Consider the following 113,278-nt stretch of genomic DNA (forward strand, 5'->3'; position numbering starts at 1 on the left):
CAGCTCAGATGCCTTCAACCCAATCTGGCTGTCGTGGATTGGCCTTTCCACTGCCCCTCCCCGGTCCAACGATTACGTGCCGGTTTTGCCGTTTCTCGCACCATTTTTGCTGGGGCTGGCTGTGTCGCAATTCGTCCCGCCACGCGGCTGGCTGGACCGTTTTAGAACGCCGAGCGCACAGAAAAACCCGCTCGCTTTGTTTGGTCGTCACAGCCTGCTGTTTTACATCGTCCACCAACCGGTTTTGCTTGGCATCGTATATCTGGCGTCACTCATTGTGCCTCCCGCACCTGTCGATCAGGTCGAGGCATACAAGCAGAGCTGCGAAGCAAGCTGCGTCCAGCAGCAGAACGGTCTTGAGATATGCCAGAGCTTCTGCGGTTGCACGCTGGAGAAATCACAAGCCGAAAACCTTTTCGACCCTATGATGGCCAATAGCCTTTCGCCCGATCAACAAACGAAGATCGGCGAGATTGCCGCGCAATGCTCAAGGGAGCTTCAGTAGGGATATTAGGTTCCAACACCGATTTCAGCGAGGCGCGTCAGACAGGCCTCCTCGACATTGTCCAGTTCAATCAATGTCTCTTCGATATCCTTGCGCTTCTGGCGAAGGTCGGCACGTTTCTCGTCCACCTTCTTCATCAGCATTTCAAGCTGGCCGGATTCACCCGGTGGCTCCTTGTAGACCTGAATGATTTCCCGGATTTCGGCGATGGTGAAGCCAATGCGGCGTCCGCGCAGGATTTCCTGAATGAGCCTTCGATCCGCCATACGAAAAAGCCTGGTGCGCCCACGGCGCTCAGGATGAATCAGCCCCTCATCCTCGTAAAAACGAAGAGTGCGGGTGGAAACCCCGAATTCACGCGTCAATTCCGTAATGCTATAATACTTGTTCAAGGCTTCATCCGATTCTGGAGCATCGGACCGAAAATGACAGGCGCTTTCCGGATTTTCCGTTGCTCGAACAACAAGATAGAGCAACGAAGCGGCGTCTGCTTGAAACTCATATCTCAATTAGAAACAGTATGATTGACCTTCACGTAAAAGTCAATTTTCAAACATCTAACCGGAAATCCCGAACCACCAGGTAGCAAGGCCCAGAAACGCGAAGAAACCGACGATATCCGTCACGGCTGTGACGAAAACAGCCGATGAAACGGCAGGGTCGGCCCCGAATTTATCCAAAAGCAGCGGAATGAGAATGCCGGCCAAAGCTGCGGCAAACATGTTGATCATCATGGCCGTCGCGATAATACCGCCGAGATTGACATCGCTGAACCAGAGACCCGCCACAAGTCCGATGGCACAGCCAAACAGCACGCCATTCAGAAGCCCGACGCCCGCTTCACGTCGAATGATGCGCGACGCATTGTGAATATCGAGGTTTTTGGTCGCCAGCGCGCGCACGGTCACGGTCATGGTCTGCGAGCCTGCGTTTCCGCCCATGCCCGCCACGATGGGCATCAGAATAGCCAGGGCAACGATCTGCTCAATCGTCGCATCAAAAAGACCGATGACCGAAGCAGCCATAAACGCCGTGATCAGATTTACCGCCAGCCATGGCACGCGGGAGCGTGAGGTAATCGCAATCGAGTCGGAGAGTTCTTCGTCACCCACACCACCGAGGCGCAGCAAGTCCTCCTCTGCCTCTTCCTGAATAACGTCCACCACGTCATCGATGGTCAGCACACCGACCAACCGGCCATTATTGTCCACCACAGCGGCAGACAAAAGGTCGTATTGTTCGAATAGTTGGGCTGCCTCTTCCTGATCCATCTCGGCTGCAATGGGATGGTTGGTTTCGTGCATGATCGTTTCGATCTTCACCTGCCGCTTGGAGCGCAGCAGGCGGTCCAGATCCAGCGCGCCGACCAGTTTGAAGGTGGGATCGATGACGAAGATTTGCGAAAAGGATTCCGGTAATTCTTCTTCTTCACGCATGTAGTCGATGGTCTGGCCGACGGTCCAGAATGGCGGCACAGCCACGAATTCCGTCTGCATACGGCGACCGGCAGAACTTTCCGGATAATCCAGCGCGCGCAGCAGTCGCACACGCTCGGTAAACGGCATCTGCGAAAGAATGTCCTCGCGATCTTCGCGGTCCATGTCTTCCAGAATGTAGACGGCATCGTCCGAATCCATCTCGCCGATACCGGCAGCAATCTGGTCATTCGGCATCTGCTCCACGATGTCGAGACGGATCGCCTCGTCCACCTCGGTCAGCGCGGTCATGTCGAAGTCGGAACCCAGCAGGCGCACCATCGCATGGCGCTGCTCCGGCAAAATGGATTCGATCAGGTCGCCAAGTTCCGATTCGTGCAGCCGTGAGACTTTTTCGCGCAAAAACAGCACGTCGCGATCCGCAATCGCAGCGCCAACCATCGCCAGAAAATCAGACCGTATCGAACCGTCTTCCGAATAGATGTCGGCCATCGCTTCGGGTCTTTTGGCTTCGTCCAGAACGGGATGATCGTTGTCGGCTTGTGTCAACTTGCGCCCCTTTTTCCGGATGAATGCCCTGCTTCGCGAACGGGCAGGAGAATGGCTTTTAAAAGCACAATGTCAACAACAGGATAGGCGAAAAGAAGTTGCAAATACATTGAAACGGCGGCGACCTTAACTTTATGTCGACCCCTCAATAATTGATAAGCAATTGTGGTTTTCCGGCTGCGCCAAACTTGGGTTGCACGCCCAGCATAGCCCCTGCCCGCATAATGATTTCGCGAACAATCGGCGCCGCCGTAAAAGCGGCCTGCCTGCCGCCTTTTTCGCCCGTCAGCGGTGCATCAATGATCGACAACACCACATATTGCGGCTTGTCCATCGGGAAGCTGGCCAGAAATGCGTTGAAATTGATATCCTTCGCGTACCGCCCGTTGATAACCTTGTCGGCGGTTCCCGTCTTGCCGCCAACATTGAAGCCAGCCACCTGCGCCGCTCTTCCCGAACCGTTCTGCCCGTTCCAGTTAAAAAGATAGCGCATATCCGCACTGGTTTTTGCCTGTATCACTTGCCGGGCAACGGTTTGGGTTATTTCAGGCGAGCGGGCAAGAAACGTAGGTAAGATGAGATTGCCGCCATTCATCAGCGCTGCCGCGGCAACAGCGGTTTGCAGCGGCGTGGTCGCCACGCCATGCCCAAAGGAAATCGTGACGGAGTTGATCTTTCGCCAGTTGCGCGGCTGGGTCGGTGTGGCAACGCCGGGCATTTCCGTATCCATTTTTGAAAGCAGGCCCAGCTTTGTCAAAAATGCCTGATGGCCTTCAACACCCACCATATCGGCTACCGCCGCCGTACCGATGTTGGAGGAATATTGAAACACTTCCGGAATGCTCAGCTGTCGATTCTGGCCCCGAAAATCCTTGATCGTGAAACCACCCATGCGAATAGGCTGCGATGCATCAACGATGGAATTGAGGCTGATCTTTCCCGCATCCAACCCCATCGCCAGCGTAAAGCTCTTGAACGTCGAGCCCATTTCAAACGTCGCATTGCTCATGCGGTTGAACCAGCCTTTTTCATATTCCTTGTCGATGCTTCCATCCGGCAAAGTTCGCGATGGCTCATTCGGATCATAATCTGGCACGGATGCCATCGCCAGAATTTCACCGGTCGCCACATCCAAAACGACGGCACCCGCAGCCTCGGCTTTATAATCTCGCATCGCCCGGAATATTGCCTCACGCACAATGTTTTGTACTCTGAGATCAATCGATAGACGCACCGGCTCCAGCGGCGCATCACTTGTCATTCCCGCATCACGAAGGGCCGCAAACCCTTGCTGGTCCAGATACCGCTCCATGCCGGCAAGGCCCTGGTTATCGACATTCACATGCCCCACGACATGGGAAGCCGTTGGTCCGCCGGGATAAAACCGCCGTTTCTCCGGCCGAAATCCAATGCCGGGAATGCCGAGTTCCAGAATGGCCGCTTGCTGGCGTGGCGTGATCTGTCGCTTCAACCATTGAAAGGCCGAGTCGGAGCGCAGTTTTTTGTGGGTATCCGCCCAGTTTAGGCCAGGAATGACAGTATCCAGCTTTTCAACCGCCTCGTCAGCATCGATGACGCGTCGTGGTTCTGCATACAGCGAAACCATGTTCAGATCGGTCGCAAGCACCTCGCCGTTACGGTCCAAAATATCCGGGCGCGAAGCTACGTTTGAGCGATTGCTGCCGATAGTCTGGGTGACTTCTGGATTCTTCAAGCCGTAGTGAGCCAGACGCGCCCCGACAATGCCATACATCCCGACAAAAGCTGCAATCAGTATACCCAGCCGTTGCCGCGATTGGCCTCTGCGACGGCCGGCGGCAGCGATGATCCTGCCATTCGCAGCAAATGCGTTTCTTTGCACGTAAAAGTGGGCGCGGCTTCGCAGCCGCACTGCAAATGACATGATTGTCATTCCGAACGATCCAAAATTCAGGACAGGCGGTCGCGCAAGCGTTCTCGCCGTCAGTTAATCAAAATATGTGCATTAATCTGGCGCGCTCGGAGAATGTCGTGCCGTATATCTAAAGTTGCAAATAATCCGTAAACAAAAGATTAACCCCTTGCCGTCTCCCGTGGTGTTTGCACATGCAAGGTTAATTCCACAGGGCACGGCCGATTAACCAATGATTGCCGGCGATTTGATCGTGGGAAGATCGACGGTCTCGTTCAATTGATCAGCCTCTTTATCTTACGAGTTGACATATGGCAGTTATGGGGGAATCTGAGCGCAAAGCGCTGCAATAACAATCGTCCGGGTTGGCACCCGGAACGCGCGGCAAAACAAAAAGCAGATCAGAAAGAGACCTATAAAATGGGCAAAATGGATTTCATCGGCAAGGCTTCCACCGCTGCTGGCGGCTGGGGCGCACTGAAAAGCGTTGGCAAGCGCCTTTTGGAAACCGGCGCGCCCATAGCTGGTGCGCGAGCGCTTCTGAAGACCAACCAGCCCGATGGTTTCGATTGTCCCGGTTGCGCATGGGGCGACCCGGAGCACGGCTCCTCTTTCGAATTTTGTGAAAACGGCGTGAAAGCCGTTGCATGGGAAGCGACCGAATCTCGCGTCCCGCCGCAGTTCTTCGCCACGCATACGGTGTCTGCTCTGCGGGGCTGGACCGATTACGATCTTGAAAAGCAAGGTCGCCTGACCAACCCGCTACGCTACGACCGCGCAACCGACACATATCTGCCGGTTTCCTGGGATGATGCCTTTGCCGAAATCGGCAAGATTCTGAACAGCCTCGATAGCCCGGACCGCGCTGAATTCTACACATCGGGCCGCGCTTCCAACGAAGCCGCTTTCATCTACCAGTTGATGGTTCGTCTTTATGGCACCAACAACTTCCCCGACTGTTCCAACATGTGCCATGAGGCCAGCGGCGTTGGCCTCAAAGCGTCCGTTGGCGTCGGCAAAGGAACGGTTCTGCTGGAGGATTTCGAAAAGGCAGATGCGATTTTCGTCATCGGCCAGAACCCCGGCACCAACCACCCACGGATGCTGGGCGATCTACGGCGCGCAGCCATTCGCGGCGCGCGGATTGCCGTGCTCAACCCTATCCGTGAGAAGGGGCTGGAGCGTTTCGCAGACCCCCAAGACAAGCTTGAAATGATCACCGGCACCAATACAAAGATTGCCACCAATTATTACCAGCCACGCCAGGGTGGTGATATGGCCGCAGTTCGCGGCATGAGCAAAGCGGTGTTTGCCGCAGATGATGCCGCCCGTGCGCAAGGCCAGCCAGCCATCATCGACTACGACTTCCTTGCCGAACATGCGGTGGAATTCGAAGCCTATCGCGCAGCCGTCGAAGCGACGAGCTGGGAAACCATTCTCGCCCAGTCCGGCCTCACCCGCGATCAGATCGAAGAAGCCGCCAACATCTATATGGCAGCCAATGCGGTCATCGCCACCTGGGCCATGGGCGTGACCCAGCACAAGCATTCGGTCATCACCATTCGTGAAATCACCAATTTCATGCTGCTGCGCGGCAATATCGGTCGCCCCGGTGCGGGCCTTTGCCCGGTGCGTGGTCACTCCAACGTGCAGGGTGATCGCACCGTCGGTATCGATGAGAAGGCGCCACCTGCCCTGCTGGATGCGCTGGAAAAAGAGCTCGGTGTACCGATGCCACGCAATCGCGGCCACAACACCGTGGAAGCCATCAGTGCCATGCTGGATGGCAAGGCTGAAACCTTCATTGCGCTCGGCGGCAACTTCCTGCGCGCAACGCCAGATAGCCCACTGATCATCAAGGCATTCGAAAAGCAGAAGCTGACGGTCAACATCGCCACGAAGCTGAACCACTCGCATCTCGTTCCGGGCCAGACGTCTTTCATTCTGCCGTGCCTTGGCCGCACAGAAATCGACCGTAACTCGCAAGGCAAATCGCAGATCGTGACCGTGGAAGATTCCATGAGCATGGTGCACGGTTCAGGCGGCATCAACGAGCCTGCCTCGCCGGAACTGCGCTCGGAAGTCGCCATCATCGCTGGCATCGCCGCGGCCACGCTGGGCAATGAACGGGTTCAATGGGCCAAGCTGGCGGATGATTATGATCTTATCCGCGATATGATCGAGCGGGTTCTTCCGGGCTTCCAGAATTTCAATGAACGCGTTCGCGTTCCACGCGGTTTCCACCTGCGCAATGCCGCAGCAGAACGCGAATGGAATACGCCAGCCAAGAAAGCGACGTTCTTCACCGGAGCGCTACCGGAAAAGACGGAGCATCAAGAAGCCTTGGCCAAGGAAGGCATCTTCGTGCTGCAAACCTTCCGCAGCCATGATCAATACAACACCACCATCTACGGTATGGATGACCGTTATCGCGGTGTTTATGGCGAACGGCAGGTCATTTTCATGAACCCCAAGGACATGGACGCCCTTGGCGCACACGCCAAGCAGCGCGTGGACGTGATCGGGGAGTTTGGTGATGGCGTGGAGCGCGTGGCGGAGAATTTCCGTCTTGTGCCTTACAATATTCCGCAGGGCAGCGTCGGTGGATATTACCCGGAACTGAACGTCCTCGTTCCGCTTCACAGCTATGGCGACGGCAGCTTTACGCCAACATCCAAATCCGTTCTCGTGTCGGTTCGCCTTCGCACCGAGGCAGAGGCTGCTTGATGGATGACGATCACTCCGCTGCGCACTTCATGGCCGTGGTGGAACAGATCAGCAAAACAGCCCCGGTTGCGATTGACGCGACCGGGGCCGCGCTTGTTGCAGCCATTCACTTGGGGATCGGAGCAGATAGCCGCAGTCTTTCCAACACGCTCGGCATTGCGCACGCGCTTGTTTTGCGGGAAATAACTGCTTTGTCCGGTCGCTTTATCACCGTCGTCAAACGCGATGCACGAACCCAACGGACATGGGTAGAACTGACCGAGGAAGCCACAAACCTCGCGCTGTCTGCGTCGAGGCCTGGTTGAAACGCTCCCTCTCCGCATCATAATCCCAGACGGAAATTCCCATGGCCATTCGCCCCATCGTTCCTTATCCGCACGCAGCGCTCGCAACACACTGCGAACCGGTGACGGATTTCGGCCCTGCACTTGCGGAACTTGTGCAGGATTTGCTGGAAACGATGCGCGCCGCACCCGGTGTTGGCATCACCGCCGCCCATATCGGCGTTTTGCAACGCGTTTTCGTGCTGGAACTCAAGCCCGGCGAGGTACGCACCTACGTCAATCCGGAAATTCTGGACGCATCCAGCGAAACCATGAAGCATATGGAGGGTAGCGTCTCCATGCCCGGTTTCACCGAGGAGGTGGAACGCCCTTCGAAAGTCGAAGTTCGTTTTCAGGACGTCTCCGGCCAGTGGCACGACGAGCAAACCGAAGGATTCCACGCCATCTGCATCCAGCATGAAATCGATCAGTTGAACGGCATGTTCTGGTTAAAACGCCTGTCCAAACTCAAGCGCGATCGCCTCATCCGCAAATGGGAAAAGTCGCACCGCTAATCACTGCAAGGAGACATGAAACTCCGCATCGCCGCGTAGCGTATTGCTGACAGTGCAAATCTCCTCGGCCTGATGCGCGATGGCATTCTTCGTTTCCTCATCGAAATCGCCGCTGACTGTCAGGCGCATATCAAACCGCGTGATCCGCGAAGGCTCGCCATCGGATTTCTCACCGGTGACACGCGCTTCCACGCTCTCGAAACGATCAAGCACGCCCATGCGACTGGCGGCTATGCGCGCACTCAGCGCCAGACATGCGGCCAGTGATGAATAGAGCAGATCAAGCGGATTAAAGCCCGGATCTGATGCTCCCGTGACGACCGACAGCGCGCCGCCGGTTGGTGTTTCAAGCTGCGGATGGCCATTGCGCCCGAGCGTCGCCGTCGCACCTGTTTCACGCTTTTTTACTCTTATCTCGCTCACGAGAAGCTCCCTCAATGACAATTTTACAAAATTCCATTTTGCACAATGGAACCAAAATACGGGCTTGCGCTTTTACTCACGCAACGGTGATCGGCCGTTACGACATTAGATAATATAGGAGCTGGGACATATGGTTACTGGAACACTCGTTGGCATTCTGATTACATTTCTGGTCATCGTGCTTATTCTTTGGCTCATCGCGCGTCTGCCTGTCAGTGGTAGCGTTAAGCAGATCGCACAGGTCATCGTCATCATCATCGGTATTATTTCGCTGCTCAAATATCTCGCAGTGTTTTAAGCCAATCAATCTGGTTTGATCCATGCTCGACCTGAGACAATAAAGCGTCTCAGGTCGAGTTTTTATTGCGCGGTCGTTACGCCGGGAAATACCGAACGTAAGCAAACTTGTCACCTTCAGGTGACCAGTTGGGCGAATTCATCGTGCCCTGCCCGCCAAACAGCTCAAACAGCGTTTCCACATTGCTGCCGTCCAGGTCCATCAATCGCACGCGCACATGCAGATCACGCGGATGGTCGAAAACATCGGCGTCGTAAGATATGAAGACGATCTTATCACCCTTCGGTGACGGGTGCGGAAACCAGTCGCCGTACTCGCTATCTGTAACGCGCTCAACCGCTGAACCATCCGTGCGGACACGCCAGATTTGCATCGCGCCGGTGCGGCTGGAATTGAAATAAATCCATTGCCCATCGACTGAATAATCCGGTCCGTCATTGCGCCCTTCGCCATGCGTCAGACGCGTTTCGATGCCGGTGGCGATGTCCATGGAATAGATATCAAAAACCTGATCGCGAATGCCGCAATAGGCAAAGCTTTTCCCATCCGGAGCCCATCCATGCCAGTATGATGGAAGGTTCGGTGTCATCAGTTTGGGTGTGCCACCAGACGAGGGCAGCAGATAAATAGCGCTCTTATCGAACTCAACCTTGTCCGAGATGGCGATCATCGAACCATCCGGCGAAATGCCATGATCATTGTTGCACTGAGTCGCAAAGCCGGTATCGACGCGCTCCAGCACCCCGTCAGCACTCAGCGACAGACGGTAGAGCAACCCCTCGCTATTCAGCAGAAGATATTGCCCATCCGGCGACCAATTGGGCGCTTCGAACAGCTCCGGCGTCTGCCATATCACGCGGTTTTCGCGGGTGCGAATGTTGAAGATTTCGACCGAACTGCGCATGCCTTCCCCCACTCATTTGTCTGCGTGGTGTGAGACATAGGATGCTGTGAGGAATGCCGCAAGCGTGACTATGTCCTGCGGCGCTTCTCTTATCGGCGTGTCGGCGTCAAGCTCTAGTCGAATTTATTCACGGACTGCGCGAGGTATCTTGTCGCTCGCGGTTGGCACGTATGGCTATCAGGCTAGGTACCTTAGCGTATCAAAAAGCGCGGTCTTGACTGTTTGAGCCAACGCTTGAGTGTCTTTTTCGCCGTGAAGCCTAAGCACCGGGGCGGATTGTGCATTGAGCCAAAGATTATGTTGCTCCAGATTGCGCCCACTGAACGAAGGAGAATCATAGTGAGACGCCCAATCCCTGAATGCCAGATGTCCCTCATACATGTCCCCGCTCGGTAGGATACGATCGCCATACCGCAACGCCTCTCTCCTGTCGAGGCGCTGTAACCGTATAGCGGTAGGCGTGTATAGGAACACAATAAGATCAACATTTTCTATCAGGGTATCGCCCCAACCGACAAAGGAACCTGACAGCACCCAGCCCTCGTTTTTGGCTTGCTGGTCTTTGATCAGCCGAACCCGATCTTCCGGCGGGCGTTTGATTGTGAACGGAGGATCGGTCGGCATCCAGTAGAAGTCGTCTACATCCAGCAGCGGAACTGCGAATTGTTTGGACAGCATAGCGCCAAGTGTCGAAACGCCCGAGCAAGATGCTCCGATCAAGTATATCCTCGGCATGTCGTCCTCATTATTAAAAGACGGCATATATACTGCTCTGCGTTAGGCTCTGCAACGTTCGATTGTGGCGCATCTAGCCGAAAGAGCATCTTCCCTTCGCCCTACAATAAGTGTGGCAACAGGATCGATGTCGGGCAGGTCATCTGAACGCGGTAACAAGCGGCGCGGGCACACCCCGCGCCGTCCCTAAGTTTACCTGTCCCTGAAACGATTGGTAATCGGATAACGACGGTCACGCCCGAAGTTCTTTTGGGTGATCTTGACGCCCGGCGCAGACTGGCGGCGCTTATATTCCGCCAGATAAAGCAGATGCTCAATGCGATGCACCGTCGCCACATCATGACCACGCGCCACGATTTCTTCGACCGACATTTCAAATTCGACAAGGCACTCCAGAATATCGTCGAGAACGGGATAAGGCGGCAGCGAATCCTGGTCCGTCTGGTTGGGACGCAGTTCCGCAGATGGTGCCTTGGAAATGATATTGGCCGGAATGACTTCGCCTGACGGCCCGAGCGCCGTTGGCGGCACATGTTCGTTGCGCCATTTGGAAATGCCATAGACCTGCATCTTGTACAGGTCTTTGATCGGGTTGAAGCCGCCGTTCATGTCGCCATAAAGCGTCGCATACCCCACCGACATTTCAGACTTGTTGCCTGTGGTAACCACCATGGAGCCGAACTTGTTGGAGACAGCCATAAGAATGGTGCCACGCGTACGGCTTTGCAGGTTTTCTTCCGTGATGCCCTCTTCCGTCCCCTCAAAGAGTTCGGAGAGCGCCGACAGAAAACCATCGACTGGCTCTGCAATCGGCACGATATCGTAACGGCAACCCAGCGCCTTGGCACAGTCTGCCGCATCCTTAAACGAGTCTTCCGATGTGTAGCGATAGGGCAGCATGATGCAGCGCACCCGCTCCTCGCCCAGCGCATCCACCGCAATCGCCGCGCAGATCGCCGAGTCGATACCGCCGGAAAGGCCAAGCACCACGCTCTTGAAGCCGTTCTTGTTCACATAATCGCGGAACCCCAACATGCAGGCGCGGTAATCCGCCTCCTCGCCTTCCGGGATTTGCGAGAATGGGCCTTGGCTGCAATGCCAGCCATGTTCGGTGCGCTTCCAGTCCGTCACGGCAAGCGTGGTTTCAAACTGGCTCATCTGGAAAGCGAGTGTCTTGTCCGCATTGAAAGCAAAGCTCGCGCCATCGAACACGAGCTCGTCTTGCCCGCCAACCTGGTTGGCAAACACCAGCGGCAGGCCGCTTTCAATGACCTGTCGCAACGCCACCTGATAACGCACATCCACCTTGCCGCGATAATAGGGTGAACCATTCGGCACGAGCAGAATTTCTGCGCCGCTTTCGGCCAGCGTTTCGCAAACGCCAAGATCGTTCCAGATTTCCTCGCAGATCGGAATACCGATGCGCACGCCCCTGAAGTTATAGGGGCCGGAAATCGAGCCTTCGGCGAAGACGCGCTTTTCATCAAACTCGCCGTAATTAGGCAAATCCACCTTGTCGCGAAGCGCAACAATCTTGCCGCCATCCAGCAGCGCTACGGAGTTATGTCGGCCCGCCTCCCCCTGACGGGGAAAGCCGATGATCACACCCGGTCCGCCGTCGGCGGTTTCCGCAGCCAGTTCTTCCACCGCTTTCAGGCAGGCTGCCAGAAAAGCTGGTTTCAGAACAAGATCTTCCGGCGGATAACCGGAGATAAAAAGCTCTGTCAAAAGCAGCAGATCGGCGCCCTGCGTTGCAGCGTCGGCACGCGCCTCGCGGGCTTTGGCAAGGTTGCCAGCAACATCGCCGACAGTGGGGTTAAACTGCCCAACGGCAATTCTCAGAGTATTGGGAATGGTCTGTGCGTCGCTCATAACACTCATTTACAGCGCCTGCACGCGGCGCGCAACGGACGCCTTCAAACTGTTCTGAAAAACAGTGCCGTCGAAAAGACGATGCCGCTCACGCAATGGTTATCTGCTTCATTTGTGAGTTTTGCATAGTTCATATCGCATTCACGCGGCTTATGTGACAGGTACATGACACTTCCATGACGCCCGATTCACGGGGCGCGTCAAAAAATGCCGGAGCAAACCATTGACGAACTTGGTGCCCAAAACAACGGTTGCCGAAAGGATGAAACTCGTCCTTTCAAAGCCCTTGAAACGGAACCCCACCAGACTTGCGGGCGATGTGCATCCGCTGGTCAATCTTACGCTGGCAGCGATTCTGCTTATCGTCTGCATGGAGTGGATTGCGCGCGGATCTTTGAACGATGTTGGTGCTTTTCTGACATCCCCGGCCCGCCCCGGCTTCACGACAATCGGCGTTGTATTGCTTGCGCTCATGGTGCTGGACGCTCTTTTCGGCAGGCATTATCAATCATTGCTCATCGCCACGCCGTTGCTTCTGGTGCCAGCATTCATTTCAAGCCAGAAACAGCTTTATCTTTCCGACCCGCTTTATCCATCCGACCTGCTTTTCGGTCGCCAGATTTTGCAGCTCTTGCCCGCAATGCTGAAGGCGCAAGCGCTGACGGCCATCTTCCTTGCAGCAGGTCTTGTGGTGACCATTGCAATCGCCGTCCTGTTGTGGCGCTTCTTTCGAAACCATACGCCGGCAATGGCGCTGAAATCCCGTCTCTGGCGTTTGGTGTTTGCGGTTCCTCTTCTCACAGGGCTTGGCTCCCTCATGGAGTATTCGCAGCATTCCTGGATGCGGGATCGGCTGAACATCATTCCCATGATGTGGGATCAGAAGGAAAATTACCGCCACAACGGTTTCCTCATGGCTTTAGCCTTCAACATTCCCATGGCGCATGTGGCAGCACCGGCCGGTTATAACGAAAACACCATCGCAGATATCGCATCGGATGGCTCCGCATTTGCCGTCAACCACAGCAAGCGGCCCGATGTCATTATGATCATGAGCGAATCACTCTGGGATCCTAACCGGCTTCAAAACATCTCCCTGTCCAGAGACCCGATGCCGACGATCCGCAGCAGGCAATCCGGCCACGTCTTCTCGCCAGAGTTTGGCGGCATGACCGCCAATGTGGAGTTTGAGGCGCTGACGGGCTTTTCCAACGCCTTCCTGCCCTATGGGAGCATTCCCTACCAGCAATATGTGCGCGGCCCGGTTCCGTCACTGGCCACATTCTTCCGTGGCGAGGGCTATTCGGCCATTGCCATGCACCCGTTTCAGGAATGGTTCTGGAACCGCCACGAGGTTTATAAGTCCTTTGGCTTCGAGGAATTTCGCTCGGAAGAAACCCTTCCCGCAATGGAAAAACGCGGCATGTTCGCCTCCGATGAAGCCCTGACCTCGGAAATCATGCAAACCGTGGATGCGGCTGAAAAACCGCTTTTCCTCTTCACCGTCACCCTTCAGGGACACGGCCCTTACGAGCCGAACCGTTACGCGCAAAACACCGTGTCAGTCAGCGGCCCCCTGTCAGAAACCGCAACCGAGGCTTTGTCCACCTATGCGCAGGGTGTTTCAGAAGCCGATGACAGTTTTGCACGGCTGATCGACTGGGCAAAAAACCGGGAGCGCGAAACGGTTATCGTGCTGTTTGGCGATCATCTGCCACCGCTTGGTCAGGCCTATGTCGAAAGCGGTTATATGCCGGGCATGGTTGCCACACGTCGCGCGCCGCTGGAAACCATGAAGAAAGAACACGAAACACCTCTCGTGGTCTGGTCTTCCAAAACCGGATTGCACAACAGGATCGGGACGATCAGTCCTGCTCTGCTGCCTTATCATGTGTTGAAAACGGCGGGGTTTGACGATCCGTTTTACACTGGCATACTCGGCGCCGTGCAAAGTTCATATTCGGTCATCGACCGGCACATGCTGGTGGAAAAGGACGGCTCCTCCGTGCCGGACTGGACAACAGCGCCCACGGCCATTCCCAGTGCCATCAACGCATACCGCCAGCTGCAATTCGACATGATGTTTGGCAATCAATTCAGCAGGCAGCGGTTCTTTCCCGGTTTTACCTGGGTCAACGGCGTCCCGCCATCCGTTTGAACGATATGAAAAGGCTGCCGAATTGATTTGAATTCGGCAGCCTCGCACGCTTATCTCGACAGCAAAGATCGAAACGGCCCATAACGTCGTTGCGATTCCCCAGCTGGAGAGAAGAAATGTCTGCTGTCCCCGATTATATCGTCTCGCATTTCAAACGCTCATCAAAAGATATCGGAGATGTGGAGCGGCGTATTCTTGACATCGCCCATCAGCGAAAACTCATTTCCACAAATACCAATGACGCATTTTCAAAAGATGCGACATTCGGAGAACGACTGGCAGATGGCATAGCCCGCGTCGGCGGTTCCTGGGGCTTCATTATCAGCTTTATGGTTTTTCTGGCCATTTGGGCGGTCATCAACACCGTGGTCATGGCAACGAATGCTTTTGACCCGTATCCCTTCGTATTCCTCAATCTCATTCTTTCCATGTTGGCCGCCATTCAGGCACCCATCATCATGATGTCGCAGAACAGGCAAACCACGCGAGATCGCTTCGACGCCGAGAAAGATTATGAGGTCAATCTGAAGTCCGAACTTGAGGTGCTGTCACTGCACGAAAAGATCGACGTGAAGGTGCTGGCAGAGCTTGCGGCGTTGCGAGAGGAAATCGCCAAGCTTCATACGAGACACGAATAGGGTCAGTCGGAAAAATAACGACACATCACATAGTCTTTTTGCGCCTTTTTCTGCGCTGGTTACGAATCCGTCAGATTCTTCCGCTACAGATTGACGCGGGCATTTGTTGCATTGCACTCTGGGTGCAGCGACACGGGAATCACTTCCGTATCAGAATGGCATCACGCTTTTCCGAGCAGCGACGCCTCCGCGCTGGACTGCGCGTGCCCAGTAATCGAAATTCTGTTCCGAGGCTTTTTTCATGAACGAATATGATCTTGTTGTAGTCGGTAGCGGTCCCGCTGGCAGACGTGCTGCCATCCAAGCTGCCAAGCTGGATAAAAAAGTTCTGGTCATCGAGAAGGGCAGTCGCGTCGGCGGCGTTTCGGTTCACACCGGCACCATCCCTTCCAAGACGATGCGCGAAACCGCACTCAACCTGTCCGGCTGGCGCGAGCGTGGTTTTTACGGCCGCTCCTACCGCGTCAAACAGGAAATCAGCGCAGAAGATCTACGCCGCCGTTTGCTGATTACGCTGGATCACGAAGTTGAAGTGCTGGAACACCAGTTTGCCCGCAACCGCGTGTCCCACATTCGCGGCAAGGCAACCTTCGTTACCACAGACACAATGGAAGTGACCAAGGATGATGGCGAGGTCATTCTCGTCAAGGGCACGAGCATTTTGCTCGCTGTCGGCACCCGCCCCTTCCGTCCGGATTACATGCCGTTCGACGGTAAAACCGTGGTCGATAGCGATGAGTTGCTGCAACTCGAACGGCTGCCGCGCTCCATGGTCGTCATCGGCGCAGGCGTTATCGGCATCGAATATGCAACGATCTTCAGCGCGCTGGATACGGCTGTTACCGTCATCGATCCGAAGCCAACAATGCTCGATTTCATCGACAAGGAAATCGTCGAGGACTTCACCTACCAGTTGCGCGACCGCAATATGAAGCTTCTGCTTGGTCAGAAGGCCGACAAGGTCGAGCATCTCGAGGGCGGAAAAGTGTCCGTCACTCTGGATAGTGGACGAAAGATCACGACCGAGATGGTGTTGTTCGCCGCTGGCCGCATCGGCGCAACCGATACGCTGAACCTTGGCGCAGCCGGTCTCGAGGCAGACAATCGCGGACGCCTTTCCGTCAATCCGGAAACCTTCGAAACCTCCGTTCCGGGCATCTATGCGGCAGGCGATGTGGTGGGTTTCCCAAGCCTTGCCTCCACGTCCATGGAACAGGGCCGCATCGCGGCGCGTGTCGCCGTCGGCGCAATTGCCATGGAACCGCAGAAATACTTCCCTTACGGCATTTACGCCGTACCGGAAATTTCCACCTGCGGCCTCACCGAAGAAGAGTTGAAGGAGCGCGGCATTCCTTACGAATGCGGCATTGCGCGGTTCAGAGAAACCTCTCGCGGCCACATTATGGGTCTGGATAGCGGTCTTCTGAAACTCGTATTCTCGCTCAAAACCCGCCGCCTGCTCGGCGTCCACATCGTTGGCGAAGGTGCCACGGAACTTGTCCACATCGGACAGGCCGTTCTGAACCTCAAGGGCACCGTCGAATATTTCGTTGAAAATACTTTCAACTATCCGACGCTGGCCGAAGCCTACAAAATTGCCGGTCTGGATGCGTCGAACCGCATGGGCGACATCAAGAACGATCAGGCCTAAGACCTTCTTTCAGCGCCCCTACCAACGAATATTGTAGCGGGCGCTGACAGCCGGGCGAAACCGGTCTTCGTAACCCCGATTGAAACTGCCTGTCACGGTGAGATGATCGCCAAGCCTCTGTTCCAGAGCCACGCTGGACGTAAACTCATCAAACGTATCCTTGCTGGCTCCCGTCAGCACAAAGGCCGTGCCGGTCGCAGAGCGCGTCAGCCGCAGTGATTGCGACACGTCCAGCCCGCTCCATTGCTGTGCAGTGCCGTCATAACGAACAGTCACGTTGCGGTTCGCCTCCACATCCAGCTCCGCTGTCGCGATCTGTTTTTGTGTCGTCGTTACCGTCCATGCGCTGGAACCGGTCAGTGCGTTCATCAAGACGCCAACATCGCGCGCGACTTTCGCACCCGGCACATCGCGTGACAGCAACGTCACATTGCCCCAGAATTTGACCGGCGTATCCACCAGGGCGCCGCTTTGAGACGCATTCATGCCCATCTCCAGACCAGCACGAACCGGCGTTTCGATGGGCAATTTCGCCCCTATACGAGCAGAATAGGAACGATCTGAGTTTTTCGCCGGAGACCAGATCAAGCCTCGCTCCTGCGCATTTGCGATATTGACCGACGCAAAGACAAACGTAGCGACCGCGATAGCGGCGACGTGCTGTGTGTTCAAAAACATGCCTGCTCCTCAAGCGTTCAAGAAAGCACACATCCCTTGAGAGGTGAGATGACGTGCTTTGTCTTGGCCTTTGGCGGTTATCTTGGGTTAACCGCCCTGAGTTCTAAGCTCGGAGAAAACGACCAAACGCTTTCCGCCGGATGCTTGCATACCAACCAAACCCGCGCGATGCAGGGTTTGGCAATGATCATCTGGCGCAACGACGGTTCGCGGCGACGCCAAATGGAGAGTTGAAACTGAGGGCTAAAAAGCCGGGCCGCGCATGTCGCACGACGGAGTTGCCAGAAACGGGCGCACTGAAGCGCACGGCAAATCACTCACCATAGGGTGCCAGATGAACCGAATATGAACAAGAGCAGATGCAGCAAAAAGTCATCGTGCGCTGCATTGTGATCGGAACGTTACGGTTCCCAGAGGAAGGCTCCCCTCGGTATACCATTCACGCAACTGATCCTTCGGTCAAAACCCCGAAAAGCAAAAAGGCCGCAGCTTGCGCCACGGCCTTTCGAAATGTCTTGAACGGCAAAGATTACTCGGCGTCGCCTTCAGCGGCCTTCTTCTTTGCAGGAGCCTTCTTCTTTGGAGCGGCTTCTTCGCCTTCCGCAGCGTCGGCCTTTGCAGCAGACTTCTTCTTGGAAGTCTTCTTGTCGGCCTTGTCGCCCTCTTCGGCGTCTTCAGCCAGCAGCTCTTCCTTGGAAACGGTCTTGTCCGTTACCGAGATTTCTGTGAGCAGCTTGTCGATGACCTTTTCTTCGAAGATCGGAGCGCGAAGCGATGCAGAAGCGCCTGGCGTGTTGCGGAAGAAATCGAGGATTTCTTTCTGCTGGCCTGGGAACTGCTGAAGCTGCTGGAAGAGTGCGCGCTGCATTTCTTCTTCGGTCACTTCAACGCCAGCCTTCTCACCGATTTCGGAAAGAACGAGGCCGAGACGAACGCGACGTTCGGCAAGCTTGCGATATTCTTCGCGGGCTTCTTCTTCTGTCGTGTCCTCGTCAGCAAAGGTCTTGCCGGACTGCTCGAGATCAGTGTTGATCTGGCGCCAGATGTTGTCGAACTCGGCGTCAACCAGACCGACCGGCGTTTCAAACTTGTAAACTTCGTCGAGCTGGTCGAGAATCTGACGCTTGACCTTCTGGCGTGTGATGTTGCCGTACTGGCTTTCGATCTGGCCGCGAACGATTTCCTTCAGCTTTTCAGCGGACTCGAGGCCCAGCTTGGAAGCAAGTTCGTCGTTGATTTCGACCTCAGCAGCTGCGGCAACTTCCTTGACGGTGATGTCGAAGATAGCTTCCTTGCCAGCAAGGTTTGCAGCAGGATATTCAGTCGGGAACGTAACCGTGATGGCCTTTTCGTCGCCAGCCTTGACGCCAACGAGCTGGTCTTCAAAGCCAGGAATGAAGCGGTTGGAACCGATAACCAGTTCTGCATCTTCTGCCGCACCGCCGTCGAAGGCAACGCCGTCAACTTTGCCGAGGTAGTTCATGGTGACGCGGTCGCCTTCAGCGGCCTTGCCCTTTTTGGTTTCGTAGGTACGGGCGCTTTCAGCGATCTTGAGGATCTGTTCGTTGATTTCCTCTTCGGTGACTTCAACGACTTCGCGCGTAACCTTGATGCCTTCGTTGGACTTCAGCTCGATCGCAGGAATGATTTCGTAAGCGAGCGTGAATTCCAGATCGCTTTCAGCAGCGAGGATCTTTTCTGCTTCTGCTTCATCTTCCGTCATGGAGATAGCAGGCTGCGTTGCAGACTTCTCACCACGGCTGGACAGAACTTCCGATGGCTTTTCACGAACGAGTTCGTTCACGAGGTCAGCCATGATGGACTTGCCATACACCTTCTTGAGATGTGCAAGCGGCACTTTGCCCGGACGGAAGCCGTTGATGCGGACCTTGTCCTTGGCGTCGGCGAGGCGCTCGTCGAGACGAACTTTCAAATCTGCGGCCGGAATGACGACCTTGAGTTCGCGCTTCAGCCCTTCAACGAGCGTTTCGATTACCTGCATTTTCATACCTTCACATCATGGCGGCGGTGCTCAGACAGCCGTTGGTTTACTTTCGAGCACAGCGCCGGAACCTAAATTCTCCGGCCGTTGCTATATATAAAGTGCATGCACAAGCATTTTGCCGAGCAAAAACTACGCCTGAGCCTGAGAAGCGACGAAGCAAAAAAGCTTCACACGGCCTTCCCGGCGATTCATTATGGTGCGGGTAGAGGGACTCGAACCCCCACAACTCTCGTCGCCAGAACCTAAATCTGGTGCGTCTACCAATTCCGCCATACCCGCGCTCTTGAATCTTGCATAAACAACATCTGGCACATGATGCCTTCCGGAGCGCGCGTCTCTATATCACCCGTTTTCAGGAGCGCAAAGGGAAAATGACGGTTTTGCGTCTGTATTTGTGGCGCTTTACGCTGCATCCATCGCAAATCATCGCTGCGGACGCTGCATCCCTACGAAAAGCACCTGTCCCGATCATACATATTAGGAGTCATGCACACGCAACGATTCGCCACTCTCATCGATGTGAGCTTGCCGCATGGCTCTTATCGGGTGCGGGACAGCCTTAATATGGGGCCAAAACAGCTTATCGGCGACGACCACGCGACAAATCCATGATTGCACCGAACGGGAAAACATCCAATGCGCGAAAATTGATGCTAAAAAGCACAAAATCGCCCTTAAATTATGCATCTATTAACGAACGGGGACCGAAATCGAAGTAAGACATGCATTGAATGCATAGGTGGCATACTTCATTGTCTGTTTTTGTTTCCGTTAAACCGATTATATTCGTGTTCAGAAAATGAGTTTGGCGCCGATCCCAAGCGGTACCGACAGACGAAAACCAAGGACACGACCATGAACATCACACGCTCGCTGAACAACTGGCGCAAGTATCGTCAGACCGTAACTGAACTTGGCCGCATGAGCGACCGCGAACTGAACGACCTCGGCATCGGCCGCAGCGACATCCGCCGCGTTGCACGTACCGCAGTCGGCATCTAATATATAAACACCGCAAAATAGGTTGCGGCGTTGGGTCTACCCTAAAAAGGTCTTGAGCTTCTGCTCCAGGCCTTTTTCTTTGTTTGGTCCATAGACAGCCTGTCGTGACCAGAAACGCGCCATTTAAAGCGGATGCGTGACGCCTAAAAAATACTCAACCCTCTCATAAAGATGCAAATATAGTCGACGCATTGCACAAACGCATGGCAGTCGCCTAAATTCTGCACTCCACATCCTCACTCTGCATATGTATATACACATCAACAGCCGAGAGCGCAGACGACTTAGGCCTCGGCAACATAGTTTAGAAATCAAACCGAACACAGATTGAGGACACGACCATGAACCCTATTCGCATCGCAAGAAACTGGATCAGCTACCGCCGCACACTCAATGAGCTTGGCAGCCTTTCCAGCCAGACCCTGAGTGACATTGGCCTCACACGTTACGACATCCGTGACGTTGCTTCCCGTTCGTTCCGCTAATCAGCGTAAAACGTCACCCTGCTGATCGACCTCCCACGGAGCAGGATGACCGAGCGACAGGTAATCAAAAACGGCGCCTTGTGCGCCGTTTTTGATTCTGGGCTAGATGGTGCCCCAACCCTCAAACCTATCGAAAATGTTTGGCGCTCATCGCCTGCCATGATACTGCATCCGCAAAACAGCCTCCTGAAACCGGAAGGCTCGTACAATCAAACAAACATGGCCGCCTGAATGCACTCATGTGCTGCGTGGCGGTGCAGGTGCGCGATGCAAGATAAAACCTATTCCCCCATTCATGTCATCGGCGGCGGGTTGGCCGGTTCGGAAGCTGCCTGGCAGATTGCCCAGGCTGGCGTTCCCGTCATTCTGCATGAGATGCGCGGCGTGCGCGGCACGGATGCACATAAGGGCGATTCGCTGGCCGAACTCGTCTGCTCCAATTCTTTCCGCTCTGATGATGCGACGGCCAATGCTGTTGGCGTCATTCATGCGGAAATGCGTCTTGCCGGTTCGCTCATTATGGCGTGTGCGGATAAACACAAAGTGCCAGCAGGCAGTGCGCTGGCCGTTGACCGCGATGGTTTTTCCGAGGCTGTGACGAACGAGCTTGAAGCACACCCGCTGATCACGATCATCCGTGAGGAAATTTCCGGTCTGCCGCCGAAAGAATGGGACAACACCATCATTGCGACCGGCCCTCTGACATCGCCTGATCTGGCCGCTGCCATTCAGGAAGAAACCGGCGAAGACGCCCTCGCCTTCTTCGATGCCATCGCGCCGATCATCCATCGCGATAGCATCAATATGGATATCTGCTGGTATCAATCGCGGTACGACAAGGTCGGCCCCGGCGGCAACGGCAAGGACTACATCAACTGCCCGATGACGCAGGAGCAGTATACCGCTTTTATCGACGCGCTGATTGCAGGCGATACGGTTGGCTTCAAAGAATGGGAAGGTACACCTTACTTCGATGGCTGCCTGCCGATCGAGATCATGGCAGAGCGCGGACGCGAAACTTTGCGCCACGGTCCCATGAAGCCCATGGGCCTGACAAACTCTCACAACCCGACCGTCAAAGCTTACGCCGTCGTGCAGTTGCGTCAGGATAACGCGCTCGGCACGCTCTATAATATGGTCGGTTTCCAGACAAAGCTAAAATACGGCACGCAGGCGGATATTTTCCGCATGATTCCGGGCTTGGAAAATGCGGAGTTCGCGCGGCTCGGTGGCCTGCATCGCAATACCTACATCGATTCACCAAGATTGCTTGATGCATCACTCAAGCTGAAATCCCGCCCGTCGGTGCGATTTGCAGGGCAAATCACCGGCTGTGAAGGCTACGTGGAAAGCGCGTCCATCGGTCTTCTCACGGGACGGTTCGCCAGCGCGGAACGCAAGGGTGAACCGCTTAGCCTGCCGCCCGTCACCACAGCGCTTGGCTCGCTGCTGAACCATATTACCGGCGGTCATCTTTCGACCGACGAAGAACCGGGTAAACGTTCATTCCAGCCGATGAATGTGAATTTCGGGCTTTTCCCGGAACTTGCACCCGGTTCAATCATAAGACCAGAGGGCGTCAAGCGTTTCCGTGGCAAGGACAAGACGATCATGAAGCGCCAATTGATGGCCGTGCGCGCGCTGACGGATTGCGCCGAATGGCTGGGCGTTCCCGCGCCTGTTTTCGCTCAGGTGGAAGAGGTTGGCGACGGCGTCGAGACTGGGTCTTCAGCGGCCTGATCGGCCACATGTTCGGCAGCTTCCAGATAGCTGCCGAGCAGCCACAGCGACACTTCGGCGGCTTCGCCTGCGGATTTGAACCGGTAAGCACCGCTATATTTCGGGTTATCGATAAAGGTCACGACAAAACCGTCGCCGGTTTCCAGATGCTCGACGGTGATGCGTTCAGGATCGATCATCATGCAGGCGTGGTGCTTGCCCATATTGCGCATGAATCCGGCCTTGTTGTCATGCAGGCGCACGAACACGGCGTTGCCGTCAACGGTCATATGCAGACTGCGGATGGCTTCCGTCGGAAACGCCCGTGCAAAATCTAGAATCGCCTGGCCGGCATCGTGACGATCATCCTCGTCGGGATCACGCTTCATGCGCCAGACATACATGCCGAAAAAACCAAGCGGAACGAGAATGAGTATCCAGACTGCGGGGTTCATCGGCGTCGCTCCATGCGGCTCATCTTAGAGATGGCAAGATTCTCATACGTGCCGGTTTTTAACCACCAAGCCTTGTGCGAATATTGAGCCTATCAGAACCGTTTGGAAAATGATGCCTTGGCAAGCTGCCACTGACGGGCAAGCTGGGACGGCTGAATATCCTTTTCGAACAGACCTGCACCTGCCCGTCTGGCATTGGCAATCACACGGCCTGCCAATGATACAGGAAGGAAAGCCGGGAACACGGTTTTCGGTATCTGCACCTTGCGCGCCTTTTCCAGATGGCTCAGCGCATGGCCACTGAATATCTCGATGGCGACAGTGATTTTCGCAACATCCTTGCCTTCCAGAAAGGTTTCCCGATCCAGCCCAGCAGCAGACAGCATATCCAGCGGAACATAGACCTGCCCTCGCCGCCTGTGCAGCGGCATCAGCAACAGCATACCGGCCATCGCCTGCGCCACACCGGCATGACCGGCGGCCTCCGCACTCGTTTTTGCGTCGTCCGAAGAAAGCACGATGCTGGCCAGTTGGATCAATGCCGACGCGGTTTCTCCGGCGTAACCTTCCAGCGCATTGCGGTCTTCGAACACGTCGTCATAAAGATCGAAAACCCGCGCCTCGATCATATTGATCAGAGTCTGGCGTGGCAGACTGTGCGTGGCAATAGCGTTTAAGAGAGAAGCGGCGACCGGGTTTGCAAGGCTTTCGCCATGCGGATTGCCTTCCAGCAGATCACGCCACCATTGCATCCGCACTTCACCGGGAAGCGGCTCGCGAACAAGATCACGAATGCGGGCGATTTCTGCGTTGAAGGCATAAAGGGCGGCAAGAGCGGGGCGCTTGTCTTGCGGGGCCAGAAGGCAGGCAAGATATCGATCGCGATCAGTTTCGCGCAGCATGGTAAGGCATGCGTCCTGCTCTGCGGTCGGCTCTGTCATTTGTGACGTTCCGTTCTTTCAGCCTTCGACGGCGATCAACGCTGCCGCAACGGAGCGCGATTCCGAAAGCATGATATTATAGGTCCGCACGGCGGCACCCGTACTCATGGCATCGACTGCGATGCCCGCTTCCTTCAACGCCAGTCTCAGTTCCTTGGGAACGACACGCATCGTGTCTCCCATGCCGATCAGCAGAAACTCGATGTCGCTTGCCTGCTCGATAATGCTGGAAAAATCGGAGACCGTCAGCTGCGACGCATCTTCGACATGCCAGCCATGAATGCCGGACGGGACACAAAGAAGCGAACCGCGATGCGACATCTCCGCAAAACGAAAACCGCCATTGCCGTAAGCATCGATAGGCGCCCGGCCGGGAAAATGGGCCGGGCGTATTTCTATACCACCTGCCATCAGATGGCCGGCTTGCCGCCAACGGCGTCTTTGCCGCCGATGGTGCCGTTCTTGGCATCAGCCTTTTCGTCCTCGGCATCATTGCCGCTTGAGCGAAGCTTGAAGGCGATGAGTACCGGGGCCGCGATGTAGACCGACGAGAAGACGCCGATACCAACACCGAACAGCATGGCGAAGGTGAAGGAGCGGATGACTTCGCCACCGAACAAATAGAGCGAAAGCAGCGCCAGCATCACCGTCAGACCGGTGAGGATCGTGCGCGACAATGTCTGGTTCAGCGAAACGTCGATAATCATCGAAATCGGCATCTTCTTGTAACGCCGCAGATTTTCGCGAATACGGTCATAGATGACGACCGTATCGTTCAACGAGTAACCGATGATCGTCAGGATCGCGGCGATACTGGTGAGATTGAACTCGATACCAAGGAACACGAACAGTCCGATGGTGAACACCACGTCATGGACCATGGAGATGATCGCACCAAGTGCGAACTGCCATTCGAAGCGGACCCAGATATAGATCATGATGGCGAACATCGCGAGTGCGATACCGATGGTCGAGGTCAGGGTAAGGTCGCCAGAAACGGCAGGGCCAACCACCTCCACGCGACGGAACTCGTATTTATCCTCAAGTTCGCCGCGCACCAGCGTAATCGCAGACTGCTCGGCATTTTCGCCGCCATCTTGCGCCTGAATGCGGATCAACACGTCTTGTGACGTACCAAAGCCCTGCGCCTGAATTTCACCGAGGTTCAACTGGCTCAGGCGGTCACGGATATCCGCAATATCGGCATCACCCTGTTTCGCCTTGACTTCGATAACCGAGCCGCCCTGGAAGTCGATGCCCAGATTAAGGCCCTTGGTGGCAAAGCCGCCAATACACACAAGCATAATCGCGCCACTGAGAATGAACACGTAGCGGCGATAACGCATGAAGGGAATGTCTTTCCCATCAAATACCGCGGTGCGAATGCCCTTTGGCAGATGCTTTGGACGGCTCTTGCGAACCCACACGCCAAACATCCATGCGGTCAATGTATAAGCGGTGAAAACGGTGGTGATGATACCAACGGCAAGCGTAACCGCAAAGCCCTTGACCGGTCCGGTGCCCATGTAGAACAGAACGCTGGCAACGATAAGAGTCGTTATATTCGCGTCCATGATCGTCGCAAAAGCGCGGGTAAACCCGTTCTCCAGCGATGAAATCAACGGTTTACCGCTTCGAACCTCTTCACGAATGCGCTCATAAATCAGAACGTTGGAATCCACCGCCATACCAATCGTCAAAACGATACCGGCGATACCCGGCAAGGTAAGAGTGGAGCCGATGATACTCAGTACAGCCAACAGCATGACGATGTTGACGATGAGCGCGATGTTCGCCAGCAGGCCGAAGAAGCCGTAGAAAATGAACATGAAGATCACGACGCCGATGGCGCCGATGGCGCTTGCCATCAGACCGGCATTGATCGAGTCGCTACCAAGGCTCGGGCCGACGGTGCGTTCTTCAACAACAGTCAGTGTTGCCGGAAGCGCACCCGCACGCAGCAGAACGGCAAGGTCGTTTGCGCCCTGAACCGAGAAGTTGCCGGAAATCTGGCCGGAACCACCGATGATCGGTTCGCGGATCACCGGCGCGGAAATAACCTGATTGTCGAGAACGATTGCAAATGGCTTGCCGACATTCTGCTGTGTTGCCTGCGCAAAACGTTGTGCACCACGGCTGTCGAAGCGGAAGGTCACAACCGGCTCGTTGTTCTGCTGGTTGAAGCTTGCCTGCGAGTCGACAAGGTTGTCGCCCGATACAAGTGCGCGGCGCTCGACCAGATAAGGAACTGGCGGATCATCCTGCGAATACAGCACTTCCGATGTTGCAGGCGGACGACCATTGATCGCTTCCTGGGCTGGCATCGTGGTATCGACCATGCGGAACGAAAGCTTCGCGGTCTGGTTCAACAGCGATTTCAAACGCTGCGGATCCTGCAAACCCGGAACCTGCACGATGATACGGTCCGAGCCCTGACGCTGGATCAGCGGTTCTGTCGTGCCGACTTCGTCCACGCGGCGGCGAACGACTTCGATGGACTGGGAAACAGCAGACGACAGGCGGTAAGCAATGCCGTCATCCGTCAGGTTGAGGCGCAGCAGGCTGTCGCCACCGTCGCTCATCGTCACTTCCGTGATGGAGGTGCCAACCAGCGTGCCGGATGAAACGGGCAGCGTCAGATCGCGCAGAGCGGTCTTTGCAGCCTCATATTGTGCAGGATCGCTGATGCGAACCTGAATCTGCTGGCCGTTACCAGCGAGGCCGGAATACTTGATATTGGCATCGCGCAGCTGGGTACGAACATCGCCCACAATGGTTTCGAGACGTTCCTTCACAATGTCGGAACGCTCGATCTTGAGCATGATGTGGGAGCCACCCTGAAGGTCGAGACCAAGCGTTACCTTGTTATGCTTGTACCAGTTTGGCATGCCCTCCAATTGCTTGTCGGTGAACAGGTTTGGAGAAGCGATAACGACGCTTATAAGCACGGCCAGCCAGATAAAGGCTGTTTTCCAGCGGGAAAAATGAAGCATTTATGTCTCGGTCAAGGTTGGGTGTCAGAACCCAGGCTGCGTTTGCCGCAACCTGCTTTTATTACTTTGCGTTTGCTGGCGCTTCGGTCTTCACCGGCTCACCCTTGACGCGGACTTCGGCGATGTACGTGCGCGAAGCGCGGACCTTTACGCCTTCGGCAATTTCGACTTCCAGTTCACTGTCGTCGATAACCTTGGTCACCTTGCCAACGATACCGCCGCCGAGAACGACCTGATCACCGCGACGAATCGCGGTCAGTGTTTCCTGACGCTTCTTCAACTGCGCGCGCTGTGGACGGATCAGGAAAAAATACCAGACGACCATTAGCGGGGCGAACAGGAAAAGCATCTCGAGGCCAGAACCGAAGGCAGACGGTGCAGCTGCTCCATCCTGGGCAAAAGCTTGGCTAATCAACATAAATAACTCCTCAGATTTCAGGCACAGTCTCAGCCACTGGCTGGCTTTCAAGCCGCCGGAATATAGTTGCGATCCCTTAGAATGCAACAGATACACAGGCCACGCCGTACCGTTTCCACGCCTCATAACCTTTCGAGGCGTGAAACACCATGCTAACCCACAGAAATTCTACTCTTATGCCGCCCTGATGCAGCATAAACGCGGCGCGATGGTTTGCAGGAGATTTTGACGATGACACCAGAAGAAACAAACCTGGCTCTGCTGTCCGAGGTACGCCGTCTGGCGACTGCACTGGAGCGGCTGGCCGGACCTGCACCAGCCGTAAACGACTGGAATAGCGCCGATTGCTTCGTCTGGGTTCCAGCCAACGCGTGGCTGCAACCGGTGGCGCGTCCCAACCGCATCGCACTCAAGCTCATTCGCGGTGTGGATCACGTGCGCGATATTCTCCACGAAAACACCCTGCGTTTCGCCGAGGGGTTTGCCGCCAACAACGTGCTTTTGTGGGGCGCACGCGGCATGGGTAAATCATCGCTGGTCAAAGCTGTTCACGAAGACGTGCGAGCAGCCAGCGGCGTTGCGCTGAAGCTGGTGGAAGTACACCGTGAGGATATTCACACCCTCCCTGCCCTGCTGGAGATTCTCAAATCCGCCGATCAGCGCGTCATTCTCTTCTGTGATGACCTGTCCTTCGACCATGACGACACGGCCTATAAGTCTCTTAAAGCCGCGCTGGATGGTGGTATCGAAGGCCGTCCAGAAAACGTCCTCTTTTACGCCACCTCGAACCGTCGTCATCTTCTACCGCGCCACATGATGGAAAACGAGCAGTCCACTGCCATCAATCCGTCTGAAGCAGTCGAGGAAAAAGTCTCACTTTCTGACCGTTTTGGCCTGTGGCTCGGTTTCCACAAATGCAGTCAGAATGACTATCTGACGATGATCGATGGTTATGCCGAATACTTCGATCTAGGCCTTTCGCGCGAAAGGCTTCACCACGAGGCGCTGGAATGGGCAACCACCCGCGGCGGCCGGTCCGGGCGCGTGGCCTGGCAATATATACAGGATACGGCAGGGCGCTTGAGAAAGCCAATGGTTCTCTAAACCTGCCCCAGCAACACTCGACGATTACAACCATTTGAAAAGAAAGGCTTATAGAGCAACAGGTGCGCTCCAAGAGTATTTGAGTATTTCCTGTTCACACGCGGAACCAACCGATCTGCTCGCCGTTGTTGGCAGGCGCGAAAGCCGCGTGTTGATACAGGAGAGAAAAATGACGGATCAGGCAAGATATGTAGGCTCACCAGCAGGCGTCAGCGGCTTGGTTTTGCCGGAATCGATTTCAAGGGTCTCCTGGGGCGGCGTGTTCGCCGGTGTGGCGATTGCTTTAACGCTGCATTTGCTGCTCAATATTTTGGGGTTGGCCATCGGCGCTGGCGTCATTGACCCGGCACATAACGACACACCAACCGCTGCCACGCTCTCCGGCGGATCGGTGATCTGGGTGATCGTCAGCGGAATCATCGCCGCATTTACCGGCGCATATGTTGCAAGCCGCCTTTCGGGCCGCTCTTCCCGCTCCACCGGCGCGCTGCACGGTTTGACGACATGGGCGGTGACGACGCTTATCGTCTTTTATCTCTTGAGCACGTCTGTTGGCGCCTTGGTCGGCGGCGCATTTAGCGGTGTCACGAGTGTGTTTTCTGGCGCTGGCTCCACGATTGCCACGGCTGCAACCGCAGTCGCACCGTCCGTCGCAAACGCCTCCAATCCCGTCGCGACCATTGAACAGCGTATTCGCGAAGCAAGCGGCGGCAACGATCCACAGGCTTTGCGTGACACGGCTGTCAGCGCTGTTGGTGCCGTGCTGACAGGCGATCCGGCCAAGGCAGATGAGGCGCGCAACCGTGCGGCCGACGCACTGGCTCGCGCTCAGGGCATTCCGGTGGATCAGGCCCGCCAGCAGGTGACCCAGTACGAAACCCAGTATCGTGAAGCCGTTGAGCAGGCCAAGGTCCGCGCAACGCAGGCGGCTCAGGCAACAGCGACTGCCGTTTCCACTGGATCCTACGTGGCGTTCGGCGCACTTCTGATCGGTGCCATTGCATCGCTCGTCGGCGGCAGAATCGGTGCTGCTCGTACTGAGCGCCGTGAAACCGCCGTTGAATAAGGACACGGCGAATAGCGCTCAAAAAAAATGCCCGCGTTCGTCGCGGGCATTATCATTTTAAGTGCTGAATTCAGAATTTTGGAAATTCGAGCTTTGTCGTGTCGTAGCCAAGTTCTTTTGCCTTGCGCACCATCACGGCAAGCTTGGCCTTGGAGGGAACGGTGCGGGCATAGATCCACAGATTTTCCATACTGGGATTGGAGCTGATGAACCAGCTGCGGTCCGGTGATTTGTAGAGGACCCAATAGTTGAAGGTAATCAGCAGCGGATATCGAACCCTCAGCTTCGCTTTGGTGGTCTTGGAATCAGTCAAAGTCCCGATGCCGTCGATGGTTTTCAGTTTTCCTTGCGGTGTTCCCTCACGGCAACCATCCTGCACACGCACCTGATTGGGCGCATCTCCCCGCTTATATGTGGTGAAACCCGCCACGCAACCATCCGTCAGCCGCATGGGTGTTCTGCCAATTTCCAGCCATGTGCCCTGATAATGGGACATATCCGTCCGCACCACCGCTGGTTCGGCGCGTGCCTGGGTCGCAAAAAAAGAACTCGCGCTGCACAGCGCAAGCATAACGCCGATGGAACGGATGGATTTGATCATGCTGGCAACTCCCGTAAGGTTTCACGTGCTGAAATAAACGCGCCATTGGATTGCCAGTTGCATCCTCCCCTCAAGACGGCGCAACTGCCCGCCCGTCCGGATATTCCGCCGGTCCTTTGATCTCCAGTATATTGCCGAACGGATCATGTATATAAAAGGAGTGGCCCATGCCGCGTGCACCACCATGCATCGCCTCGCGATGGATCGTTACACCGTGACTTTTCAGATGTGCACGCAGCGCGTCATGTTCAAACGGACCGGTCGCGATGCAGATGTGGTCGACATTGCGCCCGCCAACCACGGGTGGCACCGCGTTTTTAGCGCCGGGATGGGTCGTATCCCACAGCACGATCAGCGATGCGCCGCACCACACCTGCTCCATGCCCAGTGCAGGATAGGTGTATCCGGGGCGGCAGCCCATGACCTGATGATAAAAGTCTAGCGCCTTGTCCATATCGTCCACCAACAGAACGACATGATCTATCCCAACCAGCGAAAACGGTACGCTTGATGTCATATGTTTCTCCTCCCGAATCTCCACCCTCCAGTTTCAGATTACTGGCGGAACAATCAACCCGGAAAGAAACCCGCGACGTCTTTGATCGCAAAGCAATACGTTGCATCGCGCATATGCATATTTGTGTTTTGGGGAAGACCCAAGTGGTACGCCCTAGGGTTCTACCACTAGATAACGTTTTCAATGGGTTATTCTTGCTAACCCTACAAAACCTCGCCTTTGAAACAAAAAGGCTTTTCGGAAAATCTGCTAACCGTTCTGGCCCACTTCGCAGACCACCCATCTTGCGTTTGGGTGTCGATGCCCCATGAGTTTTCTTCAAATAGAAATGCCCCGGATGGTGACCGAGGCATTTCTAATAGTCGTGTTGCACGCTCTGGAGGGAGTGCTTCAATCCATCAACGAAACCAATCAGAGGACCGTCAATGACAACGAATATTGATGAAATGACTATCGAAGTCAACCCTTCTAAAATGATGGTTGCAGGTCAATTTTCTCAGGTGACAGGACAAGTTTTCTCAAGCTTTTTACCTTTCCAAACCCCTGTCTCATATACGTTTTCGCTAGCACCCATCACAGCCGATGTCACGCTCAGAAGTAAACCCGATGTCACATGTCACGCTGGTGAGAAAATCCTGATATCACCCCCCCGCGATCACATAACGGATTGCGAAAACTTGACCAAAATGGAGTTGCGCAAGAAGTACAAAAACGAGGCGAACAGCCACAGAAACATGAAGTCCCGGCTCAACGACAAAGGCATTGCCGTCGATCCCGCCTTTGAGGATTTCCGATCCTACCTACGCAAAGTCGGTCCCATACCTGCGCAGGGCGCTACAGTTGATCGCGTGAATAACCCTGATCCCGACTATGCCGAAGGAAAGGTGGCGTGGGCAGACCGGAGAACTCAGAACAACAATAAGAGCGACACACTTATCTTCCGAGATCCCGATACCAATGAAGTCTATACGGCTTCCCGCCTCGCTAAGCTGCAAGGAGTAGACGGCTCCACCATTCGCCAACGGAATAAGCGTGGCTGGACTGATGCTGAGATCATCAGGGGTTCCCGCGAAAAGACCTCCCCCGCCAAAGAGGTCAGCCATGTGCCGACTTACTTCTCCCCGAAAGCTGTTTCCCCGGCTCGTGAAATCAGCGGTGCCGAGCGGGAGTTTCGATTAACTGCTGAGATTTACCGGCAGCAGCGTGAGGAGGATGGCACCGAGGCTTTCATACCGACATACGAGGAACTCAAAGAACTTCGCGCGGAATGTGGTATGCCGTACACCGAAGCTGATTATGAAAACCACTTTAGAAGCCTTTGGCCCAAGCATCGCGACCACGTAAACTTCGATAATCTCAGTGAAGATCAAGTGCAGTTAATTGCATTCATAGACCCTAACTTTGTATCTTCATGGAAATCCCGAAAAGAATTATCAAATTCGATTGACAATATGCTTTAGCATCCGGTCTTAGATTTGTACCGCCCTATAATGTACTTGATGCGGCTCGAAAAAAACCAACTATAAGAAATGTCACCTTCTCAATCGGGTGACAACATGTTCGGGTTCGGAAAAAAGACAGAGACAGCAACCGCAAAAGCGGACGAGCAACGCAGCTTAGCCACACCTGATGGCTGGCTGCTTGAACTGTTTGGGGCAACACCCTCAGCCGCTGGGATCGTAGTCAGCCCCGAAAGCGCTTTCAAGGTTCCTGCGGTTGCCGCTGGCGTCCGTGCGATCTCCGAAGCCGTTTCCATTCTTCCCCTGCATACCTACTCCCGCGCTGCCGATGGCTCCCGCGAACGCAACGCGGATCACATCGCTTCCCGGCTGCTGAACGGTGATGCCAATCCGTGGACTCGTGGGCCACAACTCAGAGAACTGCTGACCGCCGATGCCATCTGCTATGATGCAGGCGGGTTTGCCGAGATCGTGCGGGACGGCGACAAGAAGCCTCGCGAACTGCACCGCATCCACCCCAGCACTGTCACCATCGAAATCGACACCCTGACAGGGGAACCCCGTTACCGCGTCAACATCGGCAGCGGATCACGGTTCATCGACTTCCGCGACATGCTCCACCTCCGCGCCCCGTCTCCGCTTTGCATGAACAACGTTTCCGGCAAAAGCCCTTTGCTGCAAGCCAAAGATGCCATCGGCCTTCTGATCACGCTCCAGCAGCACGCTTGCCTCCTTTTCAAGAATGGTGGCCGTCCCTCTGGCATCCTGTCCTTCCCGCAAAAGCTGGGTGCAGAAGTCGCCAAGCGCATCAAAGCCTCGTGGCAGGCCGCAACGGGTGGAAGCAACTCAGGTGGCACCGCCGTGCTGGAAGAAGGCGGATCATTCACGCCCCTTAGCTTCAATTCCGTAGACAGCCAGTTCCTCGAAATCTGGGCACTTGCCATCACAGAGGTTGCTCGCATCCTTCGCGTCCCTCCCGTGCTGTTGATGGATTATTCCCGCCAGACATGGGCAAACGCTGAAACAGGCGGACAGCAGTTCCTGACCTACAGCCTGTCACCATGGCTCAGCCGCTGGGAAAGCGAAGTCACACTCAAGCTGATCGCCCCGGAAGATCGCGACGAGATTTATGTCGAGCATCTGACCGACGCACTTCTGAAATCAGACTTCGCCAGCCGCGCCACCGCATATTCCGCATACCGCGCCGCTGGAGTGCTGACCGCCAATGAGGTCCGCGCCGGTTTGAACCTTGCACCGCTCCCAGACGGCAACGTTCTCCAGAACCCCTACACCACGACCGACAAGACACCGAAGACCGAGGGCAAAGCCGATGAATGAGCTGCCCGTACATCGCCAGTTTTTCGGGGATGCCGAATATGACTTCCGCATCACCCCAGACCTTGTGCTGGAGCTGGAGCGGAAAACAGCGTCTGGCATCGGTGGCCTGTCCCGCCGCTTCTACGCCAGTGACTTCCGTTTCATCGAACTCACAGAAGTCATCCGTCTGGGCCTCATCGGTGGCGGCATGGACCCGGAAGAGGCTGATGCGCTCGTGAAAACCTACACGCCCCGCATGTCCGTCACGGAGCTGTACGGCAAAGCACTCCCCATCATTGACGTTCTCATGTTCGGAAAGGTCGCTGCTGATGAGTAAGGGTCCGGGGAAAGTACAGCGGGCTATCATCGCCGCATTTGAGCATGAACCTAGCCGACGCTTCACCACCGCAGAACTAGCGGAGCTTACGTTCCCCGACGCCACAATCGAGAAGAACAAAACAGATGCCGTACACCGCGCCCTCATGAAACTGACGCCGGTTTTGGGTCTGACCAAATCACGCATCGCCCTACCGAACGCCTTCGGTTGGCAACACCGATGGGGAAGGATCGCTTAAATGACGGTATCCGAGACATTACTTGCAAATACGCCGTTTGAAGCCCGCGAAACCCAGACCCGTGAGGCGCTGGACTTCGACATTCGGTTTTCTGCTGCCGATGACGATGGTGTCTTCACCGGCCACGCTGCCGTATTTGATGAGCGCAACAGCTTCAATGAGATCGTTAAGCGCGGGGCATTCACCCGCACTCTGTCAGAGCATCAGACCCGCAACATACGTCCACCGATGCTGTGGTCGCACCGAACTGACGAAATCATTGGTGTTTGGACCGACATTCGGGAAGACGCCACCGGCCTCGCTGTAACCGGCAGGCTCATCACCGAAACCACACGCGGCAAGGAAGCCCACGCTCTCCTCAAGGCCGGTGCGCTCAATGGCCTGTCCATCGGCTTCCGCGCACGTACCGCCGAACGCGGGGCAAATGGTCTCCGCATCCTCACCGATATTGAATTGGTCGAAATCTCTCTGGTTGCCCTGCCGAGTGCAGGCAATGCCCGCATCAAACAGGTGCGGTCAGCCGGGGAACTTTCGGCCTTCACCCGCGCCGTGAACAGCGCAATCGCAACGCTTCGAAAGGATTGAACCATGAAGCATGAAAAGATCGAAGTCCGTTCGGCGTTGCCGATTGAGACACGCGAAGACGACCCCCTTGCCATCGCAACGCAGGCCGTTGAAGAACTCCGCGCAGCAGCAGACGAGCGGCATACAGCTCACCAGACCGAAGTGCGCAGCCTCACTGAACGTCTGGCTTCCATGGAAACGCGACTTAACCGTCCCGGCACCCAGCAGGAACAGCGCAACGAACCCACAGCAGATGCCCTTGCCTTCGGTGTCTATCTTCGCCGTGGTGCCGCTGCCCTCAACGCGGAAGAACAGCGTGCGCTGACGGTCGCAACCGACGCATCGGCGGGATACCTGGCACCCCCGGAATACGGCAACGAAATTCTCCGCACCGTGGTGGAATACAGCCCTATCCGCGCCTACGCCCGCGTGATGCAGATCGCGGGACCGGAAATCCGCTATCCGAAAAAGCTCACCGGCACGAACGCACAGTGGGTTTCGGAAATCGAAGATCGCCCCGAAAGCACCATGACCTTCGGACAGGTCACGCTGACCCCGTTCGAACTCGCCACGTTCGTGGACGTGTCCAAGCAGCTTCTGGAAGATGCCGCATATGACGTGGAAGGCGAACTCCGCACATCGTTCGCGGAAGACTTCGGCGTCAAGGAAGGTGCGGCATTCGTCAATGGTGACGGTGCAGGCAAGCCGAAGGGCATCTTGCAGGCCACGGGCATCCAGCAGATTGTCACGGGCGCTGCCGCCACTCTGGGAACGGCACCGGCTGATCTTCTGATCGATGCCATGTCCAAGCTGCCATCCGTCTATGCCCAGAACGGCGCATGGCTGATGAACCGCACGACCCTCGCCAGCATCCGCAAGCTCAAAGATGCTCAGGGTGCTTACCTGTGGCAGCCATCACTTCAAGTGGGTGCGCCTTCCACGCTTCTCGGTCGCCCCATCATCGAAGCCGTAGACATGCCAAGCATCGCAGCGGGTGCATTCCCAATCGTGTTTGGCGACTTCTCCGGCTACCGCATCGTGGACCGCGTCGGCGTCTCCGTTCTCGTGGACCCATTCACCAAGGCCACCAACGGCATCACCCGTTTCCACGCCCGCAAACGTGTCGGCGCTGATGTCACCCATCCTGACCGCTTCGTGAAGGTCAAGGTCGCCGCGTCCTAATCGGTGCCAGTGGCGGGGAAACCCGCCGCATCCCTCTTTCCTATTGTTTTCGAAGGAACCCCCTAAATGATTACCACGACAGCCCTGACAAAAGTCAGTATCGGCACCACCGCTGCCTTCACCACCGCCGTCGCATATGCTGGCGATGTTTTCACCCCGATTGGAAGCATTGCAGACGTGGGAGAGGCGGGTAGCGAGAGCGAGATCGTTACGGCCAAGATCGTAGATCAGCCGTACGTCAAGAAGGTCAAAGGAAGTCGCGATAACGGCCAAATCGAGCTGGTTGTTTATCGCGATAGTGCCGATCCGGGCTATGCCGCACTGGTCGCCGCCGAAGGCACCTCGTTCGCATACAACTTCAAAGTGGAGCTGAACGATAAGCCCGCAGCCGGTGCAAGCCCGAAAAATTCTGTCTTCTATTTTTCGGCCATCGTCGCCAGCCGCAAGAACAGCTTCGGTGATGCTGACAACATCGTGCAGACGACATTCAGCCTCGCCATCTCCGGCGCAATCATCGAAGTCTTGGCTTCGGCCACGTAAGCGGAGATTGCATCATGAAGCTGGCGGAACCCATCATCGTGACAATTGCAAAGACGGAGATAGAGCTTCGGCCATCGCTCCGCTACGCCATGCAGTTGGAACGCCGACCCGGATCATTCCGCCAGCTTCTTGCCGATATTTCAGATGGCAGTCTGACCGCTGCCCTCACGATCATTGAACCCCATGCCGATGGGATGCTGTTTCTTGAAAACCGCGTATTCGATGAGTTGGCACGACTACAGCCCAGCCTCACAGCTTACGTCCTTCAATGCACCGGCATCGACCCTAACGAACCCGCGGTCAAAGGCAAGGCCACGGGAAAGCCTCAGCCTTTCGCGGACTACCTGACAGGCCTCTATCGCATCGGAGCCGGCTGGCTGGGGTGGCCACCCGAAACCACGCTGGACGCCACACCCGCAGAAATCATCGAAGCGAACAAAGGCCGGATGGAGATGCTGAAAGCAATCTTCGGCTCCAGTGCCAAGGAAACCCCGAAAGATGACCGCCCGCTGGAAGAGAAATTCCGCACGGTCTTCGCCGGATTTGGGACACGAAAGGAAGCAGCATGAAAACCGATTTTGCCAAACTCGTGAGAGAGATCATGATCGAGAACGGTTTGTCTCAGCGAGGTGTGACCGCTGCTGCCGATGTCAACCGCAGCACCTTCCGCCGATTTCTTGAGGGCGGCAACACCATCGACATGGACAAGCTTGAACGAATTTTGGCGGTGATGGGCTACGAGCTGGATATCGTGCGGATTGGAGACCCCTCTGTACGTCCCTCACTCTCCCCTTCGGAACCAGCCGTCGCATCAGAGCCAGCAAAGCGACTTATTCGTCTGGCCTGCATGGAGATGAGCTTCTGATGCCGTATCGCGCCCCATCGATCCGAGCCTGTGGATGCGTCCTGTCATCTGGGGAACGCTGCCAGCACATCATTACCCGTGACCGTGAACGCAAGGCGGCATTTGATGAGAAGCGCCCCAGCTCTCGCCAGCGCGGATACGACAGCAAGTGGGAAACAGCCCGCAAAGGCTTCCTTGCCAAACACCCAGATTGCGCCCGTTGCGGCCAGCCCGCCACCGTAGTCCATCACTCCACCCCGCATCGTGGGGACAAGGCCATATTCTGGGACAGATCTAAGTGGGTGCCAGCCTGCCAACCTTGCCACGATGGCCCGCTGCAATCCCTTGAGAGGCGCTCATGACAAATGGCGTACTTTCAGATCCTGCTTGGACCACGACGAGTTCGGGCCACCGTCTGACGCGGCGTGTGGCGGAACGCAAAATGATGATCTCTGGGGTGCGCTTGGCAAGCCCTAATGTCTCCATTTCCCCGAATAAATATGAACTGCTTATCTCTGTTAAGGCAGACAGGACAGATGAAGTGTATAGGTTGACCCTCAGCCATGTCATCCCTGAGTTTGTAGACCATCTCCCCCAGTTCTGTCTGAAACAGTTCGTATCTTGCCAACTGCCGTTCGTGGTCATCGTGGCTCCTCAACTCCCTGACGACAGTTCTAAGAGCCTCGCTGAGTTGGACGTTGGTCATGTTCGCCGCCGTAAGTTGCGTCGCAAGATCGCTGATGAGCCGAGCAGCTTCGGAATTATCGGGCGTTTTCCCCGAAGAAAGAAGACCTTTGATTGTTTGGGCGGTCTCCGCAGCTTTACCCGTCATACCCAACGCGGTGCTTGCAAGGCCCATCAGCCCCTCAATCTGACTGAAATCCATTTTTCCATTCCCCCAATCCAAAGTTTCTTTGGAAGCTATCGCACGTCTCCAGCGGTACGCAAGCTAAGCGGGGGGTGTAGCCAAACTTTCGAGAGATCATTGGGAACCGGCGTAGGGAGACACGCGCACGATTTGCACCAAAATTCGGAGAACCGCACATGAGCATCGTTCAATTGTCTGCCGCGAAAGAGCACCTGAACGTCACCTCGACGGATGACGATGCGCTCATTCAGACCAAGATCAACGCCGCCGAGGCGCATGTAGAGAAGCTGCTGGGGTTTTCGCTGGCATCGGGCTTCACAGGTTCGGCAGGCGTTCCCGACGATGTGAAGGAAGCCATTCTCCAGCTCACCGGCCACTTCTACGAAAACCGGGAAGCCTCGCTCGTGGGCATCAGCGCCGAGGAAATCCCGTTCGGCGTCTGGCAGCTCATCGCCGCATATCGGGAGTACGTGTTTTGAGCCAGCAAAGCGACCGATTGAAGCGCCGTCTTGATGCCATTCCCCGCGCTGTGAAAGCAGCGGTGCAGCCTGCACTGGCTAAAGCTGGGCAGGACCTCGCCACCATGCAGCGCATCCTTGCCCCACGCGATAGCGGCGACCTCCAGAAGTCGATTGCCGTCACCCTGCCGGGGGAAACTACTCCAGCATACAGCCAGCCGGGAGGCTCCCGCACAGCCAAGGAAAACGAGGTGCTGGTGACGGTGGGAAACACGGACGTGAGATATCCGCACCTCGTGGAATATGGAACCGCCACCGCTGCCGCACAGCCGTATTTTTGGCCCGGATACCGGCTGATGAAAAAGAAGATGGCAAGCCGCATTAAACGAGCCATCAGCAAAGCTGTGAGGGACGCGAAATGACGACTAAAGCCAAGCCCATCAATATCGCCCTAGACCGTCTTCATGAGGTCCTGCACTACGATCCATTGACCGGAGTTTGGACGTGGCTAGTTCGCACCAGCACTCGCGTTCAGATCGGTGACGTAGCAGGCCGATCCGACAAGTTGGGATATGTTCGCATCAAAGTTGACGGGACCGAATACCTCGCTCACCGTCTGGCTTGGTTTTACATGACCGGCGACAACGACCCCTCAGAGCTGGATCACGAAGACGGCCAGCCGTCCAACAACCGTTTCAAGAATATCCGCGAGGCGACGCGCTCACAGAACATCGCCAACACTCGTTTGCGCAGGGGCAAGACGCTTCCAAAGGGTGTCAGTCTTAGCGCCAACGGCCTTCGTTACATCGCGCAATTCGTTCATAAGCGGGTGACGCGATATCTCGGAACATTTGACAGCGCCGCCGAGGCCCACGCCGCATATATGTTTGCTGCAAAGGATCACCACGGCGCATTTGCGAGGGCAGCGTGATGGAACCATCGCTTGAACTCCAGAAGGCCATCCGCGTCCGTCTCGTGGCAGCATCGGCACTGACCTCGCTGGTTCCTGCCGCCAACATCGTGGACCGCAACGGCATCCCGGCTGCATTCCCCTCAATTCTGCTGGGTGAAGGTCAGACCGTTCCCGGTGGTGATGTTGCCCGTATGCGCCACGAGGTGTTTGTGGATTTGCACATCTGGCAGAAGGAAACCGGCCTCGTCTTCTCGAAACAGGTGGCGGGTGCCATCCGTGAAACCCTGGCCGATACCAGATGGACCGCCACAGGCCTGCATGTTGCTGACCTCCGCATCACTTCCAGCCGGTTTATGCGCGACCCGAACGGTATCCACTCGCACGGCCTCATCTCCCTGACCGCACTCGTTTCGGAGGTGGCATGATGCGCGCCGGTAAACTCGATAAGACAATAACCATCGAACGCCATGCAATCACCGTTGACGACTACGGCACCCAGACCGAGGGCTGGACCGAGATCGCCACCGTTCGCGCTCAGCTCGTGCAATCCACCACCGAAGAATTCATGCGCTCATTCGGATCAACCGGGGAAACCGCTGTCATTTTCCGCATCCGGCATCGTGATGGCTTCAAGGTTGCAGATCGTGTCACCGAACAGGGACAGACCTATGACGTGAAAGAGATCAAGGAGCTGGGACGCCGTGAGGGGCTGGAGCTTCGTTGCGTGGCGGTGGGGGTCTGATCATGGTTCTCATCATCAAGAAAAAAGCCAAAGCGGCAGAGGCAGCTTGTGCAACTGAGATCACGAGTTCCAAGACTTATAATCCATTCCCGGAAATCCCTGACCCGCTGGGATATGGTCAGAGGGCCGTGGACTTCCTGCGCAGCTTGAAGCATCCGAAATCGAAATTGCCAGATCGCGCATTTCAGCTAGACCCTTGGCAGGAACGCATCGTCCGCCAAATCTACGGGCCTTGTGATGAGAATGGCAATCGCACCATCAAACAGGCCACGATCCTGCTACCGCGTGGGAACCGCAAGACGTCGCTGGGTGCCGCACTTGCTCTTCTCCACACCATGGGACCGGAAGCGGTTCCCGGTGGCGAAGTCCTAACCGCTGCTGCCGACCGCAAACAAGCCAAGCTTGCCTTCACCGAGGCGGAAAGCATCATCCGTTCAGGCAGTGAGGACCTATGGCGGAAGGGCCAAGGCACTCGCCGCTTTGACGCTGGCAACACGATCAAGGTGCAAGAATACAAAAACCGGCTGACCTTCCCGAACGGCTCTTTCCTCGAAAGCCTGTCGAATGATGCCGGAACCCAGCACGGACGCACCCCTGTCTTCGCGCTGGTTGACGAAATCCACGCTCATAAGAAGCGCGATCTCTGGGACGTGATCAGAACCGGCCTTGTGAAAGTGCCGAACTCTCTCTGCATCGTCATCACCACGGCAGGACGTGGGCAGGAAAACATCGGCCATGAGGTTATCCAGTACGCCCGCGATGTTGCAGCCGGAAAGGTCTATGATCCTGCAACGCTGCCCATCCTATTCGAGACTTCCCCGGACGCCGATTGGCAGGATGAGGAGGTCTGGAAAGCCGCAAACCCCGGTCTCATACATGGCTATCCTGACATCGGTGGTCTTCGCCAGCTTGCCCGTGAAGCAGCCCAGCGCCCTGCCGACCGGGAAGCGTTTCGTCAGCTTCACCTGAATGTCTGGCTGGGGCATTCCTCTGACCCGTTTGTGGAAATGTCCATCTATGACAAGGGTGCTGCTGCCTTTGATATTTCCGAGCTGGAGCATGAACCGTGCTGGCTGGCAGTGGACCTTTCCAGCAATTCGGATTTGACCGTGATCGTCGCCGCATGGCGTGACGGCGAAGACGGCTATTTCGTTTATCCATGGTATTTCTGCCCAGCCGATAATCTCTATCGCCGTGCCGAGCGCGACAACGTGCCTTATCCGACATGGGCAGATGAAGGTTATATCGAACCGACCAACGGCAATGTCGTGGACTTCCGTGCCGTGGAAGACACCATTCGCGAGATATGCGAACGCTTCCAAGTCCGAGAGATCGCATTCGATCCGCATCTTGCCCGTAACATGCTCAACAACCTGCTTGAAGACGGCTATCCCGCAATCGAGATGCGGCAGGGCTGGGTGACGATGGCACCGGCCATCAAAGAGCTGGAACGCGCTATCATCGCAGGTCGCTTGCGGCATGGCGGGCATCCGGTCTTGCGCTGGAACTTCGATAATATTGCCGTTGAAACCGACAAGGCCGGGAACAAGAGTTTCCATAAGGGCAAGTCCCGCGACAAGATTGACGGTGCAGTTGCTGCCGCCATGGCCGTTGCCCGTGCCTCCACCGGGGAAGACACCCGTTCCATCTATGACAGCGAAGAGCGCAGCGACGGATTGCTGATCTTTTAACGGAGACACCCATGCCAACAGATACCGAACAGCTTGTCGTTTCCTTGGAAGCCCGCATCCGCGACTTCGAAAGGAATTTCCAGCGGGCAAACCGCACCTCCAGCCAAAACTTCCAAGCCATCGAACGGCAGGCGAAGCGTTCCGCCGATACCCTTGAACAGACCATGTCCAAGGCATCGAGTGGCGTCAACGTTGCGCTGGCTGGCCTGAAAGGTGGCGTTGCCGGTATCGTGGCGGGCCTGTCCATCGGTGCGTTGCAGGGCGTTGTGTCCCGCATCGGTGACGTGACCAAGGGCATCGCCAACATCGGCAGTGAGGCAAAGCGTGCCGGTCTCAGCACTCGTGCGTTTCAAGAACTTTCATACGTGGCGGGGCAGTCTCGCATCCCCGTTGACGCCCTAACCGATGGCATGAAGGAGCTATCCCTTCGGGCCGACGAATTCGTGGTGACGGGCGGCGGTTCGGCAGCGGAAGCATTCCAGCGTCTTGGCTTTGGTGCCGAGGATCTCAAGCGCAAGCTGAAAGACCCTTCCTCGCTGCTGGTGGAAATCATTGCCAAGCTCCAGCAGTTGGACAAGGCCGCGCAAATCCGCATTGCCGATGAGCTATTCGGCGGCACGGGTGGCGAGCGTTTCGTGGAATTGATCGACCGAGGCGCAGATGGGATGCGCAAGCTGATCAAAGAAGCCAATGATTTTGGCGCGGTGATGGATGATGAGGTCATTGCCCGTGCCGACGAACTTGACCGGAAATGGAATGCGCTGGGAACGACCATATCCACCTGGACAAAACAGGCCGTGCTTGGCCTCGTCGGTGCGATGGATGATGTGCTGGACAGGTTCAACCAGATCGATGAGCAATCCACTCGCAACGTGCAATCCGCACTGACAGGCATCTATTCCAAGCTACAAGCGGAAAAGCAGAGTCTTGCCGATCTTATGCAGGTCAGCACCGGCTTGCCGTTTGAGATCATGAACATTCGCCAGTCTCAGCAAGAGGTTGAGCGGCTGACCACTGAAGCCATGAAGCTCCGCGATGTTCTGGATGCGCGGCAGGGCTATGATAAGGATTTCATCTACAAGACCGGACAAGATGCCAAGCAAACGACCCCGGAACTATCAAATCTCTATGGCGCATTGAACAATACCGGCACCGCAGCGGGTACGGGCGCGAAGGGCTTGAACAGCTTTGCCGAAGCCGTCCGTGCGCTCAGAAACGAAATCCCCGGCCTCGCCAACAACCTTGCCCAGCTCGATGCGCAGGGCCGGATCAACACGGCTTACACCGCCGCGCTCTCCAAAGCCCGCACTATGGGCGAAGTCTATCAGGCGAATGAGCTTCGCGGTTCGGCACTGAAAGCCGTTGGCGTGAAATCCGCCACCGACGACCCAGCCGCGTATCTGTCCAACGTGCTGGCATCGGGCAAGAATGCGCAGCACATCATGGGGATGCAATCTACGTTTCAGCAGAAGCTTGCCACCATGCTGGCATCCATGCCCGACGATCTCAAGGGCAGCGTTACCATCAACTCCGGTTTCCGTTCGGTTGAGCGCCAGCAAGAGCTGTGGCTTCAAGCCCTCCAGAAATATGGCTCCCCGGAAGCAGCGCGCAAGTGGGTGGCCCCTCCGGGAAATTCCCAACACGGAAAAGGCTCCGCAGCGGACTTGGGATATGGTTCAGATACGGCACGCCAGTGGGTACATCAGAACGCCAATCAATTCGGCTTGTCCTTCCCGCTGAAAAACGAGAACTGGCATATCGAGGATGAGGACGCCAGATCGCAGGCCCGTTCCCAGCAGCTCCAGACCCAGACCAATGCCCTCATGCAGCAGTCCGATGCCTACAAATCCATCATTGCCGATGCCCAGCAGTTCACGACAGCCCAAACGTCTGAACAGCAGGCACTGACCATGACGGGACAGGCAGCGGCGGCATTCCGATATGAGCAAGAGATGCTTGCGCAGGCTCAACGCGCTGGCGTCACCGTCAACAGTCAGCAGCGTGCGGAAATCCAGCAGCTTGCGCTGGGCATGGCACAGGCAGAACAGGCCACAACCCGCTTTGCGCAAACACAAGAACAGGCCGCACAGTTCTCCCAGATGATGGGTAATACAGCCGTGGACGCTCTCACCGGCATCCTGACCGGCACCACGACCGCCGAACAGGCGCTTGCCCAACTCGGTCAGCAGCTCATCAAAGTAGCGTTGCAGGCCGCGCTGCTGGGGCAAGGTCCGCTTGGCAATGGCGGTTCTGGTGGCGGGATATTCGGGAACCTGTTCAGTTTCCTGTTCCGTGCCAATGGCGGTATCGTCAAACGGTCCCAACTCCCGCATATGGCTGATGGTGGACAGGTTCGTGGCCCCGGCACAAGCCGTTCCGACAGCATCCCGACCATGCTCAGTGATGGGGAGTTTGTCGTCAACGCCCGCGCCACCGCGCAAAACCGTTCGTTGCTTGAAGCCGTCAATTCCGGGAAAGCACCTGCCTTGAACACCGGCAGCGTCGGAGGAAGTAGCAGCAGCGCAAGCGGTGGCAGATCGCTTTCCATTGGCGATATCAACGTGAACGTTCAATCCACGGGCAGCAGCGGTGATCCTCAGAAGGACAACGACAACGCCAAGAACATGGGAAAAGAGGTAGGCAAAGCCATCGATCAGCACATGACAGATTGGACCTTGAACCAGATGCGCCCCGGTGGATTGTTGGCTGGACGACGTTGATAAATGCTGTCAGTTCAAAACGTGAGGTTGAAAAACCGAAAGTTGGAGATATCATGTCGCTAGTGAGGTGCCATGACCAGTTTTTCCGAGCAAGTTCCGCGCAGCAACAAAGCATATGAGTTCCTGCCGCTTTTTCACACATGCGAAGCTTTTCAAGCCCGAGCGTACATCAAAGATAGGGAGCTCAGAACTACTGACATCTGCGAAGTGTTTAAAGAGCCGATCACTTACTTGTTCTATGGACGACCTGCGTACAAGTATGCGTTGAAGGGGGGTGCGACGAGAAACCTGTCCGTTTATCCTATCTGCTTCATATTTGACGTTGACCTACTACCGGAAATCCAACGGATTTACCCATTTGATACAGGTGCCCTACACCACAAAATACTCTCTAATTTCATTCATGGAGATAACACAGTTGCGCACTTTGAGCTTGAGCCAGAGCGAAACAGAATTGCAGATGTCGTATTACATTTCCACGGTACAAACGAGAATTACTTAGCTGGCAAGCTGGAAGAGAAGGCTCACGACCCCTTCAACTTCGAAAGCGTTTCGTATGCGGAAATGCACAAAACGTATGTTCCCGACGCATCTGACGAAAGACGAATAACCATTGAAGTTCACGCTCCCGAAAGCCTGAAACTCAAGGATGGGGCACTAAAAGCCATTATAGTGCCAATGCCACTTGTAGGATCAGAGTTTTTAGCAGATTTCACCAGAGATACGGACGTTGATGTCCGCTCCTATGACATTGACTTGTGGGACCCGATCTACGGTTTCAGCTCTGTCGCAAGGGTTGCCAAAGATTACATTGCAGAGAAAGCTTTACCCAATGCCATCTAACGGGGAGCTCTCCTACATCGTCGTTGGGATGGTGCCATTAGATCAAGATGGCCCAGGATTTTGCACGCCCGTTTTTAGAGACCGCGACGGGAAAAAGTTCTTCATGCAAAGCAGTAGAGTGGGCCGTTTGGTAGATGAATATGTTCACGTTGGCGACGATTTACCAGTTTCGAGTTACATTTCTTATCGAATTAACGGCGAATTCCGCGTGGGCGACAGGCTTCATCTAGGCTTCCGAATGCCTGACAGGTCTATAATTTTCGGTACGAAAACAAACGTATGTCAAATAGTATATGACCGCCTATCAGAGCTGACAGATTATCCTTTCCTAATCTTGCAAATTGCCAGACGAGTTCGTTCTTCCGAATGTGTGCGAGACGCCTTAGGACACGATGATGTCAGAGACGCTGTCGTACAAGATTGGATAACTCTCAGGCCAAATGAGCCGCGATTTGTTTGGACCGAAGCCAACGAAAAGAGGCTATCCGACCTATTTCATGGCGGTCATTCCCTCAGCAAGATAGCGAAGGCTCTGGGTGTGTCACGAAACGCCGTAGCGTCAAAGGTAAAGCGAAAAGACTTCAATGTACGTACATTCTGGGGTCAGCAGGCAGATCTATTTGCCGGAACTATAAGCGGCGGCAGGAAGGCTGTGCCAGATCCATCTATGGAGCTTGAACACTATACGCCAAAGCGTAAATTCCCAAAATCTTCATATAGTCCCCCGCCAAATATGAACTACGTCTCTACAGAAGAAAATCGCTCCAGCTCAATAAAGTCAGCCCCAAAACCTAAGAAGTGATGATCTAGTAGCTTCTGTGCGTTTCTAATAACTCAATGCGGGCCTCCAGCGCGCTTATCAAAGCCGCCACCTCTTCACGGACGCGAACCCGTTCGCCTTCCTCTACGCGAAGCTGCGCTCTTAAAGTCTCGATTTCTCTCTCTATAAACGTGGGTCCGGCTAAAACCGTCTGCTTCATGGCCCGACGCTGGCGATTTTCGGCTTCCCACGCGACGTCAGGATAAGAATTTTGAAGCCGGGAAACGATCTCCGCATTCAGCGAGCGGTTGCCCTCAAGTGCGCTCGCCTCAATCTGTTCTTTAAGCGTCTTCGGGAGACGGATTTTCATCTGAGTTTCTTCGGTCATATCAAATCTATGGACCATAACGGTATTGACCGCAACTATGGTTTAACATAAACCGTAGTGGTCCATAAACCATAAGGAGCTTTTATGTCATCGTTATCGGCCTTCAACATCAGGTTACCGCTAGATCTAAAAACATGGGTTTTGGAAAAAGCAGAGGAAAACGGACGTTCGCTCAATCGCGAGATCGTTCAAATGATCAAAGCCCAGCAGCGGCGAGAAATCGAGAAGAGCGGGAAGCAGCTCAATGGCTAAGTCACTCGATATGCCATCTGTTAAAAAAATCTCTCAAAGCTTTGGCACCGTCATCCGTGCCGCAGCAAAACGTGGTGCTGCCGCGACCCATATCAAACCGAAGTTCTCCGTCCCGAAGATGAAGCAGGTTGCCAAGCTTGCCCAGACCATGGGGCAGACCGTTACGGCCTATACCGTGAACGGCGATGGTGGCTTTACCATCACAGCGGCAGACCCCAGCACCTTGCCGAATGCCTCAGGACCGAGTGAGTGGGATTGAGCCATGAAGAACCCCCGCCCAAAATACAAGCGCCCTAAATATCTGCACGTTTACACTGACCGTCACGGGAAGAACGAACGCATTTATTTCAATCGCCCCGGCCAGCCTAAGACCGCTCTTCGTGGCCCCCAGAACAGTGCCGAGTTTTGGGAAGACTACTTCGCTGCCGCTGAAAACACACGAAAACCCGACGGTTGTGCTGGCAAATCCAAAACCCTCGCCGGGACCATCAACGCACTCGTGGTGCAATATTACGAAAGCGCAGGCTTCACCTCGAAAGCAGCGGCAACGCAACGAAACTACAAGTCCATCCTCGAACCGTTCCGAAAGGCACATGGTGAAAAGCGAGTGGCGACACTCCAGACACACAACATCGACAAGATACTTGGTGAGATCGCGGCCAAGTCCACCGCGCAAGCCAAGAACCTCCGCAAGCGTCTTTCGATGCTGATGCAGTTGGCGATCAAATGGAAGTACCGGAATGACAACCCAATGCTCAACGCCGACAAGGTTCAGCATAAGAGCAAGGGCTATGAGACGTGGACCGAGGAAGACATTGCGAAATTCCGCGCACATTGGGCAGACGACACGCCCCAGCGCATCGCATTCGAAATCCTTCTCTATACAGGTGTCCGTCGCTCTGATGCGGTTCGTATTGGCAGGCAGCACATCAAGGGTGATTTTCTCGTGCTGACCACTCAGAAGAGCGGCCACACAGTCGAGTTGAATATCCCCATTCATGCAGACTTTCGGAAGGTGTTGGACGGGACGGAAAAAAAGCATCTAAATTTCATCGTCACAACCTATGGCGCTGCGCGATCCGAGAAGGCGTTTACGAACTGGATTATCGATGCGGCACGAAAAGCAGAGCTTCCCCCCAAGCGTTCCCCGCACGGTCTTCGCAAATCTGCCTGCATGATGCTGGCCGAGGCTGGATGCTCCGCAATGGAGATCATGTCCATCACCGGCCATCAGGATATCAAGGAAATTGAGACGTACATCGCCAAAGCGAACCAGAAAACGATGGCTCAAAACGCGATCAAAAAGTTGAAGGCAAAGGCGTGAGAACAGACAGACAACAAAAATCTGCTAACGTTGTTGCCGGGTTAGCAAATACGCTTTGTAAGGCATTGAATTTATTGAGGGGAAAACACCAAGTGGTACGCCCTAGGGGAGTCGAACCCCTCTTTACAGAATGAAAATCTGTCGTCCTAACCGATAGACGAAGGGCGCGTACACTTGTGGTGTGGCGCCCTTATAGTCAGAGCTTTTCGATACCGCAAGCACGAAAATGCGCCTTTTGACAAAAAAATGACGGTGCGGCCCAGAGCCTCTGAAAAACAAGGATTCCCTATTCAAAACAGCGGCTTATTTTATCCATTTATACGATTTTCAGTTGAAAAACCGGCAAATCGACCGCGCCCAGGCGAGGAATCGGCAACGACTGAGCCCGCTTTCACAAAGGAAAAGCGATGCTTGCAAAGCGCACACATGCGTCGGTTTTCGACTGTGACGAAATGCAAACCAACCCACCACTCAGGATGGTGTGAGTAGACAAAATGCTCTATATGGCCGAACTTAATGCCTGGAATTGAGGAAATCCGGTTCAATGGGTGAGGTATTATCCCGCGTGGCCATTGAATTGCTTTTTTGACCACAGACTTTCACGTCTGCCATTTCCAAGAATGATCCGATGCCACAAGGCGAAGGATGAATCCTGAAAGACGACCGACAATGACGATGCTTCGACGATCCTTGATGGCGAAAATTTTTCTGGTCTCTTTCCTGAGTGTCCATGTTCCGCTTATCGCGTTGATCATTCATTTGTTGAGCGGATTCGATACAGGGCCGGTTCCCGTTTTCACATTGATACTGGTCGCCACGCTTGCCGGCACCAGCATATGTCTGTTCGCGATTTGGCGGTTCATCCGGCCTCTGCATCATTTGGCCGTTGCGCTCAAGAAATACCCCGAGGATAAAAGCGTTCTCAAAGTGCCATCCAATGGCAATGACGAAATCGCAATCGTTACCGACGCCGTGAAATCGATGTTGTCACAGGTCGAGGCGCTGAACAAACAGCTGAAGCATCAGGCAACCACTGACTTTCTGACAGGGCTTGGCAATCGGCGCTGGTTGACGGAACAGGTACCCGCCCTTCAATCGCAGGCAGATCGGACCGGCGAACCTTTGTCGATCATTCTGTTTGATCTGGATTATTTCAAGAACATCAATGACGAATATGGTCACGATGTCGGTGACAGTGTTTTGATGGCCGTCGGAGAAGTCGTCAAAGATTGCATTCGACCTTACGATCTGGCGGCACGAATTGGCGGCGAGGAATTCTGCATCGTGCTGCCGCGCACCAGCGGTGAAGCATCCCTGAATATTGCAGAACGCTTGCGCGTCGCCTTCGAATCCAGCTATGTCGAGCCGCTTGCGCACGGTCGCATCACCTGTAGCTTCGGCGTAGTGCAATCTGGCCCCGGCGAGCGTTTGCAGCAATTGCTGCGCAGAGCCGATATGGCACTTTACAAAGCTAAGGACGCCGGGCGAAATACGGTCATCGGCGCTTTCGTGAACAAAAAACCGTAGGTCCAGGCACCTGCCTTTTAACGCTGAGACGTGAAACTGGTGTGGCAACGGGGTGATGCGCTTGCTTTTCAGGCTTTTTTCCCGCTATTAGCCAAAGCCATCGACAATTTTGACCAGATGGTAGACACCTCATGTCCCTCCCCGACAAAGCTTTCCCCGTTTCATGGGACCAATTTCACCGCGACGCCCGTGCTCTGGCATGGCGCCTGGCCGGTCTCGATCAGGAATTCAAAGCCATCGTTTGCATCACGCGCGGCGGTCTTGTTCCAGCAGCCATTATTTCGCGAGAGCTGAACATCCGCCTCATCGATACGGTCTGCATCGCCACCCGTCATGATTACGTCAATCAGGGTGAAACGATTGTTCTCAAAGGCATATCGCCAGAACTGCTGGAAAAGGAAGGCGAAGGCATTCTCGTCGTCGACGATCTGACCGACACTGGCAAGACCGCCATCGAAGTGCGTGAAATGCTGCCAAAGGCGCATTTCGCCTGCGTCTATGCCAAGCCATCCGGCGTGCCGACCATCGATACGTTCGTGACAGAGGTTAGCCAGGACACATGGATCTATTTCCCGTGGGACTTGGGCTTCACCTATCAGGAGCCGATTGCCAAAGGGGCACCCGGCTAAGCCAATCCCTATAGACTGAACAAGGCCGCCTCTTTGGGCGGCCTTTTCGTTTGCAAACCGCCACGGGCCGCCAGGGTTTTTCCAGATCACACCGCGTGATATCGTATCACGACCGCGGCTTACGGATTTTGCCCCATAACTCTTGTGGACAGAACCGCCCGTTGTTGTGTTTAAGCAACAGGCTCAAAACGTCAAAAAACGCAATTTTGGAACCCTACGTTACGTTAGCCAGCGTCATGCAACTGGAAAAGCTCGCTGCCAAGTGACTGATTTTTATAGCGGGTTTTTCTTTCCCCGTTTTCCACAGTCACTCCACACAATATCTTGTGGTTAACAAACGGTTGCAAACTAGGACTTGACGGAATCACCACATTTTCTAATGTTACTTCTCATGTTGCGGCGGCAACAGAATCGCGAGTTTCCCCTTCGGTTCTTGTTCAATTTCAGTTCACGCGTTTGCCTGCGTTCCGGCCATGAGGGGGTGGAACGTAAAGGCTTGTCTGTGGACTGATTTTGGGCTGTCAAAAACATATTACTAAAATAGCTGACAAGAAGCTGTTAATACTATATATAGTATCCCTAATAGCGCTTGCAGCCCAAAATACCACGATATACAGGGATCACATCTGCGGATGACCATCCCCATTCATATCGGCAACAACTGGCTGCGCGTACGAGGCGCGAAGCTGGAGCGGATTTTTGCGCCCTGCTCACGGGCGACCAAGGACGAGGACTAAAACTATGCGCATCGAACGCCGCTTCACAAAGCCCGGCCAGTCATCCTACGCTGATATCGAATTCCGCAAGGGCGTCAGCGAAATCAAGAACCCGGATGGTTCCATCGTGTTCCGTCTGGCGGATATCGATGTGCCTGCGCAGTTCTCTCAGGTCGCGACAGACGTTCTGGCGCAGAAATATTTTCGCAAGGCTGGCGTTCCGAAGTTCTTGAAGAAGGTTGAGGAAAACGATGTTCCTTCCTTCCTGTGGCGTTCGGTTGCCGACGAAAAAGCCCTGAAGGATATTCCGGAAGGTGAGCGGTACGGTTCTGAAACTGATGCGCGTCAGGTGTTCGACCGTCTTGCCGGTACGTGGGCTTACTGGGGCTGGAAGGGCAAATATTTCTCGTCCGAAGAAGATGCGTCCGCCTTCAAGGATGAGCTTGCCTACATGCTGGCCACCCAGCGCGTTGCGCCGAACTCTCCACAGTGGTTCAACACCGGCCTGCATTGGGCCTATGGCATCGATGGTCCCGGCCAGGGCCACTTCTATGTCGACCCCTTCACCGGCAAACTGACCAAGTCCAAGTCGTCCTACGAACACCCGCAGCCACACGCCTGCTTCATCCAGTCCGTTGAAGACGATCTCGTCAATGAAGGCGGCATCATGGACCTGTGGGTGCGTGAAGCGCGCCTGTTCAAATACGGCTCCGGCACGGGTTCCAACTTCTCCTACCTGCGCGGCGAAGGCGAAAAGCTGTCCGGCGGTGGCCGTTCCTCCGGCCTCATGAGCTTCCTCAAGATCGGTGACCGCGCAGCCGGTGCCATCAAGTCCGGCGGCACCACGCGCCGTGCGGCCAAGATGGTCGTCGTCGATGCCGATCACCCGGATATCGAAGCCTACATCGACTGGAAGGTGAACGAAGAGCAGAAGGTTGCCGCCCTCGTCACCGGCTCCAAGATCGTCGCCAAGCACCTCAAGGCCATCATGAAGGCCTGCGTGAATTGCGAAGCGGATAATGGCGATTGCTTCGATCCCGCCAAGAACCCGGCTCTCAAGCGCGAAATCCGCGCTGCGAAAAAGGATCTGGTGCCTGAAAACTACGTCAAGCGCGTGATCCAGTTCGCCCAGCAGGGCTACAAGGATATCGACTTCAAGACCTATGACACAGATTGGGATTCGGAAGCCTACCTCACGGTATCGGGCCAGAATTCCAACAACTCCGTGTCGCTGAAGGATGACTTCCTGCGCGCCGTTGAGAACGACGGCGACTGGAACCTCACCGCCCGCAAGGACGGCAAGGTCATGAAGACGCTGAAAGCCCGCGATCTGTGGGAGAAAATCTCCCACGCCGCATGGGCATCGGCTGATCCCGGCCTGCACTTCAACACCACCATGAACGACTGGCACACATCGCCAGCGGCGGGTCCTATCCGCGCATCCAACCCTTGCTCGGAATACATGTTCCTCGATGATACGGCCTGCAACCTCGCCTCGCTGAACCTGCTTCAATTCAAGGATGCCAAGACCAAGAACATCGACATTGCCGATTACGAACACGCCGTTCGCCTGTGGACCGTCGTTCTGGAAGTCTCGGTCATGATGGCGCAGTTCCCATCGCGCCAGATTGCCGAACGCTCTTACGAATACCGCACGCTCGGCCTCGGCTATGCCAACATCGGCGGCCTGCTGATGTCCTCCGGCATTCCTTATGACAGCGATGAAGGCCGCGCCATTGCCGGTGCCCTCACTGCCATCATGACCGGCGTTTCCTACGCCACATCGGCTGAAATGGCTGGCGAACTCGGCCCATTCCCCGGCTTTGCGCCAAACCGTGACAACATGCTGCGCGTCATCCGCAACCACCGCCGCGCCGCTCAGGGGCTGGCCTATGGTTATGAAGGCCTGTCGGTAAACCCGGTTGCGCTTATCCACACGGATTGCACAGACCCTGGCCTCATCACCCACGCCGTTGCCGCATGGGACAAGGCTCTGGAGCTTGGAGAAAAGCACGGCTACCGCAATGCCCAGACCACCGTTATCGCGCCAACAGGCACGATCGGCCTCGTCATGGATTGCGACACAACAGGCATCGAGCCAGACTTTGCGCTGGTAAAGTTCAAGAAGCTGGCCGGTGGCGGTTACTTCAAGATCATCAACCGCGCCGTGCCGGAATCCCTGCGGTCGCTCGGCTATTCCGAAAGCCAGATCGCTGAGATCGAAGCTTACGCAGTGGGCCATGGCAATCTCAATCAGGCACCAGCGGTCAACGCCTCGACACTGCGCGCCAAGGGCTTTACCGATGAGAAGATCGAATCCGTCAACGGCGCGCTGAAAGCCGCCTTCGACATCAAGTTCGTCTTCAACCAGTGGACTTTGGGCACGGACTTCCTGAAAGACACGCTGAAGGTTTCCGACGAGCAGCTTGCCGACATCAGCTTCAACTTGCTGGACCACCTCGGTTTCTCCAAGAAGGACATCGAAGCAGCCAACGTTCACGTCTGCGGCGCGATGACGCTGGAAGGCGCACCGTTCCTGAAGAACGAGCATCTGCCGGTCTTCGATTGCGCCAACCCATGTGGCAAAATCGGCAAGCGTTACCTCTCGGTCGAGAGCCACATCCGCATGATGGCGGCAGCGCAGCCCTTCATTTCCGGCGCGATCTCCAAGACCATCAACATGCCAAATGACGCCACGGTTGAAGATTGCGGCGCAGCCTACATGCTGTCCTGGAAACTGGCGCTCAAGGCCAACGCGCTCTACCGCGATGGCTCCAAGCTGTCTCAGCCTCTCAACGCCTCGCTGGTCGAGGATGATGAAGACGAAGACGCATTGGAAGACCTGATCGCCCAGCCGCAGGCAGCACAGGCCGTGACGATCACCGAAAAGATCGTCGAGCGCGTGGTTGAACGCATCACCCGCGAACGTGAAAAGCTGCCAAACCGCCGTCAGGGTTACACCCAGAAGGCCGCCGTTGGTGGACACAAAGTGTATCTGCGCACCGGCGAATTCGGTGATGGCCGCATCGGCGAAATCTTCATCGACATGCACAAGGAAGGCGCTGCCTTCCGCGCGATGATGAACAACTTCGCCATCGCCATCTCGCTCGGCCTGCAATATGGCGTGCCACTGGAAGAATATGTGGAGGCCTTCACCTTCACCAAGTTCGAACCCGCCGGCATGGTCATCGGCAATGACGCAATCAAGAACGCCACATCAATCCTCGATTACGTGTTCCGCGAACTCGCCGTCTCGTATCTTGGTCGCCACGATCTTGCGCATGTCGATACGTCGGATTTCTCGCAGACCGCACTCGGCAAGGGCATCGAAGAAGGCAAGACCAACCTCGTTTCCACCGGCTGGACCCGCGGTTACAAGCCAACGCTGGTATCCAACACGAGCAGCGAACGCTCGTCTTCCGAACCAAAAGGTGCCGCTACAGCAGCCCCTGCCCGCGCTTCCAGCAACGTGACGTCGATTTCCGGCAACACGGTTCGCAAACTCGAACCCGCCATCGCCGCCACCACCTCGGAAGTCCTCGCCTTCAAGCGTGACTACGAGGAACGTGCCAAGGAACTGGTAGAGGAAATCGAAGAAGAAGCACTCGCCTCCGAATCCGAACAGGCCGCCACCGCCCTCTTCTCCGACAAGGCTGCTGCCGACGCAGCCTCTGCGAAAACCGAAGCCAAGAAAAAAGAAGCCGAACGCCGCCTGCGCTCGATTGCGCAAGGGTATACGGGCAACATGTGCTCCGAGTGCCAGAACTTTACGATGGTACGCAATGGGACGTGTGAGAAGTGCGATACGTGTGGCGCGACGAGTGGGTGCAGCTGATTGCTCTGATTTACTCCTAACTTGAATGGGTTCGTAACAAATGTCATTGCGACCTTGAGCGCAAAGACAGCGAACTCTAAGATAGAAAAATACTGCACGTTTCCCAGGCACTTAGGTGCCTGGGAAATGTTTTATGATGTTGGCATTGTCGCTGAGTGCCGAAGTGGAAGCGACGATCTGAACGTCTGATTAATGCTTGGGCATGACACTTCTGTTCGTTCGTCCATAGCGCAACGCGCTACCAATCACCCAAAGCCAGTCGACACCAACTCGTCCGCATCGGGTCATGCCAGCTAGTAGTGAATCAACCAAAGCTACAGCACCTCAGACACGCTATGGCGTGCGAACTCGCGGAAAGGCCCGAGTAGCCCGCGTTCCCGGCAATGGACCCTACGAGGACGATCGAGCCGCCGTCTGTCATTGCGGGGAGAGGGGCCTGGAAGCCAAACACCATTCCTCGTACGTTGACGTCGAAGTACTCCAGCGTAATCTCTGCGATCTGCGAAGGCTCGGAAAGACCTGCATTCAAAACAAGCGCTTCGACCTGCGCGTTTCAACGAACTCAAACGGCGTCTCGATGGGATCACGCACAAAGCCTTGGCGGACGCGTTGAAGAGACTTGAGCGTACCGATCTTGTCACAAGAACGGTGCTCCCAACGCAGCCGATTGGCGTGGAATACGCAATTACTCCGCTAGGCCATTCCCTACGGCAGCCGTTTGAAGCACTGTGTGCGTGGGCAGCGGCCAATGGCGACAAGGTCGAGGCAGCCACACTGCGGTATGACAACACGGGAAATCGATGTTGACGGCGTCACTGGGGCAGCTTCTGGCGCGATCCCGTCAGAATGGCAGTCACCCGAACCGCCCACGTGTCCGACTGATATCGTCGTTTTGCTCCTCTACCCTCCTCCTCGGCTGAGCTAACCTTCAACACAAATACATTGAAGCTTGTTGCTCGACCCCATACACCCTGCCCGAGCAAGTTGTTAATGTTCGCTATATCCGTTCCCTTTTGTTGGGGGCGTATATAACGCGTGCATGTAACCTGACAAAGGAATGCAGATGTCGATCACTGTACAGAAAACAATTCCCGCAGCGCGTAGAATTGCAGCCATCAGCAGACCCCCAACGATTGTCACATGTTCGAGTGCAATTTGAAATTCGTGTATCTTCCTCGATTCCTCGAACTTGCAGAATGGATGGTTGAGAGGGATTGAGAGTAGCGTGAGTACGCCCAATAACCTGCGCCCAGCCAGCCCAGACCATATACGTTGGTGACGATCAGTGCAGAGCCGACCACTTGACAGATGATCACCGAGATTGCGCACGTTTTTGGAAAGCTCAAGTCCGCATCTTCCATCTCCTTCAGCATTAGGGAGAAGTTGAACACACCGAACAATCCAACCATTTAGAACAAGAGCGTCAGTAGGACCCTGGCGAGGATCAGAGTAAGAGGTTTGTCCAAGATGAGCGCTATCGTATCTGGCATGTTATCCTCAAAATAATTATCAGACTCGACGGCATAGAAATTAGTTTAACTGTCCAGTCTGATATATCGAACGATGTGTCTCCATATCCGCGGCTAGACGTTGCCACAAAGTCCTGTATCCCTCTTGCTATACGACAATTTTCAAAAGGAGCTCAAATGTCCAAAGTTCTGGTTCTTTACTATTCCGCATACGGTCACATTGAAACAATGGCTCAGGCGGTCGCTGAGGGCGTTCGCTCCGCAGGGTCGGAAGCTGTTATTAAGAGAGTTCCGGAACTCGTACCTGAAGACGTCGCAAAAACATCTCATTTCAAGTTGGACCAACAGGCACCGATCGCCACTGCCGACGAACTTACCGAATACGACGCCATTATCGTCGGCGCTGGCACACGGTTCGGGACTGTTGCGTCTCAGATGCGTAATTTCTGGGACCAGACCGGCGGTCTGTGGGCACAGGGTAAGCTTGTGGGCAAAGTGGGTTCGGTGTTCACATCTTCCGCCACACAGCACGGTGGACAGGAATCGACTATTTTGAGCTTCATTCCAACCCTGCTTCACCACGGCATGGTGGTCGTGGGACTGCCTTATGCATTCCAGGGTCAGATGGGCGTCGAAGAGGTCAAGGGTGGCTCGCCATACGGGGCCTCGACAATCACTGATGGTGACGGTTCTCGTATGCCGTCGCAGGTCGAGCTCGAAGCTGCCAAATTCCAAGGCGCACATGTCGCCAAGATCGCATCTAAACTTGCATGAATTTTCACAGGGAGATGGCTTGTCCAACTCGAATCCAACAAGTGTAGGAATTGGTGGACCTGATGCTCTGACCTGATCCTCCACGCGCTTCTGCGGGAAAATCATTCCCGCGGAGGTCAGGGGTAGAAAAAATGGCAGCGCCATTTTCTTCGTTTCAACTGAAAGACAGTCAGCCTTCGTAACCGCATCGCCGCCGCTCCCATGTGCTGTTTTCGGTTCAAATGATGCTCAAGATTCCCGACACGAAGGCGCCCGAAGCCGAGATCGAAAAAGTTCTGGGCGTCGTGAATGACGCCTTCAGGGCGAAATATGCGAAACATGAGAGGCTCAAGTAGTGGCTTGATGCTGCCGGTATAGTCTCTGGCCCAATCTTCCGCCGCTTCAAGCGTGGTGACCGCCTGTAAGACGATACGCTTACACCGCAGGCCGTTGCGCTGGTGGTGAAGAAGAATGACGAGGCTGCTGGCTTTGATCTTGTAAGCCTTTCGGGCCACTCGCGGCGCGCTGGCTTCGTCACATCCGTAGTAGAGAACCGGGCCAGCATATCGCGCATCATGGAAGTGACCAGGCACCGCGATCCGCGCACCGTGGAATCCTATGTGCGCAGTGCCGATCGGTTCAAGGATCATGCGGGGGATGGGTTTCTTTAGAAACCCAGTTGGCATCGAACTGACTAGAGGGCGATACGATGAATTCATTTGCGTAAGCCCATGTCCGCTGATTGAGGTCGCGGACTAATCGAGGTGTAACGTCCCTGTATATTACGGGCTTTATTCCACCTTTCATCATCATCGAGGGCGATATCGGCAATGTGAATTGGATGGTCGCGGATCCCAACACATGAGCTTGATACATCAAAGGTCGCTTATGCGCCTCAGTATCCCATCGAGCAACCGGATAGTCGGAGGTGATGAAATGTGCATCCTCCGGCGCGCAAAAGATTGTCATCTGCATTTGCCCGAGTATCGGAAGCTCTGCATTCATATAGTGCGGTAAGAACATCTGGATGGGCTGATCAATTAGCCTCTCCACGTCCGACATATAGAGTTTACGGTCACCTCTTCAAAGACAACAAGCCCGTACTGGATTGCGACGACGCGTCCGGCGGGAGGAAGGTCGTCGCTGCTCAATGGATAGCGTCGTCTCTTTCTTTCTGCCGTACGCGCTTTCGACTTCGCTTCCTGCTCGGTTCCTTTTCGCTCGTCGGCGCGGCGCCGCCGTTACGCAGTTTCGTTGCGGCGTGCCGCTTCCTCATTCTCCTGCCATCGATCCTCGAGTTCCTGAAATGATCGAAACGGAACGTGCCACACCTTGATGTCGCTGTCCCATCGCGAATAGGGAGGCTTGATGCGGAAGCCCGCTCTCCAAAGCTCAAGGTAGGCACTCTGGATCAAATCGAAGTCGTCCCTGCCCTTCGCGTCAGCGAAGGCATCGGCTTCCGCTTCAACGTCTGCCAGCCACCGAGTAAACCGACGGGCGGCTGTGCAGCTAGGGACGAACCACGCTTGACGAGCGTCGCTCCACCGGGCGCGGGGAAAGTGTTCCTGGACCTGGCATCGTCTTCAGCCGTATGTCTGTACTTCTTGTCTGGGCCCTCGAGGACGTCCCCACCAAGAACTATGAAGTTCGCGTCGCGTAGATCGCCAATCACGTCAAGAGCCTGTGTCTTCGTCAACGCCCAGTTGCGGTGATATGGCTCGAGCCAGATGCCCACTGAAAGTATCGAGTCACTCTTCTCGGAATATACGACTGGCAATGTTGTCTTCCTGTCTCAGTAACCGAGCTAAATCGCATGTCGGTTGAAATTGCATGTCGGTTGAAATTGCAATGACCACTATTGGCGCAGAGCAGTCAGGACATTCATAGCGGAAACTATTCAGATATTTAGGCTGGTGCGGGAATTCCATTCCGTTGCGAGAACGGCATAGATGTACTCATCTCCCCACACATCTCTGAAGCGGTCGTTCTGGATCAAATGTGCTTCCCGACGCAGTCCTAGGCGTTCCACCACACCGACCGAACCGGCGTTTGCCGCATCCAGTCGAGCGTAAATTCGGTGAAATCCGAACGAGGAGAAGCCTGTGTTGATCACAGTGGCAACCGCTTCCGACGCATATCCATTTCCGGCAAAGGCTGGATTGAAAATGTATCCAACCTCGCCCTGCAGCGCATCTATACTTGCCAGCTTTAACAGGACTTCACCCATCAGCGCTTGGTCGTCCTTTCGCTCAACGGCCAATCGATAGGTGTCGCCATCATGATCGAATGGAGCATCCAGTAACCTCGAGAATTGCTCTTGCAAAGCATCTCCCATCGGAGGTGCCGCGTATAGATAACGGTAAACCTCTGGCAGAGAGTGGTACGCCGCATAGTCGGGGAAATCACCGCTTACAAATTCGCGCAGGATAAGGCGGTCAGTCGACAGCGGTAAGCGTGGTCTTTGAAATTGCATCAAGCATCCAATCTGGTGGCTTGCCCCATCGCCAAAACTTGGATGAAAGCAGTCGTTTTTTATGGCCTCTAAATAAGGTCGTCTTCCGCTATTAACAATGACCGCTATTGGCGCAAAGCAACCGCTAGTACGTGACGGCTCTTGGCCCAGAGCAGACAAGTGGGAGACTGTCAAAGCCTCGCAGAGACCCCGACCGATTTTATCATCGATCGGTCTGCCGAGGACTAGGTTAGATGGAGTAATCGATCGAGAGCATATGGTCCTTACCCATCCTGTCGCCATAGACCGGGAACTAGGACAATGTCCGCAATTGGCGCGATGCTGACGACAGTGCGCAATCCGAAGGAGCCGTTGAGATGCGGAGCCGGTCGGCCCGCGTCCTATAATCGCTTAATGCGTCACCAGCTCTTTTGCACGAGCTCGCCCGATGGAGCGCAAGTGTAAAAACCTGCTGTTGGTCCATATGCGTGCGTCGTTGCTAGAGCGAATGCAGGACGTGCGCCATCTTCAGGTGAGTGCCCCGGTCCGTTGCCTGTCATATCGGTCGATGTCAGGCCGGGGTCTACCGCGTTGACTTTGATCCCTTCCCGATCAAGCTCCTTGGCAAGCTTGACGGTCAACATGTTCAGGGCAGTCTTGGAGGCGCAGTATCCACCGAAACCGACCGTCCATGTTTCGCTCCGCATATCCAAGGCATCCGTCAACGAACTTAGGCCGCTGCTCATCATTACGATCCGGGCCGCCTTCGATTTGCGCAACAGCGGCAAGAAGGCTTGAGTGACGCGCATCACCCCGAATACATTGGTGTTGAACATCCGCTGCATCTCTTCGATTGACTCCTCGGCAAGAGAGGGAGGTGGACCAAACATGAGCCCGGCGTTGTTGACCAAAACGTCGAGATGCCCCACCTCACTCTTAACGGTTTTGGCGGCGTTGGAAACGCTCGCATCGTCCGTGACATCGAGTTGCACTGCACGGGCGTCGACCCCGTTCCCTCGCAGTTCGCAAGCTACCATCTCACCCCTTGAGATATCTCTGCATCCCAGCCAAACCGTATGTCCGGCTGCGCCAAGCTGCCGCGCGATGGCGAGGCCAATACCCTTGTTTGCTCCCGTGACGAGCGCAGTGGGCGATGTTTGGGTCATGAAGACGTCCCTGATCATTTCGGTGTCAGAGATATACTACGAAATTCGTAATATTCAATATTCGTATTTTGCGATTTGTTGGGTAAGCCTCAGAAATTCGGTTTGATCAACGGGATCGAGTGCCCGCAGCATCGCTTTGCAGGAGGCTCGATATCCATCAATATAGCCTGCGACCACTTGCTGCCCCTCGTTCGTGATCGTCAGAGCCACGGACCTGCGGTTTGCCTCTGGCCGCTGCCGTTCAATCATGCCCCGACGGACCAGCCGGTCGGCCGAAGAGGACATTGTCGTCAAAGCGACCTGAAGGTGCCGCGCAACATCCCCCAGGTTACACTTGGGATACTCATCAATGAAAAGGAGCGCCTGAATGTCGAGAGGATTGAGCGAGTTTTGCATGACGGCCGCTGCCTCAGCGACCTTGAAACGACGGGTAAAGCGCTCAAAGGCGGTAGCGAGTTTTTCGATTTGTTCCGGCGTAGGTTCTGTCATTCCTGGTATTAAGCATTTCTGCTCGTAGGACGTAAGCCATATACACTAGAATAAGCATTCCTTGACCGCTTTCGGCGCGAAGCGAAAGACGGCAGTTGGCCCTAACCGGACATTCCTACCAGAAACTCCGAAGCCAGTTTGCGCCTTCATACCGGTCCTATACGCGTCGTTTGCCGTTCCTGAAAATCGTTGTCATTTTTGGCAGAGTTTCCTCGCTTTTGCGCCGGAAGCAGACGCTGCGGCTTCGAAATGAAGCACTCTGGCGACTACGACAGGTCGTGGAGGTCCTTGCCCAAAGCCCGCCCCAATTGCCACTCACTAAATCTTACTTCCAAGCCTGCACGTTCGGGAGTGCAGCACATTGGCCCAACTAGATAATGATCCGCTTTTGGAAATGGGCAGAGGCGGACCAGTGGCCAAGTCTGCCCATCGTCTGAAGCTTGTATTCTTAGAACGCCGCTCTGGACGGTCACCCTTATCCAAAAATCTGATGGGTCGCCGTCATATCGCCCCGTTGCCCAGTCGGAGGTTTCATCCGTCAGCACACTGCCGAGCAAGCCATATCCGTCCGAGAACTCGATCCCGGTCTTGACCCACCGTCTTTCGTCGACCCTGACCATAAGGCCAGCCTGGTCGTAAAGATGTTCAAAATGTGCCTGGACTCGAAGCTGGGCGGTAAAGTCGCAATCGGCCCGGAATGCGTAGAAGTGGCCGCTGTCGCGCACAAAGTCATAATGTGTCTCTCGCCAAAAATCCGTGTTGGCGTCAGTCGTTACGGAAAGTTCGGTATCCGAAGCATTTACTTTTGTGGGCTCATTGAGCCACCGTCCATTTTTAAGATTCTGCACGGGCGTCTCCCAACTAGCGGACTTACTCAGCCGCATCTCGCGTAATATGGTAATTCCTAGAGAGCGCAAGTGCTGCCAACAGGCAAGGTCTGGCAGGCGTCTTTCGCTTGGCGCTTCCATTGCGGACATCCAGCCGCTCCGGAAAATCAGAGAAACGGACAAACCGTTCTCCCGCCCCAAGTCTGACAGTGCGTCGATTGAAGAAATGTCCGGTGTTTGCCAGGAGCGGACCTACAGAACGAACGTGGCCGAAGAGATAAAACAGAGTACAAAAGAGAGGCTGGCTTTCCCTCGGGATCAGACCTACAGTTTGCTGGCCTGTTGAAAGAAGCTCACTTTGATTTCAAATATTCAGCAACCGCTCGAAAGGCTGGCAGTGTCGTCGGATCAATCAACGGGTTTTCCGCGCGTGGAAATGAGGCGAAGCGAACAATGACCATCTCGGAGCTAGGGTCTACGTAGATCGTTTGTCCATGGACGCCCCGTGCCGCGAAGACGCCGTCGTCACCTGGATACTTCCACCACATGCTTGTATAGCTTCCGCCAATGAGAGCGGGATATGCCGTTCCGAACTTCGTTGGGTCCCCGCCTGCGCGGATTTTGCGTACGACCTCTGCGGGAAACAGCCGCTTCCCATCGATTACACCATCGTTCAGCATCAACAGTCCGATCCGCCCCAGGTCCCGGAGGCCAGCACTCAATCCTCCTCCTGCAAACGGAACGCCTTTGGCGTCTACAGTGATGTAGGCATCCTGCTCCGCACCCATTGGACGCCACAGCCGTTCGGATGCTAGTTCAGTGACAGCTCGACCCGATACCCGAGAGACGATCCATCCAAGCATGTCGGAATTGATCGTCTTGTAGTGGAATGCCTCACCATGCTTGCCCTCAGGCTTAACTTGCTGGAGATATTCCCAGTAACCGTTGGGACCCTTGTAATCGGCGGGTTTCGGTAATGGGTTGGCGGCCGCTGAGTAGACCCAGATATCGGCATTCGGATCGGAGTAATTCTCTGAGTATTGTACTCCCGTGGTCATGTCCATGACCTGCCGCACCGTGGCCGTGGCGAAAGCACTGTCCCCGATTTCCGGTATGATCTCCGACACAAGTGCGTTCTCGTTCAACGCACCTTCCTGGACCAGTATCTCTGCCAGAAGTCCCGTCAACGACTTGGTCATCGACATGGCTGCGTGCTTGCCGCTCGCATCGAGGCAACCCCGGTAGCGCTCATAGATGACCTGCCCTCGATGCAGGATGAGGATCCCATCCGTATAATTGGCATCGAGAGAATCTTTCCACGTCATTTCAACATCGCGCTCTAACGGCGTGAAGACCAGCGCATCGATTGCTTCCCGTTCATCGGCGAACTCAGCGGCCGATAGGTAATTGAGTGGCGCGGGAGACCCAAGTCCCCTGCTGATTTCCTCCGTGGGCAGCAGTTCGCGCATATGACAAACCGACCAACGCAGGCGCGGAAAACTGAAATAGACGGAATCTGGCTGAGTAATAATCTTGTCCGGTGGAGGGGGAAAACCTTCCATCCATCCCATGACCTTGGGATCAGATTCTTGAGCCGAAAGCGGGGTCGACTGAGAACTTGCGTCTGAACCTGCGTATACGGACATCAGGATTCCTCCAGTCAGAACGGCGATCTTAGAAATTGACGACGACATTCACGAACCCTCCTACCCAGTGGGAAGCATCTCCACCCACTACCTCTCGGATACCCTTGCCCGGGAAGGACACACTCACACCTGCGGTGAGAAACGTGTTCCGGTTTATGACCCGGCTGTATTCCAGAAAGAAATCGTCCGAGAGATGAGCATCCGCCACCCCGGACACAACGTTGACAGTGCCTCCGGAAGTCTCAACGCGCGTCGCTTGTCCAAACTGCACAGGGCTATCCAGCTCATTTGCGCGGATGTGAGTGTACCGTAAGGTGATGGTATCGCTCTCCGTTGGACTTAGACGCAGGGCGACCTCGTGTGCCTGAACGTTGGAGTTGATGAACACCATCGATGATTTCGACCCGGTCGCCCAGGCCCCGGGTGATCCTTCATAGTAGAGCGGATCGAAACGCTCCAACGTGGTTGTGTCGGGATCATCACCTGAGAATGTTTGATAAGAATAGGTGAGCAAGGGCGACCAGCCCAGGTTCTCAAAGCTGTAGCCGATCTGGATGCGACCGGCCCACGCGCTCATGTCAACCGCATCGTTCCACTCGTAAGCGAAATCCCCCGTCAAGAACCATTGTTCAAAGGGACCGTCGAACGGATTCGTCTTCCCGTACAGATTGATCGCGTTTGTGCCTTCCCTGCCGCCCGGAATGATCGAGGGGGGACCGATACCACCAGGTGCCGCCTGCGGATAGACGGAGTTGGAATGGAGCACGTTCAGGTATGTGCCACCAAAGTACCCGCCGCTGGGATCATCGTAACGGAGGTCGAAACCGGCGAATTCGTTCTTTCCGTCGCTCGATGGCAGCTCATTGGGATCAAGGTAGAACCCAATTCCGGTCAAGCCTTCTCCAGATAATCTCCCGATGACTGCGTTTTCCCACGCTTTCCTGGGCCCAAACTTGAGTGCACCCCGTTCGAATCCGCTTGAACCACCATTCGCAATCAGCATGCCGCTGCCAAGCTTCAGCTCTCGGGGCCCTAGCGAAACGTCGAGTGTCGGAACTTCTGTCTCGGGCGTTCGATACCCCAGGTATCCCTCCTCAAGAGTGATACGCCCGGTATCCCCGGCGTCGAAAGCGTCGGTTCCCGCAGTGTAGGAAGCAACTCCTGATACCTTGCCATACACGACGGACCCATTATCAAGCGTCCAGTCAAAGCTGAGGCCGGGCTTGATGTAGGTTTCCAGCCAATCGGCGTCCGGGTCAAATCCGGAGGAAGGAGCGATGGTCTCAGAGAAGTTCCAGAACAGATCACGCTCGCTAACTGCGTTCAGACCAAGCTGTAGATGCCAGCGGACATCCAGGCCATCGCCGCTGTAGATGAGCGTCCGCTCGTCCGCTTGCTGCGCAGACGCCGCGTCCCAGGCAAGAAGACCGGCCAAAGTAATGAGAGGCCAACCCCACTTGATCGTCGCGAGTCTAGGTGACCGTTCCGTCATCAGCACGTCCTCGACATCAATATTTCCGGGAATACTAATACGTAGGGCAGACCGCCTCAACCCCATGAACAGAATTTGCTCTCTAAACGACGCTCGTATCTGGCTGCAGGTGACGGCGGTAGCGACAGGCACGTATGCAGCCGCATCCGTACCAGGATGTGACGGATCGGCTGGATGACACCTTTTACCCGGCAATGAAATGACCGCTTCTGGCGCAATGCGGCCATGAACGTTGCAGTTTCGGAACGGACTATTGCGCTTGGTCAATGTGAAAGGAAAAAGCGCTTACCGTTGTATCCGGCATCGCGACCAGGCAGGCTGGCGACGTGGAAATGGGCAGCATTGTGGTTCGTCCACGGCGAAGGATTAGGCTGGTGCAGCATTGCCAGCCGGATGGTTGCTCCCCTTCTCCCCGTCGTTACAGTAGCCTCACGATCTTCCTTTCGTCTCTCGACAACGTTGCGAACAAAACTTGACGCTTTCCCAGTTCTTCTCCCATTTCTTTCGCCATGAAAACGGTCTTCCGCAAACCGGGCAAATCTTTGAAGGCAGGTTTGATTTATCGCGACGCTTCGGCATCCGTTATTCCAGAAAGTTTCCACTGATGACAAAGACCATGCCGGCTATGGCCAACTCAAGCTGATGCTAACGGTAGCGTGCGTGCGGTCAACTTGTGTCCGTCTGGATCCCGGAGATAGGCCACGAAAGAGCCGTTCGGACGTTCAGACGGCGGCGTCTCGATTGATTTCCCTCCGTGGCTGGTCCCGGCGTCGTGCCACGCTTTCACATGCTCTTGGCTCGAAGCGACGAGCCCGATCGTCACGCCATTGGCGACCGTCGCTGGCTTCCCATCGATGGGCGTCGTGACCATAAGACGACTGCCGTTATGGATGTAAACAAGTCTGCCCCGCTCATCGATCGTGCCGGGCGTACCTCCTAGAGCAGTGAAGGTAGCGTCGTAAAAGGCTTTCGACCGGCCAAGGTGGTTGCTGCCGATCATCACGTGGGTAAACATTGGTCGTCTCCTGCCGGTTGCTCCCTATTGAGAGCGAAATGTAGCAGCAAAGGGACTGCAAGTCTCGGAGCCATAATGCCAGAAGAAGCCGAATCAACTACACGAGCGTTCGGGTTCAAACCTGTTGAAATTAGTCGCCGACATTTGGTGTGATAGGATCAGCATGAAGACGATCGGGATACTCGGCGGCATGTCCGCTGCCTCCACGCAGATTTATTATCGCGAGCTCTGCCGGATGACGCGAGAGCGTCTCGGAGGGCTTCATTCGCCCGAATTGCTCATCCGTTCGCTTGATTTCGCGACGATAGAGACCCTCCAGGCATCGCGAAGATGGGACGACGCAGGCGACATTCTGAACCGCGAGGCGAAGGCCTTGGAGCGTGGCGGTGCAGATTTCATCATCCTTGCGACAAATACGATGCACAAGCTTGCTGATGCAATGATGCAGGGCGTCTCCGTTCCCATGCTGCACATTGCAGACGCGACCGCGGCGCGCATCAAGGAGCAAGATTTGCGAACGCCGGGTCTCATGGCAACTGCGTTCACGATGGAGCAGTCATTCTATGTGGATCGGCTGAAAGCGGCGGGTCTTTCTTATCTCGTCCCGGATGCGCCGGACCGAGCCGAGACCCATCGGATCATCTACGAAGAGCTCTGCCGGGATATCGTCACGGAGCCTAGCAAGAAAGCCTACCAAGGAATTGCTGCGCGTCTGGTCGACCGCGGCGCTGACTGTTTAATCCTAGGGTGTACTGAAGTCGGGATGTTGCTCAATCAAGAGGTCGTTTCCGTACCCGTTTTCGATACGACGCTTATTCATTGTGATGCAGCGCTCGCCATGGCGTTGGAGGATTGGCTTTATCCTCTAACTCAATGAAAATTCCGGCTTTTCACCTTCAGCGTGTCGATGTGCAAATCCCGCACGAAGATATCTCGTGCCTCTGGCACCCGTTTCTGTCTATCGCGAGAATCCCCACCACCTGCCGAGCCGTGAGCGAACTCGTCTCCGCGTCCTGATGGTGCTTTAAACCCGACATCCATGTCAGCCAGACCGGAGAGGTCAGCAGATAGGTCGAATAGCTGCTGCGCGACCAGGTGCACGACATCCCCTTCCCGCTGGATTCGTCCGTTGATTGCCATCATGATTGATCCGAGCACAACGCGGCGCCGCTTCTCGAATAGGCTTGGCCAGACAACGACGTTCGCGGGACCGGTCTCGTCCTCGATCGTGATGAACATCACCCCTTTCGCGCTCCCCGGCTTTTGTCGAACCAGGACAAGACCTGCGGTGTAGACCCATCGACCGTCACGCGCACACATCGCGTCTTCGCACGTCACCATGCTGCGTTTGGAGTCAAGCTCTCCCATAGGAATGCCATTGGATGCCCTTGGCGCCGTCTGCTTGAAGACGCTCAGCGGCTTTCGCGGTCTTGTCTTCCGAGCGCCCGTTGACCACAACATCGGCCCCAGCTCCGGCAAGCTGGCGGGCGATCGCATAACCGATACCTTCTGTTGACCCTGTGATCAGGGCGGTCTTGCCGCTGAGATTGATTTCCATATTCGCTCTTGTTGCTAGTATTAGCGCCGTTCAATGTCGAAAAGAACGTCTGTGAATCTCTGGACGACTTTCCACGGCACCAGTAGCCATGCGTTTTGCAGATCCACTGCACGAACACTTCTGGGTTGTCACCGGCTTGAATGAGCCATGATAACATGCGCCTACAATCACGTATCGCCAACAGAATCCATCGCCGGATAATCGTCAAGGGCTGGAAGTCCACGCAACGTCTGTGCAGAATTCCGCCGTGATCTCTTCTACTGTCGGCTGAACCGGGATCCGACAACTCGCGGATCTTGCTTCCTTGCCGCGACGCCGAGCGCCCGCTCTATCAGATTAATCAGTTAGGGTGTCGGAGGATTCAGTTGTGGAGGAAGGTACGGATTTCCGCCACCGTCGTTTTCGGCTGCTCTTCCATCAGCCAGTGGCCTGAATTGGCGATGACGACTTCGCGCACGTTATTTGACGCAGAACGCATGATTAGGGCCATCGTACTTCCCAGAGAACGCTCGCCGCCAATTGCCAGAACGGGCATTGGCAAAGGTCCGCGCGCCACGAACGCACGATTGTCAATCACATCTTGATCGAAAGCCGCGAACTGAAGGAAGCCAGCATGCATTCGCCCCGGCCTTTCGTAAAGCTTCGCATAGTGGACACGCATCGCCTCAGGAAACCCGGTTTTGGTTGCCGCAAATTCGTTCCAGAAACGGTCAAGGTAGATGCGCTCGCGACCCGCAACCAGGCGCTCCATGTCAGGACCGCCGAACCGGAAATGCCACAGCAGCGGGCTCTTTAGTATTTCGTCCCACGGTCCGACGCCTGGAACGGGAGCATCCATCATCACCAGGCGCGTGGTGCGGTCAGGGTGCGCTTGCGCAAAGGCGAAGGCGACCATGTTGCCAATGTCATGTCCGACGACGTCGGCCTGACGCACTTTCAGCGCGTCGAGGACACCCGCGAGATCCTCTGCCTGGTTTTTCTTCGTAAATCCATCCGTGGTGATCTCCGACAGACCCATACCGCGAAGGTCTGGAGCAATCACTGTGTGGTCAGCCATCAATTCAGTGGCGAGTGGTGCCCACATATCTCCAGTGTCGCCATAACCATGGATTAGAAGGACCGCAGGACCTTTGCCTCCGATCCGGACGTGAAGCTTGGTGCCGTTGGTTTTAATCTCTTCGGTCCGAAAGGACTTGGGAAACTCGAATGTGTCCGCCAAAGCATCGCTGCCAAGGATCAGGCATGCCGCTATCGCAAATACTATGTTCTTCATTGAGAAATGCCTCCATCGCTGGACCGCAGCTATTCTGAAAACATGCCGGCGATCTTGAGTGATATTGTCCTTTTTCGTTCAAAATGGGCACCATGCGCATCAACGCCTTGGTAGCGTTGCGGGTTTTGGCTGGAGCCACTTCACTTTCCGACAAAAAGGAGCACAATGTTCAAGACGTGCCTGACACGCTCGATTTAGCATGATCACGAAGTCCGATGACAACGCAGCGGGGGCGATGCGTGCAATCCGATCTTACCTACGGTCAGAAATTTGTCAGCCAGTTCCGGGCAGATTCCGTCTCGCAACTGGTCGCCTCCGGGCCGCGTAAATCCCGGTTACTCGTTTCGCGGCTGCGCAGGGACACGCCAGGGCACGGGCCAGCGTCGCCAGCGGAACATCAGTTCGGTGCCGTCTACTCCGTTTTGCTGCAGCTTCGCGAACAGACAAACCGAGAGCTGTTCATTGACGGCAAATGCGTCCATCGTGGCTCCTACGCCGCGCGAACGACAAGCATCGTCAACCACCTCGAGAAACCGCTGGCAAACCTGCTCAGCCCTTTTGACAACCTCATTTTCATCGTGCCGCAGATCGCGCTTGACGAGATAGCCGACGAACGAGGTGCCGGACGTGTCACCCAGCTCACTTGCCAGCCTGGCGGCGTCTTCGACGAAACGGTGTGGCACTTGGGCAATGCATTGCTGCCAGCCCTAGCGCGGCCGAACGAAATCGGCTCGCTTTACGCCGAGCAACTCATGCTCGCCATAAACACGTATTTCGCGCAGGCATTTGGTGGAATGCGGTCGAACAAGGATAAGGCAGGATCGCTTGCGCCGTGGCAGTTTCGACGCGTCACAGAGGCCATGACATCCGTTTCAGATATAGATCTCTCGCTCAAGGAGCTCGCGGCCCAATGCGGACTTTCTGTGAGCTATTTCGTCCGTGCGTTCAAAGTAACGACGGGCGATTCTCCGCATCAGTGGATATTGCGCCATCGCATCGAAAAATCGAAGATCATGCTCGCAAATGACGGATCAAGCTTGGTTGAAGTTGCGGGCTGCTGCGGCTTCGCCGACCAAAGCCATTTCACCCGCATGTTCAAATCCTTTGTCGGCGTGACACCCGCTGTCTGGCGACGGGCGATCAGGTCTTGAAGCGCCGTGTCACCGTAATTTTCAAGCAGAGGAATTAGAGTTGGAATCCGATCAGCAGTATGCGCAAAGACACGTTCGGCAGTTCAAGACCGACTCAGTTGCACAGATTGTCGGGTCAGGGCTTGGAAACTCGAAGCTCGTCGTGTCACGGGTCAAGCGAGACTCGCCCGATCACGGCTTTGCCACACCTGCCCAACCTGATGCGGTTTTTTCTATCCTTGTCCAGTTGCGATCGCAGGGACGCCGAGAACTCTATCTCGACGATAAACTGGTTCATCAAGGGTCGTTTCGGGAACGCACCGTTTCCGTCGTCAATCATTGGCAGCGGCCAAAAGCCAATCTTCTAAGCGCATTCGACACAATCATCTTTACCGTACCACAGTCTGCTCTCAACGAGGTCGCTGCAGACCATGGTGTCCGTTCACTGGAAACTCTTGTCTGTGAGCACGAGGGACGTCTGGACGAGACGGCCTGGAGCCTTGCGCAATCCCTTCTGCCCGCCCTTGAACGCCCCGAAGAAGTTGGTTCAATGTATGCCGAGCGCATTTTGCTTGCGAGCACCACCTATTTTGCTCATGCGTTTGGCGGACTGCAACAGGCGACCAAAGTGGGGCATGATCTCACACCAACGCAGTTGAATCGCGTTATCGAGCTGATGCGCGATCAGTTTCAGTCCGACCTTTCATTATCGCTGCTGGCGTCGGAAATGGATCTTACACCAAGGCAATTTGTACAGGCTTTCCGTCGGACCACCGGGGAGACACCGGACAGATGGATGCGTCATCACCGCATCGAGCAGGCAAAGACGATGATGCGTGGAACGACGTTGCCTGTTTCCCGTATTGCAACGCTCTGTGGCTTTCGAAGCGATCAGCATTTCATCCGGGTGTTTTCGTTGCTGACCGGCATCACGCCCGGCGCTTGGCGAAAGCATATTCTCAATTGATCGACGGACATCTGGTTGCTGCTCGCGAAGGAAGGCCATGCCAGCAATCCTGACGACGCCGGAAGAAGTCAATACCTGGCTGACGGCACCTTGGGGCGACGCGTCACCTTCAAAGGCCCTTGCCCGGCAACATGCTTGTCATCGTGCCCCCCGAGACAAAGCCCGACTGCAGGAAGAAGGGCTGTTGCTGTGAGAAGATCGTGTCGCATCTACCTTGCTCGGGAGCGATTCGACTTCTCCGGGAAGCACAAGGTCAATCGGTAAGGACCTGACATGCACGCGGTTCGCAAAATCATTCACGTGGATATGGATGCCTTCTACGCCTCCGTCGAGCAACGCGATAATCCAGATCTTCGTGGCAAGCCATTGGCGGTCGGGGCATCGGCTGCCCGAGGTGTCGTGGCGGCCGCGAGTTACGAGGCAAGAGCCTTCGGCGTCTATTCAGCCATGCCGTCAATCACTGCAAAACGAAAATGCCCTGACCTGATTTTCGTGCCCCCTCGCTTCGAGGTCTACCGTCAGGTTTCCTAGCAAATCCGCGAGATCTTTGCGCAGTACACACCAGTCATCGAAGCGCTGTCACTTGACGAAGCTTATCTGGACGTTACCGAGAACCTGAAAGGCATGGAGATCGCCACTGACATCGCTTTGGAAATCCGCTCAAAGATCAAGGAGGTCACTGGCCTCAATGCTTCCGCTGGCATCTCATATAACAAGTTTCTGGCCAAGATGGCGAGCGACCTGAACAAGCCCAACGGCCAGGCGGTGATCACGCCGAAGAACGGGCCAAGCTTTGTCGAATCCCTCCCCGTCAAGAAATTCCATGGGGTTGGCCCCGCCACGGCAGAGCGGATGAAACGATATGACATCGAGACAGGCTTTGATCTGAAATTGAAACCACTTTCCTTCCTGCAACAACATTTCGGCAAATCAGGCCCACACTTTTACGGCATTGCCCGCGGCATCGATGAGCGGCAGGTCAAAGCCAACCGCATCCGCAAATCTGTCGGCGCGGAAGATACATTTGTCGAGGACATCGACACGCTCGACCTCGCTCAAGCCGAACTGCGCCCTTGGACGAAAAGGTCTGGCGTTATTGCGAGACCCACGACATCACCGGAAAAACGGTGACTGTTAAAATCAAATATTCGGACTTTACCCAAGCGACACGAAGCAAGACGTCGGGCTCAGGTGTTCCAAGCATTAAGATGATCCTTAAGATAGCAGAGGCACTGCTGGGGTCTGTTTTCCCGTTCACAAGGCCGGTCCGGCTCTTAGGTATCACTCTTTCATGGCAAAAGGCGACGAGAGGCTTCCGATGATCCAGTCCTGCCGCCGGTCATTGCAAAAATGGTCGGCCTCGCCTTGCGAGCAGCTCTCACCGGGGAAGTATTCAGCTGGGACATGGATGTAAAACGCCAGTAATCGAAGATTCGCTGGTCGGCCCGCAACCTCTCAAGCCGCCCTCGCTGCGTTCACGCCTGCCCCGAAACAGATACCTGCCGCGCACGAAAATCTACGCTCAGGCCGTTCGAGTGATCAACGGCGAGGAACTGAAGATCGTCGGACCGGACAGGTTGCTTCGAAAACCGATCAAGGACTTGATGCCGTTGCTCAGAAAGGAGATGATCGAGGCCGGACATCAAGGGTGGAACGACGACGGTGACGATCCGTCGGTCGTCGCCGGCCCTAAGCATCCGTCTCAAGGCGGATGCTATTTAAAATTTCGAAAGCAAGACATCCGCACCTGCCGCGGCAAGACCGAAGATCATCAACAAAGCGAGCAACAACTTTGAAACGGCCATAGGGCTCGCCCATCAATATATTTGAAGAAATATATCACTGTTAATGTCTGGTCCGGCGACCGTCAGAGATCTATCAATGCTGCCTTAAGTGTTTCAATTATCAGATTGCCGAGAAAAGCTTTTGATGCGAACAAAGCTTGTTTCGGAATGTCGGCCTTGATGACTGAACCTCGGCAAAACGATGCACAACGGAGTTGATACCTGCGGGTGGAGCGAGTATCAGCATCTACGACCTGCATTGGCCAAGAACTTGCGTCGCAGGCAAGCCCCCATTTTCAAATCGACCGAGAACCCATGGCCCGCAAGAACAGAGACGAGATGGTGTCATGGAATTCGGAACCGGAGCCGACGTTTTGTCCGTTGTGCGAACGGGTGATCCCCGAAGACCAGAAAGAAGACCACCACCTCGTCCCAAAGAGTAAAGGCGGCAAGGCCACCGTCTGCCTGCACCATGTCTGCCACCGCCAGATACACGCCATCTTCACCGATGGGCAACTGGCAAAGACATTCTTTACAATCGAAGCCCTGCTGGAAGACCAAGCCGTGCAGAAATTCGTCACGTGGATAAAAAGCAAGCCTGTGGGTTTTTCAGACGGGGCGAAGGATTCAAAGCAAGGGTCTCATTCGAACAGGGGACGAAAATAGCAATTGTCGCCCAACATATTGGGCGACAAAACGTGGGAACCCGCGTTCTGAGGGCCAGGCGTACATATGATCATCAGGATGATCAGTCCGCCGTCCAGCAAGGCATTGCTAAGCCGAGTATTTTACCGTCACGCCGCGCTGCCGAAAGTAAGCCTGCATGAGCTTCCTGCCATAACGGTTGTTTTGTACGAGCCTGGCCGGGTCAAACAGCGCCTCTTTCAAACCCTCTCGCGTCAAAGCTGCTTTGAGAGCGGCGATATGCAAATCGATGTCAGCATTGTCTGCCTGAAGCGATTCATAAATTCGGTTTGTTGCATCTGCTACTGTAAGTTCGCTCACGATTGCACTCCTTTTGTTTTTGTTGGCTGGCGCGTATCACATTTTTTTCGTTCAGCCTACTATCGTAAAAGATGCCCACATCCTCCGACGATGAAGTGCAACGTTGCATCCGCTGTCGACGCTGGTAGACATAACCAGACCAACCGCAGCCAGTCACTTGCGGTAGAGGTACACGGTAGGTTCGCGCTGCAAGCAGACGTAGTGATCGTCAATTTGGATGGGACTGAGCCTCATCTTGAATTAGCTGTAGTCCGGGACACCGATGAACATTGTTGGCGTCATGGCGGTCACCTGTCGAAAAGCGCACGAGAACGAGGCCGTGCTGGCAAAACCGAACTCGGCCGATACATCAGCAATCGCATTCCCTCTTGCCAGCCAGTCCATCGCCTGCACGATCCGTGCGCGCTGTCGCCAGGACTTCAGCGTCAATCCAGTCTCCACCGGAAAAAGCCTGCTCAGGGTCCGAACGGATGTTGCGGCTCGCGACGCCAGTTCTTCCACGTTCAATCGGTTCTGACGATCCTCGAAAGCGAGATCGGCCACCCGCTTTCCGACGGGACTTATGGGCAAGGGCAGGAAGGTGGGCGCGTGGACAGTTTCAGTCAACTCATGAAGCATCAGCCTTGCAACCAGTTCGGCCTTGTCTGGTCCGATGCCTGACGAGAACGCCGCGTCGAGCAGGGATTTCATCAGCGGTGTCACTCGGAGCGTAAACGGTCGGTCCAGTTGCGTTGGGGGCGCCCAGGACTGAGCCGCCGATGGCTCCCAGTGCACCATCCAAAGTTCTGCGTCAGTGAGCACTTCAACCCGGTGTAAAACGCCCGCCGGAATCCAGACGGCAAGCTGCGGCGGAACCAGCCAGCGGCCCTCATCCGTATGAACCTGCACCATGCCCGATGCGGCAAAAGTCAGTTGCGCTTCTTCATGAGAATGGATGGGCATACCCATGCCGCGTTGTTTGGTGCCACGACGCATAGTGAAGGGGGGTAATGACATCATATTTGGCCTTTGCGCGATGTAGATTGGCATCACATCGTTCAGTCGTTTGTTTATCATACGATCTATCAGCGGTCGATCATCCCGAAATGGAGCCACAGTCATGGGCAAGAAAATGAAAGCTGTTGTGATCAAAGCATACGGCAATAACGATGTGGTCGAATACACCGATGTCGATCGTCCGCAACCGCAGGCTGGCGAGGTGCTGGTCAAAATACATGCGGCGGGGATCAACCCGGTAGACTGGAAAATTCGCAATGGTCTCGGTCAGCGCCTTGGCATGTCATTGCCCATTCACTTGGGCGGCGAGATCGCGGGGACCATCGAAGACCTCGGCGATGGTGTCAGCGAGTTCAATGTCGCAGATGCGATATACGGCATCATACCGTCTGGAGGTTTTGCCGAGTACGCAGTCGCCAAGGCTGGAGACCTGGCTCCCAAGCCGGCCAACCTGGACTTCAGACAGGCGGCCGCAATACCGCTTGGAGCCTTGACCGCATGGCAAGCGATGTTCGACCTTGCCAACCTCTCCAGCGGTCAGCGTCTGTTGATCACGAACAGCTCCGGCGGCGTTGGGTCGCTTGCGATCCAGATTGCCAAGGCGATGGGTGCGCATGTTACAGCCATGGGCTCCACGCCTAACGAGGACTACGTAAGAAGTCTGGGTGCTGACGATTTCATCGACTACAAAAAACAGCGTTTCGAAGACCTGGCCCATGACATGGATGTTGTGTTCGACACGGTCGGCGGCGACACCTTTGATCAGGCGTTTTTGACTCTCAAAAAGGGTGGCTTTCTGGTGACCGCAGTGGCTTTCCCCCAGGATGAAGCAAGCAGGTATGGCGTTGGCGTTGCACGGGTGTATTGCAAGCCCAATGCGAGGCAGCTTGTGTCGATCCGCGAACTCGCCGAAGCAGGAAAACTGAAGCCCAATGTTGCGACAGTGCTTCCTCTTGCCAGCATCAAGCAGGCATTGGATCTTTCCGAAAGCGGTCATACCCGCGGTAAAATTGTACTGCACGTGAACGATTAGTGACGCTGAAACACCGTGAGCACGGCGCAAAGCGTGCTCGAGAGGGCTCCTTGTGTGACTGCCTCAATACAGGCCCGTAATCCATTCTCTGCATTCGCGAACTCAATGGCAGACACGTCGTTGAAAACGATTCGTTCCAGCAGGGAACGATTTGTTGGCCGTTTCTGTTGAACGACGTCAGTTGTGTCAGGAGTGTGCGGATCATGGTTTCCCCGAGAGCGAACTGGAAAGGCTTCATCAAGTTCGGCGAGGTGTCCTGTGCGGTGGCGCTTTACACTGCGGCCTCGTCGTCGGAGCGGATCGCATTCAACACCCTGAACCGGGTGACTGGCAATCGCGTCCGGCGCGAATTCATTGACGGCGAGACGGGCGATCCCGTCGAGCGTGACGATCAGGTGAAAGGTTACGAGACCGATGAAGGACACTATGTTGTTCTTGAACCGGAAGAAGTGTCCGCCGCAATCCCCGAGACAGACAAGACCCTGAAGATCGAATCCTTCATCCCCTGTTCGGAAATCGACACGGTCTATTTCGACAAGCCCTATTATCTGACGCCCGACAAGATGGGCACCGAGGCGTATGTGCTGCTTCGCGACGGCATGAAACAGGCAAAGGTCGCCGCCATCGCGCGCACAGTGCTTTTCCGCCGCCTGCGCACCGTCCTCATCCGGCCACATGGCGACGGTCTGATCGCTTCGACCCTCAACTTCGACTACGAAGTTCGATCCTCACAGGAGGCATTCGACGACCTCCCGGATATGAAAAGCGATCCCGAATTGCTTGAGATCGCAGAGCTGATCATCGCCAAGAAAAAGGGTAGCTTCGATGCCAGCAGTTTCGATGATCGTTACGAGGATGCGGTGGCTGAGCTCGTCAAGGCCAAGATCGAAGGACGATCCCTGCCAAAGAAGAAAGAACGCTCCACAGGCAAGGTGATCGATCTGCGTCAGGCCCTGGCGACAGTGCGGGTCTCGACACCCAGAAAACAAAACCCAGGAAAGGTACAGCCAATGCTGAAAAGAGTGCCAGAGGTTCAAAAGCCAAAAAGGCAGCCGCAAAGGCAAAACCTGCCGCTCAAACACGCCGCGCCAGCTAAGAGGAAACCAACATGGCTGTTCGTCCCTACTGGAAGGGTTACCTGAAGCTCTCTCTCGTCAATTGCGCGGTTCAGATGATGCCTGCCACATCAGAGAGTGAAAAGGTGAGGTTTCACACGCTGAACCGTGCAACGAACAACCGCGTCGTCAGCCATTATGTCGATTCCGTCACGGGCAAGGATGTGAAGGAAGAGAACGAGGTCAAGGGCTACCAGCGGGGTGAGGACGACTACATCATTCTCGAAGACGACGAGCTCGAGACTGTCGCGCTCGACAGCACCCGGACCATCGACATCTCCACATTTACAAAACGCGATACCATCGAATGGATATGGCTCGACACGCCCTACTATCTTTCACCCAACGAGAAAGTCGCTCAGGAGGCCTTTTCCGTGATCCGCGATGCCATGGCATCGCAGGATATGGTCGGCATCTCGAGGCTTGTGATCTCGCGGCGAGAACGCGCCGTCATGCTGGAGCCGCGCGGCAAGGGCATCATCTTGTGGACGTTGCGCTTCGGTGACGAGGTCCGCGACGAACACAGTTATTTTGACAACATTGGCGACGAGAAACCGGACAGCGATCTGATGTCCCTCATCCAGACGCTGATCAAAAAGCAGACCCGTCCGTGGGATGCCACCATGGTGGTCGATCCTGTCCAGGACCGCTTGCTCGATATTATCAAGACCAAGAAGAAGGCGCAGAAAAAGCCAGCCAAGAGCAAGACAGCGGCGCCGGCTTCATCACCTGCTTCAAGCAACGTCATCAACATCATGGATGCATTGAAAAAATCGGTTGCGAAGGAAACGCGCAAAGGCAAGTGAGCCAGATCAGGCTGGAGTGTTTCTGGCTTTGTTCAGTCGCTTGATGGCTTGCTCCAGCGGTCTTCGGCCATCACCATAATCCTGCCAAGCCGTACTCTTTTTCAGAAGACCAGGCACGGTTCTGACGGTGAAGCGCGTTGGATCGAGATCGGCTTTTACCTGCGTCCAGTTCAGCGGCATCGATACCGTTGCACCCGGACGTGCTCGCGGCGACAACGGTGCCACTGCCGTTGCCATCCGGTCGTTGCGCAAATAGTCGAGAAAGATCCGCCCTTCCCGCTGGTTCTTCGCCATCTTGATCAGATAGAGTTCCGGATTGTCGCGGGCCATGTCTTCACACACATCATGTGCGAAGGCTTTGGCCTCGTCCCAGCTCAGTTTTTTGCCTTTCGGGATTGAGAGCGGCGTCACAACGTGCAGGCCCTTACCGCCCGTGGTCTTACAGAAACTGACAAGGCCCAGTTCCTCCAGACGATCACGGATTTCGCGGGCCGCATCGACGACGGCGGGCCATTCAACGTCCGGGCCGGGATCAAGGTCGAACACCAGACGACCTGGTATTTCTGGCTGGTCCGGTTGGCAATTCCAGGGGTGTAACTCGATCCCGCCGATCTGGGCGATGGCAGCTAGGCCTTCGATGCGGTCAATCTGGAGGTATGGCTTCTTGTCGCCGGAAACCGTCACAAGTTCCAGAAGGTTCGACGTTCCGGACATGGCGTGGCGCTGGAAAAATTGCTCGCCACCAATGCCATCAGGGGTCCGAAGGATCGAACACGGACGACCTTTGATATGGTCGATCAACCAGGAACCGACTGCCTCATGATAAAGGGCGAGGTCCACTTTTGTGACAGGCTTCCCATCACCGGCATCCGGCCAGAGCGGCTTTTCAGGACTAGAGATCATCACTCCCATGACCTCTTCCTTTGCGCCTTTTCGATAGCGCTTGGCAGATGGCTTGTCCGTTTCGGGATCGGGAACATCTGCCTTCGACGGCGACGCGGGTTGTTCGGCTTCGACCTCGGCAGCAGGCTTGTCTTCCCGCAGCCCCTTGAACGCGCCCTGTCGAACTTGTCCGTCAGCGGTCCATCCGGCAAACTCGATCTCAGCCACGAGTTCAGGCTTCAGCCAGACAATGTCATCCGACATCTTCGGCGCCCCGATCCCGGTGAACGGAGATTTGGAGTTTTCCATCTCTTGAAGCCTTGGCAGCAGTTTCTCGACCGTCTGGGCGCTATAACCTGTTCCCACGCGCCCGACATAGACAAAGTGATTGCCACTGAAGACCCCGACGAGCAGAGACCGGAATTTGCCGTTGGTCTTGGCGTAGGCACCAATCACCACTTCATGGCCAGCCCGGCATTTGGATTTCGCCCATGTTTTGGTGCGACCAGAAACATACGGTGCATCTGCCTCCTTGGAGACAATACCCTCCAGAGATAGGCGACACGCTGACTTCAGGACGGCGTCACCACCCGTCTCGAAATGCTCGACAAACCTCAAGAGAGGATCTTCTCCAGCGTCTGACAGCACGCTTTCCAGACGAACCTTACGGTCCGTCAGCGCCAGCTTTCTCAAGTCTTCATCACCAACGAAAAGGAGATCGAAGGCGAAATAGACGAGATCGTCGGTGGTCCCTTCAGACAGCGCTGCCTGTAGTGCGGCAAAGTCCGGCGCACCCCGCTCATCAAGCGCGCATATCTCACCATCGATGATGCAATCCGGTAGCGACGACGCGGCCTCGGCGATGGCTGGCCATTTGGACGTCCAGTCCAACCCCTTTCGGGTCTTGAGTGTCACCTTTCCACTCAGGACGCGCATCTGGATGCGATAGCCGTCAAATTTGATCTCGTGAATCCAGCCCATCGTAGAAGGTGGCCGCGTCAGGCTTTCGCAGAGCTGCGGCGGGATAAAGTCCGGCATCGCCGATTTGGTGCTTGAGGGTTTGGCCTGCTTTTTGGTCGGTTGCTTTGCCTTTACCTTCACGGCGGTTTTCGTTCCGATTTTGCGCTCCTCGGCAGCCAGACCTTCGTTGCTGTTCCAAACTGCGTCCGCCTCGACCGCGCCACCATCGGTCATGAACGGCTTCGGCTTCCTGCCCCTGCCCGCGGCAATGGCTTCCATCTTGCGGCCAGAGGCAACGGAGGTGTTTTTGTCATCGAGGATTGCTGCGCCGTTGTCACTGACCGCAAAATCATCGCGATGTTTGATCAGCAGCCAGTTGGTTCGCTTACCGCCATCGCGGTCATTACGCATACGAACCAGAACAAAGCTCCCATGCAGCCGTTCGCCTTCCAGCGTGAACTTGAAATCACCCTTCGCAAGCGCCTCTTCCGGCGACTTGGAACCTTCAGGCTCCCAATATCCCCGGTCCCACAGCATCACTGTGCCACCGCCGTACTGGCCCTTGGGTATGGTGCCCTCGAAGTCGCCGTAGTCCAGCGGATGGTCCTCGACCTCGACGGCAAGCCGCTTGTCGTTCGGATCAAGAGACGGCCCCCTCGTCACGGCCCAGGATTTGAAGACCCCATCGAGTTCGAGCCGCAGATCATAATGCAGACGGGTTGCGTCATGTTTCTGGATGACGAAGCGGCGGCGGTTCGATGCTTTAACTTCAGCGTTGCCGCTTGGCTCACCGGTCTTCTTGAAATCACGTTTGGATTTGTATGTGGAAAGATTGTCGGCCATGGGCATTCAACTCCCTTATTGCGCAATGCCACTGGCTTCACGCCGCGCCCCCGGCATCTTCGGACGTTACGATACATAAAACAGAAAAACGTCCGTAAGCATCCAAGTGCCGAAAGTCTGGTATTTCTACGTCACGTCGCGATTTGCATCAGAGAGGACAGCACTTCACGCTCGGAATAGGGTTTACCGACGAAACCAATGGGTTGCCACTCTTGCGCCGCAGCACGGGTACGCTCATCGAGATTGCCGCTGACAAACAGTGACGGGATGTTCCAGCGCTGGCGAAGGGCTCCGGCGGTTTCAATGCCGTTCGTTCCACGAGCCAGATTGACATCCATGATGGCGACATCAACGCTGCCGCCTACAGTTTCTGCAAGAGCAATGGCTTGGGGCATATCGGACGCTTGCCCCACAACCGTGTATCCCGCATCGACAAGCATGTCCTCGAGATCAAGTGCCAACAGCATTTCGTCTTCCACGATCATTACGCGCAGGGGCATCAGGTGCGCTCCCTTGGGAAGATCACGGACGCTCGGAAGCCTTGCTCGTCAAGCTCTTCCCGAAATTCCCCATCAAGCTGCGCTGCCATGCTTGCGACCAGTTTGGCGGAAAGATCGCTCTGCGAGGGCTTGCCAAATCCCGCACTGTTGTCGTCTGAAATTGTCAGCTCAAGTGAGCCAGAGGCACGTTCCCGAAGTGACAAACGAATATCTGTGTCATCAGTCTTTGAGCGCCGTATGCGATTAGCCAGAAGTTCATTGACGATCACAGAGACTGGAATGGCGCGTTCCGTTGTCAGTCCAATCTCGTCAATAGCTGTCGTGACCGCGCGACTTCCAGGAGCGTTGGTCAGATCGAGACAGAGCTTCGTAAGGTGATCGGCCATGTCCACCGAGAGGGAATTTTCCGTTCGGTACAGTCTTTCGTGAACCGAGATAATCGCCCTCACCCGTGCGATTGCCTGCTCGAAAGCGTCGACCGCATCGGGATTTTCAAGCCTGCGGGCCTGTAAACGCAATGTGCTGACGACAAGCTGGAGGCTGTTTTTGACACGGTGATTGACCTCTGCGAGCAGGACATCCTTCTGCTGCAACAGTTCCTCTTGTGTTTTGACTGCATTGGAAAGTTCCGCTTCGCGAGCCCGATCGGCGGTAATGTCCATCAGCACACCAATCATCCGCACTGCACCGCTCGACGTTCTCAAAACCTCTCCCCGCGACGCAACGTAGCGAATATCGCCCGAGGGCAGCACAATGCGATAGTCGAAGTTCAAGACAGTCAGGTCAGGACTTCCGATTGCACTTTGGACGATACTGTTTACCGCTACGAGATCGTCCGGATGCATACGGTCAAAATAGGGTGCCGCAACCGGTCCACCCGTACCGGGTTCAAACCCGAACAGCTCATCGACGGAATGACTTCTCCGCCAGATATCCGTCTCGGGTTCATACTCCCAGGATGCAAGGTCAGCGGCATGGTGGGCAACACGAAGCCGCGCGTCGGCTTCGCGCGACTTCACCACGCTTTCCGTCACATCCATCGGATTTTGAATGATGTACTCGATAACACCATCGCCGCCTGCAACCGGAGTGTGAACGGGCGTCCAGAACCTCTGTGCGAAACCACCTCCCGGCTGAGGGATATCGTATTGGATCACCGCCATCTCGTGCGGCTTGCCCGTCGAGAGGACGTGCCTGAGCGAGACTTCGAGCGGACCTTGCTCCACCGTACCCACCGCATCCGGATTTTCGGGAAACGCTTCCAGAATATGACGGCCAACAATGTCGTCGAGCGTGCGCTCGGTCAGGCGAAGATAGCTCTCGCTTGCACCCACGATCGTCAAATCGGCCCTTAAGATGAGATAGGGTTGCGGCATTCCGCGAAGGATGGCAGCAAAGTCAGTCGGACGCTGGGTGACGGTCAATGCAGTGGCAACTCCAAAGTTGAATCGAAACCAGGACGGCAACAGGCATATGACCAAACCAGATCTACACGTCCCGAGACATGGCAGATTTAGGGAATGCCGATTTTATCAGTCCTTAGCCCAGCTTAACTTAACGGCCAGAGAAAGGTTCCACGCCACAAAACCGATATGGAACTTATTTCGGAGGTCAACGTTCGCCACCCGATTATGGCTGGAAAATACGACAGATGCCAAGTTGATCTCGCAAATTGCGATCGCGAACCGATCCACATTCCAGGCACGTTTCTGGAGGGGCCACCCGATGCCGGGATACTGCTTCTCCGCGGTTCGCGAAAGCTCATTGTGGATGCGGTTCTGCACCTCCGGAACAAACTCAAACTCGCAGGCGTTTTCTGAGTATTCAGAGGAGCCTCACATGCCCATCTCGCAACCCGTCCGTTTTTCTCCCGATCTTGAAGATATCAAACCCGATGAACAGGAAACAATCCAGGGTCTCAACGACACCTTCGATACGATCCTGCAAAAGACCGCTGGCGATTATGGTCATGCGGTAAGGTCGGTCCATGCCAAAGCGCACGGCATTCTTCAGGGCAAGCTTCACGTTAAAGACGGCCTCCCACCCGAACTCGCCCAAGGCCTTTTCGCCCGTCCCGGCAGCTATACCGTCTTTATGCGCATGTCGACCAACGCTGGCGATATATTGCCTGACGCGATTTCCTTGCCCCGTGGTCTGGCGATCAAGGTCGTGGGCGTTGATGGAGAACGCCTTCCCGACGCGGCAGGTCGCAGCCAGGATTTCGTCATGGTCAACGGGCCAATATTCCAGGCGAAAACGGCTGATAAATTTCTTGGCAGTTTGAAAATGCTGGCCAAGACGACTAACAAGATGGAAGGCACAAAAAAGGTCATGTCGAGCGTGCTTCAGGCGGTCAACAGCGCGATTGAGGCCGTTGGTCTATCCAGCTCGACCGTGCAATCCATGGGTGGCGCTCCAAACGTGGATCCGCTGGGAGAAACCTATTTCAGCGTCACACCATTCAGATACGGCGATTATGTCGCCAAGTTTAGTCTCAAGCCCGTCTCGCCATATCTGACTGAGCTGGCTGGCAGAGAGATCGATACCAGCGTCAGCGACGATGCCATCCGCGAGAAAGTTCAGGCAGAGATGAAGACGATCTCAGGCGAATGGGAGTTTCAGGTTCAGCTCTGTCGTGACATCGAGGCTCAACCCATCGAAGATCCGACCGTTGAGTGGGATCAAACCGAAGCACCCTTCATCACCGTCGCAACGATTACCGCTGCTCCGCAAGATAGCTGGAGTGACGAACAGGTAAAACGTGTGGACGAGGAAATGCGCTTCAGCGTCTGGACAGGACTGGCGGCGCATCAGCCGCTTGGAAACATCAACCGCGCGCGCAAGGCACCTTACGAACATTCCGCAAAATTCCGGGAGCGTTTCAACGGCTGTCCTATTCACGAGCCGCAGCAATAGGTTGGCAAGCATCCCGTCCCGTCGTTGCTGATCGTGGCAGCGACGGGATATTTTCGGTTCCCGACAACTCAGATCGTGAGATCAATCATGGCAGACCACATCCCCAATCCAGAATCAGAAGGCCCTGCCGGTGGTTGGGGGTCGGTGAAGTCGATTGTGCACATGTTTGGTGGCACCCTGCCCTCGCCAGCCATCCTTAAAACCCTTGCCAGCCAGAACAAGCCGGGCGGTTTTCAATGCGTCTCCTGCGCATGGCCGAAACCCGTCAATTACCATCCGTTCGAGTTCTGCGAGAATGGTGCCAAGGCAACCCTCTCGGATTTAACAAGCGCGCGCTGCAAGCCCAGTTTTTGGGATAATCATACAGTGTCGGAGCTTCGGGACTGGAAAGATTATGATCTCGAGCAGACCGGGCGGCTCACGCATCCCATGCGCTACGATGCTGAGAGAGATCGATATGTCGAGGTCCCATGGGACGAGGCTTTCGGACAGATCGGCGAGACCCTCAAAGAGCTGCCGCGCGATGACGTTGTGTTCTATTCATCCGGCCATGCCGGGCTGGAAGCCTCGTATCTTTACGCGCTGCTGGCACGGGTCTACGGCACCAACAATTTGCCTCAGAGTTCCAACATGTGCCACGAGACAACGTCTGTCGGGCTCAACAAGGTCATTGGCTCGCCTGTCGGCACCATCATCTGGGAAGACCTTGAAAAAGCGGACGCATTTTTCTTTTTCGGGCAGAACCCCGGATCAAACAGCCCGCGATTTCTGCATCCCCTACAGCAAGCAAAAAAGCGCGGTGCACGGATCGTCACGTTCAACCCCGTTGTCGAGCAAGGGCTGGTCTCCTTCGTCAACCCGCAGAGCCCGATCGATATGCTGACGGGCCATGAAACGCAGATTTCAGATGAATACCTTCAGGTAAAAGCAGGCGGCGACATCGCTGCCATGATGGGTCTCTGCAAAGTGGTGGTGGAGGCCGATGACGACGCGATTGCCAAGGGAAACAGCCGCGTCATCGATACAGACTTCATTGCGGAGCACACGACCGGATTTGAAACGTTCATCGCCAGCGTCAGGCAAACATCCTGGGACGACATTGAACGGGAGAGCGGCCTGACCGAACTGGCACTTCGCCGTGCTGGTGAGATTTATATCGGTGCTGAAAGGGTCATCGGCGTTCACGGTATGGGGTTGACGCAGCATTCGCAAGGCGCGCTGAATGTCGCTATGTTGGTCAATCTCCTGCTTTTGCGCGGCAATATCGGGCGCGCAGGTGCCGGATGCTGTCCGGTGCGCGGCCACTCCAACGTGCAGGGTCAGCGCACGGTCGGCATTGCCGAAAAAACGAAGCTGATCCCCATGGACAAGCTCAAGCAATTGTTCGATTTCGATCCTCCGACCAAGGATGGCACCACCATCGTTGATGCGGTGAAGGGTCTGATTGCGGGCAAGATCAAGGCCTTTATTTCGCTTGGCGGAAATCTCGTTCGAGCTGTTCCAGAGCAAAAAGAGATGGAACGTGCATGGGCAACTCAGGAATTGACCGTCATGGTCTCGACCAAGCTCAATCGCAGCCATCTTTTTCCCGGCAAACAGGCCTACATCCTGCCCTGCCTCTCGCGTGCAGAACGCGATGACCAGGCCACGGGTAATCAGGCAGTCTCTGTCGAGGACAGTTTTTCACACATCTCGGGATCGGTTGGAAAACACGGTCCTGCGTCAAAATATTTAAGAAGCGAATTGGCCATCGTCACCGGCATCGCCAAGGCAGCACTCGATCCTCATCCAAGGCTGAAATGGGATGAATGGACCGGCGATTATAGTCTGGTGCGCCAGTTGATCGAGCTGACATACCCCAAGGATTTCAAGGACTACAATTCCCGCATGTTCCAGCCGGGTGGCTTTTATCGTGGCAACGATGCTCATGATCGTGTCTGGAATACGGAAGAGAAAAAAGCAGTTTTCACGGCACCCAAACAGCTCAACGCACTGGCTTTTAACGACGCAGACGGCCGCTACAGGCTCATGACGCTGCGGTCGAACGATCAGTTCAACACGACGATATACGGCTATAGCGACCGCTTTCGTGGGATCGAAGGCACGCGGGATGTCGTTTTAATGTCAGAACACGATATCGCGAAGGCGGGCTTGAGACCGGGCCAGATGGTCACACTGGTCAGCGACTTTGGGGACGGCGTGCGTCGTGAACTGGGTGGGCTGGTCGTTACCGCTCATAACCTGCCGATAGGCACCATCGGCGCATATTATCCGGAAGCAAACGTGTTGAACGCCATCGATCACCATGATGAGCTATCAAAAACACCTGCATCAAAAGCAATACCGGTTCGGATTGAAGTGTCGTGATATATTTCCCTCGTTTTGTTTTCCAGCACTCGGAACGCATCAAGCGTGCGACAAGATGGCTCTTATCTGTTAGTTTCTAAAATACCTTCGCTGGAAAAACAAATGCTCAGTCATGACCTCGCCTCCTCTCCCAATGGCTCTGATCAGTCAGCAGCATCTCTCATGAATGCTGAGCTTGACGCTGCGCATCCTTCGCTTGTCAGCAATGATGACCTTCTTGCAGCTCTCCTCTCCGGTAGTGCCGACTGTATAAAGATCATCGGACTGGATGGCAGCCTCCAATTTATGAGTGATGGCGGCAAGCGTGTGATGGAAGTTGATGACTTCACTGCCATTAAAGGTTGCCCTTGGCCTGATTTTTGGCAGGGCGAAGGGAATAATGCGGCAAAGGCAGCGATCGCATCCGCCAAAGCCGGGATTGTCGCGCAGTTTTTCGGCGCCGCCGACACCGCCAAGGGAAACCCAAAATTTTGGGATGTGCGGGTCATGCCCGTGCGTGACAAAACTGGCACCATCAGCCATCTGCTCTCCATTTCCACGGATATCACCGAAACGAAAATCGCAAGGGATACGGCTGCTAAACTCTACAAGGATGCGCAGGACGCATCCGCAAAAGAGGCCGACGCTCTTCGCCGACTTCTCCAGCATGCCCCGAGCTATATGTGCGTGTTCGAAGGGCCAAACCATGTATTCGAACTGACCAACGATGCGTATCTCGGCCTGGTCGGCTACCGCAATGTCATCGGCCTTCCCGTGCGCGAAGCTCTTCCGGAAATTGCTGGACAAGGCTTTTACGAACTTCTGGACAGCGTTTATGAAACCGGCAAAGCGCAAGCAGTCCAGGGCCAACAGATTGAAGTAGAGCGAACAAAAGGCGGCGAGAAAGAAACCGCCTATGTCAATTTCGTCTACCAGCCAGTGTTTGACCAAAACGGAAACGTCACGGGCATCTTCGTGGAAGGCAGTGACATCACGGATGTCAAACGGGCTGAGTTTGCTTTGTTGGAGAAAGAGCGCCAACTGATGGTGGCCCTAGACGCGGCCCGGATGGGAGTTTGGGAGTCCACTCTGTGTGATGGCTCATTCGTGAACATCAAGGAAGATGCGCGCGCAGCCCAGATCCTTGGCACAAAAGATACTTCCAACCCCTCCTATACTGATTTTTCTGCACGGGTTCATGAAGAAGACCGAACAGCGCTGCGGGAATCCGTGACGCGTGCTCTTGATCCTGACGGTGACGCCATTCTTGATGTCGAATACCGGATCATCGCGACTGCCGAACAACCCGAACATTGGGTACATGCCCGTGCAGCGGCAACCAGGGTGGCCGAAGGCATAAAGTTCATTGGGACTGTCAGAGACATCACCCACAGAAAAGACAGCGAGGCGCGTCAGCGTCTGCTGGCAGGTGAGTTGCAGCACCGGATCAAAAACACCTTCGCAATGGTGCAGGCCATAGCCTCGCAAACGTTGCGTGGTGACGCAATCGCTGAACAGCGCGACATGTTCAATGGCAGGCTACAGGCTCTGGGGCAAGCGCATGATCTGCTCCTCGACACGTCCCAGGAAGAAGGCAAGATCGTTGATGTTATCACCAAGGCTCTTGCACCCTATCGCGAATACGCAAAACGGTTCGAGCTGGACGGGCCGAACATAACCTTGTCTGCCAAACAGACCCTGTCGCTTGCGATGGCGGTTCATGAGCTTGCAACCAATGCGACGAAATATGGGGCTCTATCAAACGACAACGGCCGCGTGACAATATGCTGGTCATCGAACACGACCACGCCAAAACAACCGCTTGGTAGTTTTACATGGCAAGAGCGCGAAGGCCCGACAGTCGTTGAACCAACCCGCAGAGGCTTTGGCTCTCGAGTCATATCTCGGCTGTTTGCCTCGGACTTCAGCGGGGGAATGGTTTTGGTCTTTGCGCCAACAGGTCTCGAATGCACATTTGTTCCGCACTCAATCATCGACGACCAAAGCGCATGACCTCGCGCTACGCTTGAGACCGCTACTGGAAGATGATCATCGACAGATTGTCCGCATAAACGGTCGTTGCGATCTAGAAAAACAAATGATCGGCAGTTGAAATCGATGCAAATGCCAAATTTAGCAGATCAACAGCGTTGTCCGGGTGTCGCGGAAACAACGGACTCTTGCGGGATATTATTCAAAGGGAATTTTAGTCCGGAGCCCCTCTCCTTCAGGCGCCGTATGGAGTGGGGCCCAATGGGAAGCACAAATGGGTGCTCCTGATTACTCCCTTTACTCCCACGCCAATGGCCAACGCAATGTGGGCCATTTTCATTTGAGCATCCGACTGAAAATCGGAGTCCGCTTTGTCAAAGGATCGGTGATCCGACCGTCGCCACTTGCACGACCAAAGATCCGCGATGCGAACCCACTCTTCGGCGGTCTGCTTCAAATCACCTAAACGAGACAATAAGGAGTGTTACAATTCACTACTATCAAAGGGTGTAAAAATTAAAATCTCCTCGGCAGGGACCGAGGAGATTTACACCCTGACCCGAGGAGGTCAGAGAACTTGACTGGAGTCAAACGCTTACGGGAAATCCCGGTGGATCAAGCGATTTAACCCGAAATGATCGTTACATAAACAGTTTCAAAAAGTCTTTCGAAAAATCAAAGTGACGCGAACTTTTTTATACATCTCGTTTTACTTGCAAAAAAAGCCCAACCGTGAAGTTGGGCTTTCTATTAATTGTAGAGTTTCAGAAGATTAGAACGCGCGCTGCAAGCGAACGAAACCGAGCCACTGGTCGCCAGCACCGCTATCAACACCTTCAGTGCCGTCAACGTCCTGGTAATTGAGTGCAACCTTCGCGGCGAGGCCAGACGTGATTTTGTAGTCAACCGTTGCACCAGCACGCCATGCATCGCGGTCACCCGTGAAGTCGCCATCAGTCGCAATATCAACCTTGCCGAAATACTGCGCACCTGGAGTGATCGTCAGCTTGTCGGTCGCCTTGATGGCGTATTGAGCTGCAACAGTCCATTCGGATTCTTCGTAGTAAGAGTTTGCGCCGGAAGCCCAAACAGCAGACAGACCCAGTGTACCAGGTCCGATGTCAGCATACAGAATACCGCGGATCGCGCCGTTTTCCTGATCGGTGTCGTAGCTACCAATTACGTTGGCGCTTACCGCATCGAACTTGCCGCCAATGATGCCGGCTACGCCAACATTGTTCGCGCCTTCGAATGAGCCGCCCTTTACGACGCCGATATTAGACGTACCCGAGCGAGCAGTTTCAAGCTCTTCTACAGCAACACCGGCATAAAAAGAGCCAGCATCATAGGTGTAACGGATAGTATTGAGGCGAACCGTGTTCGAGGCAAGAACATCGGTTTCACCGGTAAGATCGTCATCCCACCAAGTGATTGCAGTACCAACCCTGAGGCCAGCAAGCTCGATGAACGCCTGGTCTACGAATACGGTAGAACCGCTGTTTGCAGTGCCTGCAACAGCAGCAGCAGAACCGGTGTCCGCGTCACCACGAAGGCCGATGAAACCACGCAGAGCGCCGAGTTCGGTGTCTGTGCGTGTGTCGACGTTGAACTGAGCGCGCGTGAAGGAATCCCAGTCAGACGTGCCAGAGCGGTTACGATTGAAGTTAGTCTGGAAACGAATGTAACCGCTGAACTTCAGGCAGGTTTCGGTGCCTGGGATGTAGAAGAAGCCAGTGCCGAAAGCGTCGCAAACGCGAACGTATTCGAGGGGCTCTGGCTCAGCAGCGACGATAGCGTCGGCAGCTTGGGCGCCGGATACTGCTGCGAGAGCCGCAGCAGAGCCGATCAAAAGGCTCTTAATATTCATATCAATCTCCAGTCAAGTTAATTAGAGTATTAAAACATTAATATGTAATAATATGCAAATAATGTTCTAATGAGTATTAAATGGCAGAGAGATGCTTACTATGGCAACGCTCCACAATCATAGTTAAACGGATTTATAGTCTTAAAATGAAAATATGTTGCTGATAGGCAACATAGGTTATTCTTCCCTCAATTAGCAACTTTAGAAGCAATCAAGAATCGCGGGGAACGGTGAAGCGTACCCAACACGAAAGACAAGATTTTGAGGGATGAGATAGCAACGAGAGCGACGCAGGCGGATAGGAAATGCTACGGCATCATCCCTCATCCATCATCCTGAGCTTGTCGAAGGAGAGGTGCCGCGCAGGGGGCTCGAAGGACGAGGGGTTCGGGGCATGCAGGCAGAGTGCGTGGCCGGATGCTTCGAGGGCGCTGCGCGCCACCTCAGCGTGAGGGTGGAGGGTGTGGCAAGGAGTGGGACGGTGACGGGCGGAGGGTGTGGCCTAAGTGTGCAAGGGTAGCATGCCTCATCCTGAGCTTGTCGAAGGAGAGGTGCCCGCAGGGGCCTCAAAGGACGAGGGTTGCGGGACGCGCAGGCAGAGTGCGTGGCAGGATGCTTCGAGGGCGCTGCGCGCCACCTCCGCATGAGGGTGGCGCAATCGGTTCACTCTAACAAAAACGCCCGGAAATCATTGACGTTCGTTCCCGTTGGCCCCGGCACGAATAAATCACCCGCTGAGGAGAAGGCTGACCAGGCATCGTGGCCAGCAAGAAAAGCGCGGGCGTCACCGCCGTTGGCTCGGATGCGGGTTACAGTTTCGGCGTCGCAGAATGCGCCTGCATTGTCCTCGGAACCGTCGATGCCATCCGTATCTGCTGAAAGAGCTGTGATGCCTGAAACGCCTTGCAGGTCCAGCGCTGCCGAGAGCAACAGTTCGGTATTTCGCCCGCCCTTGCCGTAACGGCCGCCGCTGATCGTTACGGTGGTTTCGCCGCCAGAAAGAAGGACCATCGGCTTTGTGAAATCGCTGTTTCCGGCAAACTGCCGAGCAATAGCCGCGTGCATACGGCCAACATCTCTGGCTTCGCCTTCTATGCTGTCGGAGAGGATCAACGGGTGGACGCCGTTGTGTTGAGCCAGCGCTTTTGCAGCCTCCAGCGATACGCGGGCCGAGGCAATAACGTGTACCTCGTTGCCTGCAAATACGGTGTCACCCGGTCTGGGTGCGGCGGCGTTTTTGATGCTTTCGATCATCCGGTCGGGAAGATCGATGCGATAATCCCGGATGACGCGCAATGCTTCTTCGGCATCGCTTTCATCTGGCACAGTCGGGCCGGAGGCGACGAAGGCGGGGTTATCCCCCGGCACATCGGACACCACGAGACTGATCACCCGCGCCGGATGCGCCAGTGCGGCCAGCCTGCCACCCTTGATGCGGGAGAAATGTTTGCGCACCACGTTCATGGCGGAAATCGGCGCGCCAGAGGCCAACAGCGCTTCATTGAGTGCGATTTCATCAGCCAGTCCAAAACCGTCCGGTGGCGCGGGCAACAGGGCCGAGCCGCCGCCGGAAATCAGCGCAATCACCAGATCGTCTGCTGTCAGACCCGTGAGATGATCCATCAGCGCTTGAGCCGCAATAAGCCCTGCCTCGTCCGGTACGGGGTGAGCAGATTGCAGAACTTTCGTGCGCTCACACGCGGCAATTGGCCCGTGCCTCGTCACCACCAGCCCCTCGAACGGGTGTGGCCAGGCGCGCTCGAAAGCTTGCGCCATCTGGCTTGCCGCCTTGCCAGCGCCGATCACGACCGTGCGGCCTTTCGGTGGCTGCGGCAGATGGTGCAGGATAGCCTCATAAGGATCAGCCGCCCTCACCGCCGCGTGAAACAACTGCTCCAGAAACGCGCGTGGATTGGACATCAATTCGGCTCTCCCGTCATGCAATGTGCGCGCAACGCGCTTCTGACTCGTGTCGTTTCCGCCAGGGAATCGAAACACGCCCGTCCCACCATGGCGCGCACCATTCACCAGAGCAAGTCCTTCAACCTTCTCTGCAATTGAACTTCTGCACTCACCTGCGCGTTCGCACCTCAACGAGAGTGAACAGTCTCAAGCGAGGAACACCATGTCCAACACCGACAATCTCGGGCCGGAATATCATCACGACAAAAACAAGAATCGGCTACGTGGACGCAGGTTCGTCTGGTCGCGCCGCAGATCCAAGCCGTGGATGCTGACGTTCATCGTCATTGGCGCGCTGATCGTGGCGGCAAGTTTTGTGGCCGTCAGTTATCTCGTCAACGCGCATCCCGGCAAGCCGGAGCCAAACCCCGGCCTCGAAACGCAGGTAAAGCCTTGAGGTCCGTTACACCAGCAATTGTGCGCCGAACTGCGCTTCATACAGACGGCTATACGGTCCTTTGGAGTTGAGAAGCTCCTGATGATTACCGGTTTCGACAATGCCGCTTTCATCCACCACCACGATGCGGTCGGCATCGCGGATCGTCGCCAAACGGTGCGCGATAACCAGCGTCGTGCGGCCCTTGGCCAGTTCACCGAGAGATTGCTGAATGGCCCGTTCGGTCTCCGTATCCAGCGCCGAAGTCGCCTCGTCCAGAATGAGAATTGGCGGATTTTTGAGGAACATGCGCGCAATCGCCAGACGTTGCTTTTGGCCACCGGAAAGCTTGACGCCCCGTTCTCCAATCACCGTGTCCATACCGTCAGGCATATCCTGAATGACACCATCCAGACGTGCGCGCCGTGCGGCATCCCATATATCTGCATCGTCTGCACCAAGGCGGCCATATTCGATGTTTTCACGAATGGTGCCGCCGAACAGGAACACATCCTGCTGCACAATGCCGATCTGGCCGCGCAACGACGCAAGCGTCATCTTGCGAATGTCGATACCATCGATGCTGATAGAGCCGCCGGTCACTTCATAAAAACGGGGCAATAGCGAGCACAGCGTGGTTTTGCCCGCACCGGACGGGCCAACGAAAGCAACCGTTTCCCCTGCCCTGATCGTCAGGTTGATATTGCTCAGCACCTGCTTGCCATCGCTATAACCGAAGCTCACATCACTATACGAAATCTCACCGCGAAGGGATGACGCCTCGATAGCGTCCGGCGCATCGGCAATATCGGGATCGGTGTCGATCAGTTCCGTAAAGCGACGAAAACCGGCAATGCCCTTGGGGTAGGTTTCGATCACCGAGTTGATCTTCTCGACCGGGCGGAAGAAGACGTTGACCAGCAGCAGAAAACCGATGAACCCGCCATTGGTCAAATCGCCCGTCAGCACGAACCATGCACCGCAGATCATGATAATCATCTGTGTCAGGCGCATACTCATATAGCTCAGCGATGTGCTGGCAGCCATGATCTTGTAAGCGTCGAGCTTCGTGCGGCGATAACGCTGGTTGTCCTTTTCAAACAGCGCCCGCTCATGGTCCTCATTGGCGAAAGCCTGAACCACACGCATACCGCCGACATTCTCTTCAATGCGGGCATTAAACGCCCCGATGCGGCCATACAGCGCACGGAAATTGTTGGTCATGCGGGTGCCGTAACGGCTGGTCACCCATGCGGTGATCGGCACGATCGCAGCTGTTATCAGCGCCAGCGGCACATTGACCGTCAACATCAAAAGAAACGCACCGATGAAGGTCATGATCGCGATGAACAGGTCTTCGGGGCCGTGGTGTGCCACTTCGCCGATTTCCTCAAGGTCCTTGGTCAGTCGTCCCACCAGATGCCCGGTTTTCTGATTGTCGAAGAACCGAAAGGAAAGCTTCTGCAAATGATCGAAGGCCCGGCGTCGCATATCGGTTTCGATGTTGATGCCCAGCATGTGTCCCCAGTAGGTGACGGTCGCCATCAGGCCGGTGTTCAACACATAAATGACGAGAAGACCAATGGATGCCATCACGATGACCGGCCAATCACCGGCGGGCATCAGCACATCAACAAAGGCCTTCACGGCCATTGGAAAGCCAAGTTCCAGCAAGCCGGAAATCACGGCGCAGGAGAAGTCCAGAATGAAAAGACCCTTGTAAGGGCGATAGTACGAAAAGAAACGACGAAGCATGTGATGCGTCCAAACGGCGTGGTTCGCCGCCAAGTTTGTAAAATTCGTCTCCAACTCTCATATTTGTGTAACCACGCCAAGGCACGTTGCGTTATTTTTACCAAAATCGTCCTATATGGTGCGGAAACAATATAAAAACGAAATGCTTGTGGAATATATTGTAGGCTGTTCGTTAAATGATGACAGACTGCAATCTGTTCGGGGAATGCGAAAGAGAAGCTTTTGGGAACCGTTGATAATCATAGAAAAGCTGGTGAGCCGCGTTGGCTCGGCCCTGCAACACATGCGCGAACTGCACTTGTGCCGTCCATTTCCGCGGCCCGTTGGCTTCTGGTTCTGATTGTCGCAGCTGGTATTTACTTCTTTTACGGTTTCCTTGTGCCAGTTCTCGCGGCATTGGTCATCGGTTTTGCCAGTTGGCCGGTCTATCGTGAGCTGCTTCGCCGCGTCGGGGGTAACAATACGGTGGGCGCAACGGTCGCCCTGCTTCTCATCATCGCATTTCTCATCGTGCCGATTGTCATTGCCGCATCCTATACGGCCAGCGAAATGCGCGAATGGTTCGGTTGGGCGGTGGAGGTCAATAAGGTCGGCGCTCCGGTGCCGGATTGGATTGCCGCACTGCCGGGCGTGGGTGCCTGGATGAGTGACCAGTGGGTCCACTACATCGGCACACCCGGTGCCATTGGCGAGGTCATTCAACTCGTCAGCGGCGCAAACATCGGCAATATTTACCGCGCCATCGTGGCCGCAGGTAATGGCGCTTTCCACCTTATTCTGACGCTTCTGTTCATGCTGATCGCCCTGTTTTTCGTGTATCGAAACGGCGTAGCATTCGCTCGCCAGATCGATCTCGTCGGAGAGCGTATTTTGCCGACACGCTGGGAGCGTATTTCCCGGGTCGTTCCAGCCACCATCAGCTCGACCGTAACAGGCATGACACTGATCGCCATCGGCGAAGGCATCATTCTGGGTGTGGCGTACTGGATCGCAGGCGTCCCCTCACCCGTTACATTAGGCGTTCTGACCGGCGTTATGGCGCTCATCCCCGGCGGTGCGCCGCTGTCGTTTACGCTCGTTTCGGTTTATCTCGTCGCCAGCGGTTCGGTGCCGGAAGGTATAGGCTTGTTTGCATGGGGCTCGATCGAACTCTTCATCGTGGACAAGACCATCCGCCCGCGCCTGGTTGGCGGGCCAATCAAGCTGCCGTTCCTGCCCACCTTCTTCGGCCTTGTCGGCGGCGTGAAAACCATGGGTTTCCTCGGCCTGTTCATCGGCCCGGTGCTGATGGCGCTGCTGGTTGCCGTGTGGCGGGAATGGGTGCGCGAAGTGGAGCTTTCAGCCTTGGAAGCAGAAGCACTTGAAAGCAAGGCGACAGAGATCAACGAACCTCCGCCGCTTCGCAAAACCGCCTCTTAGCGGTTAAAGCTTCAATTCCATAAACATGCTCAATGGGTCTGGTCTGTAAGGCGGGAAGGCTTCGATTTCGAGGAACCCGGCCTTACGATACAGGCCAATGGCTTCCGGCTGGCTGATACCTGTTTCCAGCCGAATTGCAGAAATTCCAAGCTGCTGGCCGCGCCCGACAAGAGCCTCCATCATCAGCTTGCCGATTCGCAGACCGCGTGCGTCCGGGTCCACAAACATCCGCTTGATTTCGGCAGTGCCGTCATCCGCCGCCACCAGCGCGCAGCAGCCGACGATTTTACCCTCATGACGGGCCACGAAAAATGAGACATTCGGTTTTTCCAGCGTGGCGATATCCACCATGTGGTTGCTTTCCGCCGGATAAAGCGACGCCATATAGGCATTCGACATGTCCATAAGGCGGAGTATTTCCGGCTGGTGGGGTGGCTCAAGCTTGATTTCGACTGACATGCTGTTCCCGTTTATTTTTCTCTATGTTGATCAGCACGTCGCAATAAGACTGCAATTCGGCTAGATCATCCAAGCTTGTAAGACATTTTTTCCGCCAGAGGCAACAGAGCCAAAATGAGAACAGCGCTTGTTTTAATGACCATCCTCGGCTGCGATGACAGCGCGACCGATTGCCAGCATATCGCAACACTTCAACAGCGCTGGACGAGCATCGAACTGTGCGATGCCGAATCGGAAAAGAAGCTGGGTGATTTTGTGAATGCGTCCTACCCGGTCATCGTCGCGGTGTGCCAGACGCCGGAGACACCGCCCGATCAGACGGCAAAAGCAGATGCCACGACGCAAGACCCAGCCACGCTGTCGCCAGCAACGGAAGCGCAGGTCGAGCAGACGCTGACACAACGCGCCATCAGCCGCGTGCGCAAAATCCTTCCCTCAACGGAAGGCGTAAAAGAAGTGCTCGGCAAGCCGGTGCGTATGGTGGAAGACAGTTATTCGTGGATTGCCAAACGACTCACCAAATGAGCGTTACGCTGCCTCGGCAATGAGATCGGTCGTCATCATTCGCGCGCGCTGGCGCTGTTGCCCGATTTGCAGCTTCTCGATCATATGCAGCAGCTCTTGCGATGTGGCATCCGCCTCAACATGCGCAAACTTCGCAAGCAATCTGGAAGACAAGTATTCAACCTCTCCGACATAATGGGCATCGGCAGTTTGGCGCCAGAGCAATGTCGCTTCCATAAATATGTCCAAGATCACACCGAACAGACCGGTGGATTGGAACAGCGCCTTCATGGCGTGGTGTCTGCCCGTTGCGAGAATGGAGCGCACCCGAAGGTCATCGAGGCCAGAAAGATTGGAGATTGCCGCCGCAAAGAAATCCAGCTTGCCGGAGCACAAAGCGTTCATCAGGAAAGCAGGTGTCAGATCACCCTTGATCCGCAGATGCTCCACCAGAACCGGCAAATCATTGCCACCCACATCACCAGCGATCAGAACCGTTGCCGCTTCCGATGCGCTGCGAATAACGCGGCCCGCACGGGCTGGCGTCATCGCGTAACACACCAGATCAGACGCAGCCAATGCCGCACCAATATGCCCGACGATTGCGTAGCGCACGTCAGCGGGCAAATCGTCACGCCGCAGCAGAAGATCACGAATCTCCGCGTCATCCGCATGGCGTTCTGCAATGCGGCGCAACGTGAACGGCGTGATGCAGGCGCTGCGGTTCTCCAGAAGAACGGAAAGCTCAAGAACATCGCTGATTTCGGCAATAGCGGCACATGCGCCCGCTTCCAGAAACGGGCGAGCCGCAATCATCGACCGCGTGATGGCCGTGCCATTGCCAGCCAGATCCACCAGATCGGTGTCGCGCAGCACCGGCGAATGAATGATGACAAGGCAGGCGATTTCTGGCTGATCTTCGGCCAGAGAGAAAATGATGGACCGCGGCGCATCCTCAGAAAATGCCAGGGATTCGGCCAGCGCACGACGCACCTTGGGCGACGGATCATCCAGCAAATAGGTCATCGCGTCATAGGCGCTATCATGCCGATCTTGCGGCAAGGACGATTGCAGATAGGCGTGAGCCAGCGCGGTTGCTGCCTTGGATCGATCACCCGATCCAGCCTTTTCCGACCAACGAAGAAATGCTTGTACGATCACCCTGCGCCCCACCAACAGACTATGCCGACTGTTTTCAGCAGGATCGATTCGCACCCGAATCTCTGACCCTGCCATCCAACGCCGACACTAGGAGCAAAAGGTTTACGTTTGGTTCACCATAAAAATTAACCGCTCAGACGTGCCTGAACTCAACGCGAACCCGGTCGCGAAAGTTCAAAAACATCTGTCCCGCCATCACAATAATCTCGATACCCCATGCGCGCCACCGGACGTGCAAGCGCCATATCGATACGGCCATTTGCAACAACCGTCTCATCGATGTGAATACCGACGACCTGCCCGAACACGACCCAGGAATCAGTCTCAACGCCTGCAACATCGATAGGGCGAATGATCTGCGTTACCCGGCATTCCAGTGCAGCAAAAGCCTCTCCCACATAGGGCGCATCAACCAGTTGTCCGAATGTTGCGGTCAGCCCGGCAACCTCGAATTCGTTGACCTCGTATGGCACCGCTGCGGAGGATGCGTTCATCTGGTCTACCAGGTTTCGGCTGACCAGACTGGCTGTAAACACGCCGCTTTCCTGAACGTTGCGCAAGCTGTCCTTCTGGCCGCTGGATGAAAACATCACCAGTTTGGGATGATCCGAGATGGCGTTGAAAAAGGAATAGGGCGAGAGATTGAGAGACCCATCCCTGCCCTTCGAGCCAATCCAGCCAATCGGACGCGGCGCCACGATGGCTTTGAATGGATCATGGGCCAAGCCGTGCGCGTTGGTGTCAGTGGCGTAAAACATCACACCTCGCCAACCCATGTCACCACGTCAGCCAATTCCGGGCGCGGGCGCTCGACGGCGGGGAACGTAGTGGAGCCGATGTAAATGAAACCGGCAATCTTTTCGCCAGACTTCACGCCCAGCTCCGACCAGATATTTTCATCGAATGAAACCCACTCCGTCAGCCAGTTGGCGGCGTATCCGTGCGCGTTCGTAGCGATCAGCATGTTCAGGCACACGGCGCCTGCCGACATCACCTGTTCCCATTCGGGAACTTTAAAATGCGGCGCTGCCGTGCTGACCACCGCGATCACCACGGGTGCGCGTGTAAAACGGGTGCGTTCCACGTCCTGCTGGTCGGCGCCAAGGTCCGGCGTCTTTTCCAGCGCCCGCTTCAACGCCGCCTCGCCCAGACGCTTGCGCTCTTCACCGCGATAGACGATGAAACGCCACGGTGCGAGCTTGCCGTGGTCCGGCACACGCACGGTCAGGCGCAAAATTTCTTCCAGCTCGGCTTTGTCCGGTCCCGGTTCCGTCAGCTGCAATGCCGGTGTTGACCGACGAACATTAAGATAATCGAGCAGTTTAATATCGTCTTTCATGTCCAAACCGTTCCATTCTCATACATGTGAAATTATGGGCCTTGAAATAGCCACCGCATTGCGTTTGAAGTGGTCCCAGAAAATCAAGAAGTCAATCGGTAACAGAAATGGCGTCCATCAAAATCGCGGCAAGCCTTTGCGTAGCGCTCGTTTCGACCGTAGTTTCGCACGGCGAAGCCCTGTCTCAAGATGCGTTCAAGGAATTCAAACAGCTTGGCGGCACGCCGAAAATGCCCAAGCTGAATGCTTTCACAGCTCCGTCTGCCCCGGATGTGCAGACCTCGACCTCCCGCGATATCATCATGGAAGCCAAGCTGACCAATGAAGGGCAGCCGATGATGGAAGGGCTGGCGTGGCGCGTGTTCAGCCCCATTCCCGGCCCTGACGGCAAGCTTCCCATGCTGGCAAGCTCCGACGGTGGCTCGGCAGAGTTTCACCTCGCCCCAGGCGATTATTTCGTCAACGTCTCCTTTGGACGCGCCGGCGTCACCAAGAAACTCAACATACCGACAAGCGGCAAGATTGATAAACAGGTTCTGATTCTGGATGCCGGCGGCTTCGTGCTGAACGCCATTACGGGAACCGACAAACGTATTTCTCCAAACCAGCTCAAATTCTCGGTCTACTCCTCAGACACGCAAGAAGACGGCGAACGCCGCCTCGTGACGTCGGACGTCAAACCCAACACCATCATCCGGCTCAACGCGGGCACCTATCACGTCGTGTCGGAATATGGCGGCATCAACGCCGTGGTTCGCGCCGATATTCAGGTGGAGGCGGGCAAGCTGACGGAAGCAACGCTTCAGCACCATGCAGCCCAGATCACCCTGAAACTGGTGTCCGAACATGGCGGCGAAGCGATTGCCGATACGGCATGGTCTGTCCTGACCGGTTCCGGCGATATCGTCAACGAAAGCGTCAGCGCATTTTCCACCATGGTGCTGGCAGACGGCGAATACACCGCCATCGCCCGCAACAAGGACAAGGTCTACCAACGCAATTTCAAAATTACAGCAGGTCAGGATTCGGACGTTGAAGTCCTGATGAAAGACCAAGCCCCGGAAGACGTGACGAGCGATTTTGAATAGTTTTTTTGAGATATAACCATCAAAATAAAAACGGCACCCGAGGGTGCCGTTTTATTTTCAGCTTACGCAGCTTTCGCTTTTGCGGCCTTGGCGGCGCGCTTGCGTTTCACGTCTGGCGGCGTTGCTTCGTCCACGAGGTTGGCGATGGCCTCATCCAGCGTATATGAGGTCTGCGCCTGGGAGCCGAGGCGGCGGATGTTGACCGTGCGCTCTTCGGCTTCCTTTTTACCGCAAACGATAATGACCGGAACTTTCGTGACCGAGTGTTCGCGGACCTTGTAGTTGATCTTCTCGTTGCGGAAATCGGTTTCGACCGACAGACCGGCATCGCGCAGAGCTTCTGCAACTTCGCGACCATAATCGTCCGCATCAGACGTAATCGTGGCAACCACGACCTGCTGCGGTGCGAACCACAATGGCATATGGCCGGCGAAGTTCTCGATGAGAATGCCGAGGAAGCGTTCCATCGAGCCGCAGATGGCGCGGTGGATCATCACCGGCTGGCGCTTTTCGGAGGCCTGATCGATGTAGAAGGCACCGAAGCGTTCCGGCAGGTTGAAGTCCACCTGCGTGGTGCCGCACTGCCATTCACGACCGATGGCGTCTTTCAGGGTGTATTCGAACTTCGGACCGTAGAAGGCACCCTCACCCGGCAAAATGTCGGTATTGATGCGGCCACCGGATTGTTCTTCGATGGATTTGAGAACATCTGTCATGACGCTTTCGGCGCGATCCCAAACATCGTCGGAGCCGACACGCTTTTCAGGGCGTGTGGAGAGCTTCACGACGATTTCCTCAAAGCCGAAGTCCTTGTAAACCGACAGGATAAGATCGTTGATGCGCAGGCATTCCGCTGCCATCTGCTCTTCGGTGCAGAAGACGTGCGCGTCGTCCTGCGTGAAGCCGCGAACGCGCATCAGTCCGTGCAGAGCGCCGGAAGCCTCATAACGGTGAACCGTGCCGAATTCGGCCAGACGCACCGGCAATTCGCGGTAGGATTTCAGGCCGTGCTTGAAGATTTGAACGTGGCCGGGGCAGTTCATCGGCTTCAAGGCAAAAACGCGGTTATCCGCTTCCTTGTCTTCCGGGTGCGTGAAGGCATAGGCCGACTTCACGGCAAACATGTTTTCCTGATACCAGCCCCAGTGACCCGAGGTTTCCCACAGCGAGGAATCCAGCACCTGCGGCGCGTTGACCTCCTGATAGGTGCCTTCGAGATTGCGGCGCATATAGGCAGTCAAAGTCTGGAACATGCGCCAGCCCTTGCCGTGCCAGAACACCACGCCCGGACCTTCTTCCTGAAAATGGAACAGGTCCATTTCGCGGCCAAGGCGGCGGTGGTCACGCTTTTCGGCTTCGGCCAGAATATGCAGATACTGATCCAGCTCTTCCTGCGTGGCCCATGCGGTGCCGTAAATGCGTGTCAGCATCGGATTGTTGCTATCGCCGCGCCAATAGGCACCGGCAACCTTCATCAGCTTGAAAGCCGTGCCGATCTGCCCGGTGTTGGCCATGTGCGGGCCACGGCACAGGTCAAACCAGTCGCCCTGATAATAAATCTTGAGATCCTGTCCCGCAGGAATGGCATCGATCAACTCGATCTTGTAGTTCTCGCCCTTGGCGGAAAAAACTTCCTTGGCCTTTTCACGGGACCAGATTTCGCGCGTAAACGGCTTGGACCGACCGATGATTTCTTTCATCTTCTTTTCGATCTTCGGCAGATCTTCCGGTGTGAAGGGCTCGTTCTTGGCGAAATCGTAGTAAAAACCGTTTTCGATGACTGGGCCGATCGTCACCTGCGTGCCAGGCCACAATTCCTGAACGGCTTCGGCCATCACATGCGCAGCGTCGTGACGGATCAGCTCAAGCGCGCGCTTGTCATCACGGGTGACGATTTCGATCTTGCCATCGACAATAGTGTCGGAAAGGTCGCGCACAGTGCCATCCAGCGCAATCGCGACGGCTTTCTTTGCAAGCGACTTGGAAATGGATTCGGCAACATCGCGTCCGGTCGTGCCGGGGGCATACTGGCGAATTGAGCCATCGGGAAATGTTAGGGAAACGGCGTCTGACATTATAATTCTCCTGTCCAGTCCCGCCAACGAATGCGGGTGGTTTTCTAAAAGACGACAAGCAAACGTTGCTTATCGAGGCGGGTATTTAACGCTGTTCGATTGATGGGTAAAGGCGGTTTGCTTAACTTGAATGAGGCGTGCGAAAATACCGCCAGGGCAAATACCATTTTTGCGTGGGGGCCAGTGTTTCCAAGACCGGATCAAGCCCGCTGGTGCCGCCGGGGCCGCAGCGTGCGACGCGAGACAGCGTCATCCAACCACCGGCCCAAAAGCCATGGCGGGCGATGGCCTCATACCCATATTCGGAACAGGTGGGAATATGGCGGCAGGAATTGCCGATGAAGCCGGAAAACGCGAGCTGGTAAAAGCGAATCAAGCCCATGCCGAGAAGACGGCCCGGTGTTTTGGAGAATGCTCCGGACCAGTTGCGGGAACGGGATTTGGAAACTCCGCCATCATGCTGGCAGCCCGGTTGACCACACATGGCTCAGGCCGGAAGAGGCTGTTTTGCCTCGATCTGGTCAAGACAGTCGCAAATCGCATCGAATGTCAAAAGCGTTGAGGCGTGGCGTGCCTTGTAATCTTTCACAGGCTTCAGAACGCGCATGTCCTCAAAGCGGCCTGTTGGCCCCTCGCCTCCGCTCGTCAGCATCTCCACCATGTCCTGCCGGGCCTGACGGATTTCCACACTGGTCGCACCGACAACATTGCGGGCCATGATCGAAGACGATGCCTGACCGAGTGCGCAGGCGCGCACCTCGTGGGAGAAATCGGTCACCACACCATCTTGCAGCTTTATGTAGACCTTGACCTTTGAACCGCACAGCTTGGAGTGTTTTTGCGACGTCGCATCCGCATCCGGCATGGCACCGGTCAACGGAATATTGCCTGCGAATTCCAGAATGCGGTTGTTATAGATATCGTCCATGTGGCTCATCCATTCGCGCAGGATTGTTTTTTCAAACACTGCGTCACCCGTGGCAAGGCTTTTCTGCCACCTGTTCATATTATATGTTATGAGACACTAACGTCATCAAGGTGTTGCCATTTTAATCCTTCAATCACCGAAAAAACGATGACAGTCTTGCCAAATTGCCTCAAAACAACCAGATAGCAGGTTCGGCATTTCAGTAATCAAGCCGTAACCTATATTCAGGTGCGGCCTTGAACCGTACCGGGAGACAAAAGATGGATGCAATCGTGAAGAATTTCCCCGGTGCAGGCGCACAAAACGGCGTGACCGATGTACGCCCGACGCAGGCTGAAGCTGAAGACGCTGTGCGCGTTCTGCTGCGCTGGGCGGGTGACAACCCTAACCGTGAAGGCCTGCTCGACACGCCCAAGCGCGTTGCCAAGTCCTATCGTGAACTGTTCGGCGGTTATGAACTGAACGCACACGACGTTTTGGGCACGACATTCGAGGAGGTCGGCGGTTACGACGACATCATCCTCGTGCGTGACATTCCCTTCTATTCGCATTGCGAACACCACATGGTGCCGATCGTCGGCAAGGCGCATGTCGCTTATCTGCCCGCCGGTCGCGTGCTTGGCCTCTCCAAGATTGCCCGCGTTGTGGAAATTTACGGTCGTCGCCTGCAAACACAGGAAACGATGACGGCGCAGATTGCTCAAGCCATCGAATCAACACTCAAGCCTCGCGGCGTGGCCGTGATGATCGATGCCGAGCATATGTGCATGTCCATGCGTGGCGTGCAGAAGCAAGGCTCCACCACGCTGACCACAAGCTTCACCGGCGCGTTCAAATCAGAACCTGCCGAGCAGGCACGCTTCATGACCATGGTATATAACCGCTAAGGTCTATCGCGGTTTTCTGATCGAGGTTCCCCATGTCTTCGACATTTCCTCCCGCGCCAGCGGACAAGGAAGAGCTTGAGTCCGCCGGTCTGTTCGCGCCGAAATTCGACGCGAACGGTTTGGTGACTGCCGTGGTGACCGATGTGAAAGACGGCGAGTTGCTGATGGTGGCGCATATGAATGCGCAAGCCCTGGCACTGACGCTGGAAACCGGCATCGCCCACTACTACAGCCGCTCCCGCGATAAAATCTGGAAAAAGGGTGAAACCTCTGGCAATCTCCAGACCGTACAGGAGTTTCGCACGGATTGCGATCAGGACGCCGTGTGGCTGAAAGTGTCCGTCGCGGGCCATGATGCGACCTGCCACACCGGGCGTCGCTCGTGTTTTTACCGCACCGTTACTTTGCAAGGTGGCACTCTGCAAGATGGCACCGCGGTGACGACGATTACCGATGATACACGTCACTTTGACCCTGCAACCACCTACGCAGCGCCTTCCACTAACCCAAAAGGCTGATCTTTTCCGTTTCTCTCCGTTTTGTTACGAATTAGGAAGGATCGGACGGTAGAGTAAAACTTGAGGGATTTACTTGGGAGTGTGCTGAATGATGGGTTGGAGAGTAAACCGCGATAATCCGACTGTAACAGCTTTGGATAATGTTGTGCAGGACACGCCATCACCCATGCCAAAACTTCCCCCTAACCGCATTGCGCTGGCGCTTGGCGGCGGTGCTGCACGCGGCTGGGCACATATTGGCGTTCTGCGCGCACTGGACGAAGCCGGCGTCAAAATCGGAATGATTGCGGGCACATCCATCGGCGCACTTGTGGGCGGATGTTACCTTGCCGGCAAGCTGGACGAGCTGGAGGAATTCGCCCGGTCGTTGACCATGCGCCGCATTGCGGGCCTGCTGGATTTGACCATCGGCGGCGGCGGGCTTTTCGGCGGAATGCGGCTGACGAAGCGTATGCAGGAACATCTCGTCGGCCTTAATATCGAAGACCTCGAACACCCTTTCATTGCGGTTGCGACCGAACTTAAAACCGGCCATGAGGTGTGGGTCAATCAGGGCGATCTCATCACCGCACTTCGCTCATCCTACGCCCTGCCCGGCATTTTCGAACCCGTGCGCTGCAACGGCAGAACCTTGATCGACGGCGCGCTGGTCAATCCCGTGCCGGTTTCCGTCTGCCGCGCTTACGAACAGGCATTGGTGGTGGCAGTGAACCTTAACTATGACATTTTCGGTCGTGCTGCCGTGGTCAAGCATGGCGCCGGTGCGGGTAGCCCCGAACCTGCTGGCAAATCCACGACAGAACCGTCATCCCGTATGGGACTGCCGGGTGTCATGGTGCAGGCCTTCAACATCATCCAGGACAGAATTTCCCGCTCCCGGCTTGCGGGCGACCCACCGGATTTGACCCTGCACCCGCGCATCAACAGCATCGGGCTGTCGGAATTTCATCGTGCCGCAGAATCAATCGAGCGCGGTTATGAAGAAACGCGCTCGAGAATACCGGAACTGCAACGTATGCAGCAGGTGTTTCAAAGCTGAGTATCAACCGGCAATATAAGCCTTGATGTGTTCGGCCTCAGCCTCGATCTCGCCGATTCGGGCCTTCACCACGTCACCGATTGAGATAATGCCAACCAGACGGCCATTGGCCTCGACCGGCAGGTGGCGGAAGCGGCCGCCGGTCATGATTTCCATCAGGTCGTCAGTGCTCGACCCCTCATGACAGCGCGTGACGTTCTTCGTCATGGCCGCAGAGACTTTCACTTGCAAGGCGCGGGAAGAATGCGCTGCGACGGCTTTGACAAGATCGCGCTCCGTAAAGATGCCGAGAATGACGCCCGTATCGTCGGTCACCACGACAGCACCGATCCGGTTCTCATGCAGGGTGATGGCTGCATCTCCCAGCGACATATCAGGCCCGACCGTCACGACATCACGGCCTTTGAGGTCGAGAAGTTCTTTCACAAATATCGGCATGTTTACCTCCTGTCACACTGGCTCCAAGACCGCACAGGGTGTCTCCTCCACACAGGCGGTCAAATCACAGCCACGATGGTGCGCTAGCGGCTGGGGGAAAGCAATATCTTTCCGCCCGCTCAGAAACTTCAATCGATTGGGTCGGTTCGGTCTTGCTGTCGGATGGCGAATATCGGCCGATCAAACAGGCCAAAGAACAAAAAGCCGAGCAAAAAGCCAAAAATATGCGCGTCCCACGCCACTTCGCCGCCCACGTCACCGACCAGTGGAATACCGAAAGCGATCAACAGATTTCCGAGCAGCCACATCAGCGTGAAGATGAGAACCGTGCGGTTGGAGAGCGACTGGAGGATGCTCTGCCGTGGCAAAAGGTGCCCAATTGCCGGGTGATACCCTCCACCCCGCGCCGGAAACACAAACCGGCATGCAGCACCCATCAGTGCGGACACAACGCCAGAGGCACCGATCAGCACGGTCGCATCACCCCAGTGCAGACATGCATGGCCAAAGGCGGCAACAGCCGCCGAGATGACCCAGAGCAAAGTGAAACGCAGCGTACCGATTCGACGCAGAACAGGCGCACCGAAAGCCATCAGCCAAAGGCCATTAAACAGAATGTGTTCGATGCCGCCGTGCAGAAACGAGTAGGTCACGGGTGTCCAAAACAGTTCCAGACCCTGCTGGGACAATGGCAGCGCGTATCGCAACGGGATGAAGCCGAACGTGAAAACGAACCATCCATTGCCGTCTTCAGACAACAGATAGGTCGACACAATATGCACAGCGATGAGGAATGCGAGGATCACCACAAGCGCCGTAGGAAGGTTGAAAACCGGGGTTTTCTGCGGAGCCTCCTGTTGCGGAATCTCGTTGGCCTCAGGTAATCCGCTTTCGCTTTGCGTCATCTGTCATGCACCCTTCTTAGCGCCGTCCGCACTCTGTTCACCGAGCAATATAGGAACCGTGCGGGAAAAAGAAGCACCTACCCTGAATGCGTGAGGTGGAAGCCCGGCCCGAGCCAATCTCTTCCGTGGCATGAAAATCGCATGACACTCCTTAATACCGCAGATGATGTGTGCAGTCGTATCGAAATGACACAGCTGCATTGCGGGTTCGGAGACCAAGTCATGAAGACCAGCGCAAGCACGGATATTTACGCCTATTGGAACGCATTAAGGGGAAGTCGCTCCGCGCCGTTTCGCAATGAAATCGACCCGTCGAGCATTCGACACCTGCTGCCGGACCTTTTCGTTCTGACAGACGCCGAAGAGCAGTCGCCTATTTTTCGGCTGACAGGAACACGGCTGTATAATCTGTTCGGTAAGGAGCTGCGGGGCAAGGCTTTCTCGACGCTGTGGAACGAAGACGCCGCCGTCGATGCCTGTCGCATTGCCGCTGGCGTCATGCAGCATGAGTTGCCTGTTCAGTTCGATATCCACGCGCAAAGCGAATATGGCGAGAGTGCGCGCGAGTTCGAGATGCTGCTTTTGCCGTTGAAAGCCGAAGATCATTTCCCCGCACGGCTTCTCGGCGCCTTGATTTCCGATCCGCCCATGGATGATTTCGGGCAGGCGTTCAAACCGCTGATGCTGGTGCGCAGCAGGCTGCTGGACACCCAATGGTCGCAAGAGGAGGAGCAACTATCGGATGAGGATAGTGCCGGACTGCCAATACGTTCCGATGTGAGAAATTATGCCCGTCGTCATAGTATATTACGGAACGGTCTGTTAACTCGACGACTGTAAATAGGAAAGTCACCCTTACTTTTTTTGCAGTTCAGCCAATGTTTTCATCGCGTTCAACAACTGTCGCTTTTGCCGCACGTCCTGTGGAGACAAATCCTGTCGATGTCGTGTCGGTTGGTTTGTCGGGTCGCTTGATGCTGCCCAGCCAGGATGAGTTCGATTGCGCCGCCAATGAAATGACGGCAGAATCCGCACGCATCACATGTTTCGCACGCCCCAGAAATGGCGACCGCATCATTGCCTATCTCCAGCACCTTGGCCGCGTTGAAGGCACCGTTCGAGCTCTGACCTCTGACGGGTTCACCATCGCGATCATGGCGACGGAACGGAAGCGTGAAAAACTGGCTGCGCAACTGGCCTGGATTGCCAAGCGTCAAGCCTTGGGCCTCCCGGAAGACCGCCGCCACGACCGTCTGAGCCCGCGCAACCCGCGCGCCGATCTGATGCTGAACGACGGCAATGTTGCATCCTGCCGCATCATCGACCTTTCACTGTCAGGCGCTGCCGTGGAAATCGATATTCGTCCACCACTCGGCAGCAATGTACGCCTTGGCAACATGGGTGGCCGAATCGTGCGTCACTTCATGGAAGGCGTGGCGATTGAATTCGACTCCGTTCAATCCCGCGACGCCCTGATCGAATTCCTTTAAGTCTTTCGAGCACGTCACGAACAACCGGCAACGCGATGCGTTCGCCGGTTTTTTTGTGCCTGTATGTCTGTCCGGCTTGCGACTTTTACACAGTTTTCGCCCAGAAAAGCCGTCTGAAACCTGTCCCGTCTTGAGACAACAAAGAAATTTCAGAAAAATCGTCGAAAAATTTGAGCAAAAAACACGATTCAAAAACAATCTAAGGTAGATATTTACACCTATTGATTGAGGTTGAGGGCAACAAACAGTCTCTCCTCTGGAGACAGTATAGTCAAAGAATAGTTTAAACGGAGCTCATTCCGAGAAAAGCCCCATCGCGCATTAACCCAACACGCCGACAGAACACATCAAAACAATGACTTAATGCAGTATTTGAGCCGAAACCATAACCGGAAAGCTAAAATTCTAATCAAATTTTCCTCAAATACAGATCAAAACAAAATCAAATAAAGCGTTGTTTTTCATAAATTTAAGCTCGAATTTGAGTGCCGTTATTTGCGGCCAGTCAAAATATAGCTGGCATTGTCATCCTCACAACGGGGAGACAAGAAATGAAAAAAATCAGCCGTTTCGGTTTTGTAGTTGCAGCAATCATCGCCGGTGCTTTCGCGGGGCAAGCAGAAGCATCGCCAGCCGCCGCAATGCGTATCATGGGCAAAGCCAATCCACCGATTGGCCATTATGAATTCTGCCAGACCTACCAGAGCGAATGCCAGCCGACATCTGCGGATAAAGGCCCGCTGAAGCTGACGGAAGAAAGCTGGAAAATGATGTTGGACGTGAACTACTCGGTCAACACCACAATCACGCCAATGACCGACATGGAAATCTACGGCGTTGAAGAGCGCTGGGCCTACCCCACAACAGTTGGCGATTGCGAAGATTACGTGCTTCTGAAGCGCAAGATGCTGATGAACAAGGGCATCTCTCCATCCGATCTGCTGATAACGGTTGTTCTTCAGCCAAATGGTTCAGGACACGCTGTTCTGACCGTGCGCACCGATCGCGGTGATTTCATTCTGGATAATCTGCGCAACAAGGTCTTGGACTGGTCTGAAACCGAATACACCTACCTGAAGCGCCAAGACGCCAGCAATCCTGGCCGTTGGGTCAAAATTCAGGATGGCCGTGCCGTCAACGCAGTGGCCGGCATCAAATAATCATCAAGGGTTGGAGGTTCGTCCCCCGCCTTCGCCTCAAGAGCTTAATGGCACGGTCAGTCTACCCCGTCTTGACCGTGTCAAAAGCCGGTTCCGTTGCCCCCGGAACCGGCTTTCCTTTTGTTAAAGCAATCCCAGCTCAGCCAGTTCGCGGCGAAGATCAGACGGCATATCATCCGAAAGACCTGCGCCGCCCAGATCACGCGGCGCTTCTTCGTCTTTCAGATAACGCCAGCCCTGAAACGGCCTTTTCGGTGCAGGGGAGGTTTCAATAACTTCCGGCCCGAGCACCAGATCGCAACGGGAAATTCCGTCCTCGCCCTTGAAAGAGCGAACGTCGAGAATCTTCTGGCGCGCCTGCACCTGCCCCTTGATAACCCAGTAGAGCGAGCCGCCTTCCAGCAGCTCGTCATTTCGTTTGGGGAACATGCGCGTGGTGTGCACGCTGTGCGGTTCCAGCCCCGCCGCAATGGCGAGCAGGGAACGTTGGGAAACCCACTCACGCAAATCATCGATGGAATCTGCGCCAACACAAAGCTTGATAAGATTTAGAGCCATGGCGCTATCAAGGCCGTTTTGGCTCGCTCGTCAAGCGCCGATAAGTTGAGCTATTCAGCACTCCACCACATTCACGGCAAGACCGCCAGTGGAGGTTTCCTTGTACTTGTCGCTCATGTCCACGCCAGTCTGGCGCATGGTCTCGATACAGGCGTCCAGCGGCACGAAATGCTCTCCATCACCCTTGAGCGCCAGAGACGCCGCAGTGACAGCTTTTACCGCACCAAGGGCATTCCGCTCGATACATGGCACCTGAACAAGACCGGCAATCGGGTCGCAGGTCATACCGAGATGATGTTCGAGCGCGATTTCGGCAGCATTCTCCACCTGTGCAGGCGAGCCACCCATAACGGCAGCAAGACCGGCAGCAGCCATGGCCGCAGCAGACCCCACCTCGCCCTGACAGCCCACCTCCGCGCCAGAGATCGAAGCATTGTGCTTGATGATGCCGCCGATGGCCGCAGCCGTCAGCAGAAAATCGCGCACATCATCAACCGTCGCATCCTCATGGAAGTGCCGGAAATAACGAACCGTTGCGGGCACCACGCCCGCAGCACCGTTGGTGGGTGCCGTCACGACACGACCGCCCGCCGCGTTCTCCTCATTCACGGCCATGGCGTAAACGCTCAGCCAGTCATTTGCCAGAACCGGGTTGAGACGATTGCTGCGCCACTCTGCATTCAGCTTGTCATGAATGGAGCGGGCGCGGCGTTTGACCTTCAACCCGCCGGGCATGATGCCTTCGCCTTTCAGGCCACGGTCGATACAGCCACTCATCGCGTCCCATATCTGGTCCAGACGCTCATCCAGCGATTGGCGTGTCATGACCGTTTCTTCGTTCGCCCGCTTCATCTGCGCAATCGTGCGGCCTGAGCGCGCCGCCATTTCCAGCATCTCTTTGGCGGAGGCGAAGGGATAGGGAACCTTTGGGCCATTATCGACAGTCTTGCCGCGCTGGCGCATCGCTTCCAGTTCGGTGTCCGTCACGACGAAGCCGCCGCCGACCGAATAATAGATGCGCTTGAGCAGCATACGGCCCTGATTGTCATAGGCCGAAAATGTCATGCCGTTGGCATGGCCGGGCAACGGGTTTTTCTTATCGAAGACCAAATCTTCCGCGGGGCGGAAGACATAAGACGGATGGCCGGGCGGTGAAACGTGGCCCGTTGCCTCAACGGTGGCAATGAGGCCGTCCATCGCATCGGGGTCGACCAGGTCCGGGCGCTCACCCGTCAAACCCAGCACGACAGCGCGGCCAGAACCGTGGCCGATGCCGGTGAAGGCGAGTGAGCCGTGCAGACTGACCTTGATGGCAGACACGGCAGCGCCGGCAGGCCGTGGCCAATCGCCTGACAGTATCGTTTCGAGAAAACGGTTCGCCGCGGACATGGGGCCCATGGTGTGCGAACTGGACGGTCCGATACCGATCTTAAAGACGTCGAAGACCGAAAGAAACATGTGTGCCCTGCCCTATGTATAGACGTATTGCATCAGTCTATCCGAACCGCACCGATGCGGCCATATCAAATATGGGCATGAAATGCACCGACTGCGACATACCAAGCATGTCGTTATCGCAAACGAAAACAGCACGGTCTCTTGGGAAACCGTGCTGCCATATCTGAAATTTTTAAGAGAGATTTTTACGGGCTGCCAAAAACGTACGTCAATGCGAGAAAAGCGGCAAAGCCTGCGAGAGCGCGTAATGTTACAGCCCAGCAGGATTTCTGTGCAGTTTCTTCCATGATTACTCCAGCGTGTTACTCTCCGGGCCGCAATCTTCGGCAGGCCCAGTGGGTGAACCATTTATTAAAAACTTGTGACAAAGGCAAATGCTAAAAGAGGCTAAAGCAAGGCAAAATTGACCATCTGCCATTCACTCCACGCATAGGTATAATAAAAAACAAAGACTTAGTTGGCCATTTCGATACACGGCTTTCCCTGGGCGTGTCTCATTTTAGACCAAAGTGTAAACATCGCATGAATTTGTTCACCATGACGAGGCAGGCACTGTATAAAACGGTTTAAAAATAACCTTTTGCACTGAACAGGTGCGGACCATATTGAACACCCTGTCCATCTGGACTATCCGGGCAAAACAAATCCAAATAGCGGTGACATATCATGCAGGCGACCCCGTCTTCTTTCCCGGACCGTGATACGGTCGCATCGAAAATCGCAGCATTGAATGCTGAAGATCAGTCTTGGCTGAAATTGCTGCTGGAAAACGTGCAGCAGGAAGAAAACCTGCTACAAGGCCTGAGCCTGTTTCTGGATCAGCAATCCCAAGCGCGGTTCCTGAACAGCCTGAAGCTGGAAAAATGCGGTGAATGGTTTGGTGAGAACGCGCCAGCCCGTTTGCAAATCCGCCTTCACGAAGTTTCGAAAAGCAGCCAACATGCCGCGTTTACGGCGTTTCGCGCTGGCTTGACGAAATCTGGTGGGCTGGAAAAGGCTTACCCCAAGGCGCCGGTTTAATCCGGCACCGTATCCACTACAGCGATGATCGGTCCCATCGGGTGCCATGAATCCCGGCGTTTCGCGTCGGGAATATCCACGCTGGAAATACTGCCATCGAGATAAAGCGCGTTTGGCGTATGCAGCTTGTCACGGAACAGCGTGGCAAAATCATAAAAGCGAACCGGGTTTTCCGAGATCGCAAAATGCACCATGCCATCGTCCGAAACGCCAACACCGTTGCGGGTGTTCAGACTGTCGCTTTCGGGCAGAAAACGCGGATGCAGTTCAGTATTGATGACCAGCATCGGGCCTGACTGCGTGGCAAAATCCGGCTTGAGATTGGCGTTGAGATAGGCGCTGGTTTCCAGCACGCCCGCCTTCTGGCCTTGCATGAAAAACACGCCATTGGGCTGCATATGGAAATTACCCCACCCGCCGCCGGTGCTGATGGGCGTCTTTTCGACACCGTTTTCGATGTAGAGACCGACGGGCGAAAGATCGCGGTGATACATGCCGCCATTCATCGCGAAGATGACAAAGCTGTGCTGCCGCCACAGGCCAGACGAGAGCGAGTCGAACGAGCCGTAAGGTTTTCCCGCGATGGTGTCCCAATGATAAAGCCTAATATCGCTTTTCTTCGGATCGAAACTGCAAACGGTATAGCGACCGCCCATATGCTCCAGCGCCTGACAATAACTCGGAAGCTCCGCCGCATTTG

At 55.4% G+C, this 113,278-nt stretch carries 109 protein-coding genes, 2 tRNA genes and 7 pseudogenes (2 of these 118 only partly in view); 62 read left to right on the forward strand and 56 right to left on the reverse strand.

Annotated elements, in window-relative coordinates; genetic code table 11:
- Window positions 1–505 carry the 3' portion of a heparan-alpha-glucosaminide N-acetyltransferase gene (locus RMR16_RS05905; protein ID WP_320199915.1) on the forward strand. It extends 464 nt beyond the left edge of the window, so only the last 505 of its 969 coding nucleotides appear in the window; the start codon falls outside the window, past its left edge; it ends in the stop codon at window positions 503–505.
- A gap of 5 nt (window positions 506–510) precedes the next feature.
- Here the strand turns inward: RMR16_RS05905 and RMR16_RS05910 are convergent, their stop codons facing one another.
- From RMR16_RS05910 to RMR16_RS05920, 3 genes are all read right to left on the reverse strand, one after another.
- Complete coding sequence (locus tag RMR16_RS05910; protein ID WP_320199914.1) at window positions 511–897, reverse strand: MerR family transcriptional regulator; 387 nt, start codon at window positions 895–897, stop codon at window positions 511–513.
- A 165-nt stretch (window positions 898–1,062) separates the two neighbouring features.
- Window positions 1,063–2,433 (reverse strand): magnesium transporter, encoded by a 1,371-nt coding sequence (mgtE, locus tag RMR16_RS05915; RefSeq protein WP_320200109.1) that lies wholly within the window; start codon window positions 2,431–2,433, stop codon window positions 1,063–1,065.
- Window positions 2,434–2,635: 202 nt separating this feature from the next.
- Entirely contained in the window at window positions 2,636–4,402 is a 1,767-nt protein-coding gene (locus tag RMR16_RS05920; protein WP_320199913.1) for a peptidoglycan D,D-transpeptidase FtsI family protein, read from the reverse strand.
- Between the two features lie 399 nt (window positions 4,403–4,801).
- On the opposite strand from RMR16_RS05920, the gene RMR16_RS05925 reads away from it, so the two are divergent.
- Genes RMR16_RS05925 through RMR16_RS05935 form a run of 3 tightly spaced genes read left to right on the forward strand, consistent with a single transcriptional unit; the run spans window position 4,802 to window position 7,946 of the window.
- The gene (locus tag RMR16_RS05925) at window positions 4,802–7,108 is read left to right on the forward strand and encodes an FdhF/YdeP family oxidoreductase (protein WP_320199912.1); all 2,307 of its coding nucleotides are present in this window, start codon (window positions 4,802–4,804) and stop codon (window positions 7,106–7,108) included.
- The gene (locus tag RMR16_RS05930; protein ID WP_320199911.1) at window positions 7,108–7,413 is read left to right on the forward strand and encodes a hypothetical protein; all 306 of its coding nucleotides are present in this window, start codon (window positions 7,108–7,110) and stop codon (window positions 7,411–7,413) included. Before RMR16_RS05925 ends, RMR16_RS05930 begins: the two co-directional genes overlap by 1 nt.
- A 41-nt stretch (window positions 7,414–7,454) precedes the next feature.
- Window positions 7,455–7,946 carry a peptide deformylase gene (locus RMR16_RS05935; protein WP_320199910.1) on the forward strand — a complete coding sequence of 164 codons (492 nt, stop codon included), beginning with the start codon at window positions 7,455–7,457 and terminating at the stop codon, window positions 7,944–7,946.
- Here the strand turns inward: RMR16_RS05935 and RMR16_RS05940 are convergent, their stop codons facing one another.
- Window positions 7,947–8,369 carry an OsmC family protein gene (locus tag RMR16_RS05940; RefSeq protein ID WP_320199909.1) on the reverse strand — a complete coding sequence of 141 codons (423 nt, stop codon included), beginning with the start codon at window positions 8,367–8,369 and terminating at the stop codon, window positions 7,947–7,949. It abuts the gene before it with no gap.
- 130 nt (window positions 8,370–8,499) lie between these two features.
- Here RMR16_RS05940 and RMR16_RS05945 point away from each other — a divergent pair, with 130 nt between their 5' ends.
- A complete protein-coding gene (locus tag RMR16_RS05945) occupies window positions 8,500–8,667 on the forward strand; it encodes a Thivi_2564 family membrane protein (protein ID WP_320199908.1) in 168 nt (55 codons plus the stop codon).
- Between the two features lie 76 nt (window positions 8,668–8,743).
- Here RMR16_RS05945 and RMR16_RS05950 read toward each other — a convergent pair whose 3' ends face one another.
- The 3 genes from RMR16_RS05950 to RMR16_RS05960 all read right to left on the reverse strand — a co-directional run bounded on the left by RMR16_RS05950 (window position 8,744) and on the right by RMR16_RS05960 (window position 12,178).
- Window positions 8,744–9,571, reverse strand: coding sequence for a TolB family protein (locus RMR16_RS05950; RefSeq protein ID WP_320199907.1), 828 nt, complete (start codon window positions 9,569–9,571; stop codon window positions 8,744–8,746).
- Window positions 9,572–9,748: 177 nt separating this feature from the next.
- The gene (locus RMR16_RS05955; RefSeq protein WP_432354451.1) at window positions 9,749–10,249 is read right to left on the reverse strand and encodes an adenylate kinase; all 501 of its coding nucleotides are present in this window, start codon (window positions 10,247–10,249) and stop codon (window positions 9,749–9,751) included.
- 249 nt (window positions 10,250–10,498) lie between these two features.
- On the reverse strand, window positions 10,499–12,178 hold the full coding sequence (locus tag RMR16_RS05960; protein ID WP_320200107.1) for an NAD+ synthase: 1,680 nt from the start codon (window positions 12,176–12,178) through the stop codon (window positions 10,499–10,501).
- 262 nt (window positions 12,179–12,440) lie between these two features.
- Between RMR16_RS05960 and RMR16_RS05965 the strand changes: the two genes are divergently transcribed.
- From RMR16_RS05965 to sthA, 3 genes are all read left to right on the forward strand, one after another.
- On the forward strand, window positions 12,441–14,336 hold the full coding sequence (locus RMR16_RS05965) for an LTA synthase family protein (RefSeq protein WP_320200106.1): 1,896 nt from the start codon (window positions 12,441–12,443) through the stop codon (window positions 14,334–14,336).
- 116 nt (window positions 14,337–14,452) lie between these two features.
- A complete protein-coding gene (locus tag RMR16_RS05970) occupies window positions 14,453–14,974 on the forward strand; it encodes a DUF1003 domain-containing protein (protein ID WP_320199906.1) in 522 nt (173 codons plus the stop codon).
- Between the two features lie 241 nt (window positions 14,975–15,215).
- Window positions 15,216–16,625: a Si-specific NAD(P)(+) transhydrogenase gene (gene sthA, locus RMR16_RS05975; RefSeq protein WP_320199905.1), complete on the forward strand. Its 1,410-nt coding sequence runs from the start codon at window positions 15,216–15,218 to the stop codon at window positions 16,623–16,625.
- Window positions 16,626–16,643: 18 nt separating this feature from the next.
- Here the strand turns inward: sthA and RMR16_RS05980 are convergent, their stop codons facing one another.
- From RMR16_RS05980 to RMR16_RS05990, 3 genes are all read right to left on the reverse strand, one after another.
- Complete coding sequence (locus RMR16_RS05980; RefSeq protein WP_320199904.1) at window positions 16,644–17,303, reverse strand: hypothetical protein; 660 nt, start codon at window positions 17,301–17,303, stop codon at window positions 16,644–16,646.
- 529 nt (window positions 17,304–17,832) lie between these two features.
- Window positions 17,833–19,305, reverse strand: a complete 1,473-nt coding sequence (gene tig, locus RMR16_RS05985) for a trigger factor (RefSeq protein ID WP_320200105.1) — start codon at window positions 19,303–19,305, stop codon at window positions 17,833–17,835.
- Between the two features lie 197 nt (window positions 19,306–19,502).
- A tRNA-Leu gene (locus tag RMR16_RS05990) sits at window positions 19,503–19,587 on the reverse strand.
- Between the two features lie 576 nt (window positions 19,588–20,163).
- Here RMR16_RS05990 and RMR16_RS05995 point away from each other — a divergent pair.
- The 3 genes from RMR16_RS05995 to trmFO all read left to right on the forward strand — a co-directional run bounded on the left by RMR16_RS05995 (window position 20,164) and on the right by trmFO (window position 22,535).
- A complete protein-coding gene (locus tag RMR16_RS05995; protein WP_082249962.1) occupies window positions 20,164–20,310 on the forward strand; it encodes a DUF1127 domain-containing protein in 147 nt (48 codons plus the stop codon).
- 341 nt (window positions 20,311–20,651) lie between these two features.
- Entirely contained in the window at window positions 20,652–20,795 is a 144-nt protein-coding gene (locus tag RMR16_RS06000) for a DUF1127 domain-containing protein (protein ID WP_320199903.1), read from the forward strand.
- A 267-nt stretch (window positions 20,796–21,062) separates the two neighbouring features.
- Window positions 21,063–22,535 (forward strand): methylenetetrahydrofolate--tRNA-(uracil(54)-C(5))-methyltransferase (FADH(2)-oxidizing) TrmFO, encoded by a 1,473-nt coding sequence (gene trmFO / locus RMR16_RS06005; protein ID WP_320199902.1) that lies wholly within the window; start codon window positions 21,063–21,065, stop codon window positions 22,533–22,535.
- Here the strand turns inward: trmFO and RMR16_RS06010 are convergent.
- The 5 genes from RMR16_RS06010 to yajC form a co-directional block, all read right to left on the reverse strand.
- Window positions 22,484–22,969, reverse strand: coding sequence for a hypothetical protein (locus tag RMR16_RS06010; RefSeq protein ID WP_320199901.1), 486 nt, complete (start codon window positions 22,967–22,969; stop codon window positions 22,484–22,486). The genes trmFO and RMR16_RS06010 overlap by 52 nt on opposite strands.
- Window positions 22,970–23,061: 92 nt before the next feature.
- On the reverse strand, window positions 23,062–23,910 hold the full coding sequence (locus tag RMR16_RS06015; protein ID WP_320199900.1) for a phytoene/squalene synthase family protein: 849 nt from the start codon (window positions 23,908–23,910) through the stop codon (window positions 23,062–23,064).
- An 18-nt stretch (window positions 23,911–23,928) separates the two neighbouring features.
- A complete protein-coding gene (locus RMR16_RS06020; protein WP_320199899.1) occupies window positions 23,929–24,321 on the reverse strand; it encodes an Mth938-like domain-containing protein in 393 nt (130 codons plus the stop codon).
- The gene (secDF, locus tag RMR16_RS06025) at window positions 24,321–26,903 is read right to left on the reverse strand and encodes a protein translocase subunit SecDF (RefSeq protein WP_320199898.1); all 2,583 of its coding nucleotides are present in this window, start codon (window positions 26,901–26,903) and stop codon (window positions 24,321–24,323) included. The genes RMR16_RS06020 and secDF overlap by 1 nt, the downstream gene beginning before the upstream one ends.
- 61 nt (window positions 26,904–26,964) lie before the next feature.
- Entirely contained in the window at window positions 26,965–27,321 is a 357-nt protein-coding gene (gene yajC, locus RMR16_RS06030; RefSeq protein WP_320199897.1) for a preprotein translocase subunit YajC, read from the reverse strand.
- 231 nt (window positions 27,322–27,552) lie between these two features.
- Between yajC and RMR16_RS06035 the strand changes: the two genes are divergently transcribed.
- Together RMR16_RS06035 and RMR16_RS06040 are read left to right on the forward strand one after the other, a co-directional pair.
- Window positions 27,553–28,425 carry an ATP-binding protein gene (locus RMR16_RS06035; protein WP_320199896.1) on the forward strand — a complete coding sequence of 291 codons (873 nt, stop codon included), beginning with the start codon at window positions 27,553–27,555 and terminating at the stop codon, window positions 28,423–28,425.
- A 169-nt stretch (window positions 28,426–28,594) separates the two neighbouring features.
- Window positions 28,595–29,491: a PhnA-like protein gene (locus RMR16_RS06040; protein WP_320199895.1), complete on the forward strand. Its 897-nt coding sequence runs from the start codon at window positions 28,595–28,597 to the stop codon at window positions 29,489–29,491.
- 70 nt (window positions 29,492–29,561) lie between these two features.
- Here the strand turns inward: RMR16_RS06040 and RMR16_RS06045 are convergent, their stop codons facing one another.
- Both RMR16_RS06045 and RMR16_RS06050 read right to left on the reverse strand, forming a co-directional pair.
- A complete protein-coding gene (locus tag RMR16_RS06045) occupies window positions 29,562–30,092 on the reverse strand; it encodes a lipocalin family protein (protein ID WP_413786001.1) in 531 nt (176 codons plus the stop codon).
- A 70-nt stretch (window positions 30,093–30,162) separates the two neighbouring features.
- Window positions 30,163–30,609, reverse strand: coding sequence for a VOC family protein (locus tag RMR16_RS06050; protein WP_320199894.1), 447 nt, complete (start codon window positions 30,607–30,609; stop codon window positions 30,163–30,165).
- Window positions 30,610–31,034: 425 nt separating this feature from the next.
- On the opposite strand from RMR16_RS06050, the gene RMR16_RS06055 reads away from it, so the two are divergent.
- The 8 genes from RMR16_RS06055 (at window position 31,035) to RMR16_RS06090 (ending at window position 37,112) form a co-directional block, all read left to right on the forward strand.
- Window positions 31,035–32,069 (forward strand): hypothetical protein, encoded by a 1,035-nt coding sequence (locus RMR16_RS06055; protein WP_320199893.1) that lies wholly within the window; start codon window positions 31,035–31,037, stop codon window positions 32,067–32,069.
- A gap of 96 nt (window positions 32,070–32,165) precedes the next feature.
- Window positions 32,166–33,407, forward strand: a complete 1,242-nt coding sequence (locus RMR16_RS06060; protein WP_320199892.1) for a phage portal protein — start codon at window positions 32,166–32,168, stop codon at window positions 33,405–33,407.
- Window positions 33,400–33,723, forward strand: a complete 324-nt coding sequence (locus tag RMR16_RS06065; RefSeq protein ID WP_320199891.1) for a gene transfer agent family protein — start codon at window positions 33,400–33,402, stop codon at window positions 33,721–33,723. The genes RMR16_RS06060 and RMR16_RS06065 overlap by 8 nt, the downstream gene beginning before the upstream one ends.
- Before the next feature lie 238 nt (window positions 33,724–33,961).
- Window positions 33,962–34,546: an HK97 family phage prohead protease gene (locus tag RMR16_RS06070; protein WP_320199890.1), complete on the forward strand. Its 585-nt coding sequence runs from the start codon at window positions 33,962–33,964 to the stop codon at window positions 34,544–34,546.
- Window positions 34,547–34,549: 3 nt separating this feature from the next.
- Complete coding sequence (locus tag RMR16_RS06075) at window positions 34,550–35,707, forward strand: phage major capsid protein (RefSeq protein WP_320199889.1); 1,158 nt, start codon at window positions 34,550–34,552, stop codon at window positions 35,705–35,707.
- A gap of 66 nt (window positions 35,708–35,773) precedes the next feature.
- Window positions 35,774–36,247 carry a hypothetical protein gene (locus tag RMR16_RS06080; RefSeq protein ID WP_320199888.1) on the forward strand — a complete coding sequence of 158 codons (474 nt, stop codon included), beginning with the start codon at window positions 35,774–35,776 and terminating at the stop codon, window positions 36,245–36,247.
- Between the two features lie 14 nt (window positions 36,248–36,261).
- Window positions 36,262–36,816 (forward strand): hypothetical protein, encoded by a 555-nt coding sequence (locus RMR16_RS06085; protein ID WP_320199887.1) that lies wholly within the window; start codon window positions 36,262–36,264, stop codon window positions 36,814–36,816.
- The gene (locus RMR16_RS06090) at window positions 36,813–37,112 is read left to right on the forward strand and encodes a helix-turn-helix domain-containing protein (protein WP_320199886.1); all 300 of its coding nucleotides are present in this window, start codon (window positions 36,813–36,815) and stop codon (window positions 37,110–37,112) included. The genes RMR16_RS06085 and RMR16_RS06090 overlap by 4 nt, the downstream gene beginning before the upstream one ends.
- A 44-nt stretch (window positions 37,113–37,156) precedes the next feature.
- Here RMR16_RS06090 and RMR16_RS06095 read toward each other — a convergent pair whose 3' ends face one another.
- Both RMR16_RS06095 and RMR16_RS06100 read right to left on the reverse strand, forming a co-directional pair.
- Window positions 37,157–37,339 carry a hypothetical protein gene (locus tag RMR16_RS06095; RefSeq protein WP_320199885.1) on the reverse strand — a complete coding sequence of 61 codons (183 nt, stop codon included), beginning with the start codon at window positions 37,337–37,339 and terminating at the stop codon, window positions 37,157–37,159.
- A 128-nt stretch (window positions 37,340–37,467) separates the two neighbouring features.
- A complete protein-coding gene (locus tag RMR16_RS06100) occupies window positions 37,468–37,977 on the reverse strand; it encodes a hypothetical protein (RefSeq protein ID WP_320199884.1) in 510 nt (169 codons plus the stop codon).
- Window positions 37,978–38,135: 158 nt separating this feature from the next.
- Here RMR16_RS06100 and RMR16_RS06105 point away from each other — a divergent pair, with 158 nt between their 5' ends.
- The 9 genes from RMR16_RS06105 (at window position 38,136) to RMR16_RS06145 (ending at window position 46,128) form a co-directional block, all read left to right on the forward strand.
- Complete coding sequence (locus RMR16_RS06105) at window positions 38,136–38,438, forward strand: head-tail connector protein (protein ID WP_320199883.1); 303 nt, start codon at window positions 38,136–38,138, stop codon at window positions 38,436–38,438.
- Window positions 38,435–38,839, forward strand: coding sequence for an HK97-gp10 family putative phage morphogenesis protein (locus RMR16_RS06110; protein WP_320199882.1), 405 nt, complete (start codon window positions 38,435–38,437; stop codon window positions 38,837–38,839). Before RMR16_RS06105 ends, RMR16_RS06110 begins: the two co-directional genes overlap by 4 nt.
- Complete coding sequence (locus RMR16_RS06115) at window positions 38,836–39,348, forward strand: HNH endonuclease (protein ID WP_320199881.1); 513 nt, start codon at window positions 38,836–38,838, stop codon at window positions 39,346–39,348. Before RMR16_RS06110 ends, RMR16_RS06115 begins: the two co-directional genes overlap by 4 nt.
- On the forward strand, window positions 39,348–39,755 hold the full coding sequence (locus tag RMR16_RS06120) for a DUF3168 domain-containing protein (protein WP_320199880.1): 408 nt from the start codon (window positions 39,348–39,350) through the stop codon (window positions 39,753–39,755). The genes RMR16_RS06115 and RMR16_RS06120 overlap by 1 nt, the downstream gene beginning before the upstream one ends.
- Complete coding sequence (locus tag RMR16_RS06125) at window positions 39,755–40,072, forward strand: phage head closure protein (RefSeq protein ID WP_432354464.1); 318 nt, start codon at window positions 39,755–39,757, stop codon at window positions 40,070–40,072. Before RMR16_RS06120 ends, RMR16_RS06125 begins: the two co-directional genes overlap by 1 nt.
- 2 nt (window positions 40,073–40,074) lie before the next feature.
- Window positions 40,075–41,763 carry a terminase large subunit gene (locus RMR16_RS06130; protein WP_320199878.1) on the forward strand — a complete coding sequence of 563 codons (1,689 nt, stop codon included), beginning with the start codon at window positions 40,075–40,077 and terminating at the stop codon, window positions 41,761–41,763.
- A gap of 11 nt (window positions 41,764–41,774) precedes the next feature.
- Entirely contained in the window at window positions 41,775–44,483 is a 2,709-nt protein-coding gene (locus tag RMR16_RS06135; RefSeq protein ID WP_320199877.1) for a D-alanyl-D-alanine carboxypeptidase family protein, read from the forward strand.
- A gap of 72 nt (window positions 44,484–44,555) precedes the next feature.
- Window positions 44,556–45,326 (forward strand): hypothetical protein, encoded by a 771-nt coding sequence (locus RMR16_RS06140; RefSeq protein ID WP_320199876.1) that lies wholly within the window; start codon window positions 44,556–44,558, stop codon window positions 45,324–45,326.
- Window positions 45,327–45,564: 238 nt separating this feature from the next.
- Window positions 45,565–46,128 (forward strand): GcrA family cell cycle regulator, encoded by a 564-nt coding sequence (locus RMR16_RS06145; protein ID WP_432354614.1) that lies wholly within the window; start codon window positions 45,565–45,567, stop codon window positions 46,126–46,128.
- 4 nt (window positions 46,129–46,132) lie between these two features.
- Here the strand turns inward: RMR16_RS06145 and RMR16_RS06150 are convergent, their stop codons facing one another.
- A complete protein-coding gene (locus RMR16_RS06150) occupies window positions 46,133–46,474 on the reverse strand; it encodes an Arc family DNA-binding protein (protein ID WP_320199875.1) in 342 nt (113 codons plus the stop codon).
- Between the two features lie 84 nt (window positions 46,475–46,558).
- On the opposite strand from RMR16_RS06150, the gene RMR16_RS06155 reads away from it, so the two are divergent.
- The 3 genes from RMR16_RS06155 to RMR16_RS06165 are packed head-to-tail and all read left to right on the forward strand — an operon-like array spanning window position 46,559 to window position 48,050.
- On the forward strand, window positions 46,559–46,726 hold the full coding sequence (locus RMR16_RS06155; protein WP_413785999.1) for an Arc family DNA-binding protein: 168 nt from the start codon (window positions 46,559–46,561) through the stop codon (window positions 46,724–46,726).
- Window positions 46,719–46,985, forward strand: a complete 267-nt coding sequence (locus RMR16_RS06160) for a hypothetical protein (protein WP_320199874.1) — start codon at window positions 46,719–46,721, stop codon at window positions 46,983–46,985. Before RMR16_RS06155 ends, RMR16_RS06160 begins: the two co-directional genes overlap by 8 nt.
- Window positions 46,986–46,988: 3 nt before the next feature.
- On the forward strand, window positions 46,989–48,050 hold the full coding sequence (locus tag RMR16_RS06165; RefSeq protein ID WP_320199873.1) for a tyrosine-type recombinase/integrase: 1,062 nt from the start codon (window positions 46,989–46,991) through the stop codon (window positions 48,048–48,050).
- Between the two features lie 93 nt (window positions 48,051–48,143).
- On the opposite strand, the gene RMR16_RS06170 is transcribed toward RMR16_RS06165, so the two are convergent.
- Window positions 48,144–48,218, reverse strand: a tRNA-Glu gene (locus RMR16_RS06170).
- A gap of 525 nt (window positions 48,219–48,743) precedes the next feature.
- Here RMR16_RS06170 and RMR16_RS06175 point away from each other — a divergent pair.
- The 3 genes from RMR16_RS06175 (at window position 48,744) to RMR16_RS06185 (ending at window position 54,757) form a co-directional block, all read left to right on the forward strand.
- Window positions 48,744–49,577, forward strand: a complete 834-nt coding sequence (locus tag RMR16_RS06175) for a GGDEF domain-containing protein (protein ID WP_320199872.1) — start codon at window positions 48,744–48,746, stop codon at window positions 49,575–49,577.
- Between the two features lie 131 nt (window positions 49,578–49,708).
- Window positions 49,709–50,206, forward strand: a complete 498-nt coding sequence (gene gpt / locus RMR16_RS06180; protein WP_320199871.1) for a xanthine phosphoribosyltransferase — start codon at window positions 49,709–49,711, stop codon at window positions 50,204–50,206.
- Window positions 50,207–50,947: 741 nt separating this feature from the next.
- Window positions 50,948–54,757 carry a vitamin B12-dependent ribonucleotide reductase gene (locus tag RMR16_RS06185; protein WP_320199870.1) on the forward strand — a complete coding sequence of 1,270 codons (3,810 nt, stop codon included), beginning with the start codon at window positions 50,948–50,950 and terminating at the stop codon, window positions 54,755–54,757.
- A 304-nt stretch (window positions 54,758–55,061) separates the two neighbouring features.
- On the opposite strand, the gene RMR16_RS06190 is transcribed toward RMR16_RS06185, so the two are convergent.
- Window positions 55,062–55,286 carry an SDR family NAD(P)-dependent oxidoreductase gene (locus RMR16_RS06190; protein ID WP_320199869.1) on the reverse strand — a complete coding sequence of 75 codons (225 nt, stop codon included), beginning with the start codon at window positions 55,284–55,286 and terminating at the stop codon, window positions 55,062–55,064.
- Between the two features lie 11 nt (window positions 55,287–55,297).
- Between RMR16_RS06190 and RMR16_RS06195 the strand changes: the two are divergent.
- Window positions 55,298–55,564, forward strand: a pseudogene (locus tag RMR16_RS06195) (winged helix-turn-helix transcriptional regulator); the annotation flags it as partial.
- 839 nt (window positions 55,565–56,403) lie between these two features.
- The gene (gene wrbA / locus RMR16_RS06200) at window positions 56,404–57,000 is read left to right on the forward strand and encodes an NAD(P)H:quinone oxidoreductase type IV (protein WP_320199868.1); all 597 of its coding nucleotides are present in this window, start codon (window positions 56,404–56,406) and stop codon (window positions 56,998–57,000) included.
- Between the two features lie 116 nt (window positions 57,001–57,116).
- Here the strand turns inward: wrbA and RMR16_RS06205 are convergent, their stop codons facing one another.
- The 11 genes and pseudogenes from RMR16_RS06205 to RMR16_RS06255 form a co-directional block, all read right to left on the reverse strand.
- Entirely contained in the window at window positions 57,117–57,629 is a 513-nt protein-coding gene (locus RMR16_RS06205) for a hypothetical protein (protein WP_320199867.1), read from the reverse strand.
- Entirely contained in the window at window positions 57,619–58,041 is a 423-nt protein-coding gene (locus tag RMR16_RS06210) for a DUF4238 domain-containing protein (RefSeq protein WP_432354471.1), read from the reverse strand. Before RMR16_RS06210 ends, RMR16_RS06205 begins: the two co-directional genes overlap by 11 nt.
- A gap of 11 nt (window positions 58,042–58,052) precedes the next feature.
- Window positions 58,053–58,553: pseudogene (locus tag RMR16_RS06215) on the reverse strand (hypothetical protein); the annotation flags it as partial.
- 323 nt (window positions 58,554–58,876) lie between these two features.
- Window positions 58,877–59,452, reverse strand: coding sequence for a GNAT family N-acetyltransferase (locus tag RMR16_RS06220; RefSeq protein WP_320199866.1), 576 nt, complete (start codon window positions 59,450–59,452; stop codon window positions 58,877–58,879).
- Between the two features lie 398 nt (window positions 59,453–59,850).
- On the reverse strand, window positions 59,851–60,597 hold the full coding sequence (locus RMR16_RS06225; RefSeq protein WP_320199865.1) for an SDR family oxidoreductase: 747 nt from the start codon (window positions 60,595–60,597) through the stop codon (window positions 59,851–59,853).
- A gap of 54 nt (window positions 60,598–60,651) precedes the next feature.
- Window positions 60,652–61,086, reverse strand: coding sequence for a MarR family winged helix-turn-helix transcriptional regulator (locus tag RMR16_RS06230; protein ID WP_320199864.1), 435 nt, complete (start codon window positions 61,084–61,086; stop codon window positions 60,652–60,654).
- Between the two features lie 266 nt (window positions 61,087–61,352).
- The gene (locus RMR16_RS06235) at window positions 61,353–61,934 is read right to left on the reverse strand and encodes a DUF1349 domain-containing protein (protein WP_432354474.1); all 582 of its coding nucleotides are present in this window, start codon (window positions 61,932–61,934) and stop codon (window positions 61,353–61,355) included.
- 332 nt (window positions 61,935–62,266) lie between these two features.
- Window positions 62,267–63,607, reverse strand: coding sequence for a serine hydrolase domain-containing protein (locus tag RMR16_RS06240; RefSeq protein ID WP_320201650.1), 1,341 nt, complete (start codon window positions 63,605–63,607; stop codon window positions 62,267–62,269).
- Window positions 63,588–65,051 carry an alginate export family protein gene (locus tag RMR16_RS06245; RefSeq protein ID WP_320201649.1) on the reverse strand — a complete coding sequence of 488 codons (1,464 nt, stop codon included), beginning with the start codon at window positions 65,049–65,051 and terminating at the stop codon, window positions 63,588–63,590. The genes RMR16_RS06240 and RMR16_RS06245 overlap by 20 nt, the downstream gene beginning before the upstream one ends.
- A 429-nt stretch (window positions 65,052–65,480) precedes the next feature.
- Window positions 65,481–65,630 carry a DUF2256 domain-containing protein gene (locus tag RMR16_RS06250; protein WP_082250010.1) on the reverse strand — a complete coding sequence of 50 codons (150 nt, stop codon included), beginning with the start codon at window positions 65,628–65,630 and terminating at the stop codon, window positions 65,481–65,483.
- A gap of 55 nt (window positions 65,631–65,685) precedes the next feature.
- Window positions 65,686–66,066 carry a VOC family protein gene (locus RMR16_RS06255; protein WP_320201648.1) on the reverse strand — a complete coding sequence of 127 codons (381 nt, stop codon included), beginning with the start codon at window positions 66,064–66,066 and terminating at the stop codon, window positions 65,686–65,688.
- A 163-nt stretch (window positions 66,067–66,229) separates the two neighbouring features.
- Between RMR16_RS06255 and RMR16_RS06260 the strand changes: the two genes are divergently transcribed.
- Window positions 66,230–66,943, forward strand: a complete 714-nt coding sequence (locus RMR16_RS06260; RefSeq protein ID WP_320201647.1) for an aspartate/glutamate racemase family protein — start codon at window positions 66,230–66,232, stop codon at window positions 66,941–66,943.
- Here the strand turns inward: RMR16_RS06260 and RMR16_RS06265 are convergent.
- The 3 genes and pseudogenes from RMR16_RS06265 to RMR16_RS06275 all read right to left on the reverse strand — a co-directional run.
- A pseudogene (locus RMR16_RS06265) lies at window positions 66,937–67,451 on the reverse strand (OB-fold nucleic acid binding domain-containing protein); the annotation flags it as partial. The gene RMR16_RS06260 and the pseudogene RMR16_RS06265 sit on opposite strands and share 7 nt — an antisense overlap.
- Window positions 67,451–67,624: pseudogene (locus RMR16_RS06270) on the reverse strand (SDR family NAD(P)-dependent oxidoreductase); the annotation flags it as partial. The pseudogenes RMR16_RS06265 and RMR16_RS06270, both read right to left, overlap by 1 nt.
- Before the next feature lie 361 nt (window positions 67,625–67,985).
- Window positions 67,986–68,897 (reverse strand): alpha/beta fold hydrolase, encoded by a 912-nt coding sequence (locus tag RMR16_RS06275; protein ID WP_320201646.1) that lies wholly within the window; start codon window positions 68,895–68,897, stop codon window positions 67,986–67,988.
- Window positions 68,898–69,319: 422 nt separating this feature from the next.
- Here RMR16_RS06275 and RMR16_RS06280 point away from each other — a divergent pair, with 422 nt between their 5' ends.
- The 6 genes and pseudogenes from RMR16_RS06280 (at window position 69,320) to RMR16_RS06305 (ending at window position 73,444) form a co-directional block, all read left to right on the forward strand.
- Window positions 69,320–70,048: a helix-turn-helix domain-containing protein gene (locus RMR16_RS06280; protein WP_432354480.1), complete on the forward strand. Its 729-nt coding sequence runs from the start codon at window positions 69,320–69,322 to the stop codon at window positions 70,046–70,048.
- A 40-nt stretch (window positions 70,049–70,088) separates the two neighbouring features.
- The gene (locus RMR16_RS06285) at window positions 70,089–70,994 is read left to right on the forward strand and encodes a helix-turn-helix transcriptional regulator (RefSeq protein ID WP_320201644.1); all 906 of its coding nucleotides are present in this window, start codon (window positions 70,089–70,091) and stop codon (window positions 70,992–70,994) included.
- 28 nt (window positions 70,995–71,022) lie between these two features.
- Window positions 71,023–71,187, forward strand: a pseudogene (locus tag RMR16_RS06290) (SOS response-associated peptidase); the annotation flags it as partial.
- 80 nt (window positions 71,188–71,267) lie between these two features.
- A pseudogene (dinB, locus tag RMR16_RS06295) lies at window positions 71,268–72,316 on the forward strand (DNA polymerase IV).
- Window positions 72,317–72,529: 213 nt separating this feature from the next.
- Entirely contained in the window at window positions 72,530–72,790 is a 261-nt protein-coding gene (locus tag RMR16_RS06300) for a hypothetical protein (RefSeq protein WP_320201643.1), read from the forward strand.
- 303 nt (window positions 72,791–73,093) lie between these two features.
- A complete protein-coding gene (locus tag RMR16_RS06305; RefSeq protein ID WP_320201642.1) occupies window positions 73,094–73,444 on the forward strand; it encodes an HNH endonuclease signature motif containing protein in 351 nt (116 codons plus the stop codon).
- A 108-nt stretch (window positions 73,445–73,552) separates the two neighbouring features.
- Here RMR16_RS06305 and RMR16_RS06310 read toward each other — a convergent pair whose 3' ends face one another.
- Window positions 73,553–73,786, reverse strand: coding sequence for a hypothetical protein (locus tag RMR16_RS06310; protein ID WP_320201654.1), 234 nt, complete (start codon window positions 73,784–73,786; stop codon window positions 73,553–73,555).
- Between the two features lie 237 nt (window positions 73,787–74,023).
- Window positions 74,024–74,839, reverse strand: coding sequence for an AraC family transcriptional regulator (locus tag RMR16_RS06315; RefSeq protein WP_432354485.1), 816 nt, complete (start codon window positions 74,837–74,839; stop codon window positions 74,024–74,026).
- Window positions 74,840–74,882: 43 nt separating this feature from the next.
- On the opposite strand from RMR16_RS06315, the gene RMR16_RS06320 reads away from it, so the two are divergent.
- The 3 genes and pseudogenes from RMR16_RS06320 (at window position 74,883) to RMR16_RS06330 (ending at window position 77,733) form a co-directional block, all read left to right on the forward strand.
- Window positions 74,883–75,812 (forward strand): NADP-dependent oxidoreductase, encoded by a 930-nt coding sequence (locus tag RMR16_RS06320; RefSeq protein WP_320201640.1) that lies wholly within the window; start codon window positions 74,883–74,885, stop codon window positions 75,810–75,812.
- Window positions 75,813–76,015: 203 nt separating this feature from the next.
- Window positions 76,016–76,908 (forward strand): annotated as a pseudogene (locus tag RMR16_RS06325) (Ku protein).
- A gap of 12 nt (window positions 76,909–76,920) precedes the next feature.
- Window positions 76,921–77,733 (forward strand): Ku protein, encoded by an 813-nt coding sequence (locus RMR16_RS06330; RefSeq protein ID WP_320201639.1) that lies wholly within the window; start codon window positions 76,921–76,923, stop codon window positions 77,731–77,733.
- Between the two features lie 6 nt (window positions 77,734–77,739).
- On the opposite strand, the gene ligD is transcribed toward RMR16_RS06330, so the two are convergent.
- The 3 genes from ligD to RMR16_RS06345 form a co-directional block, all read right to left on the reverse strand.
- A complete protein-coding gene (gene ligD, locus RMR16_RS06335) occupies window positions 77,740–80,418 on the reverse strand; it encodes a DNA ligase D (RefSeq protein ID WP_320201638.1) in 2,679 nt (892 codons plus the stop codon).
- Window positions 80,419–80,549: 131 nt separating this feature from the next.
- Window positions 80,550–80,918, reverse strand: coding sequence for a response regulator (locus RMR16_RS06340; protein ID WP_320201637.1), 369 nt, complete (start codon window positions 80,916–80,918; stop codon window positions 80,550–80,552).
- A complete protein-coding gene (locus tag RMR16_RS06345) occupies window positions 80,918–82,342 on the reverse strand; it encodes a sensor histidine kinase (RefSeq protein WP_320201636.1) in 1,425 nt (474 codons plus the stop codon). Before RMR16_RS06345 ends, RMR16_RS06340 begins: the two co-directional genes overlap by 1 nt.
- A 415-nt stretch (window positions 82,343–82,757) precedes the next feature.
- On the opposite strand from RMR16_RS06345, the gene RMR16_RS06350 reads away from it, so the two are divergent.
- The 3 genes from RMR16_RS06350 (at window position 82,758) to RMR16_RS06360 (ending at window position 88,193) form a co-directional block, all read left to right on the forward strand.
- A complete protein-coding gene (locus tag RMR16_RS06350) occupies window positions 82,758–83,834 on the forward strand; it encodes a catalase family protein (protein ID WP_320201635.1) in 1,077 nt (358 codons plus the stop codon).
- A gap of 87 nt (window positions 83,835–83,921) precedes the next feature.
- Window positions 83,922–86,201: an FdhF/YdeP family oxidoreductase gene (locus RMR16_RS06355; protein WP_320201634.1), complete on the forward strand. Its 2,280-nt coding sequence runs from the start codon at window positions 83,922–83,924 to the stop codon at window positions 86,199–86,201.
- Between the two features lie 102 nt (window positions 86,202–86,303).
- The gene (locus RMR16_RS06360; RefSeq protein ID WP_432354490.1) at window positions 86,304–88,193 is read left to right on the forward strand and encodes an HWE histidine kinase domain-containing protein; all 1,890 of its coding nucleotides are present in this window, start codon (window positions 86,304–86,306) and stop codon (window positions 88,191–88,193) included.
- Between the two features lie 751 nt (window positions 88,194–88,944).
- Here RMR16_RS06360 and RMR16_RS06365 read toward each other — a convergent pair.
- Complete coding sequence (locus RMR16_RS06365) at window positions 88,945–90,039, reverse strand: porin (RefSeq protein ID WP_320201632.1); 1,095 nt, start codon at window positions 90,037–90,039, stop codon at window positions 88,945–88,947.
- A gap of 663 nt (window positions 90,040–90,702) precedes the next feature.
- Window positions 90,703–91,962, reverse strand: coding sequence for a glycerate kinase type-2 family protein (locus RMR16_RS06370; protein WP_320201631.1), 1,260 nt, complete (start codon window positions 91,960–91,962; stop codon window positions 90,703–90,705).
- A gap of 202 nt (window positions 91,963–92,164) precedes the next feature.
- Here RMR16_RS06370 and RMR16_RS06375 point away from each other — a divergent pair, with 202 nt between their 5' ends.
- On the forward strand, window positions 92,165–92,398 hold the full coding sequence (locus tag RMR16_RS06375; protein WP_320201630.1) for a hypothetical protein: 234 nt from the start codon (window positions 92,165–92,167) through the stop codon (window positions 92,396–92,398).
- A 6-nt stretch (window positions 92,399–92,404) separates the two neighbouring features.
- Here the strand turns inward: RMR16_RS06375 and RMR16_RS06380 are convergent, their stop codons facing one another.
- Window positions 92,405–94,132 carry an ABC transporter ATP-binding protein gene (locus RMR16_RS06380; protein WP_320201629.1) on the reverse strand — a complete coding sequence of 576 codons (1,728 nt, stop codon included), beginning with the start codon at window positions 94,130–94,132 and terminating at the stop codon, window positions 92,405–92,407.
- A gap of 222 nt (window positions 94,133–94,354) precedes the next feature.
- On the opposite strand from RMR16_RS06380, the gene RMR16_RS06385 reads away from it, so the two are divergent.
- Window positions 94,355–95,551, forward strand: a complete 1,197-nt coding sequence (locus RMR16_RS06385; protein ID WP_320201628.1) for an AI-2E family transporter — start codon at window positions 94,355–94,357, stop codon at window positions 95,549–95,551.
- Window positions 95,552–95,554: 3 nt separating this feature from the next.
- On the opposite strand, the gene RMR16_RS06390 is transcribed toward RMR16_RS06385, so the two are convergent.
- Window positions 95,555–96,010 carry a GNAT family N-acetyltransferase gene (locus tag RMR16_RS06390; RefSeq protein ID WP_320201627.1) on the reverse strand — a complete coding sequence of 152 codons (456 nt, stop codon included), beginning with the start codon at window positions 96,008–96,010 and terminating at the stop codon, window positions 95,555–95,557.
- Between the two features lie 114 nt (window positions 96,011–96,124).
- On the opposite strand from RMR16_RS06390, the gene RMR16_RS06395 reads away from it, so the two are divergent.
- Entirely contained in the window at window positions 96,125–96,535 is a 411-nt protein-coding gene (locus tag RMR16_RS06395) for a hypothetical protein (protein WP_320201626.1), read from the forward strand.
- 3 nt (window positions 96,536–96,538) lie between these two features.
- On the opposite strand, the gene RMR16_RS06400 is transcribed toward RMR16_RS06395, so the two are convergent.
- The 3 genes from RMR16_RS06400 to RMR16_RS06410 form a co-directional block, all read right to left on the reverse strand.
- A complete protein-coding gene (locus RMR16_RS06400) occupies window positions 96,539–97,690 on the reverse strand; it encodes a DUF2336 domain-containing protein (protein WP_320201653.1) in 1,152 nt (383 codons plus the stop codon).
- Between the two features lie 134 nt (window positions 97,691–97,824).
- Window positions 97,825–98,433, reverse strand: a complete 609-nt coding sequence (locus tag RMR16_RS06405; protein ID WP_320201625.1) for a flavin reductase family protein — start codon at window positions 98,431–98,433, stop codon at window positions 97,825–97,827.
- Entirely contained in the window at window positions 98,433–99,014 is a 582-nt protein-coding gene (locus tag RMR16_RS06410) for a nitroreductase family protein (RefSeq protein ID WP_320201624.1), read from the reverse strand. Before RMR16_RS06410 ends, RMR16_RS06405 begins: the two co-directional genes overlap by 1 nt.
- Before the next feature lie 107 nt (window positions 99,015–99,121).
- Between RMR16_RS06410 and RMR16_RS06415 the strand changes: the two genes are divergently transcribed.
- Complete coding sequence (locus RMR16_RS06415; RefSeq protein WP_320201623.1) at window positions 99,122–100,102, forward strand: hypothetical protein; 981 nt, start codon at window positions 99,122–99,124, stop codon at window positions 100,100–100,102.
- A gap of 62 nt (window positions 100,103–100,164) precedes the next feature.
- Here RMR16_RS06415 and thrS read toward each other — a convergent pair whose 3' ends face one another.
- From thrS to RMR16_RS06430, 3 genes are all read right to left on the reverse strand, one after another.
- A complete protein-coding gene (gene thrS / locus RMR16_RS06420) occupies window positions 100,165–102,177 on the reverse strand; it encodes a threonine--tRNA ligase (protein ID WP_320201622.1) in 2,013 nt (670 codons plus the stop codon).
- 121 nt (window positions 102,178–102,298) lie between these two features.
- Window positions 102,299–102,661 carry a membrane protein insertion efficiency factor YidD gene (gene yidD, locus RMR16_RS06425; RefSeq protein ID WP_320201621.1) on the reverse strand — a complete coding sequence of 121 codons (363 nt, stop codon included), beginning with the start codon at window positions 102,659–102,661 and terminating at the stop codon, window positions 102,299–102,301.
- A 3-nt stretch (window positions 102,662–102,664) separates the two neighbouring features.
- On the reverse strand, window positions 102,665–103,105 hold the full coding sequence (locus tag RMR16_RS06430) for an iron-sulfur cluster assembly scaffold protein (protein WP_320201652.1): 441 nt from the start codon (window positions 103,103–103,105) through the stop codon (window positions 102,665–102,667).
- A 260-nt stretch (window positions 103,106–103,365) separates the two neighbouring features.
- Between RMR16_RS06430 and folE the strand changes: the two genes are divergently transcribed.
- From folE to RMR16_RS06445, 3 genes are all read left to right on the forward strand, one after another.
- Window positions 103,366–103,992, forward strand: coding sequence for a GTP cyclohydrolase I FolE (gene folE, locus RMR16_RS06435; RefSeq protein ID WP_320201620.1), 627 nt, complete (start codon window positions 103,366–103,368; stop codon window positions 103,990–103,992).
- A gap of 32 nt (window positions 103,993–104,024) precedes the next feature.
- Window positions 104,025–104,510 (forward strand): phosphoribosyl-AMP cyclohydrolase, encoded by a 486-nt coding sequence (hisI, locus tag RMR16_RS06440; RefSeq protein WP_320201619.1) that lies wholly within the window; start codon window positions 104,025–104,027, stop codon window positions 104,508–104,510.
- An 88-nt stretch (window positions 104,511–104,598) separates the two neighbouring features.
- Window positions 104,599–105,549 (forward strand): patatin-like phospholipase family protein, encoded by a 951-nt coding sequence (locus tag RMR16_RS06445; RefSeq protein ID WP_320201618.1) that lies wholly within the window; start codon window positions 104,599–104,601, stop codon window positions 105,547–105,549.
- A 3-nt stretch (window positions 105,550–105,552) separates the two neighbouring features.
- On the opposite strand, the gene RMR16_RS06450 is transcribed toward RMR16_RS06445, so the two are convergent.
- Both RMR16_RS06450 and RMR16_RS06455 read right to left on the reverse strand, forming a co-directional pair.
- The gene (locus tag RMR16_RS06450; RefSeq protein ID WP_320201617.1) at window positions 105,553–105,987 is read right to left on the reverse strand and encodes a CBS domain-containing protein; all 435 of its coding nucleotides are present in this window, start codon (window positions 105,985–105,987) and stop codon (window positions 105,553–105,555) included.
- 128 nt (window positions 105,988–106,115) lie between these two features.
- Window positions 106,116–106,892, reverse strand: coding sequence for a rhomboid family intramembrane serine protease (locus tag RMR16_RS06455; RefSeq protein ID WP_320201616.1), 777 nt, complete (start codon window positions 106,890–106,892; stop codon window positions 106,116–106,118).
- Between the two features lie 222 nt (window positions 106,893–107,114).
- On the opposite strand from RMR16_RS06455, the gene RMR16_RS06460 reads away from it, so the two are divergent.
- The 3 genes from RMR16_RS06460 to RMR16_RS06470 all read left to right on the forward strand — a co-directional run bounded on the left by RMR16_RS06460 (window position 107,115) and on the right by RMR16_RS06470 (window position 109,542).
- Window positions 107,115–107,732 (forward strand): PAS domain-containing protein, encoded by a 618-nt coding sequence (locus RMR16_RS06460; RefSeq protein WP_320201615.1) that lies wholly within the window; start codon window positions 107,115–107,117, stop codon window positions 107,730–107,732.
- Window positions 107,733–107,770: 38 nt separating this feature from the next.
- Complete coding sequence (locus RMR16_RS06465; protein ID WP_320201614.1) at window positions 107,771–108,382, forward strand: PilZ domain-containing protein; 612 nt, start codon at window positions 107,771–107,773, stop codon at window positions 108,380–108,382.
- A gap of 551 nt (window positions 108,383–108,933) precedes the next feature.
- Window positions 108,934–109,542, forward strand: a complete 609-nt coding sequence (locus tag RMR16_RS06470; protein WP_320201613.1) for a transglutaminase-like cysteine peptidase — start codon at window positions 108,934–108,936, stop codon at window positions 109,540–109,542.
- Between the two features lie 123 nt (window positions 109,543–109,665).
- Here RMR16_RS06470 and RMR16_RS06475 read toward each other — a convergent pair whose 3' ends face one another.
- Window positions 109,666–110,100 (reverse strand): DUF1489 family protein, encoded by a 435-nt coding sequence (locus tag RMR16_RS06475; protein ID WP_320201612.1) that lies wholly within the window; start codon window positions 110,098–110,100, stop codon window positions 109,666–109,668.
- A gap of 54 nt (window positions 110,101–110,154) precedes the next feature.
- Window positions 110,155–111,558 carry an L-serine ammonia-lyase gene (locus RMR16_RS06480; protein WP_320201611.1) on the reverse strand — a complete coding sequence of 468 codons (1,404 nt, stop codon included), beginning with the start codon at window positions 111,556–111,558 and terminating at the stop codon, window positions 110,155–110,157.
- A 666-nt stretch (window positions 111,559–112,224) separates the two neighbouring features.
- On the opposite strand from RMR16_RS06480, the gene RMR16_RS06485 reads away from it, so the two are divergent.
- Window positions 112,225–112,578: a hypothetical protein gene (locus tag RMR16_RS06485; protein WP_320201610.1), complete on the forward strand. Its 354-nt coding sequence runs from the start codon at window positions 112,225–112,227 to the stop codon at window positions 112,576–112,578.
- On the opposite strand, the gene RMR16_RS06490 is transcribed toward RMR16_RS06485, so the two are convergent.
- Window positions 112,575–113,278, reverse strand: the 3' portion of a protein-coding gene (locus tag RMR16_RS06490; RefSeq protein WP_413786042.1) for a phosphodiester glycosidase family protein. 49 nt of this gene lie beyond the right edge of the window; the window shows 704 of its 753 coding nt (coding positions 50–753); its start codon lies off the right edge, out of view; it ends in the stop codon at window positions 112,575–112,577. The genes RMR16_RS06485 and RMR16_RS06490 overlap by 4 nt on opposite strands.

This window comes from Agrobacterium sp. rho-13.3 (assembly GCF_033957765.2).
Lineage (GTDB): Bacteria > Pseudomonadota > Alphaproteobacteria > Rhizobiales > Rhizobiaceae > Agrobacterium.

What these genes read in the sequence shown, in the direction of transcription:
- mgtE (WP_320200109.1), bottom strand. Translation starts at nt 2,433, where the DNA reads ATGGCCGACATCTATTCGGAAGACGGTTCGATACGGTCTGATTTTCTG.
- RMR16_RS05920 (WP_320199913.1), bottom strand. Translation starts at nt 4,402, where the DNA reads ATGACAATCATGTCATTTGCAGTGCGGCTGCGAAGCCGCGCCCACTTT.
- RMR16_RS05925 (WP_320199912.1), top strand. Translation starts at nt 4,802, where the DNA reads ATGGGCAAAATGGATTTCATCGGCAAGGCTTCCACCGCTGCTGGCGGC.
- RMR16_RS05930 (WP_320199911.1), top strand. Translation starts at nt 7,108, where the DNA reads ATGGATGACGATCACTCCGCTGCGCACTTCATGGCCGTGGTGGAACAG.
- RMR16_RS05935 (WP_320199910.1), top strand. Translation starts at nt 7,455, where the DNA reads ATGGCCATTCGCCCCATCGTTCCTTATCCGCACGCAGCGCTCGCAACA.
- RMR16_RS05945 (WP_320199908.1), top strand. Translation starts at nt 8,500, where the DNA reads ATGGTTACTGGAACACTCGTTGGCATTCTGATTACATTTCTGGTCATC.
- RMR16_RS05950 (WP_320199907.1), bottom strand. Translation starts at nt 9,571, where the DNA reads ATGCGCAGTTCGGTCGAAATCTTCAACATTCGCACCCGCGAAAACCGC.
- RMR16_RS05955 (WP_432354451.1), bottom strand. Translation starts at nt 10,249, where the DNA reads ATGCTGTCCAAACAATTCGCAGTTCCGCTGCTGGATGTAGACGACTTC.
- RMR16_RS05960 (WP_320200107.1), bottom strand. Translation starts at nt 12,178, where the DNA reads ATGAGCGACGCACAGACCATTCCCAATACTCTGAGAATTGCCGTTGGG.
- RMR16_RS05965 (WP_320200106.1), top strand. Translation starts at nt 12,441, where the DNA reads ATGAAACTCGTCCTTTCAAAGCCCTTGAAACGGAACCCCACCAGACTT.
- RMR16_RS05970 (WP_320199906.1), top strand. Translation starts at nt 14,453, where the DNA reads ATGTCTGCTGTCCCCGATTATATCGTCTCGCATTTCAAACGCTCATCA.
- sthA (WP_320199905.1), top strand. Translation starts at nt 15,216, where the DNA reads ATGAACGAATATGATCTTGTTGTAGTCGGTAGCGGTCCCGCTGGCAGA.
- RMR16_RS05980 (WP_320199904.1), bottom strand. Translation starts at nt 17,303, where the DNA reads ATGTTTTTGAACACACAGCACGTCGCCGCTATCGCGGTCGCTACGTTT.
- tig (WP_320200105.1), bottom strand. Translation starts at nt 19,305, where the DNA reads ATGCAGGTAATCGAAACGCTCGTTGAAGGGCTGAAGCGCGAACTCAAG.
- RMR16_RS05995 (WP_082249962.1), top strand. Translation starts at nt 20,164, where the DNA reads ATGAACATCACACGCTCGCTGAACAACTGGCGCAAGTATCGTCAGACC.
- RMR16_RS06000 (WP_320199903.1), top strand. Translation starts at nt 20,652, where the DNA reads ATGAACCCTATTCGCATCGCAAGAAACTGGATCAGCTACCGCCGCACA.
- trmFO (WP_320199902.1), top strand. Translation starts at nt 21,063, where the DNA reads ATGCAAGATAAAACCTATTCCCCCATTCATGTCATCGGCGGCGGGTTG.
- RMR16_RS06010 (WP_320199901.1), bottom strand. Translation starts at nt 22,969, where the DNA reads ATGAACCCCGCAGTCTGGATACTCATTCTCGTTCCGCTTGGTTTTTTC.
- RMR16_RS06015 (WP_320199900.1), bottom strand. Translation starts at nt 23,910, where the DNA reads ATGACAGAGCCGACCGCAGAGCAGGACGCATGCCTTACCATGCTGCGC.
- RMR16_RS06020 (WP_320199899.1), bottom strand. Translation starts at nt 24,321, where the DNA reads ATGGCAGGTGGTATAGAAATACGCCCGGCCCATTTTCCCGGCCGGGCG.
- secDF (WP_320199898.1), bottom strand. Translation starts at nt 26,903, where the DNA reads ATGCTTCATTTTTCCCGCTGGAAAACAGCCTTTATCTGGCTGGCCGTG.
- yajC (WP_320199897.1), bottom strand. Translation starts at nt 27,321, where the DNA reads ATGTTGATTAGCCAAGCTTTTGCCCAGGATGGAGCAGCTGCACCGTCT.
- RMR16_RS06035 (WP_320199896.1), top strand. Translation starts at nt 27,553, where the DNA reads ATGACACCAGAAGAAACAAACCTGGCTCTGCTGTCCGAGGTACGCCGT.
- RMR16_RS06040 (WP_320199895.1), top strand. Translation starts at nt 28,595, where the DNA reads ATGACGGATCAGGCAAGATATGTAGGCTCACCAGCAGGCGTCAGCGGC.
- RMR16_RS06045 (WP_413786001.1), bottom strand. Translation starts at nt 30,092, where the DNA reads ATGATCAAATCCATCCGTTCCATCGGCGTTATGCTTGCGCTGTGCAGC.
- RMR16_RS06050 (WP_320199894.1), bottom strand. Translation starts at nt 30,609, where the DNA reads ATGACATCAAGCGTACCGTTTTCGCTGGTTGGGATAGATCATGTCGTT.
- RMR16_RS06055 (WP_320199893.1), top strand. Translation starts at nt 31,035, where the DNA reads ATGACAACGAATATTGATGAAATGACTATCGAAGTCAACCCTTCTAAA.
- RMR16_RS06060 (WP_320199892.1), top strand. Translation starts at nt 32,166, where the DNA reads ATGTTCGGGTTCGGAAAAAAGACAGAGACAGCAACCGCAAAAGCGGAC.
- RMR16_RS06065 (WP_320199891.1), top strand. Translation starts at nt 33,400, where the DNA reads ATGAATGAGCTGCCCGTACATCGCCAGTTTTTCGGGGATGCCGAATAT.
- RMR16_RS06070 (WP_320199890.1), top strand. Translation starts at nt 33,962, where the DNA reads ATGACGGTATCCGAGACATTACTTGCAAATACGCCGTTTGAAGCCCGC.
- RMR16_RS06075 (WP_320199889.1), top strand. Translation starts at nt 34,550, where the DNA reads ATGAAGCATGAAAAGATCGAAGTCCGTTCGGCGTTGCCGATTGAGACA.
- RMR16_RS06080 (WP_320199888.1), top strand. Translation starts at nt 35,774, where the DNA reads ATGATTACCACGACAGCCCTGACAAAAGTCAGTATCGGCACCACCGCT.
- RMR16_RS06085 (WP_320199887.1), top strand. Translation starts at nt 36,262, where the DNA reads ATGAAGCTGGCGGAACCCATCATCGTGACAATTGCAAAGACGGAGATA.
- RMR16_RS06090 (WP_320199886.1), top strand. Translation starts at nt 36,813, where the DNA reads ATGAAAACCGATTTTGCCAAACTCGTGAGAGAGATCATGATCGAGAAC.
- RMR16_RS06095 (WP_320199885.1), bottom strand. Translation starts at nt 37,339, where the DNA reads ATGGACTACGGTGGCGGGCTGGCCGCAACGGGCGCAATCTGGGTGTTT.
- RMR16_RS06100 (WP_320199884.1), bottom strand. Translation starts at nt 37,977, where the DNA reads ATGGATTTCAGTCAGATTGAGGGGCTGATGGGCCTTGCAAGCACCGCG.
- RMR16_RS06105 (WP_320199883.1), top strand. Translation starts at nt 38,136, where the DNA reads ATGAGCATCGTTCAATTGTCTGCCGCGAAAGAGCACCTGAACGTCACC.
- RMR16_RS06115 (WP_320199881.1), top strand. Translation starts at nt 38,836, where the DNA reads ATGACGACTAAAGCCAAGCCCATCAATATCGCCCTAGACCGTCTTCAT.
- RMR16_RS06120 (WP_320199880.1), top strand. Translation starts at nt 39,348, where the DNA reads ATGGAACCATCGCTTGAACTCCAGAAGGCCATCCGCGTCCGTCTCGTG.
- RMR16_RS06125 (WP_432354464.1), top strand. Translation starts at nt 39,755, where the DNA reads ATGCGCGCCGGTAAACTCGATAAGACAATAACCATCGAACGCCATGCA.
- RMR16_RS06130 (WP_320199878.1), top strand. Translation starts at nt 40,075, where the DNA reads ATGGTTCTCATCATCAAGAAAAAAGCCAAAGCGGCAGAGGCAGCTTGT.
- RMR16_RS06135 (WP_320199877.1), top strand. Translation starts at nt 41,775, where the DNA reads ATGCCAACAGATACCGAACAGCTTGTCGTTTCCTTGGAAGCCCGCATC.
- RMR16_RS06140 (WP_320199876.1), top strand. Translation starts at nt 44,556, where the DNA reads ATGACCAGTTTTTCCGAGCAAGTTCCGCGCAGCAACAAAGCATATGAG.
- RMR16_RS06145 (WP_432354614.1), top strand. Translation starts at nt 45,565, where the DNA reads ATGCCTGACAGGTCTATAATTTTCGGTACGAAAACAAACGTATGTCAA.
- RMR16_RS06150 (WP_320199875.1), bottom strand. Translation starts at nt 46,474, where the DNA reads ATGACCGAAGAAACTCAGATGAAAATCCGTCTCCCGAAGACGCTTAAA.
- RMR16_RS06155 (WP_413785999.1), top strand. Translation starts at nt 46,559, where the DNA reads ATGTCATCGTTATCGGCCTTCAACATCAGGTTACCGCTAGATCTAAAA.
- RMR16_RS06160 (WP_320199874.1), top strand. Translation starts at nt 46,719, where the DNA reads ATGGCTAAGTCACTCGATATGCCATCTGTTAAAAAAATCTCTCAAAGC.
- RMR16_RS06165 (WP_320199873.1), top strand. Translation starts at nt 46,989, where the DNA reads ATGAAGAACCCCCGCCCAAAATACAAGCGCCCTAAATATCTGCACGTT.
- RMR16_RS06175 (WP_320199872.1), top strand. Translation starts at nt 48,744, where the DNA reads ATGGCGAAAATTTTTCTGGTCTCTTTCCTGAGTGTCCATGTTCCGCTT.
- gpt (WP_320199871.1), top strand. Translation starts at nt 49,709, where the DNA reads ATGTCCCTCCCCGACAAAGCTTTCCCCGTTTCATGGGACCAATTTCAC.
- RMR16_RS06185 (WP_320199870.1), top strand. Translation starts at nt 50,948, where the DNA reads ATGCGCATCGAACGCCGCTTCACAAAGCCCGGCCAGTCATCCTACGCT.
- wrbA (WP_320199868.1), top strand. Translation starts at nt 56,404, where the DNA reads ATGTCCAAAGTTCTGGTTCTTTACTATTCCGCATACGGTCACATTGAA.
- RMR16_RS06205 (WP_320199867.1), bottom strand. Translation starts at nt 57,629, where the DNA reads ATGATCCTTGAACCGATCGGCACTGCGCACATAGGATTCCACGGTGCG.
- RMR16_RS06210 (WP_432354471.1), bottom strand. Translation starts at nt 58,041, where the DNA reads ATGTCGGACGTGGAGAGGCTAATTGATCAGCCCATCCAGATGTTCTTA.
- RMR16_RS06220 (WP_320199866.1), bottom strand. Translation starts at nt 59,452, where the DNA reads ATGCAATTTCAAAGACCACGCTTACCGCTGTCGACTGACCGCCTTATC.
- RMR16_RS06225 (WP_320199865.1), bottom strand. Translation starts at nt 60,597, where the DNA reads ATGACCCAAACATCGCCCACTGCGCTCGTCACGGGAGCAAACAAGGGT.
- RMR16_RS06230 (WP_320199864.1), bottom strand. Translation starts at nt 61,086, where the DNA reads ATGACAGAACCTACGCCGGAACAAATCGAAAAACTCGCTACCGCCTTT.
- RMR16_RS06240 (WP_320201650.1), bottom strand. Translation starts at nt 63,607, where the DNA reads ATGTCGTCGTCAATTTCTAAGATCGCCGTTCTGACTGGAGGAATCCTG.
- RMR16_RS06245 (WP_320201649.1), bottom strand. Translation starts at nt 65,051, where the DNA reads ATGACGGAACGGTCACCTAGACTCGCGACGATCAAGTGGGGTTGGCCT.
- RMR16_RS06250 (WP_082250010.1), bottom strand. Translation starts at nt 65,630, where the DNA reads ATGCCGAAGCGTCGCGATAAATCAAACCTGCCTTCAAAGATTTGCCCG.
- RMR16_RS06255 (WP_320201648.1), bottom strand. Translation starts at nt 66,066, where the DNA reads ATGTTTACCCACGTGATGATCGGCAGCAACCACCTTGGCCGGTCGAAA.
- RMR16_RS06260 (WP_320201647.1), top strand. Translation starts at nt 66,230, where the DNA reads ATGAAGACGATCGGGATACTCGGCGGCATGTCCGCTGCCTCCACGCAG.
- RMR16_RS06275 (WP_320201646.1), bottom strand. Translation starts at nt 68,897, where the DNA reads ATGAAGAACATAGTATTTGCGATAGCGGCATGCCTGATCCTTGGCAGC.
- RMR16_RS06305 (WP_320201642.1), top strand. Translation starts at nt 73,094, where the DNA reads ATGGCCCGCAAGAACAGAGACGAGATGGTGTCATGGAATTCGGAACCG.
- RMR16_RS06315 (WP_432354485.1), bottom strand. Translation starts at nt 74,839, where the DNA reads ATGATAAACAAACGACTGAACGATGTGATGCCAATCTACATCGCGCAA.
- RMR16_RS06320 (WP_320201640.1), top strand. Translation starts at nt 74,883, where the DNA reads ATGGGCAAGAAAATGAAAGCTGTTGTGATCAAAGCATACGGCAATAAC.
- RMR16_RS06330 (WP_320201639.1), top strand. Translation starts at nt 76,921, where the DNA reads ATGGCTGTTCGTCCCTACTGGAAGGGTTACCTGAAGCTCTCTCTCGTC.
- ligD (WP_320201638.1), bottom strand. Translation starts at nt 80,418, where the DNA reads ATGGCCGACAATCTTTCCACATACAAATCCAAACGTGATTTCAAGAAG.
- RMR16_RS06340 (WP_320201637.1), bottom strand. Translation starts at nt 80,918, where the DNA reads ATGCCCCTGCGCGTAATGATCGTGGAAGACGAAATGCTGTTGGCACTT.
- RMR16_RS06350 (WP_320201635.1), top strand. Translation starts at nt 82,758, where the DNA reads ATGCCCATCTCGCAACCCGTCCGTTTTTCTCCCGATCTTGAAGATATC.
- RMR16_RS06355 (WP_320201634.1), top strand. Translation starts at nt 83,922, where the DNA reads ATGGCAGACCACATCCCCAATCCAGAATCAGAAGGCCCTGCCGGTGGT.
- RMR16_RS06360 (WP_432354490.1), top strand. Translation starts at nt 86,304, where the DNA reads ATGCTCAGTCATGACCTCGCCTCCTCTCCCAATGGCTCTGATCAGTCA.
- RMR16_RS06365 (WP_320201632.1), bottom strand. Translation starts at nt 90,039, where the DNA reads ATGAATATTAAGAGCCTTTTGATCGGCTCTGCTGCGGCTCTCGCAGCA.
- RMR16_RS06375 (WP_320201630.1), top strand. Translation starts at nt 92,165, where the DNA reads ATGTCCAACACCGACAATCTCGGGCCGGAATATCATCACGACAAAAAC.
- RMR16_RS06380 (WP_320201629.1), bottom strand. Translation starts at nt 94,132, where the DNA reads ATGCTTCGTCGTTTCTTTTCGTACTATCGCCCTTACAAGGGTCTTTTC.
- RMR16_RS06390 (WP_320201627.1), bottom strand. Translation starts at nt 96,010, where the DNA reads ATGTCAGTCGAAATCAAGCTTGAGCCACCCCACCAGCCGGAAATACTC.
- RMR16_RS06395 (WP_320201626.1), top strand. Translation starts at nt 96,125, where the DNA reads ATGAGAACAGCGCTTGTTTTAATGACCATCCTCGGCTGCGATGACAGC.
- RMR16_RS06405 (WP_320201625.1), bottom strand. Translation starts at nt 98,433, where the DNA reads ATGTTTTACGCCACTGACACCAACGCGCACGGCTTGGCCCATGATCCA.
- RMR16_RS06410 (WP_320201624.1), bottom strand. Translation starts at nt 99,014, where the DNA reads ATGAAAGACGATATTAAACTGCTCGATTATCTTAATGTTCGTCGGTCA.
- RMR16_RS06415 (WP_320201623.1), top strand. Translation starts at nt 99,122, where the DNA reads ATGGCGTCCATCAAAATCGCGGCAAGCCTTTGCGTAGCGCTCGTTTCG.
- thrS (WP_320201622.1), bottom strand. Translation starts at nt 102,177, where the DNA reads ATGTCAGACGCCGTTTCCCTAACATTTCCCGATGGCTCAATTCGCCAG.
- yidD (WP_320201621.1), bottom strand. Translation starts at nt 102,661, where the DNA reads ATGTGTGGTCAACCGGGCTGCCAGCATGATGGCGGAGTTTCCAAATCC.
- RMR16_RS06430 (WP_320201652.1), bottom strand. Translation starts at nt 103,105, where the DNA reads ATGGACGATATCTATAACAACCGCATTCTGGAATTCGCAGGCAATATT.
- folE (WP_320201620.1), top strand. Translation starts at nt 103,366, where the DNA reads ATGGATGCAATCGTGAAGAATTTCCCCGGTGCAGGCGCACAAAACGGC.
- hisI (WP_320201619.1), top strand. Translation starts at nt 104,025, where the DNA reads ATGTCTTCGACATTTCCTCCCGCGCCAGCGGACAAGGAAGAGCTTGAG.
- RMR16_RS06445 (WP_320201618.1), top strand. Translation starts at nt 104,599, where the DNA reads ATGATGGGTTGGAGAGTAAACCGCGATAATCCGACTGTAACAGCTTTG.
- RMR16_RS06450 (WP_320201617.1), bottom strand. Translation starts at nt 105,987, where the DNA reads ATGCCGATATTTGTGAAAGAACTTCTCGACCTCAAAGGCCGTGATGTC.
- RMR16_RS06455 (WP_320201616.1), bottom strand. Translation starts at nt 106,892, where the DNA reads ATGACGCAAAGCGAAAGCGGATTACCTGAGGCCAACGAGATTCCGCAA.
- RMR16_RS06460 (WP_320201615.1), top strand. Translation starts at nt 107,115, where the DNA reads ATGAAGACCAGCGCAAGCACGGATATTTACGCCTATTGGAACGCATTA.
- RMR16_RS06465 (WP_320201614.1), top strand. Translation starts at nt 107,771, where the DNA reads ATGTTTTCATCGCGTTCAACAACTGTCGCTTTTGCCGCACGTCCTGTG.
- RMR16_RS06470 (WP_320201613.1), top strand. Translation starts at nt 108,934, where the DNA reads ATGAAAAAAATCAGCCGTTTCGGTTTTGTAGTTGCAGCAATCATCGCC.
- RMR16_RS06475 (WP_320201612.1), bottom strand. Translation starts at nt 110,100, where the DNA reads ATGGCTCTAAATCTTATCAAGCTTTGTGTTGGCGCAGATTCCATCGAT.
- RMR16_RS06480 (WP_320201611.1), bottom strand. Translation starts at nt 111,558, where the DNA reads ATGTTTCTTTCGGTCTTCGACGTCTTTAAGATCGGTATCGGACCGTCC.
- RMR16_RS06485 (WP_320201610.1), top strand. Translation starts at nt 112,225, where the DNA reads ATGCAGGCGACCCCGTCTTCTTTCCCGGACCGTGATACGGTCGCATCG.